Annotated in this window: 110 protein-coding genes and 2 pseudogenes (2 of these 112 cut by a window edge); 49 read left to right on the forward strand and 63 right to left on the reverse strand. The window is 44.6% G+C overall.

From position 1 onward, the window contains the following. From ACYX4W_RS02220 to ACYX4W_RS02230, 3 genes are all read left to right on the forward strand, one after another. Positions 1–859, forward strand: the 3' portion of a protein-coding gene (locus tag ACYX4W_RS02220; protein WP_476075431.1) for a sigma-54 interaction domain-containing protein. Its footprint begins 488 nt before the window's first position; the window shows 859 of its 1347 coding nt (coding positions 489–1347); its start codon lies off the left edge, out of view; its stop codon occupies positions 857–859. Positions 860–921: 62 nt separating this feature from the next. Beyond that, a complete protein-coding gene (locus tag ACYX4W_RS02225) occupies positions 922–1332 on the forward strand; it encodes a hypothetical protein (protein ID WP_476074541.1) in 411 nt (136 codons plus the stop codon). Between the two features lie 171 nt (positions 1333–1503). Further along, a complete protein-coding gene (locus ACYX4W_RS02230; protein ID WP_476074542.1) occupies positions 1504–3522 on the forward strand; it encodes a TonB-dependent receptor in 2019 nt (672 codons plus the stop codon). 71 nt (positions 3523–3593) lie between these two features. On the opposite strand, the gene ACYX4W_RS02235 is transcribed toward ACYX4W_RS02230, so the two are convergent. Then, a complete protein-coding gene (locus tag ACYX4W_RS02235) occupies positions 3594–4364 on the reverse strand; it encodes a sulfite exporter TauE/SafE family protein (RefSeq protein ID WP_476074543.1) in 771 nt (256 codons plus the stop codon). 116 nt (positions 4365–4480) lie between these two features. Between ACYX4W_RS02235 and ACYX4W_RS02240 the strand changes: the two genes are divergently transcribed. Both ACYX4W_RS02240 and ACYX4W_RS02245 read left to right on the forward strand, forming a co-directional pair. Next, a complete protein-coding gene (locus ACYX4W_RS02240; RefSeq protein WP_269918435.1) occupies positions 4481–4657 on the forward strand; it encodes a hypothetical protein in 177 nt (58 codons plus the stop codon). A gap of 334 nt (positions 4658–4991) precedes the next feature. Further along, positions 4992–5414 carry a YybH family protein gene (locus tag ACYX4W_RS02245; RefSeq protein ID WP_474856601.1) on the forward strand — a complete coding sequence of 141 codons (423 nt, stop codon included), beginning with the start codon at positions 4992–4994 and terminating at the stop codon, positions 5412–5414. A gap of 222 nt (positions 5415–5636) precedes the next feature. Here the strand turns inward: ACYX4W_RS02245 and ACYX4W_RS02250 are convergent, their stop codons facing one another. Further along, positions 5637–7007 carry a 5-methyltetrahydrofolate--homocysteine methyltransferase gene (locus tag ACYX4W_RS02250; protein ID WP_476074544.1) on the reverse strand — a complete coding sequence of 457 codons (1371 nt, stop codon included), beginning with the start codon at positions 7005–7007 and terminating at the stop codon, positions 5637–5639. A gap of 39 nt (positions 7008–7046) precedes the next feature. Further along, positions 7047–9452, reverse strand: a complete 2406-nt coding sequence (locus ACYX4W_RS02255) for a TonB-dependent receptor (protein WP_476075432.1) — start codon at positions 9450–9452, stop codon at positions 7047–7049. An 86-nt stretch (positions 9453–9538) separates the two neighbouring features. On the opposite strand from ACYX4W_RS02255, the gene ACYX4W_RS02260 reads away from it, so the two are divergent. The 4 genes from ACYX4W_RS02260 (at position 9539) to ACYX4W_RS02275 (ending at position 12680) form a co-directional block, all read left to right on the forward strand. Further along, a complete protein-coding gene (locus ACYX4W_RS02260; protein ID WP_476074545.1) occupies positions 9539–10210 on the forward strand; it encodes a ZrgA family zinc uptake protein in 672 nt (223 codons plus the stop codon). A 68-nt stretch (positions 10211–10278) separates the two neighbouring features. Beyond that, positions 10279–10755, forward strand: a complete 477-nt coding sequence (locus ACYX4W_RS02265; RefSeq protein ID WP_474856604.1) for a MerC domain-containing protein — start codon at positions 10279–10281, stop codon at positions 10753–10755. 92 nt (positions 10756–10847) lie between these two features. After that, on the forward strand, positions 10848–11819 hold the full coding sequence (gene folE2, locus ACYX4W_RS02270) for a GTP cyclohydrolase FolE2 (protein ID WP_476074546.1): 972 nt from the start codon (positions 10848–10850) through the stop codon (positions 11817–11819). A gap of 63 nt (positions 11820–11882) precedes the next feature. After that, the gene (locus ACYX4W_RS02275; RefSeq protein ID WP_474856606.1) at positions 11883–12680 is read left to right on the forward strand and encodes a 5'-nucleotidase, lipoprotein e(P4) family; all 798 of its coding nucleotides are present in this window, start codon (positions 11883–11885) and stop codon (positions 12678–12680) included. Positions 12681–12698: 18 nt separating this feature from the next. On the opposite strand, the gene ACYX4W_RS02280 is transcribed toward ACYX4W_RS02275, so the two are convergent. From ACYX4W_RS02280 to ACYX4W_RS02290, 3 genes are read right to left on the reverse strand one after another with little or no spacing between them, the layout of a single operon-like run. Further along, the gene (locus ACYX4W_RS02280) at positions 12699–13424 is read right to left on the reverse strand and encodes a DUF3299 domain-containing protein (RefSeq protein ID WP_476074547.1); all 726 of its coding nucleotides are present in this window, start codon (positions 13422–13424) and stop codon (positions 12699–12701) included. Positions 13425–13439: 15 nt separating this feature from the next. Beyond that, positions 13440–13886 (reverse strand): hypothetical protein, encoded by a 447-nt coding sequence (locus tag ACYX4W_RS02285; protein WP_179984904.1) that lies wholly within the window; start codon positions 13884–13886, stop codon positions 13440–13442. Positions 13887–13891: 5 nt separating this feature from the next. Then, entirely contained in the window at positions 13892–14473 is a 582-nt protein-coding gene (locus ACYX4W_RS02290; protein WP_476074548.1) for a DUF3299 domain-containing protein, read from the reverse strand. 191 nt (positions 14474–14664) lie between these two features. Here ACYX4W_RS02290 and ACYX4W_RS02295 point away from each other — a divergent pair, with 191 nt between their 5' ends. The 4 genes from ACYX4W_RS02295 (at position 14665) to ACYX4W_RS02310 (ending at position 20074) form a co-directional block, all read left to right on the forward strand. Then, on the forward strand, positions 14665–16548 hold the full coding sequence (locus ACYX4W_RS02295) for a diguanylate cyclase (protein ID WP_476074549.1): 1884 nt from the start codon (positions 14665–14667) through the stop codon (positions 16546–16548). A gap of 778 nt (positions 16549–17326) precedes the next feature. Continuing rightward, positions 17327–18490, forward strand: coding sequence for an MFS transporter (locus ACYX4W_RS02300; RefSeq protein ID WP_474856784.1), 1164 nt, complete (start codon positions 17327–17329; stop codon positions 18488–18490). 418 nt (positions 18491–18908) lie between these two features. Next, the gene (locus ACYX4W_RS02305) at positions 18909–19682 is read left to right on the forward strand and encodes a siderophore-interacting protein (RefSeq protein WP_476074550.1); all 774 of its coding nucleotides are present in this window, start codon (positions 18909–18911) and stop codon (positions 19680–19682) included. A gap of 200 nt (positions 19683–19882) precedes the next feature. After that, positions 19883–20074 (forward strand): CsbD family protein, encoded by a 192-nt coding sequence (locus ACYX4W_RS02310; protein WP_012519989.1) that lies wholly within the window; start codon positions 19883–19885, stop codon positions 20072–20074. Positions 20075–20289: 215 nt separating this feature from the next. Here the strand turns inward: ACYX4W_RS02310 and ACYX4W_RS02315 are convergent, their stop codons facing one another. The 4 genes from ACYX4W_RS02315 to ACYX4W_RS02330 form a co-directional block, all read right to left on the reverse strand. Then, positions 20290–20811 carry a CC0125/CC1285 family lipoprotein gene (locus ACYX4W_RS02315; protein ID WP_476075433.1) on the reverse strand — a complete coding sequence of 174 codons (522 nt, stop codon included), beginning with the start codon at positions 20809–20811 and terminating at the stop codon, positions 20290–20292. Further along, positions 20801–21250: a hypothetical protein gene (locus tag ACYX4W_RS02320; protein WP_476074551.1), complete on the reverse strand. Its 450-nt coding sequence runs from the start codon at positions 21248–21250 to the stop codon at positions 20801–20803. Before ACYX4W_RS02320 ends, ACYX4W_RS02315 begins: the two co-directional genes overlap by 11 nt. A gap of 64 nt (positions 21251–21314) precedes the next feature. Next, positions 21315–21650 carry a hypothetical protein gene (locus ACYX4W_RS02325; RefSeq protein ID WP_476074552.1) on the reverse strand — a complete coding sequence of 112 codons (336 nt, stop codon included), beginning with the start codon at positions 21648–21650 and terminating at the stop codon, positions 21315–21317. Next, complete coding sequence (locus tag ACYX4W_RS02330; RefSeq protein WP_476074553.1) at positions 21647–22144, reverse strand: RNA polymerase sigma factor; 498 nt, start codon at positions 22142–22144, stop codon at positions 21647–21649. The genes ACYX4W_RS02325 and ACYX4W_RS02330 overlap by 4 nt, the downstream gene beginning before the upstream one ends. Before the next feature lie 269 nt (positions 22145–22413). On the opposite strand from ACYX4W_RS02330, the gene ACYX4W_RS02335 reads away from it, so the two are divergent. Next, complete coding sequence (locus ACYX4W_RS02335; RefSeq protein WP_476074554.1) at positions 22414–23847, forward strand: S8 family serine peptidase; 1434 nt, start codon at positions 22414–22416, stop codon at positions 23845–23847. A 34-nt stretch (positions 23848–23881) separates the two neighbouring features. Here ACYX4W_RS02335 and ACYX4W_RS02340 read toward each other — a convergent pair whose 3' ends face one another. The 5 genes from ACYX4W_RS02340 to arfB all read right to left on the reverse strand — a co-directional run bounded on the left by ACYX4W_RS02340 (position 23882) and on the right by arfB (position 27268). Beyond that, complete coding sequence (locus ACYX4W_RS02340; protein WP_476074555.1) at positions 23882–24901, reverse strand: outer membrane beta-barrel protein; 1020 nt, start codon at positions 24899–24901, stop codon at positions 23882–23884. Positions 24902–25013: 112 nt separating this feature from the next. After that, the gene (locus ACYX4W_RS02345) at positions 25014–25622 is read right to left on the reverse strand and encodes a hypothetical protein (RefSeq protein WP_476074556.1); all 609 of its coding nucleotides are present in this window, start codon (positions 25620–25622) and stop codon (positions 25014–25016) included. Continuing rightward, positions 25564–25923: a hypothetical protein gene (locus tag ACYX4W_RS02350; RefSeq protein ID WP_476074557.1), complete on the reverse strand. Its 360-nt coding sequence runs from the start codon at positions 25921–25923 to the stop codon at positions 25564–25566. The genes ACYX4W_RS02345 and ACYX4W_RS02350 overlap by 59 nt, the downstream gene beginning before the upstream one ends. 124 nt (positions 25924–26047) lie before the next feature. Continuing rightward, the gene (locus tag ACYX4W_RS02355) at positions 26048–26725 is read right to left on the reverse strand and encodes a hypothetical protein (RefSeq protein ID WP_476074558.1); all 678 of its coding nucleotides are present in this window, start codon (positions 26723–26725) and stop codon (positions 26048–26050) included. Between the two features lie 126 nt (positions 26726–26851). Further along, positions 26852–27268 carry an alternative ribosome rescue aminoacyl-tRNA hydrolase ArfB gene (gene arfB, locus ACYX4W_RS02360; RefSeq protein ID WP_476074559.1) on the reverse strand — a complete coding sequence of 139 codons (417 nt, stop codon included), beginning with the start codon at positions 27266–27268 and terminating at the stop codon, positions 26852–26854. 146 nt (positions 27269–27414) lie between these two features. Between arfB and ACYX4W_RS02365 the strand changes: the two genes are divergently transcribed. Then, the gene (locus tag ACYX4W_RS02365) at positions 27415–28356 is read left to right on the forward strand and encodes an alpha/beta fold hydrolase (protein ID WP_476074560.1); all 942 of its coding nucleotides are present in this window, start codon (positions 27415–27417) and stop codon (positions 28354–28356) included. On the opposite strand, the gene ACYX4W_RS02370 is transcribed toward ACYX4W_RS02365, so the two are convergent. The 4 genes from ACYX4W_RS02370 to ACYX4W_RS02385 all read right to left on the reverse strand — a co-directional run bounded on the left by ACYX4W_RS02370 (position 28353) and on the right by ACYX4W_RS02385 (position 30343). Continuing rightward, positions 28353–28787 (reverse strand): hypothetical protein, encoded by a 435-nt coding sequence (locus tag ACYX4W_RS02370; RefSeq protein WP_476074561.1) that lies wholly within the window; start codon positions 28785–28787, stop codon positions 28353–28355. The genes ACYX4W_RS02365 and ACYX4W_RS02370 overlap by 4 nt on opposite strands. 106 nt (positions 28788–28893) lie before the next feature. Then, positions 28894–29337, reverse strand: a complete 444-nt coding sequence (locus ACYX4W_RS02375; protein WP_476074562.1) for a hypothetical protein — start codon at positions 29335–29337, stop codon at positions 28894–28896. Between the two features lie 163 nt (positions 29338–29500). Then, positions 29501–30064 carry a CBS domain-containing protein gene (locus ACYX4W_RS02380; protein WP_476074563.1) on the reverse strand — a complete coding sequence of 188 codons (564 nt, stop codon included), beginning with the start codon at positions 30062–30064 and terminating at the stop codon, positions 29501–29503. Between the two features lie 45 nt (positions 30065–30109). Further along, positions 30110–30343 carry a hypothetical protein gene (locus tag ACYX4W_RS02385; protein WP_039233726.1) on the reverse strand — a complete coding sequence of 78 codons (234 nt, stop codon included), beginning with the start codon at positions 30341–30343 and terminating at the stop codon, positions 30110–30112. Positions 30344–30803: 460 nt separating this feature from the next. On the opposite strand from ACYX4W_RS02385, the gene ACYX4W_RS02390 reads away from it, so the two are divergent. Together ACYX4W_RS02390 and ACYX4W_RS02395 are read left to right on the forward strand one after the other, a co-directional pair. Further along, the gene (locus ACYX4W_RS02390) at positions 30804–31331 is read left to right on the forward strand and encodes a cytochrome b (protein WP_476074564.1); all 528 of its coding nucleotides are present in this window, start codon (positions 30804–30806) and stop codon (positions 31329–31331) included. 22 nt (positions 31332–31353) lie between these two features. Further along, entirely contained in the window at positions 31354–31920 is a 567-nt protein-coding gene (locus ACYX4W_RS02395) for a YceI family protein (protein ID WP_014951192.1), read from the forward strand. 79 nt (positions 31921–31999) lie between these two features. Here ACYX4W_RS02395 and ACYX4W_RS02400 read toward each other — a convergent pair whose 3' ends face one another. Then, positions 32000–33292 carry an NAD(P)/FAD-dependent oxidoreductase gene (locus ACYX4W_RS02400; RefSeq protein ID WP_476074565.1) on the reverse strand — a complete coding sequence of 431 codons (1293 nt, stop codon included), beginning with the start codon at positions 33290–33292 and terminating at the stop codon, positions 32000–32002. A 185-nt stretch (positions 33293–33477) separates the two neighbouring features. After that, a complete protein-coding gene (locus ACYX4W_RS02405) occupies positions 33478–35547 on the reverse strand; it encodes a TonB-dependent receptor (RefSeq protein WP_476074566.1) in 2070 nt (689 codons plus the stop codon). Between the two features lie 314 nt (positions 35548–35861). On the opposite strand from ACYX4W_RS02405, the gene ACYX4W_RS02410 reads away from it, so the two are divergent. Both ACYX4W_RS02410 and ACYX4W_RS02415 read left to right on the forward strand, forming a co-directional pair. After that, positions 35862–36305 (forward strand): DUF2721 domain-containing protein, encoded by a 444-nt coding sequence (locus tag ACYX4W_RS02410; RefSeq protein WP_118491429.1) that lies wholly within the window; start codon positions 35862–35864, stop codon positions 36303–36305. 279 nt (positions 36306–36584) lie between these two features. Beyond that, on the forward strand, positions 36585–37469 hold the full coding sequence (locus tag ACYX4W_RS02415) for a LysR family transcriptional regulator (RefSeq protein WP_474856625.1): 885 nt from the start codon (positions 36585–36587) through the stop codon (positions 37467–37469). 102 nt (positions 37470–37571) lie between these two features. Here the strand turns inward: ACYX4W_RS02415 and ACYX4W_RS02420 are convergent, their stop codons facing one another. Continuing rightward, on the reverse strand, positions 37572–38927 hold the full coding sequence (locus ACYX4W_RS02420; protein ID WP_476074567.1) for an OmpP1/FadL family transporter: 1356 nt from the start codon (positions 38925–38927) through the stop codon (positions 37572–37574). 423 nt (positions 38928–39350) lie between these two features. Here ACYX4W_RS02420 and ACYX4W_RS02425 point away from each other — a divergent pair, with 423 nt between their 5' ends. Next, the gene (locus ACYX4W_RS02425; RefSeq protein WP_476074568.1) at positions 39351–40349 is read left to right on the forward strand and encodes an NADP-dependent oxidoreductase; all 999 of its coding nucleotides are present in this window, start codon (positions 39351–39353) and stop codon (positions 40347–40349) included. A gap of 47 nt (positions 40350–40396) precedes the next feature. On the opposite strand, the gene ACYX4W_RS02430 is transcribed toward ACYX4W_RS02425, so the two are convergent. The 8 genes from ACYX4W_RS02430 to glmU all read right to left on the reverse strand — a co-directional run bounded on the left by ACYX4W_RS02430 (position 40397) and on the right by glmU (position 51453). Then, entirely contained in the window at positions 40397–41467 is a 1071-nt protein-coding gene (locus tag ACYX4W_RS02430) for a GGDEF domain-containing protein (protein WP_474803834.1), read from the reverse strand. A gap of 101 nt (positions 41468–41568) precedes the next feature. Continuing rightward, positions 41569–43494, reverse strand: coding sequence for an ATP-binding protein (locus ACYX4W_RS02435; protein ID WP_476074569.1), 1926 nt, complete (start codon positions 43492–43494; stop codon positions 41569–41571). 19 nt (positions 43495–43513) lie between these two features. Continuing rightward, on the reverse strand, positions 43514–44536 hold the full coding sequence (locus ACYX4W_RS02440; protein WP_476074570.1) for an ABC transporter substrate-binding protein: 1023 nt from the start codon (positions 44534–44536) through the stop codon (positions 43514–43516). A 123-nt stretch (positions 44537–44659) separates the two neighbouring features. Then, positions 44660–45646 carry an LLM class flavin-dependent oxidoreductase gene (locus ACYX4W_RS02445; protein WP_476074571.1) on the reverse strand — a complete coding sequence of 329 codons (987 nt, stop codon included), beginning with the start codon at positions 45644–45646 and terminating at the stop codon, positions 44660–44662. 253 nt (positions 45647–45899) lie between these two features. Then, positions 45900–47732 (reverse strand): glutamine--fructose-6-phosphate transaminase (isomerizing), encoded by a 1833-nt coding sequence (gene glmS, locus ACYX4W_RS02450; protein WP_476074572.1) that lies wholly within the window; start codon positions 47730–47732, stop codon positions 45900–45902. A gap of 2 nt (positions 47733–47734) precedes the next feature. Next, positions 47735–48544, reverse strand: coding sequence for a DeoR/GlpR family DNA-binding transcription regulator (locus tag ACYX4W_RS02455; RefSeq protein WP_476075434.1), 810 nt, complete (start codon positions 48542–48544; stop codon positions 47735–47737). A gap of 202 nt (positions 48545–48746) precedes the next feature. Continuing rightward, positions 48747–49787, reverse strand: a complete 1041-nt coding sequence (locus tag ACYX4W_RS02460) for a Gfo/Idh/MocA family oxidoreductase (protein WP_476074573.1) — start codon at positions 49785–49787, stop codon at positions 48747–48749. A gap of 307 nt (positions 49788–50094) precedes the next feature. Then, complete coding sequence (gene glmU, locus ACYX4W_RS02465; RefSeq protein ID WP_476074574.1) at positions 50095–51453, reverse strand: bifunctional UDP-N-acetylglucosamine diphosphorylase/glucosamine-1-phosphate N-acetyltransferase GlmU; 1359 nt, start codon at positions 51451–51453, stop codon at positions 50095–50097. Between the two features lie 232 nt (positions 51454–51685). Between glmU and ACYX4W_RS02470 the strand changes: the two genes are divergently transcribed. Continuing rightward, positions 51686–53107 (forward strand): sensor domain-containing diguanylate cyclase, encoded by a 1422-nt coding sequence (locus tag ACYX4W_RS02470; RefSeq protein ID WP_476074575.1) that lies wholly within the window; start codon positions 51686–51688, stop codon positions 53105–53107. 17 nt (positions 53108–53124) lie between these two features. Here ACYX4W_RS02470 and ACYX4W_RS02475 read toward each other — a convergent pair whose 3' ends face one another. From ACYX4W_RS02475 to ACYX4W_RS02485, 3 genes are read right to left on the reverse strand one after another with little or no spacing between them, the layout of a single operon-like run. Beyond that, the gene (locus ACYX4W_RS02475; RefSeq protein ID WP_476074576.1) at positions 53125–54009 is read right to left on the reverse strand and encodes a DMT family transporter; all 885 of its coding nucleotides are present in this window, start codon (positions 54007–54009) and stop codon (positions 53125–53127) included. Positions 54010–54056: 47 nt separating this feature from the next. Further along, on the reverse strand, positions 54057–54569 hold the full coding sequence (locus tag ACYX4W_RS02480) for a methylated-DNA--[protein]-cysteine S-methyltransferase (RefSeq protein WP_476074577.1): 513 nt from the start codon (positions 54567–54569) through the stop codon (positions 54057–54059). Positions 54570–54571: 2 nt separating this feature from the next. Continuing rightward, positions 54572–56026, reverse strand: coding sequence for a DNA-3-methyladenine glycosylase 2 family protein (locus ACYX4W_RS02485; protein ID WP_476074578.1), 1455 nt, complete (start codon positions 56024–56026; stop codon positions 54572–54574). A gap of 222 nt (positions 56027–56248) precedes the next feature. Here ACYX4W_RS02485 and ACYX4W_RS02490 point away from each other — a divergent pair, with 222 nt between their 5' ends. Then, positions 56249–57397 carry a serine hydrolase domain-containing protein gene (locus tag ACYX4W_RS02490; RefSeq protein WP_476074579.1) on the forward strand — a complete coding sequence of 383 codons (1149 nt, stop codon included), beginning with the start codon at positions 56249–56251 and terminating at the stop codon, positions 57395–57397. A 77-nt stretch (positions 57398–57474) separates the two neighbouring features. On the opposite strand, the gene speA is transcribed toward ACYX4W_RS02490, so the two are convergent. The 5 genes from speA to ACYX4W_RS02515 form a co-directional block, all read right to left on the reverse strand. Next, a complete protein-coding gene (gene speA / locus ACYX4W_RS02495) occupies positions 57475–59385 on the reverse strand; it encodes a biosynthetic arginine decarboxylase (RefSeq protein ID WP_474856640.1) in 1911 nt (636 codons plus the stop codon). 156 nt (positions 59386–59541) lie between these two features. After that, on the reverse strand, positions 59542–59967 hold the full coding sequence (locus ACYX4W_RS02500) for an arginine decarboxylase (RefSeq protein WP_476074580.1): 426 nt from the start codon (positions 59965–59967) through the stop codon (positions 59542–59544). A 187-nt stretch (positions 59968–60154) separates the two neighbouring features. Further along, complete coding sequence (locus tag ACYX4W_RS02505; protein ID WP_476074581.1) at positions 60155–61543, reverse strand: NAD(P)(+) transhydrogenase (Re/Si-specific) subunit beta; 1389 nt, start codon at positions 61541–61543, stop codon at positions 60155–60157. An 11-nt stretch (positions 61544–61554) separates the two neighbouring features. Next, positions 61555–61836: an NAD(P) transhydrogenase subunit alpha part 2 gene (locus ACYX4W_RS02510; protein ID WP_014951245.1), complete on the reverse strand. Its 282-nt coding sequence runs from the start codon at positions 61834–61836 to the stop codon at positions 61555–61557. A 2-nt stretch (positions 61837–61838) separates the two neighbouring features. Continuing rightward, positions 61839–62996 carry an NAD(P) transhydrogenase subunit alpha gene (locus ACYX4W_RS02515; RefSeq protein WP_476074582.1) on the reverse strand — a complete coding sequence of 386 codons (1158 nt, stop codon included), beginning with the start codon at positions 62994–62996 and terminating at the stop codon, positions 61839–61841. A 514-nt stretch (positions 62997–63510) separates the two neighbouring features. Between ACYX4W_RS02515 and ACYX4W_RS02520 the strand changes: the two genes are divergently transcribed. Both ACYX4W_RS02520 and ACYX4W_RS02525 read left to right on the forward strand, forming a co-directional pair. Further along, entirely contained in the window at positions 63511–63699 is a 189-nt protein-coding gene (locus ACYX4W_RS02520; protein WP_476074583.1) for a DUF6435 family protein, read from the forward strand. A gap of 92 nt (positions 63700–63791) precedes the next feature. Next, positions 63792–64538, forward strand: coding sequence for a hypothetical protein (locus tag ACYX4W_RS02525; RefSeq protein WP_476074584.1), 747 nt, complete (start codon positions 63792–63794; stop codon positions 64536–64538). Positions 64539–64630: 92 nt separating this feature from the next. On the opposite strand, the gene ppiC is transcribed toward ACYX4W_RS02525, so the two are convergent. Next, a complete protein-coding gene (gene ppiC, locus ACYX4W_RS02530; RefSeq protein ID WP_278384565.1) occupies positions 64631–64912 on the reverse strand; it encodes a peptidylprolyl isomerase PpiC in 282 nt (93 codons plus the stop codon). Positions 64913–65098: 186 nt separating this feature from the next. Here ppiC and ACYX4W_RS02535 point away from each other — a divergent pair, with 186 nt between their 5' ends. Continuing rightward, positions 65099–65611, forward strand: a complete 513-nt coding sequence (locus ACYX4W_RS02535; RefSeq protein ID WP_071960224.1) for a YgjV family protein — start codon at positions 65099–65101, stop codon at positions 65609–65611. Positions 65612–65695: 84 nt separating this feature from the next. Here the strand turns inward: ACYX4W_RS02535 and cyoE are convergent, their stop codons facing one another. The 10 genes and pseudogenes from cyoE to ACYX4W_RS02585 all read right to left on the reverse strand — a co-directional run bounded on the left by cyoE (position 65696) and on the right by ACYX4W_RS02585 (position 75120). Further along, positions 65696–66592 carry a heme o synthase gene (cyoE, locus tag ACYX4W_RS02540; protein WP_476074585.1) on the reverse strand — a complete coding sequence of 299 codons (897 nt, stop codon included), beginning with the start codon at positions 66590–66592 and terminating at the stop codon, positions 65696–65698. Between the two features lie 182 nt (positions 66593–66774). Further along, on the reverse strand, positions 66775–67146 hold the full coding sequence (gene cyoD, locus ACYX4W_RS02545) for a cytochrome o ubiquinol oxidase subunit IV (RefSeq protein WP_476074586.1): 372 nt from the start codon (positions 67144–67146) through the stop codon (positions 66775–66777). Next, positions 67146–67763, reverse strand: a complete 618-nt coding sequence (gene cyoC / locus ACYX4W_RS02550) for a cytochrome o ubiquinol oxidase subunit III (RefSeq protein ID WP_476074587.1) — start codon at positions 67761–67763, stop codon at positions 67146–67148. The genes cyoD and cyoC overlap by 1 nt, the downstream gene beginning before the upstream one ends. Next, positions 67763–69749: pseudogene (gene cyoB / locus ACYX4W_RS02555) on the reverse strand (cytochrome o ubiquinol oxidase subunit I). The gene cyoC and the pseudogene cyoB overlap by 1 nt, the downstream one beginning before the upstream one ends. Before the next feature lie 2 nt (positions 69750–69751). Continuing rightward, on the reverse strand, positions 69752–70693 hold the full coding sequence (gene cyoA, locus ACYX4W_RS02560) for a ubiquinol oxidase subunit II (protein WP_476074588.1): 942 nt from the start codon (positions 70691–70693) through the stop codon (positions 69752–69754). Positions 70694–70840: 147 nt separating this feature from the next. Then, entirely contained in the window at positions 70841–71248 is a 408-nt protein-coding gene (locus tag ACYX4W_RS02565) for a hypothetical protein (RefSeq protein ID WP_476074589.1), read from the reverse strand. Positions 71249–71690: 442 nt separating this feature from the next. Next, a complete protein-coding gene (locus tag ACYX4W_RS02570; RefSeq protein ID WP_252119389.1) occupies positions 71691–72056 on the reverse strand; it encodes a hypothetical protein in 366 nt (121 codons plus the stop codon). Positions 72057–72318: 262 nt separating this feature from the next. Beyond that, positions 72319–73962 carry a chaperonin GroEL gene (gene groL / locus ACYX4W_RS02575; protein ID WP_476074590.1) on the reverse strand — a complete coding sequence of 548 codons (1644 nt, stop codon included), beginning with the start codon at positions 73960–73962 and terminating at the stop codon, positions 72319–72321. 40 nt (positions 73963–74002) lie between these two features. After that, complete coding sequence (locus ACYX4W_RS02580) at positions 74003–74293, reverse strand: co-chaperone GroES (protein ID WP_012520088.1); 291 nt, start codon at positions 74291–74293, stop codon at positions 74003–74005. A gap of 290 nt (positions 74294–74583) precedes the next feature. After that, on the reverse strand, positions 74584–75120 hold the full coding sequence (locus tag ACYX4W_RS02585) for an FxsA family protein (protein WP_474803750.1): 537 nt from the start codon (positions 75118–75120) through the stop codon (positions 74584–74586). A 213-nt stretch (positions 75121–75333) separates the two neighbouring features. On the opposite strand from ACYX4W_RS02585, the gene cutA reads away from it, so the two are divergent. From cutA to ACYX4W_RS02620, 7 genes are all read left to right on the forward strand, one after another. Then, positions 75334–75648 carry a divalent-cation tolerance protein CutA gene (gene cutA / locus ACYX4W_RS02590; RefSeq protein ID WP_476074591.1) on the forward strand — a complete coding sequence of 105 codons (315 nt, stop codon included), beginning with the start codon at positions 75334–75336 and terminating at the stop codon, positions 75646–75648. A gap of 61 nt (positions 75649–75709) precedes the next feature. Continuing rightward, positions 75710–77593 (forward strand): protein-disulfide reductase DsbD, encoded by a 1884-nt coding sequence (locus ACYX4W_RS02595; protein WP_476074592.1) that lies wholly within the window; start codon positions 75710–75712, stop codon positions 77591–77593. A gap of 406 nt (positions 77594–77999) precedes the next feature. Further along, positions 78000–78440 (forward strand): type II 3-dehydroquinate dehydratase, encoded by a 441-nt coding sequence (gene aroQ / locus ACYX4W_RS02600; protein ID WP_474803741.1) that lies wholly within the window; start codon positions 78000–78002, stop codon positions 78438–78440. Positions 78441–78454: 14 nt separating this feature from the next. After that, positions 78455–78922 (forward strand): acetyl-CoA carboxylase biotin carboxyl carrier protein, encoded by a 468-nt coding sequence (gene accB, locus ACYX4W_RS02605; RefSeq protein ID WP_015068439.1) that lies wholly within the window; start codon positions 78455–78457, stop codon positions 78920–78922. Between the two features lie 14 nt (positions 78923–78936). Next, positions 78937–80280: an acetyl-CoA carboxylase biotin carboxylase subunit gene (accC, locus tag ACYX4W_RS02610; protein WP_118491308.1), complete on the forward strand. Its 1344-nt coding sequence runs from the start codon at positions 78937–78939 to the stop codon at positions 80278–80280. A gap of 423 nt (positions 80281–80703) precedes the next feature. After that, the gene (locus tag ACYX4W_RS02615) at positions 80704–81579 is read left to right on the forward strand and encodes a hypothetical protein (protein WP_476075435.1); all 876 of its coding nucleotides are present in this window, start codon (positions 80704–80706) and stop codon (positions 81577–81579) included. Between the two features lie 299 nt (positions 81580–81878). Beyond that, a complete protein-coding gene (locus ACYX4W_RS02620) occupies positions 81879–82319 on the forward strand; it encodes a hypothetical protein (protein ID WP_474803736.1) in 441 nt (146 codons plus the stop codon). A 54-nt stretch (positions 82320–82373) separates the two neighbouring features. Here the strand turns inward: ACYX4W_RS02620 and ACYX4W_RS02625 are convergent, their stop codons facing one another. The 3 genes from ACYX4W_RS02625 to ACYX4W_RS02635 form a co-directional block, all read right to left on the reverse strand. Further along, the gene (locus ACYX4W_RS02625) at positions 82374–82637 is read right to left on the reverse strand and encodes a TIGR03643 family protein (protein ID WP_179984972.1); all 264 of its coding nucleotides are present in this window, start codon (positions 82635–82637) and stop codon (positions 82374–82376) included. Between the two features lie 99 nt (positions 82638–82736). Further along, positions 82737–84881 carry an exonuclease domain-containing protein gene (locus tag ACYX4W_RS02630; protein WP_476074593.1) on the reverse strand — a complete coding sequence of 715 codons (2145 nt, stop codon included), beginning with the start codon at positions 84879–84881 and terminating at the stop codon, positions 82737–82739. Positions 84882–84999: 118 nt separating this feature from the next. Continuing rightward, positions 85000–85305, reverse strand: a complete 306-nt coding sequence (locus ACYX4W_RS02635; RefSeq protein WP_476074594.1) for a hypothetical protein — start codon at positions 85303–85305, stop codon at positions 85000–85002. A 172-nt stretch (positions 85306–85477) separates the two neighbouring features. Here ACYX4W_RS02635 and ACYX4W_RS02640 point away from each other — a divergent pair, with 172 nt between their 5' ends. From ACYX4W_RS02640 to ACYX4W_RS02650, 3 genes are all read left to right on the forward strand, one after another. Continuing rightward, positions 85478–85669 carry a zinc ribbon domain-containing protein gene (locus ACYX4W_RS02640; protein WP_105932532.1) on the forward strand — a complete coding sequence of 64 codons (192 nt, stop codon included), beginning with the start codon at positions 85478–85480 and terminating at the stop codon, positions 85667–85669. Then, positions 85662–86291 carry a flavin reductase family protein gene (locus tag ACYX4W_RS02645; RefSeq protein ID WP_476074595.1) on the forward strand — a complete coding sequence of 210 codons (630 nt, stop codon included), beginning with the start codon at positions 85662–85664 and terminating at the stop codon, positions 86289–86291. The genes ACYX4W_RS02640 and ACYX4W_RS02645 overlap by 8 nt, the downstream gene beginning before the upstream one ends. A 222-nt stretch (positions 86292–86513) precedes the next feature. After that, on the forward strand, positions 86514–86807 hold the full coding sequence (locus tag ACYX4W_RS02650; protein ID WP_118491294.1) for a high-potential iron-sulfur protein: 294 nt from the start codon (positions 86514–86516) through the stop codon (positions 86805–86807). 200 nt (positions 86808–87007) lie between these two features. Here the strand turns inward: ACYX4W_RS02650 and ACYX4W_RS02655 are convergent, their stop codons facing one another. The 5 genes from ACYX4W_RS02655 to ACYX4W_RS02675 form a co-directional block, all read right to left on the reverse strand. Further along, entirely contained in the window at positions 87008–87646 is a 639-nt protein-coding gene (locus tag ACYX4W_RS02655) for a hypothetical protein (protein ID WP_476074596.1), read from the reverse strand. After that, positions 87643–88404, reverse strand: coding sequence for a hypothetical protein (locus ACYX4W_RS02660; RefSeq protein WP_476074597.1), 762 nt, complete (start codon positions 88402–88404; stop codon positions 87643–87645). The genes ACYX4W_RS02655 and ACYX4W_RS02660 overlap by 4 nt, the downstream gene beginning before the upstream one ends. Positions 88405–88415: 11 nt before the next feature. Beyond that, positions 88416–89204 carry a hypothetical protein gene (locus ACYX4W_RS02665; RefSeq protein WP_474856664.1) on the reverse strand — a complete coding sequence of 263 codons (789 nt, stop codon included), beginning with the start codon at positions 89202–89204 and terminating at the stop codon, positions 88416–88418. Between the two features lie 345 nt (positions 89205–89549). Further along, complete coding sequence (locus ACYX4W_RS02670) at positions 89550–91175, reverse strand: amidase (protein WP_476074598.1); 1626 nt, start codon at positions 91173–91175, stop codon at positions 89550–89552. A 168-nt stretch (positions 91176–91343) separates the two neighbouring features. Beyond that, entirely contained in the window at positions 91344–92105 is a 762-nt protein-coding gene (locus ACYX4W_RS02675) for a substrate-binding periplasmic protein (RefSeq protein WP_474803721.1), read from the reverse strand. A gap of 208 nt (positions 92106–92313) precedes the next feature. On the opposite strand from ACYX4W_RS02675, the gene prmA reads away from it, so the two are divergent. The 8 genes from prmA to ACYX4W_RS02715 all read left to right on the forward strand — a co-directional run bounded on the left by prmA (position 92314) and on the right by ACYX4W_RS02715 (position 100854). Next, positions 92314–93192 (forward strand): 50S ribosomal protein L11 methyltransferase, encoded by an 879-nt coding sequence (gene prmA / locus ACYX4W_RS02680; RefSeq protein ID WP_476074599.1) that lies wholly within the window; start codon positions 92314–92316, stop codon positions 93190–93192. Positions 93193–93562: 370 nt separating this feature from the next. Beyond that, positions 93563–94561 carry a tRNA dihydrouridine synthase DusB gene (gene dusB / locus ACYX4W_RS02685; protein WP_476074600.1) on the forward strand — a complete coding sequence of 333 codons (999 nt, stop codon included), beginning with the start codon at positions 93563–93565 and terminating at the stop codon, positions 94559–94561. 30 nt (positions 94562–94591) lie between these two features. Beyond that, positions 94592–94885 carry a DNA-binding transcriptional regulator Fis gene (fis, locus tag ACYX4W_RS02690; protein ID WP_012520109.1) on the forward strand — a complete coding sequence of 98 codons (294 nt, stop codon included), beginning with the start codon at positions 94592–94594 and terminating at the stop codon, positions 94883–94885. 82 nt (positions 94886–94967) lie between these two features. After that, on the forward strand, positions 94968–96566 hold the full coding sequence (purH, locus tag ACYX4W_RS02695; protein ID WP_476074601.1) for a bifunctional phosphoribosylaminoimidazolecarboxamide formyltransferase/IMP cyclohydrolase: 1599 nt from the start codon (positions 94968–94970) through the stop codon (positions 96564–96566). A gap of 358 nt (positions 96567–96924) precedes the next feature. Next, on the forward strand, positions 96925–97740 hold the full coding sequence (locus tag ACYX4W_RS02700) for a class I SAM-dependent methyltransferase (RefSeq protein WP_476074602.1): 816 nt from the start codon (positions 96925–96927) through the stop codon (positions 97738–97740). Positions 97741–97767: 27 nt separating this feature from the next. Further along, the gene (purD, locus tag ACYX4W_RS02705) at positions 97768–99057 is read left to right on the forward strand and encodes a phosphoribosylamine--glycine ligase (protein WP_476074603.1); all 1290 of its coding nucleotides are present in this window, start codon (positions 97768–97770) and stop codon (positions 99055–99057) included. Positions 99058–99241: 184 nt separating this feature from the next. After that, entirely contained in the window at positions 99242–100438 is a 1197-nt protein-coding gene (locus ACYX4W_RS02710) for a hypothetical protein (protein WP_476074604.1), read from the forward strand. Continuing rightward, entirely contained in the window at positions 100438–100854 is a 417-nt protein-coding gene (locus ACYX4W_RS02715; protein ID WP_476074605.1) for a hypothetical protein, read from the forward strand. Before ACYX4W_RS02710 ends, ACYX4W_RS02715 begins: the two co-directional genes overlap by 1 nt. 148 nt (positions 100855–101002) lie before the next feature. Here ACYX4W_RS02715 and ACYX4W_RS02720 read toward each other — a convergent pair whose 3' ends face one another. Beyond that, positions 101003–101764, reverse strand: a complete 762-nt coding sequence (locus tag ACYX4W_RS02720; protein WP_476074606.1) for a sugar-binding protein — start codon at positions 101762–101764, stop codon at positions 101003–101005. A 163-nt stretch (positions 101765–101927) separates the two neighbouring features. Between ACYX4W_RS02720 and ACYX4W_RS02725 the strand changes: the two genes are divergently transcribed. The 5 genes from ACYX4W_RS02725 to envZ all read left to right on the forward strand — a co-directional run bounded on the left by ACYX4W_RS02725 (position 101928) and on the right by envZ (position 107525). Further along, positions 101928–102875, forward strand: coding sequence for an ion transporter (locus ACYX4W_RS02725; RefSeq protein WP_476074607.1), 948 nt, complete (start codon positions 101928–101930; stop codon positions 102873–102875). A 122-nt stretch (positions 102876–102997) separates the two neighbouring features. After that, positions 102998–103903, forward strand: coding sequence for a phosphoribulokinase (locus tag ACYX4W_RS02730; protein ID WP_474803640.1), 906 nt, complete (start codon positions 102998–103000; stop codon positions 103901–103903). A gap of 147 nt (positions 103904–104050) precedes the next feature. Next, positions 104051–105181, forward strand: coding sequence for a DUF2855 family protein (locus ACYX4W_RS02735; RefSeq protein WP_474803638.1), 1131 nt, complete (start codon positions 104051–104053; stop codon positions 105179–105181). Positions 105182–105334: 153 nt separating this feature from the next. After that, positions 105335–106057, forward strand: coding sequence for an osmolarity response regulator transcription factor OmpR (gene ompR / locus ACYX4W_RS02740; RefSeq protein ID WP_118491268.1), 723 nt, complete (start codon positions 105335–105337; stop codon positions 106055–106057). A gap of 133 nt (positions 106058–106190) precedes the next feature. Beyond that, on the forward strand, positions 106191–107525 hold the full coding sequence (gene envZ / locus ACYX4W_RS02745) for a two-component system sensor histidine kinase EnvZ (protein WP_476074608.1): 1335 nt from the start codon (positions 106191–106193) through the stop codon (positions 107523–107525). 110 nt (positions 107526–107635) lie between these two features. Here the strand turns inward: envZ and ACYX4W_RS02750 are convergent, their stop codons facing one another. Together ACYX4W_RS02750 and ACYX4W_RS02755 are read right to left on the reverse strand one after the other, a co-directional pair. Next, a complete protein-coding gene (locus tag ACYX4W_RS02750) occupies positions 107636–108817 on the reverse strand; it encodes an MFS transporter (RefSeq protein ID WP_476074609.1) in 1182 nt (393 codons plus the stop codon). 153 nt (positions 108818–108970) lie between these two features. After that, a complete protein-coding gene (locus ACYX4W_RS02755; RefSeq protein ID WP_476074610.1) occupies positions 108971–111397 on the reverse strand; it encodes a glycoside hydrolase family 31 protein in 2427 nt (808 codons plus the stop codon). Positions 111398–111679: 282 nt separating this feature from the next. Between ACYX4W_RS02755 and ACYX4W_RS02760 the strand changes: the two genes are divergently transcribed. Then, positions 111680–112171, forward strand: coding sequence for a hypothetical protein (locus ACYX4W_RS02760; RefSeq protein WP_476074611.1), 492 nt, complete (start codon positions 111680–111682; stop codon positions 112169–112171). Between the two features lie 138 nt (positions 112172–112309). Here the strand turns inward: ACYX4W_RS02760 and ACYX4W_RS02765 are convergent, their stop codons facing one another. The 3 genes and pseudogenes from ACYX4W_RS02765 to hslR form a co-directional block, all read right to left on the reverse strand. Continuing rightward, positions 112310–113872: a phosphoenolpyruvate carboxykinase gene (locus ACYX4W_RS02765; RefSeq protein ID WP_476074612.1), complete on the reverse strand. Its 1563-nt coding sequence runs from the start codon at positions 113870–113872 to the stop codon at positions 112310–112312. A gap of 444 nt (positions 113873–114316) precedes the next feature. Next, positions 114317–115217: pseudogene (hslO, locus tag ACYX4W_RS02770) on the reverse strand (Hsp33 family molecular chaperone HslO). A gap of 23 nt (positions 115218–115240) precedes the next feature. Then, positions 115241–115343 carry the 3' end of a ribosome-associated heat shock protein Hsp15 gene (gene hslR / locus ACYX4W_RS02775; RefSeq protein ID WP_179984995.1) on the reverse strand. It continues 302 nt past the right edge of the window, so only the last 103 of its 405 coding nucleotides appear in the window; its start codon lies beyond the right edge, outside the window — the gene reads right to left on this strand; its stop codon occupies positions 115241–115243.

Below are 115343 nucleotides of genomic sequence, written 5' to 3' on the forward strand. Positions count from 1 at the left end.
CTCTAGCAGTAGTCGAGCAAACAAGCCTTTTGTCGTAATCGAATGCACTGGACTGTCTGACGCTTTACTTGAAAGTGAGTTATTCGGCTACGAAAAAGGTGCCTTCACTGGCGCTACTTCAAACAAAAAAGGGCTAGTAGAAGCGGCGGATGGCGGCACCCTATTTTTTGATGAAGTAGGTGATATACCGCTTGCCATGCAGGTTAAACTACTAAGATTGTTTGAAACCCAAACCTATCGCCCCGTGGGTAGCGTAGTCTCTAAGAAAGCTAACTTCCGTTTGGTTTGCGCATCGCATAAGAATTTGAAACAAATGGTAGAAAGAGGCGAGTTTCGACGCGATCTTTATTACCGAATTGCGGGCTTTCCTATTAGCCTTCCGTCTTTGCGAGAAAGACCGTCAGATATTGCGCTTATCGCAACGCACTTTTTAGCGCAGTCGCAAGAGAAAAAGCGTTTCAGCAAGAAAACACTAGAGAAATTGAGTAGCTATACTTTTCCGGGCAATATTCGCGAGTTACGTAACATCGTGGAGCAATCCATATTACTTGCCGATGAGACCGTAATATACGAGTCAGACTTGCCTGACCTTGACGATGACTTTACAGGCGAAGACCTAAGCCCAGTGGCAAATAGTAATGGTAAATACGTTCGAAAAGTGGATATTAAGGGGCTGGCAAAGCCTGCGAATGAAGTTATGACCCTAGAAGAAGCCGAGCATGCTTATCTTGCTGAAGTTTATGATACTTTCAAAGGCGATATAAACCAGCTTGCGGACCAGTTGGGCGTGAGTACACGTACCCTTTATCGAAAATTAAATAAAGCCGGTATCAAAGCAGGTATTAACGAACACAATTAATCAGTGGAAATAAACTGTCGGCACAGGCTATGATAAAAGTGCGCAATCTAAAAAGATAAAAAATGTCGATTAAACGCCTTACAGCCTTAACACTCTGCCTCTGTATGCTTTTGCAAAATGCATTAGCACTAGGCCTTGCTTCGCATACTATGCAGCATGCCCGTGGGTTGGTGGGTGATGACATTGAGCTTATCTGTACTGGCAAAACCATGCGCTATATATCGGTAAGCGCAACAGAGCTTGAAGGTGAGTTTGTATTTATAAGCCCAGAATTACTTAAAGCACCTGTTGAGCACGTAGATTGTACCAACGGCACGTTGGCCGACCTTCCTCAAATGGACAACGTACCTGTAGATGCATTAGTAGTGCTATCCCTTGTGCGCTATCGCGCCTTAGTATCTCGCCTTGCAGCAGCGCCCTACACATCATTTGCGTTTGCCGCCCCGCTTGGCCGCGCTCCACCAATTGCATAACAAAACCTTAAAACACACTTAACGCGCATGGTTTAACCGTGCATAAAGTTCGTTTATTTAATGGAATTGTTATGAAGTATTCTTTACTGGCATTCGCTATTTCAGACTGCCTGCACATCTGCACACGTTTATGCAAACACATCGGCGTTCGTTGACAGCGCTTCAACAGAAGTGATTACAGTTATTGGCTCTTCGCTTAAGGATAATACAGTAGAAATTGAGCGAGAAACGGTGACCGCCGCAACTAATATAGACGCTGATTTTGGCGATCAGTTAGCGCAACTGCCTGGCGTATCCGTTTCCCGAAACGGGCCGGTTACAGGTCTTATTCAATACCGAGGGCTGTTTGGCGATAGGGTCGGTCTATCTATCGACGGTGTCGATATAGCGGGCGCGGGGCCTAACTCCATGGACTCGCCATTATCCCACGTACTACCAGAGCCAGGTCTTACTGCTACTTTGTATCGCGGTATTGTACCGGTGAGTGCTGGGGTGCAAACGCTAGGTGGAAAGCTGCGAATTAACGCCGATGCGGCATCTCTTTTTGCTTTAGGTAGCGGTATTACTGGCAGTGTAAATGCAAGTTTAATTGGCCCGGGTAGCGGACAACAATACCAAGGCAATGTGCTTTACAAAACGGACCAAGCTTTCATTAGCGGCGCCTTCATGCATCAGCAGCGTGATGAGCGAGAATCGGGCGATAACGCCGTTATACCTAACAGCCATTACCAAAGAAATGGCGGCAAATTTAGGCTTGGCTATGAATGGGGAAAGCACCAATTCGATGCTAGCTATCAACAACTAAATACCAATGAGAGCGGCACACCAGCGCTCGCCATGGATATAGGTTTTATTGATGCAGCATGGTACCGACTAGGTTATCGCTACAACGCCGGCGAAGCAGAGTACTTTGCCATAAATTGGTTTGGCAACAGTAACCAACATGCCATGGATAACTTTTCCCAGCGCATGGTAATGTCAGCTGATATGGCTAGAGAGAATAATGCAGACGCTATCGCTCAGGGTTTGGATGCCAAGTACGTTATGCCGTTGGATAACGGCGAGCTTGAACTGGGCGCTTATCTACACCACAGCCGCAACAACTCTGTTATTACTAACCCTAATAACGGTATGTTCTTTGTAGATAACTTTACTAATGTACAAAGAGATACCGCGAGTATTTATGCCCAATGGACAATAAACAAAGAAGCCTATTCGTCTACTTATGGTGCGCGATACACCCGCGTTAATATGGAAGCCGGAGAAGCGGGTTCTAACATGGTGATGATGAACCCAGCAGTTGCTACGTTAGTCAGTAATTTTAACGCCGCTGAGCGTGACGAAAACTATAACATGTTAGATATAGCCGCTACCACCCGCTACCATGCGAGCGACTCGCTTGATATCGTGCTTGGTATTTCTCAGAAAAATCGCGCTCCTACCTATTTCGAACGTTATACCTGGCTGCCACTTGGCATCTCGGGCGGCATGGCTGACGGCTTTAACTACATAGGCAACCTCGAGTTAGACAATGAAACTGCGCGTAAATTAGATGTGGGTGTTGATTACACCTATAAAAATTGGACTATCTCTCCACGCCTTTTCTATCAAGACATAGAAGACTACATTACCGGCTCACCTAGTACGAATATGGCGGCGAACATGGTATCTACCATGATGGCTGGTACAGCGCCATTTCAGTGGACGAATACCGACGCTGTTATCAAAGGTGTAGATATGGCCGTGCAAGGCGAGCTTAGTGAAAACCTAAGCTTGCGAGCAGTAGCAACCATTCAGCATGGTAACCGTGATGACATTGATGATGCTTTGTTCCGCATTGCGCCAGAGCAGTTAACAACAACAGTTCAATGGAATACTCAGGTCTTTGACGCGCCGCTTCAGATGCAGCTTACATCTGAATTAGCAGGTGCACAAAACCATATCTCGGCACTGCAAAGTGAAGCACCCACAGCAGGCTATGGTTTGTTTCATATCTCAGGGCTTTTAACGCTTTTTGATAATGCGCAGTCGAATCTTCAGGTTACGGCAACTATTCATAACCTGTTCGACAAACAATATGCTCCACATACAGCCGGCATCAATCGAGTAATGAACGCCGATGTTGAAGTAGGAGAGCGCGTGCCTGGTGCTGGAAGGGAGTGGCATCTGTCGTTGAACTATCGCTTTTAAGCAGCCAAAAAATAACGGAAAAGGCAAAAAACATGCTGAGCTTAAGAAGCTAACTTCTTAAGCTCTTTTTTCTATAACAAGCTAGCTATAGCCTGCCATAGCAGGCGAAGGGCTAAAAGCGTCACTACAATCTTAAACGCCAGCATAAACTTCTCCGCCGGCACACGCTTTAATACCTTCAAACCAAAAAACGTGCCGAGCGCACCACTGGCAATCATAATGATGATAAGCCCTGCCCACTGCGCAAAAGAAAACCCTACAAAGGTAAACACGAAGGCTTTAAGGCCGTGCTGGAGTGTCATGCAGCTGGCAAATGTGCCGGTTATCTGCATTTTGCTATATTTATTTCGGTGTACAAATGCAGCCACCAAAGGCCCTGTGGCACCTACAAACATTGAAACCAAGGTGGTCACCAACCCCGCCAACGTTCTACCCGCGGGCCTCATTTCTTGTGCTTTGGGTTTACTCCCCCACACTAAAAATAAAATGAATGCAGCAACTGCAAACTGAATGATAACGAGCGGCAGCTGAACCACAATAAACGACGCTAAGAAAGCGCCAACAACTGCACCTAAAGAAAAATATTTCAGCATACGCCAGTCGATATGCTTTGCCGTCATCAGTGCACGATTTCCGTTGGAACCAAGCTGAACTAGCCCGTGAACTGGGATCAGCGCACTAACCGGCATAGTACCTGCCATTACAGCAAGCAATAACACCCCGCCACCAATACCTAATGTTGCAGTCATCATAGACGTAAAGAATGATGTGACAACAAGCACTACTGACGTTGACATCGACAATGTATCGTTGGCCGTTAACCAGCTAAAAATTAACTCCAAGAGTCAAACTCCACCTTAATTTATGACACTGTTTGCGTGGCGTTAGTGATCACAACACCATACAACACCGTTTAAATATCATACAAAGTTACTTGTGTCGCGTTAGGTTATTTAGCATGCCTTCTATTAGCTATTTAAACAAAGCACTTCAAATAATATGCGACAAGCACAGCACAAAAGACGCCAAGCTTGTTGCCAGGCAAATTCTCCATAACAGTGGCTTTACTGATGAAGATATCTATAACTGTTTAAAGCAGGGCTCGATTATTCGCATTACCATATTTGAAGCCTAGAGTAGTATTACACCTTTCATCTTATACCTTACACTTACTGCTTGCCCACCCGCTCGCATGGGTCTGATTTCTTAACCTAAAAAACCGTTGACTTTCTGTTTGGCGCACAGGATACTCGGGTCATTAAATACTCACTAGCAGCACACTGTTTTTAAACACTATGCCTAAAAACATGAATATACATACTGCTTACTCAGCATCTGCGCTGATTATTATTCTCGCTATTCTAAGGAATGGGCGGGTTAGCTAGTGCGTAAATAGAATTCACTAAACCCGCCGCAAAGGCGGGTTTTTTATTGGCTCGTCTTGCGGTAAAAAGAACGGAACGACAGCCATGAACAATCCAATATCTCACGTGTTACAACAGTTGCATGACGCAGTAAACCGCGGCGATCAAGACGCCTTATCCCAATGTTATGCTAGCGATGCAACAGTGGTCGCTACCCCCATGTCCAATTCAATGCAAAACCAAATCATTGAAGAACATGCTACGCAACGCGACTGCGTTGACGCCCTGCTTAAATTTCAAAAGAAATTTATGCCCGAGCATTTTGTTACCACCGGAGATGAACGGGTTATACAAGCCGGTGACGTAGCGCTAGTCGTGGCTAAGCTTTATCTTGTACCCAAAGCTACACCCAACGCCCTACCCTGCGAGGGCAAGCGCGCCGTCTACGTTTTGCAAAGGGATGCGAGTGGTGAATGGCGCTGTGTCATCGATAACTTCTTCGGTACTGACTTGTTAGATTTTGCATGACCGACACCAATATACGAATTCAGAATCAATAACGGTAGAAAGCAACTGAGAAATAGTCGCTTATATATAAAGCGGAGAAAGAAGCGAGGGCTGTTATAAACGAAATTAACGAATGTATAATAAATATGAAAGATTCAGAAAATAAGGGCATATCGCTATGCCCTTTATCTGTGAATTGCTAAATTCAAACACTCATTAGCGTTTGTTAAACACTACGCCTGATTAGTGGTCGTGATCGTCGTGCTCGTGTTCTTCAGCAATACCTAGCCAAACTGCACCTGCAGGCTCAAAATCCAGTTCAAGCAAGGTTTCCGTGGTCTCGCTTTCCAAATCAACAGCAAGGATAGCTTGCGCGACAGGGTCAACAACAAACAAGGCTTCTTCGTGTTGCGATGCCGCCATGCTAAATGACTGACCTTCTGCTAGGTTTGCGGCGCTGGCACTGGCCACATCAATTTTGTGCGACAATTCCCAGTGCGTATCACCGTCTTCTTCATGCGCTTCTAGCAGAGTTACAAAACCTTTGTCATCTAAAATAACAAAGAATTCACCGCCCATTGAGAAGCCGTATGACACTGCATGAGCGTCAGTCTCTGGCTGCCAATCAATTACGCTCATTGTACTGGTTACGGGCGACACGTTAGCTAAAACAGCACTACCACCGCCGTACTGTGAAGCAATACCGATAAACGCGTCTGCGTGTTCGTGTCCATACATTGTGCCAATGCGCAGGTCGCCAAGCGCATCAATGTTGTCGATAAACGTGCTGGTAAATACTTCATCAGCTTCGTTTAATATTAATACACCGTCGCTACAGCCAAATGCCACAGCGATTTCGTTTTGAGCTGCGCCATGTAAATCAGCACACTCGCCATCAAAGCGTTGCTCTTCTTCGTACTCGCCATCATGCCAGTGATATACCGCAACACTGTCTGGCAAGATTGGGTTGGCTGAAAGAGACTCTGCATCATCACGACGTACGGTACTAATCAGCATGTCACCACGAGGCTCGGCGACACCGTGCATGTTTACGGTAAACTCCAAAGTAGGAACGTCTGTAATTTCACTGGCAATTTGAGTGTCAGTTACCACTTTTACCGCTGCAGGCATACTGGTATCGGCGTCACCATCGTAAAACACTGCAAGCTGACCATCGTGGGTTACTACGTGAGTCGGTTGGCTGCCTTCTAGTGTGAAATCAGACAAACTTGGAGCTTCCTCATAGTCATGAAGGTGTTCTACGTGGTCTTCACGCCATAATCCACCATCGAGAAACTCAGTTAATCCGTTTGCTCGGCTGTTAATTACTGCAAAGCGGTAGTCTGCTGAGGCGCTTACACTACTACCATCATGGGTGGTAGAGAAGGTATCGAGTACTGAATCATCATCTAAATCAAACACAGTGAGCGTATTTGAAGCAGCATCAGCGACCACTAATCTGCCTTCACTTTCTATTTCATAGTCTGAGTCGTGGTCGTGATCGTCTTCTGGCACCTCAATAGGATCCAGCTCTACAATGTTTGTTTCTGCATCACCACAGCCTGCAAGCAAAAGCGCACTGGCTATAGCGCTAAGCGTAAGTCTAGTTTTCATGTGTGTATCCCTATCAATAATTCTTTTTCTAAGCTGATTTTAAAAATAACCACGTACACCGAAGGCAAAGTTTCTGCCTGGACGCGGTGCAATATCTTTCAAAAATGAGGTGTGAACGCGCGCTTCTTCGTCTGTGAGGTTTTCACCGCTCAGGTAAACAGATAAGTCGACGTCACCCAATGGAATGTCATAGGTGATTGCTGCATCAACAAGGGTGTAACCGTCAGTTTCAGTCTCGAAGTTTGAGATGTCGTCTTGTTTGGCAAAATGCGTAATGTCTAAGTCGGCGCGGATGTTATCAAGTGTGTAAGCAACATGTGTCCCCACGCGCATAGGCGACGTACGCGGCAGTGCGCCACCATCTTTAAGTCGGGCTTTAACGTAATCGGCGAAGAAATCAGGCTTTAGGTTATCAGTGGTTTGCCATGCAACCTGTAATTCAAAACCATGAAGAATGGCGTCAGCTGAACCAAATAGGTAGACAGGTAATTCATCGCTGTGTTCGTCTTCGCTGTGCTCTTCATCACTGTGCTCTTCTTCACCATGATCGTGGTCATGACCACTTTCAGCGAATAAACCAGTTTCTTCATGGAAATAATAGTTATCTACTTGGTTATAAAAAGCATTAAATACAAAACCAACATCGCCCTGTGTTTTTCTAAACGTTAGGTCGATATTGTTGGCCGTCTCAAGATCGATAGGCGTTTGAGAAAGCACAAACTCCCCTTCCTCTGACAAATCAAACAAGGCGCCTATTTCATAGGTACGGGTGCCAATATGCGGGCCAAAAGAAAGGAGCTCAGAGGCTGAAGGCGCCCGCTCTGAACGGGAAAGTGAAACGCCTACGTTATAGCTATCATTGATGGTGTAAACCACACCTGCCGACAGTGACATAGGCGTAAACTCTTGGTCTACCGCGAACTGGCGAACAAACTCACTGCCTTCGTGTTCATCATGATCATGCTCGTCTTCTTCGTGCTCTTCATCATGGTCGTGAGCATCTAACTCGGGCAGCAACACACTCGAAGCGTCCAGCGTTACTCTTTCTGCTCGGGCTCCTAATTGAACCAAGAAGTCACCAAAATGACGTTCTTCCATCAACGCTATAGCGAACATCTCCATTTCTGAAGGAGGTGTAAAGGCCTCTTCACCTTGCGCCGAAACGTCCGCGCCTTTGTAGTGAAGACTCACACCGCCACGCCAGCCGGCCATGGGTTTGTGCAATAGCTCAACGCGAAGTTCTTCGGTTTCATTGCTAAACGTAGTACCGACAAAACCACTCTCTACTTCAGCGTGTTCGTAATCGGTATAGCCCGCTCTAAAGTGAACACTTTGCAAAAAGTCATGAGTAAAGTTGTACTCACCTAAAAGTTGATACTTAGTCTGCTCGAGATCAGCGAACACTGATGAGTCATCACCATGGCTATCACCAGGCACGCCGTACTCTCGCTCGAACCTTTCTACCGCTACACCAACATAACCTTGGTCAAATAAGTAGCTAGTACCTAATGTAAACCCGTGGGATTCTTCGTTGCTGTTCTCAACTACATGCTCGCCATCCGGGTCGTCGATATCAGGCGCCATTGGGGTTTCATAGTCATTTGAGTCGCGATAAAAACCGTCAGCATAGAAGGCTATGTTGTCAACGCCAGTGGTCACGTTAAACGTTCCTAGCTTCTGGTCGTTAACGCTTTGGGTTTCTAGTAAAAATTCCCCACGTGTTTCAGTGGAGGTCGGCACGCGTTGGTCAACTACGTTAACCACACCGCCTATTGCACCGCTACCAAAGAAAAGGGTCGCAGGCCCTCGTAGTACTTCAATTTGGTTAGCGGTTGAGGCTTCACTTGCTACTGCATGGTCTGGGCCAACGCGAGAAACGTCGCTCACATCCAACCCGTTTTGCGTGATCAGTACCCTTGGACCGCTGAGGCCTCGAATTATCGGCGTGCTTGCAACGTTGCCATGAAAATTAGATTGTACGCCAGGCAGTTTCTCTAGCGTATCGCCAAGTGTTGCCGCCTGTTGACGTCGTAAGGTTTCACCTGATAACACGCTTACTGGCGTAGCCGATTCCATGACAGATAAGTGCATAGGGGTGGCATGCACATCAATCACTTCAATAGCACTTCGCGCTAGGACAAAGTTAGTGCCACCTGTAGAGTTCGATTGCACTGTTGCCTCTTTATGCAAATGAGCAAAACCCGATGCAAAAATATGCAGCGTGTAGTCACCGTCCTTTACGTCAGAGAAAATGAACTCACCCTGCTCGTTAGTGCTGGTAACCCGCTTTAGCGCCTCAATTTCAACAGTGGCATTGGCGAGAGGCTTTCCTGCTGCATTGGTTACCGTGCCAGAAAGCGTTTGTGCTAGCACTAACGGAGACGCAAAAAGTGACGCAGGCGCTAAAAGCGATAAGCCTAGCGCCAATCGAGACAGTTTCATTATTCTAACCTCTGATTTGTGTAATGTGATAATGTATCAACTTTATTTTTATGGTATGTTATATTGTAACATTTACGCAAGAGGTAAAAATGAAAACCATTTCTATTACGTGGAAAAAATCAAAAAAAGCGCTACGCGCCTCTTCAGCTTTTCTTAAAGTGGGTGCTTTTGCCGGATTGAACTTGGCTGGAATGGTTATAAGCACTATTCACGCTGCGCAGCATACTCACGGCGAAGGAAAGCTACAAATCCTACAAGCGGGAAGTGAATGGCAGTTTGTACTTCAGTTACCTGTTGCCGATGTATTGGGGTTTGAGTACACACCGACCACAGCTGACGAAAAGAAACGCTATCAGAACATGCAGGAATTGTTTCTGCGCTTCGACGACATTTTTTCCCTTAGCAATACGTGTGAATTGCTCGATACCACCCTTGAGAGCCCTTGGGAAATAGCCGAGGTACATGATGAGCATGATGAGCATGATGAGCATGATGAGCATGATGAGCATGATGAGCATGATGAGCATGATGAGCATGATGAGCATGACAGTGAACACGAAAGCGACGCCCATCACAACACCCATTCTGATTTTCGCGTAGCGTACCTGCTTAGCTGCCAAGAACCTCTTAAGCGTATTGAAATGACAGGGTTTTCCCATTGGCCAAGCTTGCAGCATGTCAACACTATTTGGGTAACAAACAAAGGGCAAGGCGCTATGGAAATAACCCCAAGTCAGCCAACGTTATCCATTACCAACTAATTATTTTTATACTCTGAGGCGCAAGTTTCATTAATGAAGCATGCGCCATAGCAATATTCGGAAATACTATGAATTCTGTAACTCAAGGAAGCAGCGCAATGCCAAAAGTGCAGCTCATTTCAGACAAAATCGCTATGACCCTTTCATCGCTTTGCGTCATCCATTGTTTATTAACGCCTATTCTATTGATTTCAATACCGGCATTGGCAAGCGTGTCTATTCTCAATGATGAAACCTTCCATCAAATACTACTGTTTTTTGTACTGCCTATTGGCGCCTTTGCGCTGTCAGTAGGCTATTTACACCACCGAAATAAATGGGTGGTATTAGCTGGCGCTACTGGTCTTACATTGCTAAGCAGCCCACTGCTGGTCGAATGGGTAGGTTTAGGGCACGAGGTGCTTGGCGAATATGGTGAAGTAACAATCACGGTAGTCGCTTCATTAATTATTGTCAGTGCGCATATTGCCAATTACCGGCTCAGAGAAACTACTCAGGGCTCGACCTGCGAAGAGCGAGAGACAGCACAATCACACACCTATTAGTTTCATCACTTCATCAAAAACGTTTGTTCTTTTGAGCGACGCTTAAAAATATAGCGATGTAAGGGTCTTTAAGGTTTTAGTCAGAGGTCATTTTGTCTAGTTTCGATCATCGCGACACGGTACTACCCGATGTCACTACTGAGCAATCTACTGCTCAAGTTCCTGCTATTGATAGTGTTGGGATGCAGGGTATTGCAATACCGCTACACGTATTAGGTAAACGCGGAGAGCGTTTAGCCAGTCAGGCAAAGGTGGATGTAACAGTGAGTTTAGATCATCCCAACGCCAAAGGCATTCACATGTCTCGTTTGTACAAGCTGCTACAGCAGTACTTGAGCAATAAGGATCTTCACAAGTCGGCACTAACAAGCTTAATAAACGCGCTTATCGATTCGCAAGATGGGCTCAGTAAAAGCGCACAATTAAATTTGCATTTTGATCTAGCCGTGTCGCGTCCAGCGCTTATTAGTAAAACGTCAGGGTATCAATCCTACCCTGCTTCACTGTGTGTAATGCGTACATCAGAGCATTACAAAGCGCAGCTCAAGCTAAGAGTGCCTTATTCCAGTACGTGCCCATGCTCTGCATCACTTTCACGCAAGGCATTGGCAGAGGCCTTCGTGAAACAATTTGAGAGCAAACAGTTTGAGAGCAAGCAGTTTGCTGGAATGCAATCTGAGGGGCAGCAAGCAACTGTAGAAGAAATGGGCGCTTGGCTTGCTTCTAAAGAAGCCAGCATCGCCACAGCGCATGCCCAGCGCTCTTTTGCCGATATAACCTTGGATTTGGCTAATAACGATATTCCCGACTTCGTAGGCATTATCGACTTAGTAGAAACTGCGCTGGGCACGCCGCTTCAAACCGCGGTTAAGCGAGAAGATGAGCAGGCGTTTGCAAAACGCAATGCCGAAAACCTAATGTTCGTTGAAGATTCGGTAAGACGTCTACATGCCGCGTTCAGTACGTATTACCAAGCAACCTATTTTCGTGTAAAAGTAGAACATCAAGAAAGTCTGCATGCACACGACGCTATCGCTGAAATATCAGGCCCGGTTCACCGATAAAATCATACATGGTTGTGTACGTTGAAATTCGCAAGCAGAGAAAACGATAAAAGGAAAATAACATTGTTATCTGTAAAAAAATTCGCTGATATCAGCAAACTAGCGTGCATTAGCGCTGCGGTATCAGTTATCGCGGCATGCTCGTCAACACCATCTACCACGCTGGCCGGTGAAAAAGCGCATACGCTGTCTAACGCTGTGATATACCAAACCAGTAGCAAAGAGTACCCTGTTCTTTCAAGCTTTGTGTACAACCAAGCCATTGCCGCACTGCCTACGCGTTTTGCTAATGGCGACGTTGTCGTCATGGATGTTGATGAAACCGTGCTAGATAATAGTACCTACCAAAAAGAGCGCGAGAGTGTCGGCTTAGGTTATTCATCAAAAAGCTGGGCTGACTGGGTAAAGCGTGAAGAAGCCACACTGGTTCCCGGCGTCGCTGATTTTATCGACGAGGTTATTAAGCGAAATGGAAAAGTGGCGCTTATTACGAATCGCGATAAAACGCTTGATAAGCACACGTGGAATAATCTTTTAGCACAAGGTTTACCGCTGACCACCAGCAATACCTGCGTAGTTGGCCGTACTGCTGAAGATAAAAAAGCAGTCGGACAAGAAGGTATGGTTAATGACAAAGACTTGCGAAGAATGCAGCTTATTAACGGCAAGATAGCTTGCTCAAATACATCTAACAACACAGCATCAGCTTGGTCGGCAACTCACACTATTATCATGCAAATTGGCGACAATATTGAAGATGTGGGCGGCGTAACCCAAGAATCTGCTAATGTTGAGGCGCTAATGCCTCGAGTTGGTACAGAGATTTTCATTCTGCCAAACCCAATGTACGGTTCTTGGTAGTACATTGAAAAAATAAGATTAACGAATGTCGCTTTCTATATGGAAAGCGCCATTCTTAGATTCCGCTTTTCCATCATTAATACCATTTCCCAATCCTGAATAGGGCTTTATTTCTATTACGTCTAGTAGGTAAGCCGATGTTCCTTGAGAGTCTTCATAGAGCCCTGTAGAAAACTCACCCGAGAAAGTATAAGCCTGCTGAATGTTTATTCCCCTAATACCGCCTTGTTCTTGGGTATTATTCAGCGAAACAAACACAATTTGATTCGGCGGAGGCGGCGGATAGTGAATACATGCGCCAAAATATGGAACAATGAAAAATGCCGTTATTTCACGCTCTGCATTTGCTTCAACAGGTACAATGAACCCGCTAAGCTCAACATACTCTCCGTTAAATGTATCAACCGTATTCACTGAAATCAGCGCTTGTTGATACTCATCGTCGAACGTACGCTGAATAGACTGAAATACCTGTTCGTGAAGAGGTAAATTCTGCTGAGGATTTTGAGTCGATTGGGTCTTGCCCAACAGCGCCTTTTCGGCGTCGGGTAACAAGGCATCCCAAGTTAAAACTTGATACTGTTGGGTTTCCTGCAGTCGCGTGCCGTCTTGATAAATAACAACGTCACTGCTGAAAAATCCGATAAGGCCATTAAGTTTGCCATTAAGCCCTAAACCGACGAACGCACCTAATGCGGCGAATGCAATAAAGAAAGCCAGTAAAGCAAAAGAGGGGCGCTTCATTTGTGCATTCAGCGCCTAACTCGCTAAAATTTTTACTTTGCGCGTATAAGTGACTGGCACATTCTTTTTAAGCGCATACACTTTTAGTACGAGTTCGTGGGTGCCCTCTTCTTTTGCCTGAAAGCTAATAGCTTGTTCACCTTTAGCCGAGACCAGGGCGAATCGCTGCGGCGAAAGTAGCGTTACGCCGTCGCTTGCCATTACATCTACACTCACTTCTTTATAGTTCGAAGGAATGGTAAATCGCAGAGGTACAGCAGACGCTTCGAGCTTTGCCACTTCATGCTTCCTATCGATATTAAGGGAGATAAGTGGCTCTTTCGCTGCCGCTAGGTGCTGCTGCATCATAGGATGCTGAAAACCAAACTGCATATTACCCATTCCCGCGTGCAGTTCGCATGCACTGCTATGAAATACTATTGAGCTCGATAAAAGAGTGGCTGCAACGACCGTCTTTTTCATGTTAGTTACTCCTCGTACAGCGTAAAGCTGTCTAGCACTAATGAATAGGCTGATGTACCCAGTGCACTTTCGTGGTTGTCGATTTTTACCGTACCTTCAAACCAATAAGGATCGTACAAGTTTTCTACTGCGACACCTTCTTTGTATTCAACGTACAAAATTTGATTAGGCGGTGGTGGCGGCATATGTAAGCAAGCACCAAAATACGGTACGACGAAAAAGGCAGTGGCCTTTTGTTCTTCATTTTGCTCTAAAGGTACAATAAATCCGGGGATGCGAATGGCTTTACCATCAAATTCATCTATTACCCGGGTTGACACTAAAGCTTGCTGATATCGTTGTGCTTGTTCATCTTCTAGCTGCTTTGAAGCAAAATCATCAATTGAGTCGGCGGCAGATCCATCGGCAATATCGTTTAAAAACTCAGGTCTGTTTAAAAGCGCGCTCAAATCGTCCTCGGGCATAAGGGCTACCCAGTCAATTTCTTCGTAACCGGCGGCTCGGGTTAAGTTTAACGCGCTAACTAACATTAGTAGTGTCGCAATTAAACCAAGTTTAACGCTAGGAAGCGTGACAAAAAATTTCACAAAGATGCCCCATCAAAGAAACAAAAATACGTTATAACATAATATATTTCAATAAAGTAAGTTTTACGTTTATCTACCCACATTGTTGATTGAGACCTTCATAACAAGAAACTTAGCTCAATATTGTCGAAGCTCGAAACGAAAGACTATATTTTAGTGAATGGAGTTTTTATAAATAGGCGCATAGTTGAATGACTAGAACTGGACTTTTTGTCACAAGTGTATTGCTCACCCTTCTCGCGTTAAAGCCCGCCTACGCTGCTACAAACCAAATCAACCCTGCACCAAACGATGAAGTTATAGCCAGTATCAAAGCGCTACATCGAGCACCCGAAAAAGAAATGGCTAGATTAAAGTCGCTGCTCGATTCAAATCAGTTCTCTCCAAAACGTCATGAATGGGTATACCTTTATGCCTTAGGTAAAGAAAAACAGGGCGAATATGATGAAGCTTTAGCACTCGCAGAGAAATGCATAAGCGATGTTTACGCTAGTAGGCTAATGCAGCAACGCGCAAAATTGCTCAAAGCCAAAATACTTTCACGCAAAGGCGAAATTCAAGAATCGATTAGCTTGCTCAACGCCGTTAAGCAGTGGTCTATGAACCATGGCGTAATACAATTGAATATTGGCGTATTAATGACACTAGGTACTACTTTTGAAAATATTGAAGAACCTAAGCTTGCTCTTGATAACTATCTCTCCGCTTATGAATTAGCTACACAGTTCAAGACACAAGTCCCCCCCTCTCATATTGCTGGTCTGATAGGCACTATTTATTTGCAGCAGTCTAAATTCGAAGAAGCAAAAGCATATTTAAACGAAGCTTATGAATTTGCGGTTAAAAAGAAAAACACTGTTAATCAAAGTCGGGTAGCAGAAAAGCTTGCTCGAACAGAGCTAGGGCTTTCAAACTTTAAAGACTCCGCGCGCTTTTTTGAATTAGCCATAGAGATTGCAAGAAAAAACAATAACTCCCTCCTACTAGCCAAAGCCCTACTCGGCAAAGGGGAAATGTTGTTAGTGCAAGGGAATACCTCTGAGGTAGCCAGCGCCGCTCGCCTTTTATTTGAAGAAGCAAGCGACCTAGCCCGTGATTTAGACTCTACTACTATTTACTTTAACTCGCTTATAGCGCTTTCTCGTCTGGCGCTGTCCAGCGGAGACAAAACAGAGGCATTAGAGATGGTTAGGCTTGCAGAAGAGGTAATAGCGAGCGCAGAAGCAGGCGTTGCCCATTTGGAAGCCGCTTATCTTAAACTGTCTATTCTTGAGAGGTTTGGCAACGAGCAAGATACGATAGACGCACTCAAGCACTACATTGAATTAAATAAGAAAATAACCGAATCACTAGATAAGTCGCGTGAGCAAATAATACGAACGCTTTACGAACTAGACGAAATTCAGGCAGAAAATAGCGACTTAAAAGCTATCACTCAATTACAAGAAGAAAAGCTTGCGCTTAACCAGCAACGAAACTTTTTACTGGCTGTAATCACTGGGTTATGTCTAATACTTAGCTTACTACTGTTTTTACTCTACATTAAGCGTGCGCGTTACCAAAAAAGGTTAGAGCGGCTTGCTACTACCGATGCATTAACCCGCTTTTATAACCGGGTCAAAATTCTAGAGTTACTGGAAGGATCTCTCGCCACCTTTGAAGCGGCTAACGAAAAATTTTACGTAGCAATGTTAGACATCGATTTCTTCAAATCTATCAATGATAACTATGGTCACAAAATGGGCGATGATGCATTGCGCCTATTCGCTCGCACTGCGCGACAGCTTTTTACTAAACACGTCGATATGGGCAGGTTAGGAGGTGAAGAGTTTCTGTTTATATTCCATTGCGCTAAAGAAGACCAAATTTACAAACAGCTTGATAGCTTCCGTCAGACGCTAAAAATAGCCTCTGCAAGTCAACTCTGTGCAGACATTAAATTAACATTCTCAGCAGGATTAAAAGTAATTGAGTCCGCGCAAAGCGCTACTGCCATTTTAGAAGATACAGACAGAGCCCTTTATGAAGCCAAAGAAACTGGCAGAGATAAAACCGCTGTAATTAAATGTTTGTAATTTGATACACATTAATGGGAAAAAACTACATAGCCGTATCTCACATGCAAAATACGTTTTTTATAAAAGCGTCAAAGATAACGACAATAACCTTTCAATATCAACAATTTAAAACACCCCCAACTCCATAAAAAAAGATTGGCACAGATCACGCATACATTAGACTAACGGATAAACGCAGAACGTAATTTGTAGCCAGGACGGCTTTAGCGACGGAGAGGCCAGATTACGTAAATATCAAAGACTGAAGGTGACGACATAGGAAGCATATGGAATGGTTACCAAGGATGAATGGATGAGTCAGTGTTTGAAATTGAAGGATACCTGTAGAGCATTCGTTAAATTGCTGGTCGATGATGAGGTTAGGTAAAAGATAACCTAGATAAACTCGCAGGACGCATGGCTCTTGTTTCATAAGGATTGTAAACAAGCTCTGAGTGCCTACATCGCAAGCACTGACAGTGATGTCTCGTGCAGCAAGGGATTGTTGACCCTATTTGGATTCGTTGAAGTACGTGTGTGTTGCTTCAGCGAAACCATAGTGAGGACACTGGTAATGTCGTCGATATTATTAGTGAGTTGTCACCCGACGACATTCCTCTCCCCTCAAAGGCCCATCCCGGCCTTTACATACCTCTGATTTTGGCCCGCCTTTGGCGGGCATTTTTTTATCCTCAACTGTGATAATATAAACAATACCAATTCGCATAGATAAAGAGCTACCTGCGTGTTATCGCCATCCGCATCTACTGTTGTTTTTAAAGTTCTCTTCTGTGCATTGCTAGCTACATCTGTCGGTCAAAGCGTCATGCTAACCACGCTTCCCTCGATGGGGCGACAAGCCAACCTTTCAGAGTTTCATATAGCAACAATCATGTCGAGCTCCGCCCTTATTTTCGCCTTTGGCACTAATGTATGGAGCAAAGTAGCAAAGCGTGCAGGGTTCAAACGAATACTAATGGTGGGCCTTACTGGCTATAGCTTAGGTACCTTTGCCTTTGCTAGCGCGTGGATGGCAGGGTTTTCTGGCATTATCAGTGGTACAAACTTATTCCTAGCGCTACTGATAAGTCGCAGTTTGCAATCTACCATTATGTCGGCAACGCCCCCCTCTGCTGTAGGTTACGCTGTCGCTATAAGTTCGCCGAAGGCTCGGGTAAGTGCTATTAGTAAAGTGACCTCTGCAAGCAATGTCGGGCAAATTGTCGGTCCAGCTTACGCTGGGTTATTGGTGGGTTTCGGCTTATTAGCTCCGCTGTACAGTATTGTTCTATTAACCTTGTTAGCACTGGCACTGGTGTATTTTAAGCTGCCAGTTTTACCCCCTTTATCTAAGCAACAGGCAGCTGTGCATGCTAGCAAAGACAATCAAGCACCCACCAAAGTGCCGTATGTGTTTGTTGCTGCATGTATTTGCGTGTTTTGCGCTATGGCAATGATGCAGCAGTCGCTAGGCTTCTTTTTTATCGATTTTTATCATTACACGCCCGTTGAAGCTGCTCGACAGGTGGGTTTTGCAATGATGGTCAGCGCCGCAGCCTCTCTCACCGCACAATTTGGTTGGGTACAAAAAGGGCGTTTAAGTAAAGAAACAATGATCACTCTCGCACTTCCTCTATTGGGGTTGGCGTACTTGTTACTGTTCCTTCAACATTCATTGTTTGTGCTTTATATTGCCATGGCTTTGATGGGGCTAGGTATGGGTATGGCCTACCCATCATTAGCAGCAGCGGCAACAACCTATTGCGCGCCTTCTCAACAAGCGACCATTACCGGGTTAATTACAGCCACTACCGCCATGGGCTATGTTATAGGGCCACCACTCGCAGCAGTTGTATATCAAGTTAATATTGCCTTACCTTTCGCTGTAGCGTCAGTGCTAATTGCCGTCACCTCTTGTGTAGTCTATGTAGCGCTGCAAAGAACTAGCCGCCACAGATAAGATTTAAAGACTAGCATCACAGGCGCGCACCTGTAGTTTCATAATAGTTTTTCAAAGGTATTTATTTTTTTACCAATTATTTTTAAAAATGCGGAACCTTTTCGGGATTGGGCTATCTTACTTAATACATGAAGTCGTTGAGTGTGCGTCTTTGTGATGTGTAAATGTGTTTTCCAAGTTATGTTGTGGTTTTTTAAGGGGCTTCTTAGCCCCTTTTCTTTTGCCTGCTATTTTTCACATAAGTACTTTCAAATAACCCCCACTTCGCTGTGCTTATCTATCAATTGAAGCCAGTATTTTAAATATCTTCCCTTTAATCTAAAAAATAGAATTTAACAAACGTTATCGTTCCACCTAAAGAAATGGTAATGAGAACTATTATCAAATAAAATCCCCTTAGATTTTTAAGGAGAAGCTAATGCCTAAACCCCAACCCCGCCAAGCTGTTGTGACACAATCTGTTCGTATAACCCCTACTATGCAGCGCGTCTTTTTAGGTGGTGAAGATCTCCGCACTTTCCCTGCCGTAGGGGCGGGTGCTTATGTAAAGCTTATGTTCGATAAAAACGGAAATCCGCTCAACAAACCTACAGATATGGACCAAGTAGCAATGCGCACTTATACGGTTGCTCACTTTGATGCGGATAAGCCTGAAATGATTTTGGATATGGTTATTCACGCAGATAACGGAAAAACAGGGCCTGCTTCAGCGTGGGCTACAAGTACTAAACCTGGTGACGTAATTACAATAGCAGGTCCAGGCTCAAGCAAAGGCTTAAACGAAGATTATGACTGGGTATTGCTAGCAGGCGATATGACCGCTCTTCCCAGCATAAGAAATCATCTTGCGGCTTTACCCTCTCATGCCAAAGGCTATGCTGTAATTAAAATACAAGATAAACAAGACGCAGTTGCGCTCGAAAAACCCGACGGGGTTAAGGTGGAATGGGTTTATGAACAGTCTCTGCCCCATAGTCTTACACAGCTAGATTGGCTGGAAGGCAATCCTTCAGTTTGGGTTGCGTGCGAATTCTCAGATATGCGAGCAATACGAGCATGGCTTAAGGATGAAAAAGCGTTGGCTCACGATAGTTTGTATATCAGTAGCTATTGGAAAAAAGGTCGAAGTGAAGACCAGCATAAAATAGAAAAGAGACAGGATAGTGAAGCCTTTGCCAAGACCATGGCTTAATGCCCTACTCATTGTTCTGTAGTGTTTGCAACTGTTTGTAAATTCTGCATTAAAAATTCCGTTTCATTGATTACACACCCAGATAATATCTATGATGATCAAAGATCTATGACATGGAATGCCATTTGCTGCTATTTGTATAACTGGCAAGTTTTTTCGTCAGTTTTCTCAACCAATTGTTTGGATAAGGAGAGCACGTTATGAACAATGATCGTATTGAAGGTAATTGGAAAGAAATGAAGGGTAAGGTACAACAGAAATGGGGTAAGCTTACTGATGATGACCTAGACGTAATTGACGGTCGCCGTGAAGAATTAGTAGGTAAGATTCAGCAGGAATACGGCAAAAGCCGCGACGAGGCTGAAAAAGAAGTAGACGCTTACTTCAATTAATAATTTATATTTACCCCAAGGTAATTAAACAAAGGCAATGTTTTTAACAGATATTAGCTTTTGTTACCGCAAATTCTAAAGGGCCACAACATAATGTTGTGGCCTTTTTTGTTTGTTTTTAATGCAGTATTTAAGACTAATGCTGTGGCGGGCTAATAAGATAAGCTTGCCCATCTATTAGCCGTTTCTTATCGCCTCCAAGTAATAAAAATATTTTACTCATCTACCTTCGGCTGTAGATTTTCACGTACTTCTCTAGCATCAAAACTGGTTGCCGAAGTAGGCCGAGTGCCTTTACCCAGCTCTATGCTTAGAATACTCTCGATTTCACTTTTTTGAGAGCCCCCGACAAACACTCCGGTTTCAAATTGGCTAGTGGGGTGATAAGACGTACGGCAAGTAAGTACACCGCAGTCAGTGACGCGTGCGTAACGTTGGCTAAAGCCGGCAGTTGGCGTGGTCTGCACCGTTTCTTTGTCTACTAAGGTTTCGCGGTCGGTAACGACAAACCAGTCATAGCCTTCCAGTAGGGTTAGCTCAGCAGCGCGCAACATCGCATAGTCCATGGCTTTCCCTTTATCTGTTCCTTTTGCCTTGAAATGTACGCGGTATTGGGTATCACTTAACTTACTTTCGTTGTAACCAAAACCGCCTTTATCTGCTTGTCTATAATCAGGTTGACTTGCACAGCCCGCCATAATCAATACCGCAAGTACTAACATAATTTTAGTTTTCATCATCTACTCCTTCGGCTTTCTCAGCTAGCCAAGTTGCTTCAATTGCGTTTTTTTCTTGCTCTCGGTTTAATGGCGCGGACGCCATCATCATATCTAATTTATCTTCTAACAGTTTGGCGCTAGTAGCCGTCTGATATTGCCCCGTATTTGCGCCTAACTCATCTAATTTATTGGCCGCAAGTTGCCAGCCGCCTTGCTTGTCTTTACAAGCAATCATTACATTGAGTTCATCTTGAGACGTCACTTCAGCCTGTCGGCAAAAGTTGAAATCAGTGTTCAAAAAAGACAGTTTAGGCGTCACCGATACGCCAGATTTAAAAGCGGTAGTCTCTCCACTTAAATTACTGTCGAGCACAGACGACACATTAGCCCAGTGTGAAGGTTGTGAAGTATCAGCACCTTGTTGATTAAAGAATACCAAACCAGCTAAAACCGCCACGCTTGCAGCTATGGCAGCAATTGAAGAAACTCCTTTCCACTTTGCTTGTCCACCGCTTGCGCCATCAGTCTGTATTCATTTTTTGAGGAAACGGCCTCACATTTTCCGCTGTGCTTTGGTTTGCTGAGCCCTCTCCATTTAAACGTTCACTACGCCCCTGTATTACGCTTTTCTCACTTAAGCGACTTTCATCACTCAAAAGCGCGACGATTTCTTTAGGGAGCGCAACTGCAGTCGCCTTTTCTGCAGCCACTTTTACTACTCTGTCTACTTCTGCAAGTGCGGCAAGACGGTCAGAAACCGTTACGTCATGTGCTATCGCCTCGCGAACCGTATCCATTTCTCCAGCATCAAGCTCTCCATCTAAGAAAGCAGAGAGTTTTTCGTCAGATAAGATCACGATAGCACCTCATTTTGCCCGTTCAGTAAGTTGGATATCTTTGTTCTGGCTCTGGCAAGACGGCTCATTATAGTCCCTGCTGGCACCTGTAAAACTTCAGATGCGTCGGCATAACTCATTCCCTGTACTGCCACCAAAGAGAGGGTTTCTCTTTGCTCACAAGGCAGTTCATCCATAGCGCTTGAAACCTGCTTCAATGTTATTGAGTGGGTTACCGTTTCATCCATATCTACATGGTCATTCGCTGATTTAGCTTCATATGAAAGGGTATCGCTAGCGTTAGTTCTCACTTTCTTCGCCCTGTATTCGTCTATCCAGCAATTTCGGCACACTCTAAATGCCCATGCCATTAGTGTAACTTGCTCAGGAATGGGTCTACTCAATAACCGTTCTAGCGTGTTCTGAAGCAAATCATCAGCATCATGTATGTTACCCGTCAATGAGTATGCAAACTTTCGTAATGACGGGACGAGTTCGGTCAACTCATCTTTCATTTTCATGTACCTTCGTGAAGATTTCCGTTATCAATACTCTATTAACGAGCCACGAGTATTTTTATTCCGTTGAATAACAATTTATTTCGAGCTTTTGTAAATTTAGGTTATCAGCCCTTCTTCGACACTCAGCGGAATTTTTCTTCTTTCTATTCGTCACTACATAAAATGGCAGCAGTGACTTAGACTCTATCTATGACCATGGCACAATTTATGCCATTCCTTCTCAAGGCACTGAACTGCTCCCATGTATTCAGTAAGGTAGCAAAATGAAGTACACACTCTTTGTCGGGATAGTAGGCTTGTTGGCAGCATCTATCTCCCAAGCGCAACTTACAGGAACATTGAATCAAGTGGTTCCACCGGTGCGCCCAATAATTGATAGAGCGCCCTCGGAATTGAAGAGCATTCGAGAGGAAGCAAGACGAAAGGTGCAAACGTCTATCGATGGCGCCAGAGGCCTATCTTCATTGGCTTCAGGCGTTGTTGGCAAGGTCCCCGCCCCCCAATTTGTTGCTCCTACGGCCACGACTATATTATCTGCGTCGGGTCAGAAAATTATCAAAGAAGTTAGGTTAGAAAATGGTTTTCTTGCCGTTGAAAAGGAGTGGCTTTTTATAGGTGAGGAAGCCGATAAAGCATATTTCAATGGCACGAATATAGAAATACTAGAGGCACAGTTTTTACCTGCACTCTCTCAGTGGCTTTATAAAGTAAAGGTAACAGGGGATGAAGATGAAGTGTCGTATATTCGCAACAGCTTACCTAAAAACCTGCAGTCTCAAATAGGACGTAATCATATTTACTTATCCCAAAACGAAGTGGCTACGAACAAAAGCGAACCAGAGCTTAAACATGAGTCAAAAGCATCACCGCAAAAATTTGAATCTTGTTCGACACCCTTGCGCATCGGGATGGTTGATACCCATGTTGTGTCTCCCCACCCAATGCTGTCGCACATTAGCCTAAAACAAGCCTCTTTTATTGTTGGTCAAAGCCAGAAGAATGAGCATGTTCAAGATAGCAATATGAGCAGTGAAGGTGATGGAAAAATTATAGGGCAGCCATCTTCCCAAGAAAATACCGTAGCCTTTTCCTCAGATCACGGTACAGCAGTAGCAAGCTTAATAGCGGCGTCGCTACCTGAGTCAAGCCAAGTATTTAACGCTAGTGTATTTTACTCGCGCAATAGTGTTAGCCAAGGTGCAACGCTTATGTCGTTAATTGAAGGCCTTAACTATTTAGCATCACAGCAGGTTGATGCCATAAACATGAGCCTTGCAGGGCCCGACAATCCTATTTTAGCGCGTGTTATACAACAGTTAGATACAAACGGCATACAAGTTATTGCAGCTGTAGGTAACGAAGGGCCAGCCTCTTTACCCTTATATCCTGCAGCCTACCCCGAGACACTTGGCATAACCGCAGTGGATAAATCACATGCAATATACAGGTGGGCCAACCAAGGTGACTATGTAGATTTCGCTGCATTTGGCGTATCGGTTGATGCCGCACACCCTAATGGAAAAACAGTTAGGCAAACAGGAACCTCAATGGCCTCCCCTCGTGCCACTGCGCTGTACGCCTGCTTTTTCCGCACAGAGCAGCAAAGACACGCCGCCTTATTAAAAATGCAGAAAATAGCTTTAGATGCTGGTAGCCCCGGACGGGACAAGGTATTCGGCTTCGGCGTACTGCCTTAAAATACAACCCTATTCATATTGGCATTAACGTTCACTAGAAATGAACGTTAATGCCTAACTCGGCAATAGTTTCTTGGTAATTTGCTCCATCGACTGTAGAAGCAAAGTCTCCGTATTGGGTAGACAATTTGATATCCACATGATCATAAACGGCGTAGTCTGCACTCATTTCAACAAGGTGCCTGTCGTCTTCCCTGCCTGTACCTCCATCTTGTTCTGAAGCGTAATCGCGCACGTCTAGCTGGTAAGCAACCTTGAACTCAAGCGGCTTACTAAACACCGTAAATGGATAAGTGTAGGCAAGGTCAATGCCCTTCCCTGTATAATCAAACGCATTGTCCTGCGCATCTTCATTTTGGTATTTAAGGGCAATTTGAAAAAAATCTTCCCCTTCAAAAAAGTAAAACAGGTCACTGCGTACGGCAACAGCTTCACTATCACGAATTGGTGTGTCCTCAGGCGTGTTCTCAAACTTCTTGTCGATAAGGTCGCTACTAATACGCAAATAAGCTCGCTGTCCTACCAGTTTTCCCGCAGATAAACCATATTGTTGATAGGTAAGAAAATCGTGCCCATCAAGCTTAGCGCTGGCGTGATAGTAATGCGCACCTAGTTTTGCAAAGTCTAACGTATACTTAGTGCTTGCAGATAAAGTGGTAAGCCCAAGATCGAACTCGCTGAGGGTTTGGTATTTGGTATTTGCCTGGCTTATCGAGAGCTCATTTTCCCACTTATCCGTTGGCTTCACTGAAACTTTTAAAAGTGCTTTTGACTGTACAGCGCTGTCGTCCACATTAGAATTTGTGTCCAGCTCACTGACACTTACGTTACTATCGTGGCGATAGCCTACATAACCAGAGCCTGAAAACGAGATAACTTGCTTCTCTTCATCTGTACTTCTTGCATCATTAGTTACTTTTGACTGACTGTCGTTGCTTGCATAGGCTGTACTGCTGGCTATTAATGCGGTAACCGTAGCAAGACCGATGCATTTGCGACTATCCAGGGTAAATAAAATTTTCTTGAGTGAACGTTGAAATGGTGGGGTTTTCATTATTACTACCTACTACAGAGAAAGTGAAACTCGGTGTTTTCAACTATGAATGGGTTGTGCGAGGAAGTTAGGAGGGAAGCTCTCCCTCCTCCTAACCGTTGAGGCCCATACGTTAAAGACCTAATGCACCCGAGATATTTGAAGCAACGTTATCGTTTACTGTGCTTTCCACAGTGTTTGCAACCGATGCCTCTACCGTGCTTTCTACAGTGTTCGCTACCGTGCTCTCGACGGTACTCTCTACCGTATTTCCTACATTACTTGCTACCGTTGCAGCAATCGCCCCTTCGACGGCGGTAGCGACAGTGCCAGTTACAGTATTGGTCACCGTACCCGTTACTGTGTTGGTCACGGTTCCCTCTACTGCACTTTGAGCGGCTCCCGAAGCCGTGCTTGCTGCAGCATTTTCCACTTCACCTTCTGGCTGTGCATTCGGTTCAACAGATCCTAATGCTGACGACAAAGCTGAAGTCGAACCAGACACGTTACCCGTAAGCGTTCCTGTCACCGATGCTGTCATTAAATTCGCCGTGTCTGATGTCGCTGAAACAACGCCTTCAAGAGAAGCCTGCGAGTTAACCAGTGAAGATGTTGCGTTTGTAGACAGCTGTTGAGCGCTATTTGCCAAGAGGCTAGTGTTTGAAGTAGTCGTTTGTGCTACTTCATTTGCCGCTGCTTGATCTGAGACTGCCTTCAGTGCTTTCTTCGGTATTGACTTCATGAGCTTGATTCAATTCTTGCCCGCTTGATAAGTCACTGCCTGTGTGGCTTGCCAATAGCTGTCCACTAGCATTAGCAGAACTTTCGGTAGACATTTGGCTTGGAGTAACTGTGTCGCCTTGTGCCGATGTCTGCATACTTGATTGAGCAGCAGATTGTGCGTTTGCACCATTTGTTAGAGAAACTGATGTAGACGTTGAAGCATTAGCTGAAACGTTTGCCGAAAAGGTTGCTTCTTGAGCCAACACCGACGTTGACGCCATACCTAAAGCCAATGCAATTGCAGTATTTAACTTTTTCATCCGATTATCTCCGTTGTTCATAAAGGACACTGAGATAACGATTAGATGGAAGGTTTTATTCCGCTGAGGAGTTATTTTTTCGCAAAGAATAAAAAAGCCCTGTAAAAACAGGGCTTTCTTTAAACTATTTTTCTGAAGCAGTCATGCTCTTTTCCCACCAGGGAAGAGAGTAATCTATATTTTCCGGGTCGTAGGTTTTAGCATATTTCATTTTTACCGAACTCCAAAACGCGGCTTTGAAGACAGGGTCGTAAATGACAAACTCACCTTGTTCTCGATACTGCTCAAACAGTTTTTGGTAGGCACCTACAGGTGTTAAAGGGTTGTCTTGTTGAAAAACCACATCACCACCATAGGCTTCATACAGCGCTTTAGATACTTTCCAGCTTTTTGCCATACCTTCAGCCATTGCAAGACGGTAACGCTCTAGTTCTTCATCTTGATAAGTGCCATCACTATCTAAGTCAACGGTCCACAATTTGATGACAGAATACGCAGACTGAATTTCGCCTTCATTGGGCTCTATAGCATTTTTATCTGCAAAATCGGAAAGAACAGACTCGGTAATTTTATTGCCGAGCGCACGTTGGACTAAAATATCGCGAACCTCTTTTTCTGATTTGTCAGTGAGAATTGACTGAAAACGATCAACATCCTCCTGAGAAGGCTGAAGCTCGGTATTAGATATAGATTTGTTGAACAAACGAGCAATAATCTCGTTTGCGGCTTGCGGTGTATTAATCCCAAGCGAAACTACTATGGCTGCAAATAGCACCATAGGAATTACGTTCGAACGCGTCACTTTGTATGCTTCCCTAAGTTCCAATAATTAGCACAAGCACAAGACACATTCATTTGTTATTGTAAGAATTTTCCGTTGTCTTGCGAAATGACATCTAACAGGCTTTATACTTTAGATTAGTTTTGTTTAAAATTCCACTTTCTTACGCATAGATTTTTTCGCGCCCTGTTGTTTTTTTACATCTAAACGACGGGCTTTAGCTGCTCGGCTTACCTTAGTTTTTATACGCGGCTTTTGTTCTACAGTTGCCGCCTTTATCCACGCGACAAGGCGCGCTAATGCATCTTCTCTATTTTGTTCTTGAGTGCGAAAATTTTGTGCTTTAAGTACAAAAACGCCTTCGTTAGTAACGCGACTATCTTTCGCATTCAGTAATTTGGCTTTAAGCTTGTCGGGTAACGTCGACTTATTGATATCAAATCGCAGATGTATTGCGCTACTTACCTTATTGACGTTTTGCCCCCCGCTACCTTGAGCGCGAATAGCCTGAAGTTCGGCTTCGTCCTCATCTATCGAGATAGAGCTAGTTATCTTTAATTCCATATCAGTTCCTATACTCTTAGTGGCATGGCGTATTATTTTTACTGCGTCTTTATCACGCTAATGACTTGCGACTATAACTCATCGCTTACTTGACCGTTAAAAGGTAACCCGATAGGTTAATTTATCCCCTATCTTGGAAACACAGCATGCTGACTATTTTACTTATCGTTATTTGTATCTTTGTAGGTCTTATTTGGTTTACTGCAAAAATGGATAGCAGCATAGAGTCATCGTTTAGGCCTTCGGGAAAGCTTACTCCTGTCGAGGGAGGAATTATTCACTGGCAAAAACAAGGAAATGGGCCATCACTCTTACTAATCCACGGCTTACTGGGCAATAGTAACAACTTTAATGAATTAGCCAAAACCCTCGCGCAGCATTACACGGTTTGTTCCGTAGACCGCCCTGGAAGCGGCTTTTCTAGTCGATACAAAACCACATCAGCCAGCTTTGAGCAGCAAAGCAAAATGTTATTAGAATGGATGGAAAAAGAGGGCATTGAAAAAGTCAGTATTGCGGGTCACTCGATGGGCGGGGGTATTGCATTAAGAATGGCTATAGACGCGCCTGAGAAAATCACTTCTGTGTCATTGCTATGCCCGTTAACTACGCCACTTAAAGGTGGTGCAGGCCCACTTTCCGTACTGTATATACCTAATGAATTCGTGCGCAATAGTGTAGCGAAAACCATCGCCAGCCCGTTAAGAGCAAAGTTGGGTAGAAAGCAAGTAGCGCAAATTTTTCACCCAGAACCTGTGCCTGCTTCATTCTCTGTTGAAGGAGGTGGTTTGCTTGCGCTTCACTCTCGCAGTTTTTATGAAGGAAGCCGAGACACTGTCTCTGCACAAGGCAGTTTGCATAGACAACAGTCATCTTATGGCGAAATCCAATGTCCTGTAGGCGTCTTATATGGTGAAAAGGACACTATTTTAAAGCCAAGTGAGCATATCGAAGCTGTCACTTCGGCAATAGACTCGGCTGAACATAAAGTAATTCCTGACGCTGGTCACATGATACCCATTACTCAGGCGCAAATCTGTGCAGACTTTATTGTCGAGATTGACAGTAAAGCGCGACAAGCCGACTAATGAAACACAGCGCCCATTTTTGAAGTGTGAGCATTGTGAGAGAACTCAACAATAGCCAACGCGTTTTGTCTGCCAGATTCAGTCTGTTTTAATTTACGCAGCTGGTCAGCCACACGCTCAATACCATCGTATTCCTTACACATCTCAAGAGGGGTCGATTCAAGCGTAATATTGTAGCTACTAAACCAAGTTTTCATTTGTTCACTGTCCCCTTCTGACAATGAGATGAGTAAATGATACATACGAATAAATGCAAGCTGCTTTCGGTACTCCGCTGTGCCGCTTTCAAAACCAAGCAAGGTAGTTTGCGCAAGAGATGAAGGAGAAATACCTAATATTTCAGAAGCTTGCTTTACATTTAACCCAAGTTCTTGATAAGCCCAAGTAAATGCTTTGGTTACAACACTGGTAGGAAACGGTGATCTATTCATAATTTCGCCTCTTTCATCGAACAATTTTGATGAGATATTTTTAACTCTTTGCAAGCTACTGTGCGAAATACATACCAAGTTAGTAGTTCTTATGAAATTGAGAGAGTTACTTCGATGCTACTTTTGCTAGATGCGATGAAATGCCTTCTGAATCTATGTTAAAACCGTTGTCTTGCATCCACTCAACTGCATTTTCAATAAATTCAACAAACGTAAATTCAACATTGAGCCCGTTGTACACACGTTTGAGTTGACCTTTGGTCGTTGCCTTTGCCGTCGAGTCACCTAATACAACCGCTATGTGGGTCAACCCCAAAGGTTGCATTGCCGCCGTACGCTCGCGCAGCAGCGCTTCTGCATCCGGTATTAATAGTGACTCTCCAGTAACGCAAACAATGTTACACCACACCTTTCCAAATAACCCTTCCGCGTTGGTGCGATATTCCTTACCAAAGCTTTTTACACACTCCTGATTCCAAGGTCCGTAGGCTTGTGTTACGACGGCGTCACCACACCGAGTTACAATAAATTCACCATGAGCGTAACGCATTTAAACCACCTAATTATTCCAGCAAATTATTGAATAGCACATATTCAGATACTGTATGAGATGAGTACCTTTTACTACGCGGTGTTATGTACAACGCGTAGTAAAAGTATGGTCCAAAATTTATTGAATGCGAAAAATATTATAGATGCTATAAATGTGAAGTTTATGCCGCAAGAATTGTGATCAACTCCGCAAATGTAGGGCGACCTTGAATATCCAGCGGCAACCGCAGTCTCTCAGCAATATCGCTCACGCTGATAACACCCCGAACTTCGTGACTGTCTCTGTCCATCACAAGACAGTGATGTTGCCCATAATCTTTAAGCGTTTCTATCACATCACCCACCGATGAATGCGTTAGCTCAGTATAGTCAAAAGACATGAGCGACGTTTTAGGGCGCATAAAATCGTGAACCGTTAATTCTTCGCGTTTAACTTTAAGGTCGCTTATACGTTGTATGATTTGCTGTTCGCCTACATCATGACTGGTGATAATTCCAATGAAACGATTTTCACTGTTCACCACCAGCATCATACGAACATGAGATTGACGCATAATCGACTCTACTTTTGTCGCGGGTGTTCTGGCATCAAGCACATGTGGTAGATGCTGCTTAAAGTCTGTGAAAACAGCCATGGCAGATGAATTAACGGTAATAGTGTTTTCAACAACCGGCCATGCCAATGTATCGATAGCTTCGGTTTTATATAGATTTAAGGCGTGCATACCTTTCTCCTAATCAAAAGTAAAAGAATAAGTTTTTTAAAGTGATTAAGTGAAAGAAGGCGGTCCTCGAATGATGTTATCGCGCTGCCTAGTAAAGGCTTTTGCATCAATCGTTTTACCAGCCGAAAACTGGTATTTTTCCAAGCCGCTGGTGATGTCGACAAACGAAATGCCATCATCAATGTCGTCGTCAGATACTTCAAAAGCGGAGCTTTCCCATTCGCTAATGAGAGTTGAGAGCGTATTTGCACTGTTAGACTGCCCCGCAATATTTTGCACACTTCTTCCCTCTCCCAATACGGAGACGGATACTAGTGATGAAAATAACGCTGGCAGAATAACGGCCAACAAAACGTACGAAACGCGCAAAGCGTACAACCTCTACTGAACTAAACAACATTGAAGCAAAGCAGCCACTTTTGTTACTGCCTATTTAAACTATAAGAGTATTTAGCGCGTTTAATAGAGGTGTTTAGCGCATTTTATAGACCATTAAACGACGCGTCTTCGAAAACTAACCGTGTCGCGACTCAGGTTTGGTGGGTTGTTTGCTGTACATTCGTTCTAAAAACAAGAACGAACACTCCCATTAAATGTGATGTTTAGCCAACGTAATTAGAAATACACTACATTCAACTGATCCATAAGGTGTTTTTTCAGCGGTCATTTAGCGGTTGAGATAACGCATTAACTGAAGGTCTAAACAACCTGATTGCAAGTAAGTAATAACGGAAGTGATATGAAACCAAGATGGTCCAGACCTATAGTTATTTTGCATTGGATATCTGCCATTGCCATTGTCGGCATGTTTGCTTCAGGGCTGTGGATGGTCGACCTCACATATTACAGCGACTGGTATAAGACGGCACCGCATTGGCACAAGAGTGTTGGATTAATCTTGCTTGCCATCACGGTTATTCGCTTAGTCACGCGTGTTGTTACTTCACGGCCGCCGTCACATGGCACCCCGTTAGAAAAAAGGTTAAGTCGCATAGGTCATAGGCTTTTGTACACCTTGATTATCATGCTATTCGCGAGCGGCTATTTAATTTCAACGGCCGATGGAAGAAGCATCGACGTATTTAATTGGTTTTCTGTACCTGCAATGGGCGAGTTCTTTGAAAATCAAGAAGACATTGCTGGAGAGGCCCATTTTTATATTGCGTGGTCAGTGATTGTATTGGCGATCATTCACGCGCTGGCTGCGCTGAAACACCACTTTATTAGTAACGATGACACACTGAAGCAGATGTTACGGCTTCGATGATATTGAGGAAAAAGGAGAAATGATGAAGAAGTTAACACTTGCCTTGGCCGCTGCGCTGTCTTTAAGCACCGCTAACGCCGCAGATTATGTGATTGATAGCAAAGGCGCCCACGCGTCTATCAACTTTAAAATTCAACACTTGGGCTACTCGTGGCTTACTGGTCGCTTCAACGATTTTAAAGGTACTTTTAGTTACGACGACGCAGCACCTAGTGCAGCAAAAATTATGGTGACTATCGATACCGACAGTATCGACTCAAACCACGCAGAGCGTGACAAGCACCTTAAGAGCGACGATTTCTTAAACGTTGACGACTTTCCAGAGGCGAAGTTTGTCAGTACAAAAATTGTCGATAAAGGCAACGGCATGATGGATGTAATGGGTGACTTCACGCTTCATGGTGTGACAAAGCCTATTACAATTGAAGCCAAAAAGATTGGCGAAGGCAAAGACCCATGGGGCGGCTATCGTGCAGGCTTTATGGGCACAACGACGATTGCACTTAAAGATTATGGCATCGACTATGATTTAGGTCCAGCGTCACAAACGGTAGAATTAGAGCTTCACGTTGAAGGCGTAAAACAATAGTTAACTAGCTTTTGTTCTAGCGAGCTAAACTTATGACTTAAGAAAGCCCCAACCAAGGGGCTTTCTTATCTGAAAGTGGTTAGTGAAGTTTCAGCTTAGGGCTAATAGCCTGACTTAACTTCTTCATAAGGAGCTTTAATGCACCTTTAATTTTCCCGTGTACCGCAAATTGGTGCATATTATACAAAGAAACGTACACCAGCTTAGCTAAGCGCCCTTCGATAAACATACTGCTGTTAGATAACGAGCCCATTAAGCTTCCCACCGTGCTGTATTTACTTAAGTGAACCAAGGATCCATAGTCCTTGTAAGTAAAATCTTTCGTGTCTTTTTGAGTAAATAACGACGTTATATTATGCGCAACAATATCCGCCATTTGGTGGGCAGACTGCGCTCGAGGTGGCACCCACTTGCCATTTTCTTGTTGAAAGCCACAGCAATCGCCTAACACCCAAATATTCTTATGAGATGAACTGCGAAGCTGCTTATCAACAAGAATTTGATTAGCTCTGTTCGTTTCAAAAAGCGCAAGCTTTGTTATGAAGTCCGGTGCTTTCACCCCCGCAGCCCACACCATTAAATCAGCGTCAATGCGCCCACCGTCTTTTGTGATCAGCCCTTTCGCGTCGGCTTCTGCCACCATGGTTTGCTCTTTAATGTCTACGCCCAACTTATGCAGCGCTTTTCTTGCAGAGTTTGCTATACGCTCAGGTAGCGCAGGCAATATACGCTCTCCCGCTTCCACAATAGTAATCTTAAGACGAGAAGCTGACATGTCTGGCATACCGTACGCCTTGGACAAATTCGCCACATGGTGAAGTTGCGCGGCTAGCTCAGTGCCCGTTGCCCCCGCCCCTACTATGGCGACATCAATTTTGGCGTCTTTATCTTCTTGCTGATTGATGCGGATTAGCTGATTAAGTAGCGCTCTGTGAAAGCGTTCAGCTTGCTTTAACGAGTCGAGAAAGTAGCAGTGCTCAGCAACGCCAGGTGTCCCGAAATCATTGCTCACGCTGCCAACAGCCAGCACTAACTGATCGTATTGAATCTCGCGTTCAGGTAAAACCTGTGTTCCTTCTTCGTCAATTAAAGGGGACAAGGTTATGGTTTGTGCTTGCGCGTTAAGCGAGCACATTTCACCTAATTGGAAACGATAGTGATGAGCAGCAGCGTGAATTGCGTAGTCCACACCGTCTGAATGTTTATCAATTACACCAGCTGCCACTTCATGTAAGAGCGGCTTCCAGATATGGGTTCGACTGCGGTCGACAAGGGTAATTTCGGCTTGTTTCTTTCTCCCGAGGGTGCGGCTTAAGCGACTGGCTAATTCAAGACCACCAGCACCGCCACCAACAATTACTATTTTTTGCATGGGTATACCTATTAACAATCATTCCACCTATACCGCCTTACCGTTAAAAGCGCTATACATGGCATGACTGAAACCCATGCTGATGGCTACAGACTACGCCTGAAGCTTGCGGGGTACAAGCGGATCACGGCAATAGTCTATATTTTTGGGACTAATAGTTATCTATTACATATATCTATTTAAACTTATAAGGCAAACGACGCCGTAATCATGTAGTTCCTAGGGCGTCCAGGAAAATAACGCGGCCCAGTAAAACTAGTAAAATCAGCGCGCTCAGCGTAGTCCGTATCAAATAGGTTATTCACTCGCGCATACAGCGTAATATCGTCACTCACACTGTAACTCACGCGAGCATGCACTAAATCATGCCCTTCGTACTCGTTTAGGTTTTCAGCGTCGGTAAAATAGCGTCCAACATGCTGCCACTCTAATTGAGTTTGTACCGATTTCGACACATCAAAGCTTAAGCGAGTGTTAAACTGAAGCTTGGGCGCTGTGTCGATATCATTACCTTTGATATCTTGCTCACCTGAAAGTTGACTGTGTTCATAAGTGTGCCTGGCATACGTACCAGCAAAGTCTAAGCGCAGCGCCTCGCTAAGTTGCTGGTCAAAAGCTAGCTCTACGCCTCGATGCCAAGTTTCGCCGTTACTCACATTGAAAAAGTCGCTGTCGCGGTAGATAACATTGTCTTTTTGCAGGCTATAAAGGCTAAGCGTATAGCTGCCGTCAAATAGCGTACCTGTAACGCCCACTTCGATATTATCAGCCGTTACCGAGTCAAGATCAGTAACAGTCTGCGCACGCTGTAAACGATACAGCTCGGTAGCCTGAGGGGCGCGATACCCTCTTGCAACACCTCCAAACAACTGAGTTTGCTCATTTAGTTGATAGCGAATTGAGAGTTTGGGGCTGAAGTTATCAAAATTATTTTCACTGTCTTCAGGCCTGGAATATCTACAGCCGCCAAACCCACACGCTGTGCCATCTTCACGTACACGACCTACGTTCATATTGTTGGCGTAGTCGTATTTCATGGACTCAAAACGCCCGCCAGCAGAAATAGCCCAACGCTCAGTTTCCCAGTTAAAAGTAAAGAACGGTGCGAGCAAGGTAGCGTCTACATCATAATCGTAATGCTTACCTACGGGTATGGTTTCCACCAAGAACGCAGAGCCTTCGGTAATGCTGTCTTGAGATTGGGTGAGCTCACCTTCTGTATACTCAAGGTCTAACCCCATATCTGCACTTAGGCTGTCATTGATAACGTAGTTGAATTGGGACAGTACACCAAACCCTTGTTGTGCATTCGTTTCAAGAGGCTTTCCAGGCAGAAAGTGCATGCGAAAACGCATATCTTGGTTACGTACATAAGGTGTAATTGAAAGGGCGTGACCGCCATTAAAAGTGGTGTCTAGTTTACTCCACAACCTGAAACTTTCTGCCTTTCGAAACGCCTCGGGATTAGGATTGCTTTTGGCTATTTGCGTGTCTTTGTAACTTTCAAATCCTACTATGTACCCAGCCGTTTCCTGATCTAAATGGGTATAGGTAAGTCCACTTGTGATAACCGTGTTATCCCACTCAATCCGGTGGCGAAGCGAGACTTTCTCTTGGTCCACGCCTTCTTCATCTCTGTACCCGGTGTCACGAGTTACGCTAGCTGCAATACCTACACCGCTACTACCGAAGTCTTTCCCTTCTTTAAACTTAATGCGATGAAAGCCATACGAGCCATAATCAGCACTTAATAAACCATCGCCTTGCGTGGTATCTGGCGTGATTACGTTAATAACACCGTGAATGGCATTAGACCCGTAAAGCACTGATGCAGGGCCTTTTATTACGTCAATACGCTCAGCAAGCTCGCCATGGGCCTCAAACAATTCATTAATATTGCAAAAGCCTGCTGCTCGAAGCGGAATACCGTCTTCTGCGGCTAAAATGCCTCCGCATGCTCCTGCACCGGTTAACACGGGTGAACGAAGGGCTGGTAGATATTCTTGCCCGTTACCACGCTGCACGCCTGCCCCCGCTATATAGTTAAGCGACTCTTGAATATGCTGAAATGAAAGCAGTGAAAGCGTTTCTTCTGAGATAGACGATACCGCGTAGCCAGAAGCATTCATACTACCTTGTATACGAGAAGACGTAGTTTCTATTCTTTCTATCTCATTGGTTTCTTGGGCAAGCGCGGCAGACGATAACAGTGCCGTAGTTAGCAATGAAAGTGGAAAGCTTGGGGCAAAGCGCATTATCTATCCTTATGATGAAAAATGTTTTTTTAGCAATTAGCGCTAGTGTATCGTTAATTAGAGAAAGAATGGGTTAAAAACCGATAAACTATTGCAATGTTCAGACAACTAAGCCATTCATGTGATTAAACCCTTGGCGTAATACTTGCTGCCTTTGCTATAAACTTGGCTAAAAGCCTTGTAAAAGCCATGAGTAGTTACCTTACTCACTGGCTACACACGGCCATAAATACTGCACGTTAAGTAGGCAGTGCGTTGTCAAAAAAGTTAAACACCGTTGCACTAAAACAAAACCATGTTCGCTGGAGGAATCATTGGACACACTTATTCCGAGTCTTTCACAGCTTATTGAATTCGCTGTAGCCCCTGTATTTTTACTTACCGGTATTGCGGGGTTCCTAAACGTTATGTCGTCTCGGTTAGGGCGAATATCAGATAGGGTTAGAGTTGCAGAAAGACAAATTCATACCTTGTCAGACCCACATATTGTCGACCGCTCTAAAAAAGAAATAAAAGTACTGTGGCGCAGGGTGAAAGTCATTAACTGGGCGATTGGACTTTGTGTCGCTTCGGGGCTAATGGTTTGTACGGTAATTATGGCGCTGTTTTCCGGGTCACTCTGGGTGGTCGATTTGAAAACGCCGATTATAGTGCTATTCATATTGGCAATGATGTTTCTAATCAGTGCGCTTATTGTGTTTCTGGTTGAAGTCAAACTTGCAACTAACACTATAAACTTAGTCAGAACTATCCGGTAGTCTCATTACCTCAACCAGTTAGCGCTTTATTGACATAAACTAGTCCCCCCCCAAAAAGGCGACTATAGAGTTTTTAACCTCTTTAGTCGCTTTGTTTCATTCCAACGCAAAGCTTTAATTTATTTTAAAAGCACTGTTTAATGTAAGTATTGAGTAAAGAGCACAGTTAAAAACGCTCACTAACGTCTAACTGAGGTAAAATTCGTCCGCTAACGTCTTTAATTTGCTACAAATATAGGCCTACAAGATTTCGGCCAATAGAAAGGATTTAACTGCGCCATGAATACCAAATTACTTCGCTCTCTACAGGTTTTTATTGCGGTGTCAGATAGCGGTAGCATGAGTGTTGCAGCCCGCGAGCTACACATGACTGTTTCTGCAATTAGCCAACAGTTACGAAAACTTGAACATGATATTGGGCTTAGCCTTTTTAACCGAAATACCCGAAGCTTAAGTCTCACTGAAGCCGGACGCATATACTACGACACCAGTAAACAAATGCTGCAAACCGCGGAACTGGCTCAACAGAAAATTGAAAGCCTTCAAGACGACCCTACTGGTAAAATCAACATTATCGCACCTGAAGGTTTTGGCGGTGGCTTACTAAGTGAACCATTAAAGAAGCTGTGTGAAGAATTTCCAAAAATTACAATATCATTAACCGTTACCGACGAACCTAAAGATATTATTGCATCAAGCGCAGACCTTGTACTTTGCTTCGCTCCCGTTTCTGACACGAATTTTAGTAGTTTGAAGCTTGCTACCTGGGAGCGAATCCTATGTGTTTCTACTGGGCACCCGCTAGCTAGCGAAAACTTGTCTTCACCTGAAGAGTTAAGTGATCATGCCTACATTGTGCACAGGCACATTGAAGACTATGTGATGAAACATGAAAGCAAGGGTGAGTTTGAATTAGATTCTCAGCGAATTGATGTAAATTCAATGCAGACATTGATTAAGCTTACCCAAGATAACCTGGGCTACGCCGTATTGCCTGAACCTGAGGTAAGACACTTGCTCAAATCAGGTGAGATGAAGCAGCTTTTCACAGAATGGGAATTGCCTGACTATACCGTTTATGCGGTTACGCCGAAACGGGATCTTATGCCCGCCAAAATTAGCGCCGCGATTACTTGCTTACAAGATTTATTTGCGCAGATTTAACAATCAACTAGTGGCGAATGAGTTGGTAAAATATGATGTCTAATACGAGAAAGGCAGCGTAAAAACGCTGCCTTTTTTTTATTGCTATCAACTTCTTCGTTTTTAGAAGCGAGTGTTCATTTGAACACTTAGAATGTGCGCTGTAGCTGACTGAGTACCAGTGAAGTTTGTAGTGAAGTTAGTACCAGGAAGAACATCACTTAAAATAGTTCTGTCTTTATTAATGTCTGCTTCACGGCCATCGATGAATACATAGGCGAGATCAATCGATGTATCTTCGCTCATAGTGTAAGTCATACCACCAGAGAACCAGTGACGATCAGTATCTGGGATACTTAGCGAGCGGTTTTTTACCGATACCACACCGTCGTCATAAGCATAGCCAGCACGAAGGGTAATTTCATCATTTAAGATGTAAGTTACACCTAGAGCCGCGCGCCATGAGTCATCGAAGTTTTCTTCTTTAATCAAGAAATCGACACCGTCTTCCAAGTTAGCTTCAAGCTTCTCAAACGTGCTCCAGTCGGTGAAGGTTAAGCTTGCTTGCACAGACCACTGGTTATCGATTTTTTGATCAACCGCTAGCTCAGTAATAGCAGCAAGGTTCAAGTCCAAACTACCAGGCTGGTTTAGGTTAATAGGGAAGATAAGGGTTTCTGAAGATACGTTACCTTCAAGCTCTAATTTTGTTTCCGCACGGTAAGAAAGCGCAACATTGGTCATATCCGTCGGCTGCCAGAAAACGCCAGCGTTCCAACCGAAGCCAATGTCATCACCTTCCATACTAAATAGTGAATTACCCGCAGTCAGCTCTGGCAATGTTACACCTAGTGCCTCAGCGCTTGGCGCTAGAGTAACTAGAGTGTCTACAAGTGTGTTTGAGACGCCAGAGCCGATTTCAGCTTCTGCATATGTAATGTTCAAACCAAAGCCAACCATAAGTTGCTTGTTCACTTTATAGGATACAGCAGGGTTAACCGTTACAGTTTTCACTTCTGCAGTGTCAGCGAAGTGAAGCGCACCAAAATCGTCTGAGTAATCTGAGCGAAGACCGTAAGTAGTGAAAACGCCAACACCGGCAGACAGTTCATCGTTAATAGGCGAAACATAGAAGAAACCAGGTACGATAGCAGTATCAGCGATGTTGTCTTCTTGAGCAGCTCCACTACCAACAGTATTATCGCCAAGGTCATAAGTAACCGCGCCATTAATATCTACATTTGGGTCGATAAAGCTTACTGATGCACTAAATTCAGCTTCTTTAAATACACCAATTGCTGCAGGGTTAGTTGCTAAAATAGAGGCATTTTCTGGCTTGGCTGCTTGGCCTGCCATAGCACGGCCTAGGCCGTTTGCACTGTGTTCATTAACTTGGAAACCAGCTGCTAGCGCAGAAGAAGAGGCTAAGGTAGCAAGCGCTAAGCAAACTGAGGCACGTAAAGAAAACTGTTGCTTCATAAGATACTCATTGTAATAGGGGAAAATTGCAGCAGGCATTTTACGGATATGAGTAGTTTTGTTCAATGCAAGTAAACGTTATTTACGCACTTTTATCGCATTATTTACAATTTTAGCTACAACTTCGACGCATTTATAAGCAATATTGATAAAGTTAAGTTAACTAAAGATCACGATATTGTTAACAAGGTTATCTACCGCTTTCACCAGCAATTATTGTTACTGTCTTCATTTTTCGCTCAATTTTATAGCCTTCACCCCGTACTGGTTGTGTTTATAACAATCAGCCCCACCCTATCTTTACAGTCGGTGAGTGATCTCAGCTATGCTTAATGCGTTTCTATATTAGGTAAATAAGCAGGCAAATCATAAGGTAAATCATTCGTCACACCAGAAACTTTTTACATGTCACAGGAGGATACAATGTCAACATATAAAGCTATCACGCTGGTCAAGCGTCCCGAGGATGGAAAAATTGGCCCTCATCTATTCGAAACAAAAGAGTTTGAAATACCAACGCCAAAAGACGGTCAAATTCTAATAAAGCAAACCCACATGTCTTTAGACCCTGCCATGTTAGGTTGGATGAGTGAAGACAGAGAAAGCTATATTCCTCCTGTAGAGCTTGGCGATATTATGCGCTCTAGCGGTGTGGGCGAAGTTGTTGAGTCTAATAACCCAGACTTTTCAGTTGGCGACAAGGTTATGGGTATGACTGGCTGGAGTGAATATGTGCTAAGCGATGGCTCAGGCTTTAACAAGCTTCAGCAAGGTGTTACTGAAGAAATGGCACTATGTGTATTTGCGCTGCCAGGTTTAACCGCCACCACTGGCCTTTATAACTTTGGTGAACCTAAGGAAGGCGAGACACTTATTGTCACAGGTGCGGCAGGCTCTGTAGGTTCTATTGTGGGTCAGTTAGCAAAAGCAGACGGGCTTCGTGTAATCGGCGTTGTGGGTAGTGACGATAAGGCCGACTGGATTGTCAATGAGTTAGGTTTTGACGGCGCAATTAATTATAAAACTGACGACTTAGAAGAAAAACTGGCAGAGCTTACGCCAGATAAAATTGATGTATTTTATGAAAACACGGGCGGTCCTATCCAGCACCATATATTCAACAGAATGAATGCCCATGGTCGTATTGTTGTGTGTGGAATGATTGCCGATTATCAATCAGAAGAGCCGTCACCAGGTCCTAATTGGATCCCGTTAATTAAGAAGCGCATTAATATTCGTGGGTTTGCGATGCCAGACCATTGGAATGAAATTCCAAAGCTTTTAGAAAAACTCACACCTTATGTGCAGCAAGGAAAGATAAAGTACCGTGCGCATACCATTGAAGGTTTAGATAACGCCGAAAAAGGCTTAAATATGCTGTTTGAAGGTAAAAACACCGGAAAAATGATACTTAAGCTGTAATTTTTTAAACGAAGCGTAGAGTTTTAATTAAGAGCACAGTGTTAACGCTAGCACTGTGCTTCTGATATCACATACTGTGCTTTACCTTTTTCTTTAGCTTCATAAAGTACTTTGTCGGCTTCATCGATAAGCCAATCAATGGAAGTGTCGCCAACTGAACTGGCGTAAGCAACACCAATTGAACAACTCATAAACGGGTGCTTTGCTCCCTCGGCATGTTTTAATTCAGCCTGCTTCCATTTATCCAATAGTGCTTGTGCGTGCTTTTCAACCTGCTGTTTACTGATATCGCTTAAAACAACAATGAATTCTTCGCCACCGTAGCGGCCCAAGATATCAGTTTCCCGTTTAAAAACTTGCTTCATAATACGCGCTTGTTCTTTTATTGCTTCATCACCCTGCTGATGGCCAAAACTGTCGTTGTATTTTTTGAAGTCATCTAAATCGAGCATTAATACCGCCATCGACACGTCATGGCGCTTACTTAAGGCCAACAGCTTTTCACTTTGATCTCGCAGAGCCCGTCGATTGAGTAGATCAGATAACGGGTCGAACTTGCTAAGCTTTAATAAGCGGTCGTTAGTTTCTTTGAGCATACGTACACTGCGATCGAGCCGATAACGAGCGTACACGCATATAAATAATGACCCTGATACAAAAGCTGCTGAAATAGGAACCCTGTCACCGTAAATTGGCGCTAACCACATCAACCCTAAAAACCCCAAAATGTTTATAACATTGGCTGCGGTTGCTAGCTTAAATGGAATACCCAACGCAAATACACAAAAGAATGCATAGAGGATGGTGCCTTCGTAAGGAAAAATAAAGTTGTGCTCTTCCCAGCAAACCCATATTAACCAATAGTTGCTGTAGGAAAGCGCAATAAGCAGGCCAGCAAATATGTACGCTCGGTACCGCATAAATTCGCGCCAAAAAGACAGTACAACAACGATAAGTATAATAGGGAATTGAAGAAGTAGACGGTCGAAGGTGTACAGTTCGTACATACTGCTAGGCAATAGCACTAAATCAGCAGCCATAAACACAAGTACCAGAACAGCGCCGATAATCAGCGCTATTCTTAGCCTGCGTTGTTCACTGGGTCTGTTGATTTGCACGCATCACCTTGATAAATAAAGTCCGTAAAAGTATTTCAATACAGCCAATGGTGGCAGCCGCCGCTGGCTATACAGATGCAACTCATTGACGCAGAATTGCTTTAACTATTATCAGTGACTTCTTGGCTAAGTGCCAGTTTTAACAAACTTTCTTGCAAGGCTTCAACGGTGACAGGCTTTGTGACTATGTCGTCCATTCCCGCCTGCTTAAATGAGATATGGCGCTCTTTAAATGCTTCTGCTGTAAGGCCAATAACAGGGGTTTTGCTGAGCTCACCGTTCAGTTTTCTGATGCGTTTCGTCGCTTCAATGCCATCCATGACAGGCATGTGAACGTCCATGAAGACCACATCAATACCACCCTCTTCAACACGCGCAGCGGCTTTCAGCCCGTTATCAACGTGTTCAACATCACATTTCAGCTGTTCTAATAATGCCTGTGCAACCACAGCGTTAATTGCATTATCTTCAGCCAGTAGCACCTTTAGCCCTGATGGTAGGCTTGCGCCATGCGCTTTATGTGCAGAAGAAGATTCAATGGATGAATCCGACACAAGTCGAGATTGAACATTCGCAGTAACGGTAAAGCATGAGCCTTCGCCCACTTTACTGACAACTTTTATATCGCCGCCAAGTATCTGAGCAAGTTGTTTAGCAATAGCAAGGCCAAGCCCAGTACCACCATATTTCCGCGTTATAGAAGAATCGGACTGCGTAAACTTATCAAATATATGCTCTAGCCTGTCTGGCTCAATCCCAATGCCAGTATCTTTAACCGCTATAACTAAACGGTTGTCACCCATGGTTGCTGTTGAAGGCTGTTTAAGTTTAGCCGAAATACTCACCGTGCCTTTGTGGGTAAACTTAATAGCGTTGCTTACCAAATTAATAATAATTTGGCGAAGTTTGGTAATATCGCTAGTTACCGCCACAGACTCTAAGTTCTTGCTCTTATAAACCAACCGGGTACTGTTAGCACTAGCGTTTGTGCCTAATAGCGTAATAAGGTCGTTCAGCATTGAATCGAGATCAAACTCTGTCACGTCAATTTCCGACATACCTGACTCAATTTTAGAGAGATCTAATACGTCATTGATAACGGTAGCAAGAATAGATGCTGAGGACTTCAAATCGCTGGCATACTGATGCTGTTTGTCTGAAAGTTGAGTATCTAAAAGCAGTGTGGCTAAGCCTTGAATCCCGTTTAGCGGCGTACGAATTTCATGACTCATTACTGCAAGAAAATCTGTTTTAGCGCGATTTGCCTGCTGGGCTTGCGCTACGTATTGCTCGATTTCACCAGACATGGCTTCAACATCGCGCGCCAAACTTCCTAGTTCATCATTTTGCTCTAAGTCTATGTTGACCCTCTTATGGTCAACAGCGATGCGACTTGCCGCTGATTTGATTTTCTCAATGGGAGAGACTACGAACACCTGGGTTACCTTACCCATAAGTAGGCTAACGATAACTACAGCAAACAGCGTTACTAAAAAGGTTAGCCACGCTATCGTGAATAGCGAGGATTGTAAGGGTTCTGCGGGTTGTAGAACCGTAACTTTCCAATTCCAAGGTGTGAATTCAGAACAAGCAAACAACACATCTATGTCGTTTACACTCGACTCACCATAAGCCACGCGCCGGTCAGCTATCGTCGCTCTACTAGCGTTTTCTGCATTCAGTACAACCTCACTTTTAGTAGTACTAAATATAACCGTACCTGTACTTTTATCGCTAATGGCAAAATGCCGATCTGTTGTTTGCTGTAGCGACTTTAGCTCTTCAAAAACTTCCTTTTGATAAGCCTCGCGAAAAACGGGAACATTTTCTAGGCCTGATTCAATGAGCAGTTCTCGTCTCTCATCAATGATCTCTAACACGTTTAATGTAAGGGTTTGAGTAAGAAGCTGATATTCCCTTTCGCGAACCGAGTCGTACGCCGTTAAATAAGCCCAATACCCGGTAAGTGCCATACCAATTAACAAAATTGGAATGTAGATAACTAGCAGTTTTGATTTGATCCGCATACTAACTTCTAATTAGGCCTTATTGATACACATGCTCTTTCGAGAGTTTTAAGTAACTTGATGGAATGGGCAATTGCAATTTAATTGCCGTGGTTACGTTTACTGCTACAGTGTACGTGTCCATTTTGCCAACGGGAATGTCTCTCGCCGATTTACTCTGAAGTATCAGCTTTGCTTTTCTTGCTGCTGATTTTCCAATACTAGCCGGTTCAGATACCACACCAATAAGCGCGCCTTCTTTAACTGATGAAATACTTTCTGCGAATAAGGGGAGTAATCCCGTCTTCTCTTTAACTTTATCCACTAACCCTTCGGCTTCTGCTAAGGGGCCTGATGACAACCAATAGCCGTCCAGTTCTGCACTCTTTTGGTCTAATCTATCAACCATACTATCCGTCATTTCAACGCGTCCTTCATCACCTTCTAGATAAGGCGTACTAACTGCGACTAAGTTTATATTTTCATACTCACTGTCTAACGCTAGCAATTGGTTTACCAGGTTGCTCGATGAGGGGTAGGTAGAATGCACTAAACCTATAGTAAATGGAGTCTCGGGGTTCGATGCTCTAAGCACGCCGTCTAACATATCGAGCTTTACCTTCGCATCGAGTACGTGTGACTCACCCGTTATATTGCGTTTACTCACAGCACCGATTGTAGGGACTATCCCTTCTTCCACGGGAGCGGAAACCACCATAAAAAGCTTTGGCGTTTCAATAAATTCATCAGCAGCATTCAGCGCGCGAGTGGCCAACGTCGCTATGGACACAATGAGATCAGGCTCTGGCTCTTGCGCCAGTTCGCTCAGTATTTCTTTAGCGCGAGTCTCAGATCCTTCAGCATTGTATGTGGTTACGTTGATATCGTGCTCGGGCATAATTCGAACAAGCTCTTTTTCAAATTCGACCCGTGATTCAGTAACAATAGGAACTGGGAGCGTTTCAATAATGACAAGGTCCAGCGCTTCTTTCGCATGTGCAGAACTTAGGCCCGCTGCGAGAGACGCAAAAGCAAAGAAAAAGGAAAACCAGACCTTTGGCATGACTGTAAACCTGCAACACTAAATGAAAATACACATATCATTGTATATCATAAAGTTATTCTTGCGCACTGCATAGAAGAAGTTATGACCAGATTTATAAAACTGGTCATAACTTTTTAATTGCTAGGATACGATGTCTGCGAACGCTTTAACGCTAAATAAACGCGCTTCTATATCGTAAATGGGCATAGACACAATTATCTCGTCAATATCCGTTGCCTCGATAAATTCAGCCAGCTTGCTTTGTACGGTGTCTTTCGAGCCAACCAAGGCATATCTCAACACACTTGATAGCATGGCCTCATCCGTTGCCGTGCAATATTCATCAAAGTTGTGCATAGGTTTGGCAAATGGCTTGTTAAGGCCACGTCTCATGTTCATAAACTGCTGCTTCACCGACGTGAATAATAATTCTGCCTCCTCATCGGTTTCTGCAATAACCACCATTACACCTGCCATGGCCCTTGGTGCTGATAATTGGGGCGAAGGTTTAAACATGTTGCGATACACATGAAGCGCATCAAATAGCGCATCGGGTGCGAAGTGGGAAGCAAATGAATATGGCAACCCCATCTTTGCCGCCACCTGGGCACTGTACAAGCTAGAACCAAGTAACCACAAAGGCACATGTGTATTCGCTCCAGGCACTGCAACAATTGGCTGCCCCTCTTTTGGGGTGCCAAGGTAATGCTGAAGTTCCTGAATATCTTCTGGATAACTATCTACATCGCTTTGCAAATTACGACGAAGCGCTCTTGCCGTTGCCATATCAGTACCTGGCGCTCTGCCCAGCCCAAGCTCTATACGATTGGGAAATAACTCAGCTAGCGTGCCAAATTGCTCAGCAATAACCAAAGGCGCATGATTAGGCAGCATAATGCCACCAGCTCCAATTTTGATGGTAGAGGTAGCATTAGCAATGTGCGTTAACACTACAGAGGTGGCAGAGCTGGCTACACCATGCGTGCCATGGTGCTCCGCTAACCACACACGCTCATAGCCACTGCGCTCGGCTTCCATAGCCATTAGCTTGGAGTTGTTTAGCGCGTCTTTCACGCTATACCCTTCAGATATAGGCGCTAAATCTAGCAGTGAATAAGGAATAGCCATGGTGCCTCGCATTGTTGAAACTCGGTAATGATTTATAAGTATGAACGTGCCGTCCGTTTTACAACGGTTGTATTGATGGTTTAAGACGGTTGGGGAGGGTTTATCGATGAAGTGGCGTCATTAAATAAGTGAATAGGCTTAATGCGTTGCTACTTTCATTCAGCGATAACCTCTGAGAAATAAAAAAGCCTGCGAGTTTGTTGATCGCAGGCTTTGTTTTTAAGCACATTAAAGTTGCTTTAACAACGCTTCCCTACTCCACAGTCACCGACTTCGCCAAGTTACGTGGCTGGTCAACGTCTGTACCTTTAATTAACGCTACGTAGTAGCTCAGTAGCTGTAGCGGCAAGGTGTAGATGATAGGGGCGATTGGCTCGTCGCAGTGCGGCACGTCAATAACGCGCATGGTTTCATCCCCTGCAAACGCGGCATCTTTATCAGCAAATACGTACATGATACCGCCACGTGCGCGCACTTCTTCAACGTTCGACTTCAGTTTTTCAAGCAGTTCGTTATTTGGTGCAACCACAATTACCGGCATTTCATCATCAATTAGCGCAAGCGGGCCGTGTTTCAATTCACCTGACGCATAGGCTTCGGCGTGAATGTAAGAAATCTCTTTAAGTTTTAGGGCGCCTTCCATAGCGATGGGATATTGATCGCCACGACCTAGGAACAAACTGTGGTTTTTATCTGCAAACTCTTCAGCTAAATCTTCTATGCCGCCAGTGATAGCTAAGGTCTCTTCAAGCTTGGCAGGCAAGCTATGAAGCGCAGACACTATAGCCTTGCTGTCGGCCTCGGTCATACCATTCTCTTTACCTAATGCAAGGGTTAGCATTAGGAAAGCAGCAAGCTGGGTAGTGAAGGCTTTAGTAGACGCTACGCCAATTTCCGCGCCAGCGCGGGTCATAAATGCTAAGTCAGATTCGCGTACTAACGACGAGCCCTGAACGTTACAAATGGTCAAACTAGACATATAGCCCAGTTCTTTGGCTAAGCGAAGTGCGGCTAGCGTATCGGCTGTCTCACCTGATTGAGAAATCGTAATAAGCAGGCTGTTTGGGTGCACTACCGATTTGCGGTAACGAAACTCTGATGCAATTTCTACGTTGCACGACACATTGGCGTACTGCTCTAGCCAGTAGCGCGCCGTCATTCCCGCGTGGTAACTAGTCCCACAGGCAATGATTTGAACGTGTTTAACCTTTTTAAATATTTCATCAGCACCTTGGCCGAATACATCCGCGGTAAGACCGTTTTCATCAATACGATCCTTAAGCGCATTGCGCACAACCGTTGGCTGTTCATGAATTTCTTTAAGCATGTAGTGACGGTAACCCGCTTTGTCACCCGCATCGTGCTCTACGTTTGACTCAATCACTTCACGTTCGACAACGTTACCGTCTTTATCAAAGATTTTAACGTCTCGACGAGTAATTTCTGCCACATCGCCTTCTTCTAAAAAGATAAAACGGCGTGTTACTGGCAATAGCGCCATTTGATCTGATGCAATAAAGTTTTCGCCAAGCCCTAAACCTATAACTAGCGGGCTGCCCGAGCGTGCAACCACTACGCGACTTGGGTCTTCTTTATCCATGATAACGGTGCCATAAGCGCCGTGAAAAGTTCTAACCGCACTTTGTACTGCTTCGAGCAGGGCTTTACCCGACTTTAGTTCTTCGTGCACAGTATGAGCAATAGTTTCAGTGTCAGTGTCGCTGGTGAAGGTGTAGCCTTTTTCTTTTAGTTGAGCTTTTAGATGTACGTAGTTTTCAATAATACCGTTGTGAACAACAGCGACGCGCTCGGTTGAGAAGTGAGGGTGAGCATTCGCTTCTGTTACACCACCGTGGGTTGCCCAACGGGTGTGTGCAATTCCTGTAGTACCTAACGCTTCACCTTCTGCTACCGCATCAGCCAGCTCTTGTACTTTCCCTGTACGACGAATACGGGTGAGCGTACCGTCGTTTTGCAATAGCGCTACACCAGCTGAATCATAGCCGCGATATTCTAGTCTTTTTAACCCTTCTAGAAGAATTTCTACCACGTTACGTTCAGCAACAGCGCCAACAATTCCACACATAATTATTCTCCACTCGGCGCTGCAATAAGCACGGTCACGCCCTGATTTTCAATATTAAGTTTGTCTTGTTCACTAATGCCTTCATCAGTGATCAAAACAGAAATGTGTTTCCAGCTCAGCTCTAGGTTAGGCATTTTATGCGTTAATTTTTTTGAACTGGCTAATACCGCCACTTTTGTCGAAGCTTCGGCCATGGCCCGGGTCACACCAATAAGTTCGTTAAAGGTGGTAGTGCCTCTGTCTACATCAATGCCCGCTGCGCCGATAAGTGCAATGTCAAAACTATAGGCGCTAACTAACTGTTCAGCCATTGCACCTTGGAACGATTGAGACTGGGCATCCCATGTCCCACCCACCATTAACACCGTAGGCTCTTTAGCACTTTGGGTAATGTAATTGGCAGTGGATAATGTATTGGTCATTACCACTAAGTCATTAATATCCGATAGGTAAGGCAAGATTGACGCGGTGGTCGAGCCGCAATCTATGACTATCTTATTGCCCGGTTTAACTAAACCTGCTGCACACTGGCCTATGGCTTTAATTATTGGGCTAGTCGTCTGGCTTGGGTAAGCTTCATCAGTGATGGCTTGAGAAGAGTGAGTATCGAAGGCTATTGATGGCACAGGCACTGCGCCACCAAATTGTCGAATGAGCAAACCTTGCTGCGAAAGGGCGGCAAGATCTTTTCTTATCGTGACTTCAGAGGTAGCAAAACGCACGGCCAAATCTTCAACTTGTGACTGACCGTGTTCTTTCACCCACGCCACTATCTTCTGGCGGCGCAACTCAACTGATTGACTACTTTTCAATATAACCTCGATGGCTTTACGAATCGCTTTAGCGCTTGAGTACGCGTTGGGAGTTCGCTGTATAAACATACCAGCGCGTTAGCTCCATAAGTATTTCGTAAATAATACGCTTCTCGCAACCTATAACTTTCATAACGAAAGCTATAGATTACAAATTGAAAGCATCGTAAGTTAAATTGAAACTTTGATCAAGATAGTTTGTTTAATTAAACGACAGCGTTTGCTTTTTCTCACTCGCTTGTATAGCTAATTCAATGACCTTGATAACAGGTACTACTGTGCTTGCATCAGCTGGCGAAAACTTACCGTCTTCAATGGCGTGAGCAAGACGATTGAAAAATGTTAGGTATTCACCCTTGCGTGTTTCAATGGTTTCCTCCAGCAACTCGCCACTCTCGCTTGCCACCGTTAGCACGCCATGTTCTTTATCATTGGTTGTTGCCCAGCTTGCATCCTCAAAAGACAAGCCCGCTCGTAACTGGTTTTCTTGTGGGTCCAGATAGAACTTTCGAAAGCTACCTTTTGTGCCTTGTAGATCGAAGCGCAAGGTTGCCCCCGCCTGAAAGGCTGAGCTACCTAGCTTTACTACCCTATCACTATAGTGAAGGGTTACATCGAAGGTGTCATCCGACTGCCCATTCTCACGCAAGGCCTGTATGTTTGCCGACACTTCTTGCGGCTCGCCAAAAAGCTGTAGTGCTTGGTCAATTAAATGAGGGCCTAAGTCCCAGAAGATACCGCTGCCTGGGCCTTCGTTTTCACGCCATCTGTCTCGTGGTACAGGGCGAAAACGATCAAAACGGCTTTCCAAGCGTTTAATCTCACCAAGCGCACCGTCGTCGATAAGCTTTTTAATTGTAAGGAAGTCGCCATCAAAGCGCCTGTTTTGGTATACACAAAGCTGTTTGTTCTGTGCCTCAGCAAGCGCTACTAGCGCCTCTGCTTCTTCGCTATCTAATGTGAATGGCTTTTCTACCAACACATGGCAACTGTGTTCTAGTGCCAATTTAGCTTGTGAACCATGAAGATGATTAGGCGTTGTAATAACCACCAAGTCTACATCGTGAATTTTTAACGCTTCGTCTAACGAGCTGTACACTTCAGCTTCAGGTAAGAGCGCTTTAACCGCATCAGGTTTTGAAGAAATAACCACATCTACCGAGAATTGCGGAAGGTAATTTAGAAAGGGTAAATGAAAGGTTGTGGCTGAAAACCCAAAGCCAACAATAAGAGTAGATATCATCGAATATCCTTGTTCAATAGTAAACAACAGGTAAGTAAACACACACTATCAGTAATAATAGAGAGATAAAACCATAGATAGTTCAATATTTGAAAGAGTGTTTAAAATAGGTGGACTATTTACATTTACACTAACTAGGAAAGCGTTGTTTTAGGCGCTTTTATTAGCCATCAGTTCTTATCACCTTTCTGATTGAGCAATAGAGTGATGGGGCTAAAGAAGAAATTGGGCCAGCAACTTACGGTTAATGGTTGCCAGCCCTAATAGTTTAATTGCTGCTCACGCAGCCTGTAGCAAGGAACATCTTTTACTTTTTAGTAGGTCGCGGCCAATTTTGAATGTTGCGCTGTTTGCCACGGGCAACGGCTAGTGCGTTTTCGTCTACTGTTGACGTGATCACTGAACCAGCACCTACGGTAGCGCCTTTGCCAATGTTTACTGGCGCGACAAGCGACGAGTTTGAGCCGATAAAAGCATTTTCGCCGATGACGGTCTTGGACTTGTTTACACCGTCGTAGTTACAGGTAATTGTGCCTGCGCCAATGTTCGCTTTAGCACCAACTTCTGCATCGCCTAAGTAGGTTAAGTGATTCGCTTTGGCACCTTCACCTAAAATAGCCTTCTTCATCTCTACGAAGTTACCCACTTTGGCATTTTTCTGCATTACTGCGCCAGGGCGCAACCTTGCGTAAGGCCCAACTGTGCAAGCTTCGCCAACACTGGCTTCTTCAACAATAGAATTTGCTTCAATTACCGCGTTATCGGCAATGGTGCAGTTTCGCAGGATACAATTAGCACCAATAGTAACGTTATTGCCCAGCGTAACCTTGCCTTCAATAATAGCGTTTACGTCGATAATGACGTCGTTACCGGTTTCTAGCTGACCGCGTAAGTCAAAACGCGCAGGGTCCAACAAGGTTACACCGTTGGTCATTAGCTCGTCGGCTTGTCGGTGTTGAAGCGCGCGTTCTAAGTTAGCTAACTGCAAACGGTTGTTAACGCCTTCTACTTCTACAGCAGACTGCGGCTGAGCTGACTGAATGCGCTTGCCTTCGGCCGCAGCCATTGCAATAACATCAGTAAGGTAATATTCGCCCTGAGCATTGTCGTTGCTTAACTCGCCTAACCAGCGCTTAAGATCAGCACCAGACATCATCATCATGCCGGTATTAATTTCTTTAATTTCACGCTGAGCTTCAGTGGCATCTTTGTGCTCAACTATCGCGGTAATGTTGTCATTCTCACGAATAATACGGCCCATGCCTGTAGGGTCGTCTAAATTCACAGTTAACATAGCTAAATCACAGCCTTCCTTTGCTGCTTTTAAAGCGCTCAATGTTTCTTCACGAATAAGTGGTGCGTCGCCAACAAGTACAAGCACGTCTTCATTGTCTTTAATATGAGGTGCCGCTTGCTGAACGGCGTGGCCTGTTCCTAATTGCTCGGCCTGTAAGCACCAGTTTAGGTTATCTTCAACAATTGTTTCCTTTAGCTGATCACCGCCATGACCGTAAACCAAATGAATATTGTCAGCACCCAGTGATTTAACGGTGTTGATAATACGTTGCACCATAGGCACGCCACCCACTTTGTGTAACACCTTTGGCAATGAAGATTTCATACGGGTACCCTTACCCGCTGCTAAAACAACCACTGAGAAAGCCATATAATTCCTTTATTTCGCAAAGAGAATGAAAAATCGGAGCATAGTGTAACCAAGGGACAATAATATGTCAGCGATATCTTCATTTCGAGGTCTGACCGGACGACTTTGCGTTGCGCTTTCGTTCTTCGTTATTTAGTCTAAGTTAAGACAAATCGCCTAGTAGTTCATTATTGCAACAGGTATACTCGCAATCTAGGTAAGGTTCAGCCAGGCAAGGGAGCATGCGCAGTCTGTGAACACATTTCGTACACTACATAGAAGTATTCTAGTGTTATTTGCGGTAGTGGTTATCGCCATAGTAACACTGGTTCATTTCAGTATTTCAAAAATCGTTGCCGAACAAAGTCGAGCGCAGCAACAGTCATTGTCGCCTGCTATTTCGCTTATCGTTGAGCAACTTCTTAAGCCACTACATATTTCTGAAGCACTCGGTCACTCTACCGAACTGGTAGACTTAATGGATGGTGAAACCATAGACCAAGAAGCCGTTTTCAAAACATTGGATCGTCTTGAAAATGAATTTGGTTTATCTTTTTTCATTGCCAGTGAAGCAGACAGAAAACAATACAATTCTGATGGCAGCATTATTAACCTTATTGAAGGTGAAGTGAGCTGGTACTTCAAATACCGTGATTATCCCGCCGATGCCGTTGCCGATATCGGCAAATGGGAAGACACGCACTTTTATATCGATATAAAAATTCACGATGAAGATGGCCGCTTTTTAGGCTTTTTTGGTGTAGGAAAAAGCTTACGCAGCTTTATTGAAGTATTTGATACCTACAAACAAGAATATGGCTATGACTTCTTATTTGTAGATGGCGAGGGTGACATTATGCTGTCTTCAGACCCAAGCCTTATTGCCTCTTATTCTGATTTTACTAACTTATCTGAGCTCCCTTGGTATGCCAGTCTCCCCATGACTATTCAAAGCGAGCAAGCCCTAAATAATAAGTTAGTCACTATTGATCAAAAAGACTTCCTTATTGCCGAAGTTAAGCTGAATCAATTTGGTTGGACTGTGTTTCTTTTAAGTCCGCTTGAAGACCGTCAGGCAGAAATTTCTCAGGCGTTTATCTTTAGCGTGGTAACACTGCTTGTTGTTGTATTCTCTCTGTTCTTGCTGATCTACAATCTTCTGTATTATTTCAGAAAAGATATGCAGCCAGACTTAGTGGTACGCCATAGCAACCGTCTCCCTGAGAAAGACAATTTACAGCTTATTTATAAAACCTTATTGACCGAGCACAAGTCACTAAGCGTTATGCTGGTAAGCGTTGATGAACTTTCGGAAATAGTTGACGCCCATGGAGGAAACGCAGGCGACGATATTCTCGATAAAGTGGTGTCTTACCTAGCTGAGAACATCCGCGAGCAAGACGTAGTGGGTAGATGGAGTAGCGCTGAGTTTATTATTCTACTGCCTCATACTGGCCCTCACGTAGCGTTTGATATGGCGCAAAACCTGCGTCACGGCATCGCTACGCTACCCCCTCTGCAAGATTTACCTGAAGTAGTAGTTACCGCTTCTATTGGTATTTCATATACTGCGTCACCTCGCGCTATGCACGAGGTAACCGCACATGCTGAAGACGCGCTTTATCAAGCTAAACGCGACGGCAGCAATTTAGTAAGAATGCAGCTGATAGACTAAATAACGCTGGCTTCAGTTTAAGCAGGCTTAACCTTAAGGCGTTTTCGTTTGAGAACGCCTGTGGTTAGCGCAACACCAAACAAAATCATTAAGCCCCCCACTATGGTTTGAGCTGACAAATGCTCCTGCAAGAAAAGTACGCCCCAAATAATGCCAAATAGCGGCACTAAGTAAGCGACGGTTATTGCCTTTGCCGGGCCAATATCGGCGATAAGTTTGAAATACAAGATATACGCGATACCGGTACCACCGACGGCTAGCGCCACAGCGTTTACCCATGCATTCACGCTTGGCATGGTGTCTGGCAGAGTTGCAAGCGCAAAGGGTGCTAACATAATGCTGGCCATAGCTTGACTGCCTGTGGCCACAACTAAAGGCTTAACCCCTTGTAGCCATTTTTTCATCATACACGCTGCAATCCCATAGCCTGTTGTTGCTAAAAGTGCAGTTAAAATAGGAAGAAAGCTAATATCTCCCTCGCCAAGCTTTTGTTGACTAATAACGGTAACGCCGACAAAGCCAACAAAAAGACCAACAACCGCTGACTTTGTTAGTCTATCGCCCAACCACAGCCAAGCAACAATAGCCCCAAACATGGGTGCGGTAGCGTTTAGAATAGCGTTAACACCTGCCTCTAAGTGCAGACTGCTGTAATTAAAAAGCACAAAAGGGACGGCCGTATTAGCCAACCCAACGAGTGCTATGGCAAGCCAGTGATGCTTAATATCTTTAATCGAGCCGCGCAATAACAGTAAAGGTAATAACACTGCAGTTGCCAGTAAGGTACGAATTGCTACCAACACATAAATGCCAAACTCTGGTGCCGCAACCCGCATAAAAATAAACGAACCGCCCCATATTCCTGCTAACACCAACAGTGAAATAATGTCTCTTATTGCCATTTTTTTATCACCATTCTCTTATGACCCGTTTTTTTACGACCATTTTCTTATGACCACAGTACCCCTTGGGCTCCCTCTAAATTAAGTAAATACTGCTTACGCGGTAAACCACCTGCGTAGCCCGTTAGGGTTTTATTACTGCCGATTATACGATGGCAAGGCACTACAATAGCAATAGGGTTACGACCATTTGCCATACCCACGGCCCTAACGGCTTTTGGGTTACCGATTGCCTTGGCAATATCTAAATAACTGGCCGTTTCACCGTACTTTACTTGCTGTAAAGCCTGCCATACTTGATTCTGAAACACGGTGCCTTTAGGAGTAAGCGGTAAATCGAATTTCTGAAGCTGCCCATTGAAGTACGCCTTAAGCTGACGACACCCTTCATCGGTAATTGCGTTAGTGCATGAATGCGTATGGGCGTAAGCCTCATCACCATGAGCGTTGTATTGCTCAGCTTCATCTGGGTTTAAAAACGCAATGGCCGTTACTCCCTCATCAGTCGCTTCTACTTTGACTGGGCCTTGTACACTATTTACGAAACCTGTGTATGTCATGGTTAAGCCTTTTTTTGCTGGTTGCTAAGTTGCCAAAGCTGAAGGGTTAAATAGCTGCGCCATGGCGCGGCCTTATCAGGCTCCAGCGGATACTGCTGTGCCACTTTACGAACAATTAAATCGCCCCCAAGATAAATATCTGGGTTTCTCTCGCCACGCATTTTTAAATAATCCAGTGTCCAAGGGCCCACGCCCTTAATTGCAAGGATATCTTCATGGGCTGGCATGCTATCGCCAACAAACAATTGTGCAAAGCTGCGTAGCGCGTTTTTTCGCGCCTGCGGCATACGCAAAAACTCTAGATTATTGTCCGCGACAGTTTCTGGTGTAGGAAAGCTATAGCACTCCCCCGTCTCGGTATCAAAGTCTTGCGAAGAAACGACATTTGATACCCTTTCGCCTAGCAGATGTACAAGTAGCGTTACTTGTCCAATAGCCGCTTTTACACTGACTTGCTGCCCGACAATAGCGCGGCAACCGCTTTCAAATACACTCCACGCGCTAGGGAGGCGTAGGCCTGATGTTAACTGCTTTTGTGACAGCCCTGCCTGCATTAGGCTTTGCTCTATTAATAGTGGGTCGGCGTGAAGGTCGAGAACCAGCTTTATGTTTTCTATTACGGTATGAAGAGCGCGTAAATCGGGCATATCAATGTGAACATTGAAGCCGTTGCGCGCCTGATCATGTTCTGCTTTGAAGACACCAACACTGGACTGACTTGAAAAATAGCGCTGGTAGCTGTTTTCTGTAACTAGCTCCATACCCTCAATGGCGCGCGCAGCTAAAAAATCACGTACATAAGGCCAGTTATACGGAGGGCGATAAGCAAGAAACAGGGATATCGACTTTTGTTCAGCGCCCTGCTTTTTTCTAAGCTGTGTCGGCGAGGTTCCGCAATATTGTTCTACAGCTCGCTGCAATTGCCTAAGCGACTGATAACCTGCGGTTACAGATACATCCGTCATAGACAAAGAAGTTTGTTGAATAAGCTGTTTTGCAAACAAAGCGCGCTGCATATTTTGAAACTGTTTAGGCGATATGCCTACCGCATTAACGACCAGCTTATTTAAGTAGCGCTCACTTATACCTAGACGGCAGGCAATATCTGCCACACTCTCTATTGGAATGGCAGATAATAGCGATAGCCCTCGACTTACTGTTGCGCCCACGCCTTTCCAAGCTGCAGAACGAGGCGCGCTGTCGGGTCGGCACCGAAAACAAGGACGATAGCCTTGCGCCATAGCCTGAATCGCATGTTCGAAATAAGTCACATTCTCTTCTTTAGGCAAGCGCGCTGGGCAAATGGGTCTACAAAAGATACCCGTCGTTTTTACTGCAACGAAAAAGCGACCGTCAAAACGCGGATCTCTGCTAAGCCTCGCTTTGGAGAACACATACTCAGCTAACCCTTCGCTTTCTGAAGCCTCTTCATTTTGCACAACATCGTTATCTAACATAAGTATGCAGCGCTCGCCCTTAACTCGTTACGTGAGCATAGTGTATCGTGTCTTTAATTTGTAAGTGCGACAAAATCAGCACTCTATAAAATCAGGGGTAGTATGGGTGAGTATAATTAGCGACATTTGATCATTGATGCGGCTAAACGCATAATAACGAGATAATAATAATGAACGCCCTGTGAAGTAACCTTGAAGTCACAGGCACAATGAGCTGACTATATGCTGAACTCTTCGCGCTTCTCACTACTGAGCCTGGCTCCACTATGGCTATTTGCAACACTTATGGTCATAACGCAAAGTGTTTCTGCTGATTGGTTAGATGACTACGCAAATCACGTTAAAAAAGAAGCGTTAAAATACAATGTCCCTGGATATGCATTTGTGTTTTACGAACAGGGAAAAGCGCCGCGGGTTTACGTTTACGGAAAAACTCGTAAAAAAGGCGGGAAGAGCGTTACCGAAGATACAGTATTCAGGCTAGCCTCTGTTTCAAAAACCTTCACCGCCCTACTATCTGCCAAACTTGTAGAGAAAAATCAGCTTAGCTGGGAAACCCCCATCTCTACTTTATTGCCCGACATTCCTTTTACAGGAAAAGGAATGGGCGCGCTTCAGCTACAACACATTGTAGGGCAATCCAGTGGATTCATGCCTAATGCCTACGACAACCTGATTGAAGCCGACTATTCGTTAGAGCGCGTGTTGAAATCTCTTGGTGAGCTTGAACCTTTATGTGCACCTGGCGAATGTTACACCTATCAAAATGCACTTTTCGGGGCGTTGGAGTACTACTTTAGCAACAATAATACCTCCTACTCACGCCAGCTTCAGGCAAACCTTTTCTCGCCATTAGGCATGAAGACCGCCAGCGTCGGTAAAGGCGGGTTGCTTGCTTCACAATCATGGGCACAACCTCACATTGCTATTGCTAGAAATAAATGGCGTGAAGGCAAAGTTGAAAGCAACTACTACCGCTTTTCCCCCGCGGCAGGAGTTAATGCCAGCATTTCAGATATGACCATTTATTTGCAGGCGCTGCTTGGCGAATTCCCAACGGTGATTTCAGATGAGATGGTGGACTATGTCACAACAAAACGCGTCAGAACCAAGCGTGAAACCTATCGCAGGGGCTGGCGCGGTATGATAGACGATGCGCATTATGGTTTAGGTTGGCGTATTTATGACTTAAATGGGGTGCAGCTTAACTATCATGGCGGCTGGGTAAAAGGCTATCGCGCCGATGTAGCATTTATGCCCGAAAGAAAAGTAGGCTATGTAATGCTGATGAACGCAGAATCAAATATGATTAATTCTACAACAGCGGAACTTTGGAAGCGCTATTTGAAAAAAGCCGACGCAGCTAAGTAGTAGCAGCATCGGCTCTTTAAACCTGCGGAACTAAACTATTAAAGAGTAGCAGGCTCTAGATTATTTACTATTGCATCTTATTGCTTAAGGTAAGTGTAACCCGCTAAGCAGTTTTCGTAGAAATCGGTCCAGCGAACCCCTTCGCGCGGATTCAATTTGCCGTCCCATACATGCTTATCTATCATTCGTTTAACATCTGACGCCATTGCACGCGGGTTATACTGCATAACGTTTAGCACATCTTCTACTGACGAGCCTTTTACTACTTCTTCAATGTAGAAGTCTTCCGGGTCGTCGTCGTAGCTGTAAATATGCACTTCGTTTAAGCGACCAAACAAGTTGTGCATGTCGCCCATTACGTCTTGATATGCGCCCGTTAAGAACAAACCAATGTAATAAGGTTCGTCCTTCTTAAGTGGATGCATAGGCAGTACGTCAGTAATTTCACGGCCAATCGTGAATTGATCAATTTTACCGTCGCTATCACAGGTTATATCCACTAACGAGCAATTAACCGTTGGCTCTTCATTCATGCGAATAAGCGGTACTACTGGCAGAAGCTGGTCAATAGCCCAGGTATCAGCAGCCGACTGAAACACAGAGAAATTACACAAATATTGAGACGACAAGCTGTAATCTAGCTCTTGTAGCTCTTCTGGCACATATTCTTCGTTTCGATACCACTTCTGTAGGCGTCCCATAATATCCCAGTAAAGGGTTTCTATTTTGCCTAGCTCTTCTAATGTAAGTACACGCAGCTTAAATGCATCGAGCGCTTGCTCTTTATATTGAGACGCGTCGTTGTAAATCTCATGCATGTTCGTTTGTTCGTCAAACGTATCGGCAAGTTCACGCATGTTTTTCAAAAAGAAGTGCTCGCCTTCTTTCGCAGACGTATCCAGTTGCGAAGCATTAGATTTAATCTCGCCCACAATTTCTGTAATAACGCAGCTGTGATGCGCAGTGATTGCACGCCCGCTTTCACTTACCAAATGCGGATGTGGTACACCTTCAAGATCGCACATTTCCTTCATGCCGTAGACAACGTCAGCAACATATTCTTGCATGCTGTAGTTACGCGAAGACTCATTCGTTGAGTTACTGCCGTCGTAGTCGATACCAAGACCACCGCCTACATCAACATAGTCCAGCTCGAAGCCCATTTTATGAAGGTCGGCATAAATACGCGCGCCTTCGGTAACCGCTTCTTTTACTGCACGTATATCGGTTAGCTGACTGCCAATATGGAAGTGAAGCAGCTTCAAGCAATGGGCCATACCCTGTTCTTCAAGGTAGCGAGCTGCGTTAATGATCTCGGTAATGGTCAAACCGAATTTCGCACGTTCGCCACCAGAGCTTTCCCACTTACCACGACCTTTCACGGTCATTTTAGAGCGCACACCGATAATAGGGTCGATGTTAAGCTCTTTTGAAATTTTCACGAGTAAAAGCAGCTCGGTGTACTTCTCGACTACCACAACCACTCGACGACCAAGCTTTCTACCTAACAGTGCAAGACGCATTACTTCGTCGTCTTTATAACCGTTTAGAATGGTCAACGACTCTTCGTTGGTATTCATGGCAAGTACGGTAAGAAGCTCGGCTTTAGAACCGGCCTCCAAACCGTAATTATAAGGCTTGCCTGCATCAACAATCTCTTCAACCACTTCACGCATTTGGTTTACTTTTACCGGATACACACCTTGGTACTGGCCTTGATATTCGGCTTCTTCGATTGAGCTTCTGAAAGCTTTATTCAAACCGGCAACTTGCGAGCGCAATATGTCGTGGAACCGCACAACAACAGGGAACTGTACACCCTCTTTGCGGATATCTTCTATTACCGAATTAAAGTCGATTCGAATGCTAGGATCTTCAGGAACAGGGGTAATATGGACATTGCCATTTTCACCAATTTGAAAATAGCCGCCACCCCATTGAGACACGCCATAGACGCGCTCCGCTTCTTCGATGCTCCAATCTGACAATTTATTCACCTATGTGTAAGTGGGCTAGGTTTATACCTAGCAAAGTAAGTGCGAAAATAAGCAGCGTATTATAGACAACACAAGGCTGAACGCGAGTATTGTTGCGATGTAAAATATCTATTGTCGCGACTAATTTTGTTTATCGAACGCTAACTTTTAAGTGTCTATCCATGTTTGAACATAGTCTATAACTATCTTGTCTGCTTTTGCTTCACAATACGCTATAAACTCTGAGATATTTTGAGTACGCTCAAGCTCAAAACCCAGATTAATTTGCGGCGATTTAAAAAACTTCTGCGCAATATGTTCAGCATCAGTCTCATCATCTTCTAACCATGTCTCGCTAAGCTGGTTTCGCCTATCTAGCTTTATCGGCGCTTTTATTTGATTGAAGGAATCTGAATTGGGAGTCTGCCAGCCGCGCATGTCTACAAATAGGTGAAAGGGTCTACCTTTACGGGTTTTCAAGCAGTCAGAAAGTTTAGCGAGATACTGAATGTTTGTAGACATATCCCACTTGCCACGAAGTGTGACCAAAATACAATTTCTGAATGGCTCAATATGAAAAGGGGTCGTAGACATTTATTCGTACATCTCTATGACTATATGAATAATAAACTCAACTGCTATAGCTCCTACATAGTAGAGTTGAAAAGCTTAAACTACAACTAAAGTTGAATACATTGTGATTACGTTTCATACTCAAAAAGTAAAAAGACCTGCATTTACGCAGGTCTTTAAACGTTGTTAATAGAAGATAGACGCCGTATTAATCGTCCCCGAACTCACGAATAATACTGTTGATGGTGTCTTTAGCGTCACCCAAAACCATGCGCGTGTTGTCTTTGAAAAACAGCGGGTTATCTACACCAGCAAAACCGGCATTCGCAGAGCGCTTAAGTACAAAGACGGTTTTTGCACGATGGGCTTCGATAACTGGCATACCGTAAATAGGGCTACCTTTCATCTCCTTGGCCGCTGGATTAACAACATCGTTCGCGCCGATAACGATAACCACATCATAGTTTTCCATACGCGGGTTTACGTCGTCCATTTCGTATAGTTGGTCATAAGGCACATCGGCTTCTGCCAATAACACGTTCATGTGACCCGGCATACGCCCTGCTACCGCGTGAATGGCATAATCAACCGTACAGCCGTTTTCTTCTAATAGAGACTGAAGCTCACGTACCGCATGCTGTGCTTGCGCAACCGCCATACCGTAGCCAGGCACCACCAGTACTGCTTGCGCGGCCTCTAATACATAAAATGCATCTTGCGCGGACAATACTTTAATTTCGCCTTCTATTTTTTCACCCGCTTCTACTGGCTTCGCAAAGCCAGACAACAGCACATTCATCAGTGAGCGGTTCATTGCCTTACACATGATATTGGTAAGAATTAAGCCTGAAGCACCCACTAGTAAACCGGTAACAATCAATATTGTGTTACCAGTAGCGAGACCTGCCGCAGACGCCGCAACACCTGAGTAGCTATTTAAAAGTGCGATAACCACCGGCATATCTGCACCACCGATTGAAATGGTCGCCCACAAGCCGAAGCTTAGTGATAACGCAATAGCACAGTAAATCCAAAGTGGATTGCTTGGGTCGGTAGTGAAGAAATAACCAATCACCACCATACCAATTAAGTGCAAGATGCTTAGCTCGCGAAGCCCTGTGAAAATAACCGCTTTAGAACTCATTTTCCCGGACAATTTACCCCAGGCTACCACCGAGCCAGAGAACGTAATGCCCCCAACTAAAATAGTGAAAAACAAGGTAATAAAGGTAAACGCGCTTTCAGTTTTAAGGGTAATCAGGCTCATTCCGGCTAATGTTGCCCAACCCAGAAGCAATGACGCTGCACCACCAAAGCCGTTAAACAGCGATACCATCTCGGGCATTGCCGTCATTTCAACGGTTTTAGCTTTCCACGCACCAAAAGCGCCGCCAATAACAAAACCTAAAAGGATATATTGGTAGCTAATAATTTGCTGATCAAGCAGGGTAACAACCACAGCAACCAGCATACCTATGGCAGAAATGAAGTTACCTTTTTTCGCGGTATCTGGATGGCTAAGTAATTTAAGTCCTAGGATAAATAGTGCCGCAGCAACTACATACGCAAGGTTTATTACAGTTACGATATCACTCACTTGCGTACTCCTTATTTATCTTTTTTCTTAAACATGCCAAGCATGCGGTCGGTAACAAGATAACCGCCCACTACGTTTATGCTGGCCAGCGCCACCGCGGCCGTACCAAGAATGGTGGTTAGCAAGTTATTGTCGCTACCCGATGCGACTAATGCGCCTACTAACGTAATACCTGATATTGCGTTAGAGCCTGACATTAAAGGCGTATGTAACGTAGCAGGCACTTTTCGAATTAACTCAAAACCCAAAAAAGCAGCCAGTAGCACGATGAAAAGTAGGTAAATGATTTCCATGATTAGGCTCCTTTGTATGCGTTGTTAAGCATGTCGTTGGTAATGCTACCGTCGTGGGTAATAACACAGCCGGCCAGAATGTCGTCTTCTAAATTCAGCCCAAAGGTTTTGGTTTCATCGTCAAAGAACTCATCCACAAGGTTGTAGATGTTATTGGCGTACATATCGGTGGCCGCTTTAGCCACAAACTGACTCCAGTTACCGTTACCGATTACCTTTACACCGTTAACTTCAACTGTTTCGCCAGCAACCGAACCTTCAACATTACCACCTGATGTTGCGGCCATATCTACAACCACACTGCCAGGCTTCATTAGTGCTAAGGTATCTTTTGAAATTAGTACAGGTGGTTTGCGTCCAAATAGTTGAGCAGTAGTTATAACGATGTCAGAGTCAGCAATGGCGTCGCGCTGGGCTTCTTGCTGCTTTGCTTTTTGTTCGTCTGTCAGTTCTTTTGCATAACCGTCTTTCGTTTGGCCTGTTTCACCAATGTCGATTTTAAGGAATTTGCCACCAAGTGACTCTACTTGCTCTGCCACTACCGCACGGGTGTCGTAAGCTAGCACGTTTGCGCCTAAACGTTTCGCCGTTGCTATTGCTTGAAGGCCCGCTACACCGGCACCAATAATGAATACCTTCGCAGGCTTTATGGTACCTGACGGTGTCATCATCATAGGTAATATTGATGGCAACTGGTTCGCTGCCTGCATCACCATCACGTAACCTGCAAGACTCGCTTGCGAGCTCAATGCGTCCATTTTTTGTGCACGAGAAGAACGAGGGATCATCTCTACAGAAATAGCGATTAGCCCCTTCTGTGCAATAGACTCAACAAGCGATTGCTGAAAGAAAGGGTCAAGATGGCCTACCACAATGGCCCCTTTTTTCATCAACGCTAGCTGTGCATCGGTGGGTTTGTTCACCGCCACCAGCATATCTGCTGTTGATAACGCTTCATTCACATCATCAAGGATTGTGACACCCGCATCTTGATATTCTTTATCTGAATAACCAGCACCCTTTCCTGCACCTGTTTCGAGTAATAAAGTTGCACCTTTCTTCACTAGACGTTGAGCACTACTTGGCGTAGCTGCACAGCGCTTCTCCACATTATTGAGCGGACCCGGCGCTTTTGACTCATTTAATATTATGATCTTCACACATACACCTCCTCACTTGTTGGCAATTTGAGAATGACACCAACCTTATGCCGCACAGCCATTTAATTCGCTTATGCTTAGCATTCCTTGGCTAAATTACATTCAACTTTTGTTTTATTCGCACTTTTTTCTTTAGTACTCATCCTTGGGACCGCTTTATTTATAGGCGAAAGCAGAGCAAAGCTACGCGAAACACTTATGCTTAACCACTACCTTTTCCTTACGACTAATAACTAATACGAATAAAGAAATGGCATACAGTCAATAAATGGCCTCAATATTTTCTCATTCACAATGTGAATAAAGAAAAATGCGGTCAATTTTTGTACACACGTAAATGTTGAAATTAACTTCAAGGAAGTTTTTACAATGGTGGGGCGCATACGGAATGAAGAATCTGTTGAAGAAAAATAAAACTCGCTTTCTTACCATGAAAGTTTGTTAATTAAGTTTGGTGATCGAAACATTCCCTTATTGCGTTATACCGCTAACCACTAAAAAGAGAAATTTTTCCATGTTCGGACTTTTTAATAACAACCCCACGAAAAAAATGCGTAAGCAATATGACGCCTTATTGGAAAAAGCCATGCATGCACAACGAAACGGTGACATCAAAACGTATTCGCTGCTAACGGCTGAGTCTGAGACACTTTGGAAAGAGATAGAAAAAATAGAAAACCCTGACAACCAAAAAAACAACTAAGCAAATTTGCCCTAGTTTTCTCGCCCTTTGTTTTCTGAGCCCTTACAATAACGCCTTATATGTAAATGCATCAAACAATAAGGCGCTTTGATATGCTAATAGGCAGTGCTGTAACGGCATTTAAACAGTTCACTTCCAGGCTAATGTTCTTGGCTACTTGCGCGGTGCTGTCTAATACAGCTTTCGCTATTGAAGCTGGCCAATATTACTATTTCATTTCTGACAAGTGCGTAGCCAAAGGCCCTCAAACACCTGAAGAGCGCGGAGCAGTTACCCCTGATGTCATGCTATTTGAAGTGGTACCCGCTGGGATCAGCGACTACTACGTAAATATGAATACAAACGCCCTAGTTCACTATACAGAGGAAGGGCAGGACACCCTTTCTTCGTTAGAGACAGAGCAGGCTTATACTGCTGGCAAAACACCGTCAAAGGACAGCCTTAGAAAAGACGGGAATGCTATTCATCACGACTTTATGTTGCAGCGCGAAGCCATAGATTTGAAAACCCTGATTAACACCTTAAACGGTTTTTCGCAGTTGCAATCTGATAAAGGCTACTTTTTTAAGAAGATTGTAGGGCTTTCAAACCCTAACGCTAAGTTCAAAGCCATTACCCGGGTTCGCTTAACCGATATGGGTTATGAAAACCGTATGATGCTAACAAGCTATACCAGCGATTATTTTATGTTGGATGGACAAGGCAAAGCGCCTGATACACCTTTTATTGAAGTAGATCACGGTGCAGCACTTCGTGGTTCACTTCACGAGACCAACAGCCCTTACGCTATCTTCACCCGAAACACAGTATGCGGCGAAAAGTGGGAGCCGGGTAATTAACAAGGTAATTAGCTAGGACATACTTTAAACGCTTGTTAAATGGAGCGGGCTTGCTTCGGCTTTAGCGGCTTTGATTTTAAAAGGCTCTGGTTTTAATTACTACGATAGAGCGTTTTAATAAGGTGGTAGCCGAAACGGGTCTTCACCGGCCCGTGTACTTTTAGCACCTCTTTCTTAAACACCACATCGTCGAAAGCTTTTACCATTTGGCCTCGACGAAATTCACCAAGATCGCCGCCACGCTTGCCCGACGGACATTTAGAATGACGCTTTGCTAACGTCGCAAAATCCTTACCCTTTTTAAGCTGCTCTAAAATAGAAAGCGCTTCTTTCTCTGTTTTAACCAAAATGTGAAGTGCGGATGCCGTTGCCATGGAAAGGACCTAATTTGTCTCGGGGGTTTAAGAATAATATCGTGCACGCTAAGTATACCCTAGTGAGCAACTCGCCCGCCATTAGTCAATGTGATGTGTTGGGCTAAAAAAGCGATGTAAAGGCTACTCTGCTGTTTAAAAACTGCGTATCGTTAACCTTTATCAATCATTGACGAGTCTTTCCTCTTGTTACCAGAATTCGACTTGGCCCAAGCGATAGGAATGCTGAGTTTTGCGCTTGGCATTTTGTGCTTTTATCAGCGTGATGATCAGCACCTGCGTATTATGATGGTTGTGATGAATTTAAATCACGCCCTGCATTTCGCGTTACTTGGTGCTGTTACCGCATGCTTAAGCGCCTTACTTTCAGTGGTAAGAACAGGCATTTCAATTAAAACCCGCTCCCGCAGTGTCGCCTATCTATTTATATTAATATCGCTAGCAGCCGGGCTGTATTTGGCCGAAGTTTGGTACGATTTATTCCCTATTTTGGGCACGTGCATAGGCACTTATGCCTTGTTTTGTTTGTCGGGAATACGCATGCGTTTAGCGTTTTTGTGCGGCGCTATATGTTGGCTAACCAACAATATTATTGTCGGCTCTATTGGCGGCACCCTGCTTGAAGCTACGCTACTGGCAGTTAATAGCTTCACCATTATTCGTTTGTACAGAGGGCAAAAAGCACTCGGTCAGGCCTGATTGCCCAAAGTGAATGCGTTGCTATACGCACACTGCATTGGAAGCTTTCAAGCCAACCTCGTCGAGTGAGTCGAAACACGTCAATTAGAACGAGAGCGCAAACAGACTCGTTACTGACGTGTGGTAGTCCACTGACATAGCAAAAGATAACAACGTTATATTCACTATAGAAAAACCAAAAACGCGTTTTGCCCAGCCTTCTACATTGATGTCGGGTCTATATCCGCGCAGTGCCATTAACAGCCACCAAAGGCTGGTTGCAAAAGCAACCGTTAAAAAGCCAATGCCCGTATAACCGCTTAGTGGAAGCAGCATTACCACTAAAGCAAATAACGCAACATGTAGAACAATATGGCGTTTTGCTTTCGCTATACCTTGCGATACAGGCAGCACGGGAATATCAGCAGCCTTATAGTCGTTATATCTAAAGATAGCGATGGCATAAGAATGAGGCATTTGCCAAATGCTGAACATACCCAGCAAAATAGCCGCGGCTATATCAAACTGACCACTTACTGCGCAATAACCGACCACTGGCGGCACCGCACCTGACAAGCTGCCAACAAATGTGCCGTACACCGAGTTTCGCTTCATATACAGGCTGTAAGCGCCCACATAAATAACGTAGCCAAAAGCAGCAAAGCACATCGCAGTTAGATTGGTGTAAAGCGCTAACAAGCCAAACCCTGCAACACCTAGCACAACACCGTGCAACATCGCAGTAAGTAACGGCAGCTCGCCTGTCACCGTAACCCGATTTGCGGTGCGCTGCATTTTGCCGTCAATGTCTCGGTCAATGCAGTTGTTAATTACGCACCCCGACGCCACCACCAGCGACAAACCAATAAGTGTAGCAAGTAGCAGCCAATAATCGATATCGCCACGGGACGCTAATAAGAAACCGCCCGTTACCGAAATGGCATTACCCATAATGATGCCGGGCTTGGTGACTGACAGATAACGTTTAAAGGTAGAGGTCATGGGTAAAATCCAAAATTAGAACGCGCCAATTGAGAAGCGCATCCATGAATACTGAGAAGCCCAATATTGAGCGCCCTTCAGAAAGGCACTATGTGAGGGCTCAACGTACTGACCGAAATTCAGTAAGCACATGAAAAGCCCGACACAATCGTCAGGCTAGACCACGTATACACAGTGATTTGCTAATACATCATCATGGCGTTCGATTCGTAGATGATCCAAACGGATAACCCCACCACCATGAAAATAATGAGCGCACTGAATAGAAACGAGAACGTATTGGCCCTGCCTTCCTCGGTTACAAAGTTAAGATGCAGGAAGTATTTAAGGTGCACCCAAATTTGAACTAAGCCCAAGGTAACCACGCTCCAAATGGTGGTGACTTTAGAAAAATCACCATTCATCACCAAAGTAAACGGAATAGCGGTAAGTACTACAGATAAAATAAAGCCGATAACGTAAGACTTCACATCGCCATGGCTAGCATCACGACTATGTTCAGATGAAGCGTGGCTATTCGAATTCGAAGCTAATTTTGCATCGTGTAACGCCATTACATTGCCCCCATTAAATACACTACGGTAAATACACATATCCACACGATATCGAGGAAGTGCCAAAACAAGCTCAAGCAGCTTAGTCGGGTAACGGTTTGCTCGCCAAGACCTCGGCGGGTTACTTCAATAAACATAATGGTCATCCAAATAAGACCTGCTGTAACGTGCAACCCGTGCAGCCCTACTAGCGAGAAAAACGCTGTTAGAAACGCACTTTGCTGCGGCCCGTTGCCATGCTCAATAAGGTGATGGAATTCATATACTTCCATACCGATAAAGCACGCTCCCAGCGCCCAAGTCACCGCCAGCCAAGCAAGTGCGCCTGATTTGTTTTGCCGGTGAGCAAAAATCATCGCAAAGCCAAAGGTAATACTGCTTAAGAGCAATGCAGCTGTTTCCACAGCCACAAAGTTGAGTTCAAAAATATCTTTGCCAGACACGCCCCCTGCCGTGTTCATGAAGAGCACGGCGTAGGTTGCAAAGAAAGATGCAAACAACAAACAGTCGGTCATTAAATACAACCAAAAACCAAACACAGTGTTGTTCTCATGATGTTCTTCATGTGCGTGTGCTTGAGGCATTGGCGCTGCACTTGAAGTTGCAATAGTACTCATTAGCGACCTCCTACTGTATTTGCACTTAAGTGCGTAGCTTCAACTCGTTCAACCTCATCTACCTGCACGTAGTAATCAACATCTGCGGTATAGCAACGTTTAATAAACCCCCCTATTCCTGCTGCTAAACCGGCAATGGCTAGCCACCATATATGCCAGATAAGCGCAAAGCCCATAACGGTAAAGCTCATACTCATAAACACACCCGCAGAGGTGTTTTTTGGCATATGTATAGGTGTGTATTTCTCTGGGCGTTGATACGACTCGCCCCGTTCCTTCATATCCGTCCATGCATCGATGTCTTTGACGTGCGGTATGTTGGCAAAGTTATAGAACTGAGGTGGTGACGCTGTTGACCACTCTAGCGTGTGACCATTCCACGGGTCGCCTGTTCTGTCGTTGAGCTTTTCTCTGTTTTTAAAGCTTACATACAAGCTGTAGAAGCTGGAAGAAAATGCCAATCGCAATAACAAACGCACCAAATGCAGCAATGTATAACCAGATATTCCAGTCAGGATTGTTTGTGTGATTTAAACGGCGTGTCATACCCAAGAAGCCAAGCACATACAGGGGCATGAACGCCAAAAGGAAACCAATTTGCCAGCACCAAAACGCTGCTTTTCCGGTTTTTTCGTCAAGCTTAAAGCCCATGGCTTTCGGGAACCAAAAAGCAAAGCCAGCCAAGTAGCCAAACACTGCACCACCAATAATGGTGTTATGAAAGTGGGCAATAAGGAACAAGCTATTGTGGAGTACGTAGTCTGCGCCAGGTATAGCTAACAGCACGCCTGTCATACCGCCAATGGTGAAAGTCACCATAAAACCTAACGTCCATAGCACAGGCACACTTAGTACAAGACGGCCTCGATACATAGTGAAGAGCCAGTTAAATAGTTTTACCCCCGTGGGTATAGCAATAACCATGGTCATAATGCCGAAGAAGGCATTCACATTGGCGCTCGACCCCATGGTAAAGAAGTGATGCAGCCACACAATAAAGCCAAGAATGGCAATGGCGCCCGACGCATAAACCATCGACTTGTAGCCAAAAAGGCGCTTTGCGGTAAACGTAGATATAACTTCAGAAAAAATGCCAAATGCAGGCAGTACCAGAATATAAACTTCAGGGTGTCCCCACGCCCAAAACAGGTTGATATACATCATAGAGTTACCACCGGCTTCGTTAGTGAAGAAGTGGAAGTCCATATAGCGGTCTAGCGTTAGCATGGCTAACACAGCGGTAAGAATAGGGAACGAGGCGGCAATCAGAATATTCGCCCATGTACAGGTCCAGGTAAAAATAGGCATTTGCATTAACTTCATGCCTGGTGCACGCATTTTAAACACGGTAACTAAGAAGTTTACGGCAGTTAGCAGGGTACCGAGCCCGGATATCTGCAGGGCCCATATGTAATAGTCGACGCCAACCCCGGGACTAAACTCCAACCCGGCTAGCGGCGGATAAGCAACCCACCCTGTTTTTGCGAATTCACCTAACCCTAAAGACACATTCACTAGAATTGCGCCACCTGCGGTTAGCCAAAAACTCAAATTATTTAAAAATGGAAACGCCACATCACGAGCACCAATTTGCAGTGGCAAAATGATGTTCATCAAGCCAATCATAAACGGCATTGCCATGAATATGATCATGATAACGCCATGGGCGGTGAAGATTTGGTCGTAATGCTCTGGCGGGAGGTACCCGGGCGCACCATTGGTTGCCATTGCAAGCTGAGTACGCATCATAATAGCGTCGGCAAAGCCGCGCAGCAGCATGATCATAGCTAGCACAATGTACATAATGCCCAGACGTTTGTGGTCGACAGACGTGATCCAGTCAAACCACAGGGTACCCCACTGTTTGTGTTTGGTGATGAGCATGGCTATAACCACACCAAGTAGTGCCACTACGGCAAGTGTCACCATGATAATGGGCTCGTGATAGGGCACGGCCTCTATAGATAATTTACCTAAAAAAGACATGATTATTGTGCATCCTCTTGATGATGACGGTGTTGCATTTGAGGCATTGTGTGATGTTCGCCGGTTGCGGCATTTTCTGGCTTGCTGTAAAAGTCCATAGAGCCGTGATCTTTCATATACTTCATCACGATGTCGTGAAAGAGACCTTCACTCACTTCGCTGTAGTAAGTCACCGGGTTGTTTTCGCTTGGTTTGGCTAGCTGCTCATAAGAAGCCGAAGTTAACGGTGTTTGTGCTTGCTTTACGCTTGCAACCCAATCGTTAAAGTCGCCCTCGGTAGGTGTGGCGATGGCGTTGAATTTCATGCCCGTAAAGCCCGCGCCACTGTAGTTTGACGAAATACCTTTATACGTACCTGGCTCGTCTGCGATAAGGTGAAGCTTAGTTTCCATTCCAGCCATGGAATAAATCTGGCTTCCCAACTGAGGAATAAAAAACGAATTCATAGTACTTTCAGAAGTGATCTTAAACGCCACAGGTTTATTAGCCGGAAACACTAATTCATTGACGGTAGCAATGCCTTGCTCAGGGTAGATAAACAGCCATTTCCAGTTAAGCGATACCACTTCAACAGTAAGGTGCTCTCCTTTGCCTTCTAGCGGCGAATAGGGGTCGAGCGCGTGTGTCGAGCGCCATGTGATCACGCTTAACGAAATAACAATTAAGATTGGAATAGACCAAACAATGGCTTCAATCTTCGTTGAGTGTGCCCATTTAGGGGTGTAAATTTCAAAGTCGCGGCTAGCACGATATTTCCACGCAAAGTAAAGCGTAAGCACAATAACGGGAACAACAACAATCAGCATCAGAATGGTACAAAGAATAATAAGATTCTTTTCATCCATGCCCACTTGCCCTTTGGGGTCAAGCACGCCACCGCTGCAACCGGCTAACGTAAGCCCAGCACCAGCAACAATCAAAGTAAAAAGGTTACGAATAGACAAAACAAGTTCCTATAACCCACAAGTTAAACGGCGATGACTGAGCAGTTCCTAACGGAACCACGGGTTTACAGCATCGAAAAACGCACCAAAAGTGGCGGTATTACGCTTAAAGCGCAGCACTGATGGTGTCTAAAAAATCGGAGACGTTTAACTAAAAAGCGGGGGCGCTCGGCTGCCAACCGTTTGAACGAAAGGCTGAGGAAATGTAGGGCAAAAGTAAGGGATAGGCTGGCGCGGTTTTGTTATTTGCGCCTTTGCTATAGCCGTGGCTTTTACCAATAAACCGACTAACACCAACGCGATAGTGGGAACGATAAATTGTGAAAGCGTGTGATCAGCAAGTGCAATAACGAAAGGCTCGAAAACCAAGCTTTCATTAAATGCACTGACAAACTCTGTAGCGTCGGCCATGGTGCCACTAATAACTAGCGCAACATTCAGCAACAGCACCATATTAGCTAGCCACAGCATAGCGCCTACACCATTGGTGTAGTTTACTGCGGGTCTAATTAATGAATTCAATTCGCTTAAAAAAGCGAAAGAACGTGGTGCCATAGTGGGTAGTATGCCTTATAAAAAATGCACTAGTTACTTACTTCAAAGATGAAGCAGGCGTGGCAGGTTAAAGGCAATCGTTATTGAGTACAAGTTAGTGTTCGAATTGCTCTCAGGCCATTCCTTTACCACTGAAACGAGTAATTTTCCATTTATTTAACATGTGAGAATTACTCTTCCAAATTATGCAGTCTGCTTTACTTAAGCTGTACCTTTGGTTTTTAGGCATTTCATGATCATTTGACGTGTCACTTGCTTCTTTTAGAAAGAAAGCAATGTAAATTTTTCGTTTATAAAAACTTGGCAAAAAAGAGAATGTTGAAAAGTTTATGATGCGGTAAGTTTCAGATAAATACGATAAATCACGAGAATTAGTTAGGGAGCATGGAGATTGAAGCAGGTATTAGAATGACCAGCACTGCCGGCCATTCCCTGCTAGTACTTACCCTTGCCAGTTTTCACAGCCAGATATTTTTTTATCAATAACTAAATCGCCCTCAACCTCATATGCAATGTAACCAATTAAGAATGAAAAGACGACAGAGTCTGCGGTAACATCAGTTAAGCCAACGGCGCATTTGTCGCTCTCAATCGCTTTATCGGCAGCTTCTTTTACATTTGGAATACCTAGAGGGAAAATAATCACCGGCTTGCTGTCTTCACCTTTCACTCGAGGGCCTTTCACAAAATCCCCTTTGTTTATATCAATATTTTTTGTTGAAGCGAGAGTAAAGTCAGCAACTCGTTGTGCGCAGCCTGAAGAAAATAATGCGCTTAAAATAACTAAAGAAAAGAATGCTTTTTTCATAATTTAAAACTACTTAATAAAAGGGCGCGCATTATTCCATAAGCTGTGCGACTTCGTGAAGCTATTAATAACCATTTCTTCTTTTTTTCAGATACTTAGAGCAAAAAAAGACCAACAAACAAAAAAGGCGCTGAGTGTTAACCCAGCGCCTCTCTTTTGGCTTCTTTTCTGTCCTACATCACTGTCTACATTTTCATATACTCTTATGTATACGTTATAAGCAATCCATTGATATACAAGGACTAGAGGAGAGCGGCTTTGATTACATCATGCCGCCCATACCGCCCATGCCGCCCATATCAGGCATTGCAGGAGCTGCTGCTTCGTCTTTAGGTAGTTCAGCTACCATTGCTTCGGTAGTGATCATTAGTGAAGCAATTGAAGACGCGAACTGTAGCGCAGAGCGCGTTACTTTAGTTGGGTCAAGAATACCCATCTCCAGCATGTCGCCGTAAGTGTCGTTACCTGCGTTGTAACCGTAGTTACCGTCGCCGTTCTTCACTTCGTTAACAACTACTGATGCTTCTGCACCTGAGTTGATAGAGATTTGACGTAGAGGCGCTTCCATTGCACGTAGTGCAAGCTTAACACCTACAGTTTGATCTTCGTTGTCGCCAGTTAGGTCAGCAAGTTTAGCTGCTGCACGAACTAGTGCTACACCACCACCAGGCACCACGCCTTCTTCAACCGCTGCACGCGTTGCGTGTAGTGCATCTTCTACGCGGTCTTTCTTCTCTTTCATTTCAACTTCAGTTGCTGCACCAACCTTAATTACTGCAACACCGCCAGAAAGCTTAGCTAGACGCTCTTGAAGTTTTTCTTTGTCATAGTCAGACGAAGACTCTTCAATTTGACCTTTGATTTGAGCACAACGGCCTTCAATCGCTTCTTCGTCGCCGTTACCGTCAACAACTGTTGTGTTGTCTTTGTTGATAACTACGCGCTTAGCAGTACCTAGGTCTTCAAGCTGAACTTTTTCAAGGTCTAGACCAATCTCTTCAGAGATTACAGTACCGCCAGTTAGGATAGCGATGTCTTGAAGCATTGCTTTACGACGGTCACCAAAACCAGGTGCTTTAACCGCTGCTACTTTAACGATACCGCGCATGTTGTTTACTACTAGAGTAGCAAGCGCTTCGCCTTCAACATCTTCAGCGATAATCATAAGCGGCTTACCAGCTTTCGCTACGCCTTCAAGGGTAGGAAGTAGTTCGCGGATATTAGAAATCTTCTTATCAACCAATAGGATGAACGGGTTGTCTAGTTCAACAGTACCGTTTTCTTGGTTGTTGATGAAGTATGGAGATAGGTAACCGCGGTCAAACTGCATACCTTCAACAACGTCTAGTTCGTTTTGAAGTGCTTGACCTTCTTCTACAGTGATTACACCTTCTTTACCTACTTTTTCCATTGCTTGAGCAATGATGTCACCAACTTCTGCATCAGAGTTTGCAGAGATAGTACCTACTTGTGCGATAGACTTGCTGTCTGCACAGTCAGTAGAAAGGGCTTTAAGCTCTTCAACTGCTGCAACAACCGCTTTGTCGATACCGCGCTTAAGGTCCATTGGGTTCATACCCGCTGCAACGCTCTTAAGACCTTCAGTTACGATAGCTTGCGCTAGAACGGTTGCAGTAGTAGTACCGTCACCCGCTTCGTCGTTTGCTTTAGACGCTACTTCTTTTACCATCTGAGCGCCCATGTTCTCGAACTTGTCTTCAAGCTCGATTTCTTTCGCTACAGATACACCATCTTTAGTGATAGTAGGTGCACCGAAAGACTTGTCTAGAACAACGTTACGGCCTTTTGGACCTAGTGTTACTTTAACTGCGTTAGCTAGTGTGTTTACGCCTTTTAGCATTTTGCTGCGAGCGTCATCACCAAAACGTACTTCTTTAGCTGCCATGATTAAATTCCTCTAAAATTCGTTTTAACGTTAGTTGTAATTACTCAACAATCGCTAGAATGTCGCTTTCGCTTAGGATTAGTACTTCTTCACCATCCAGCTTTTCTGTTTTAACGCCGTAACCGTCGTTGAAAATAACGGTGTCGCCTACTTTAACGTCTAGCGCTTTAACTTCGCCGTTCTCAAGAATGCGACCGTTGCCTACAGCGATTACTTCGCCGCGTGTAGATTTTTCTGCTGCAGAACCAGTCAGAACGATACCGCCTGCAGATTTGCTTTCTTGCTCTGCGCGCTTAAGGATTACGCGGTCGTGTAAAGGACGAATTGCCATTTTCAAGTCTCCTGAAAATTCCACTATTCAAGTTTATGTGATTACCAACATTCAGATTGTCTGAATGTTGTGTGCCTGGGTTGCTCATTGCTGAGCAGTTAAAATCGTTTCTGCACGGATAGATGGGGTAGTACCCTGATAACTTCAAGGGTTTTTAAGCAAAAAAATGTAAAAAATTTGGTTTTTTCTCTAAATACTTCTTTTTATTGGGCAAGTAAACGCCGTTTATCGCGGTAAACGGCGTTCATAACCTAAGGGAGGGGCCAGTAAATTAGGGCCTGTAGATGTTTTTATTTTAAGCGCTTATCTGGGTCGTTGGTGGTGCGATCTGAGTACTCACCTTCAAATACATCACCATCGTTGTTGTGTGAGCGTGAACGCTCGTCGAAAGGGCTTTGCCCAAACGGTGACTGACCTTGCCCGAAACCTGAAGCTCCCGGCCCCATACCAGGCCCCATTCCCGGAGCAACAACGCGCATTTTCATATGCTTACTGACCTGTGCAGCAAAGAAATGACGAGAGCCTGGCATTGCTAAAAGGAAGCCGAAGATATCAGTAATAAAGCCTGGCGTAACAAGTAAAATGCCGGCAACCACTAGCATTAATCCTTCAACCAGCTCTTTTCCAGGCACTTCATTTCGCTGCATTTTCTCTTGTGCCGTCTGCAGCGTACTCACACCTTCGCGCTTAACAAAATAAGCACCAATAAAGGCAGAAAGAATGACCAAGCCAACGGTATTCCAGCCACCAATCACGCTGCCTACATTAATAAGCAACGCAATTTCTAAAATAGGTAATAGGGCAAACAGTATAAATAAAACCCGCAAAATGCTTCCTCTTTCATGTATTCATAACCTGTTATAAGGTCTTTGTACGTAATAACAAGAAAAGGTGCCCATCCTTTCGCTTAAATAGCCACTTAAAGCGACCGATAACGACCGTTATATACTTTGGCTGTGAAAGAATAGTGTGGAGTTTCAGGTCTATTATGCATCGGCTCATTAGCAAAGTAACAGGCGCAAACAAGGTAGAATACGTTTATGACAATAAAGCTTGTACTGTGTACCACTCCAGATGAAAAGTCAGCGCAGTTGATTGCCAGCACCTTGGTTAAAGAAAGGCTTGCAGCTTGCGTGAATATTGTTAAGGGTATTGAGTCTGTTTATGAGTGGCAGGGGAAGGTAGAAACCGACGCAGAATGCCAACTGCTTATTAAAACGAACACACAACACGTTTTACAGGCCTTCGATAGAGTAAGTGAACTACATCCGTATGATGTCCCTGAATGGTTAGAACTTAATGCTGAGGCTAGCAGCGCTTACGGTCAGTGGTTACAAACCACGCTACAGCGCTAGTTAAAACGTTATTAATAAAAATAACGACAACGCAAAATAGATAAAAATGAACTGTAACTTTATGAATTTACCTTCTTTCTCATCAGGCACTTCATCAGCTTCACTGTTTCGTCGCTTTAGCGCTTATGTACTTTCAGCATTTTGTTTAATGACGTTATTAAGCACGTTCGCATTGGCTCAGGTGCCCAATGCCTTTGACGATCCTTTTGCAGATGAACCCCAGTTTTTAGATGTAGACCAAGCGTTTGCGTTTGATTTCAACCAAAAAGGCGACATGCTTACGGTAAACTTCGATATTGCCGAAGGCTATTATCTGTACCTAAAGCAGTTTAAGTTTGTGGCGAAACAAGCCGAAATTGGCGAGCCTGAGTACCCAAATGGGGTAATGATTCAGGATGAGTTTTTTGGCGAGTCTGAAGTGTTTTACAACGGCGTATCTATTACTTTGCCTATCGAATCAGCACTCAGTGACGGCGTAGTTAAAATTCGCTATCAAGGCTGTGCTGACGCAGGGCTTTGCTACCCGCCCACTGTGAAAGTCGTGTATTTAAATGAAGTGGGAAGCAGTGCAGTTGCTGAGACAGATACGGCCTCAGAATCAAATAACGCAGCAACTTCTTCACAAAGCGAGCAGTTCGATTTGGCGCAAAGGCTAATCGATAAAGATAACCTTGCTCTTACTTTAGCTCTATTTTTTGCACTAGGCGTAGGCTTAGCCTTTACACCTTGCGTATTTCCGATGTATCCCATTGTGTCGGGCATTGTGATTGGTCAGGGCAAACCTAAAACCGCATCGCATTCATTCTGGCTAACCTTCGTTTATGTACAAGGTATGGCGATCACGTACTCGCTGCTTGGATTAGTGGTTGCGGTAGCTGGCGCGCAGTTTCAGGCAGCACTGCAACACCCTGTGGTGTTGGGCGTATTTATTATGCTATTTGTGGCGCTTGCCGTTGCTCTGTTTGGTGGTTTTGAAATTCAGCTGCCAGCAAAGTATCAAGAAAAGCTCACTCACATGAGTAACAATCAAACGCCCGGCAGTTTTGCAGGTGTGTTTATTATGGGTGTATTGTCTGGTCTTATCGCTTCACCCTGCACTACTGCGCCGCTAACCGGCATATTGCTATTCATCGCTCAAACTGGCGATATGACGCTAGGTTTTGTTTCGCTTTACTTGTTAAGCATAGGTATGGGTGTACCGCTCATTCTGTTCGGCATGACGGGCGGTAAGCTGCTACCTAAAGCGGGTAACTGGATGAATATGGTTAAAGTAACCTTTGGTTTCATGATGCTTGCGGTAGCCATTGTGTTTATAGAGCGTTTATACAATAGCCCTGCCACTGGCTTCCTATGGGGGTTGTTAGGTTTTGGTCTATTCGGTTATTACTGGGCACTTAACCGCGCAAGTAAGAACTCACTGATGAAGCTTGTACGCGCTGTTATCGTTGCAATGGGAATTATGGGAAGTGCTGGGCTTACTTATCAAGCAGGGCTCAATACCGGGCTTTGGGGCGAACACGCTGATGGTGTTCACGCAGGGCACCCAGACTTTGTTGTTGCAAGAGATTTGGCAGACTTACGTAATAAAATAGCGGCGGCTAACGCACAAGGTAAAACCGTGATGGTCGATTTGTACGCCGACTGGTGCGTTGCCTGTAAGGAATTCGAAAAATACACATTCCCAGACGAGCAAGTGGTATCTGCGCTTAGCAATACAGTATGGATGCAAATGGACCTTACCGATAATACGCCAGAGCGCCAGGAGGTTTTTGACACCTTCACTGTGCTAGGCTTGCCTACTATTTTGTTTTTTGACGAAAACGGCGACGAGCTAACTAAAGCGCGTGTGACTGGGTTTATGAAAGCAGAGGCCTTTGCTAGTCATGTGAACGAGTGGCTTAACAGCGCTAAAACCAACCGCCGTCAGAATGAGCGCGCCAATTGAAGTAATTAGTACTAAGAAGTGGAGTTGCCCATAGCGCATTGTTCACGGCGTTAACGGCGACTTCAGTAATTCAAGTCATCGAAGCATTCACTTAATTTTGCAGCCCCTGTTAGTCCCCCCCTAATTAAACCGTGAACTAATGCTCTTATGCTTTCTATCGCCTGCCTCTCAAAAACGCAGCATGCAGGGATCTAACACCAGCATTCCGAGCAAATAAAACAAAAAACTTTGCGCCGAAAACACCTGATTAGACCAGTATTTTGCTGCGAAATCTTTATCTATCACTATAATCATCAGTTAACACAATAAACGAGCAGATAAATTGGCTTTTTTTCGTGCAACTGTCACAAAAGTTTGTTGAAATGGCAACAACAGTGACATTTTCCCGAAGATAGCAGCAAACTAGATGAATATTTTGTTATTAAACGGTCCTAACCTAAATATGTTAGGCCAAAGAGAACCCGACAAATACGGCACGCAAACCTTGCAAGACATCGTTGATGATTTGCAAGCGCAGGCTGCGTCGAGCAACGTGAACCTAACGCATTTTCAATCTAACGCTGAGTTTGAACTGATCGACCGCGTACACGCAGCTATGGGAACTGTTGATGCCATTATAATTAATCCTGCTGCCTTCACGCACACCAGTGTCGCCCTTCGCGATGCATTGTTAAGTGTCAATATTCCGTTTATTGAAGTGCATTTGTCGAACGTTCACGCCCGTGAACCTTTTCGTCATCATTCTTATTTTTCTGATGTTGCAGCTGGCGTCATTGTTGGCCTTGGTGCCATGGGCTATTCGCTCGCGCTGACTGCGGCAATCAATTTACCGAAATCGCCAAAATAGAGCAGAGACAGAACATGGATATTAGAAAGATTAAAAAACTCATCGAACTAGTGGAAGAATCTGGCATTGCCGAGCTAGAGATCACTGAAGGCGAAGAGTCTGTACGCATCCACCGTGGTCCAACAGGTGTTCAAGCGCCAATGAACTACAGCTTTGCAGCACCAGCTGCACCGCAAATGGCCCCTGCCCCAGCTGCCGCTGCAACAACAGCGTCAGAAGCGCCTGCTGCAGAGCCAGCTCAGCCAGACGGTCACGTTGTTAAGTCTCCAATGGTAGGTACGTTCTACCGTGCATCTTCACCAACGGCAAAACCATTTGCAGAAGTTGGTCAGCAAGTAAAAGTTGGCGACACGCTTTGTATCGTTGAAGCGATGAAGATGATGAACCAAATCGAAGCAGACAAAGCAGGTGTGGTCAAGGCAATATTGGTTGAAAACCAAGACCCTGTAGAATTCGACCAGCCAATGTTCATCATTGAATAAGCGAGTGCTTAACTATGCTAGATAAAGTACTTATTGCTAACCGAGGCGAGATTGCCCTACGTATTTTGAGAGCCTGTAAAGAACTGGGCATCAAAACCGTAGCTGTGCACTCGACTGCGGATAAAAACTTGAAGCACGTGTTGCTAGCTGATGAATCAATTTGTATTGGTAAAGCATCGGCAACCGAAAGCTACCTTAATATACCGCGCATTATCGCTGCGGCCGAGGTCACAAATTCAATCGCTATTCACCCAGGTTACGGTTTCCTAGCGGAAAACGCAGACTTTGCTGAAGCGGTAGAAAAAAGCGGCTTTATTTTCATTGGTCCTAAAGCTGAAACTATCAACCTTATGGGTGACAAAGTTTCTGCTATCAACGCCATGAAAAAGGCAGGCGTACCTTGTGTACCTGGCTCTGACGGCCCGCTAACCGACGACGCTGAACGCAACAAAGCGATTGCAAAGCGCATTGGTTACCCAATCATTGTTAAAGCCGCTGGCGGCGGTGGTGGTCGTGGTATGCGCGTAGTTCGCAGCGAAAGTGAACTGGTAAAAGCCATTGAGACCACGCAAGCGGAAGCTGGCGCAGCCTTTGGTAACGCAACGGTTTACATGGAAAAATTCCTTGAAAACCCGCGCCACGTAGAAATTCAGGTATTAGCCGATGGACAGGGCAACGCCATTCACCTAGGTGAGCGTGACTGTTCAATGCAGCGTCGTCACCAGAAAGTGGTTGAAGAAGCGCCTGCACCGGGTATTTCTGAGCAAATGCGTGCAAAAATTGGCGATCGTTGTCGTAGAGCCTGTATCGAAATTGGTTATCGCGGCGCAGGTACGTTCGAGTTCCTATATGAAAACGGCGAGTTCTATTTCATTGAAATGAATACCCGTATTCAGGTAGAGCACCCAGTATCTGAAATGATTACCGGCGTTGACCTTATTAAAGAGCAACTTCGCATTGCCGCAGGTCAGCCACTGTCAATTGATCAGTCGCAAATTCAAATTCGTGGCCACGCTATTGAATGCCGAATTAACGCAGAAGATCCACAAACCTTTATTCCTAGCCCTGGTCCTATCGATATGTTCCATGCGCCAGGTGGTTTGGGTATTCGTTGGGAGTCGCATATCTACGCAGGCTACCACGTGCCACCTTACTACGATTCAATGATTGGCAAGCTTATCACCTATGGTGAAAGCCGCGACGAAGCGATTGCTCGTATGCGCCATGCTCTTGAAGAGATTGTGGTTGAGGGCATAAAAACAAATATCCCTCTTCAGCGCGCCATTATGGCCGATGAAAACTTCTTCGCAGGTGGAACCAACATCCACTACCTAGAGAAGAAGCTAGGTTTAGCCTAATCCCCCCTTTGGGCTGCACAGTGTCTTTTGTGTAGCCCAATTTTCTACCTTCGCTATTCGCTATTCGCTATTCGCTATTCGCTATTCATAACATTCTAATTTTCCGATTACCACAATCAATTTTTAACGATTTTCCTATTTAAAAATTGGCTCTATACTGCATACAAGTTTTAAGACATCTCCCTGAGTTTGAAACTTTTTGTGTGTTTACCCTTATTGGAGTCCCACTCCACTTATTGCCGGCATCCCTGCCGGCTTTTTTTTGCCTTTTTCCCATTACATTGCAATTTATTTGCGCCAATTAATTAGATTTAATGTATAAACTAATTAGTCATGCCGTGTAGGGTTCAATAAGTGCGAAAACCGGTTTTTCTTGTTTTACCACTCATCATTGTTACTGGAACTGACGCTCTCGCAGAGCCAATGTCGCCTTCCTTCTCACAGAAGCTAGACATTCAAGTTCGATACGATGAACGCTCTAATCGCCCTAGCAGAGAACAATACCGATTGCGCTACTATCCCTCTCTAGCAATCACCTCAACGTGGTCAGTAAACAGCTTTGTTGTTACGGGCGATGACTTTTCATCAAGCCACAATACCTTCGGCAGCGATAACACTGATTACCTCTATGCGAGACGACTTTATTTAAGGCACGAGAACGATTACGGCAAAACCGAGTTAGGCATTATACCGACTTACAAAGGGCGTGTTTCTTCCACCGGCTTATCAAAAGATGGTTGGATAACCGGGGTACGTCACGTGAGGCAATTACAAAACGACACCGCCATTGAAGTAGTAGTTGGCCAACTAGCTAACGCAGAAGCGTCTGAAGCCTTTAATATTGGGGGAGAAGATGAATATTTCGAAGTAGAGTACTCAGCAAAAATGGGCCAACGCCACAGTTATGAGGCCAGTTTTGAAAAAATGCTCGGCGGTACATTCGCTCGTGCAGAATATCGGTTTCGAGTAAACGACGAAGATACGGCGTTTGTTGAATTAGTGCAGCGTATTGATGAAAGTGCCGGAAAAGTTGTAGTGGGCACCAGCGGCGAATTTGCAGCCAGTGCGTTTAACACGTCATACCCTATAGAATACTTCGCATACTACTCCTACATAGACAGCGACTTTGGCGAACGCGCTGAACTAATTGAAGATTTCTTGGGAACAGGTCACGGTGGCTCGCTGGAATTTAGCGGCGTATTATCTGAAAAGCATGATGTCGAGTGGTTTGTCAGAGCGGATGTTGTAGATAGCGTGAGTCGGTTACTGGCCGGCGTAAAGCTTTCCTTTGAGAGTTAAGCGACTGACGCTCTTCAGCGCCTTAACACAACTGATATCACGAGAACGGCTAAGCCAAATAAAAAAGGCCCATCAAACGATGGGCCAAACAGCAAGAACGCGTACACACTTTAACAGTGCATAATAGATTACGAGCTGGTCTGCCAATACGTTCAGTTATTTCAGATTACGTATTTTTAACCTAGCCTACTTTCATCCAGCTATTGGTTTTACTAAAATCAGGCGAAGTAAGTTAGTCAGGATTATTAGGTCCATGGCTAAAAAGCTTTAAGTTTTACCCGCAACAAAAAGGTGTTCTTGTGCCAAGCCGCTACGCTCAGTTCAAAGAAAAACTTCCCATTTCTCGCCTTTCTGATGAAGTGCTTCTTGCATTTCGGGTTTTATTCGATGCTCCACTTGATATTGTAGATTTAGCGCAAGATATTGCGGATTTGGCGATATACCCTGAACGCTTAAAAGAGAGCTACAGAAAAGAGTGGGAGGCCTATGTTCTCAAAGCGCTTGCTTTTGAAATTAGGCAGCACGACGATTTATCCACTGCCGAGTTTATAGAACTCATGATGAGTAAGGTTGAAGCATTGCAGCAAAATGATGAAACCTACCAAAATCTTTTACGTCAGGTTCACCATGCGAAGAGCATTCTGCAATCAGAAAACACGGTTGTCTTCCCAACGCCTTTGCGCCAAGAACTAACCGCGTTTCTTTTACCTATAACCACTATTACTCCGCCAAAGAAGTAACTTGGGCTAATTCACGTTGTCAGACTGGTAACGCCAAACAAATACTTATCAAAATTACTTATTGGCACTTTTATATTTGTACTGCGAAGGACAATAACCCCTATCCACTCCTTCTGGGCGCAAGCTCGCGTGTTTAGTTTTTCTGCCCGACACGCGCTCACGCCAGTTTTTAAAGGTTTTTTGTTTAAGGTTCTTACGCATAAGCTTTATCACGTCTTTTTCCGGCAGCCCGTATAAACGTTCAATTGCTTCAAACGGCGTACGATCTTCCCACGCCATTTCAATAACTCGTGATTCTTGTTCTTCAGTTAATGCCATGTTTTACATCTCAATATGCACGTTATAACTCAACTCAATACTGAGTTTACGCGCATTTTGTTCAGTGCCCATATGCTAAAAAGTTTAATAACAACGTTATTAATTCGCCGACAGACCCGTCAATTCATCATCTTTCTCAAACGCCAGCTTTAACAACTCGGCAGCAGCCTTGGCATCACTTAACGCGCGGTGGTGCTGTTCCATTTCGATATGGAAGTGCTTGGTTAGGTTAGCCAGTGAGTAAGATGGCAGCCCGGGGTAAGTGCGGCGCATCTCGCGAACGGTGCACATTTTAGGTCGCCTGAAGTGCTGCTCTAGTCGCGCAAACTCTTGTTTAATGAAGCCATAGTCAAAGTTCACATTATGGGCAACAAACACAGCGTCTTCAGTAAAGCGCTCCACCTGTTCTGCAACTTCAGCAAACAGCGGCGCGTCTGCCACCATGTCATCCGAAATCCCGGTAAGACGGGTTATGTTACTAGGAATTCTGCGCTGCGGATTCAACAAGGTTTGAAATCTATCGACCTCTTCACCGCCGACTAGTTTAACCATGCCTATTTCGGTAATGCGGTTATAACTATTGTTTCCACCGGTAGTCTCAATATCCACTACGACATAGGGTTGAGCTGGGTCCCGCACCCAATTCACTGTCGTTACAGCAACGTCAAACCCGGCTTGCTGCAAACGCTGAATGGAAACCAATTGGTTTCGACGAAGCTGATCGCCCGGCGCTTTTATCTCTTCAAAGCGAAGCGCGCCGTCAAACACCATAATGTCGGGGAAACCATCGCGCAGGCTTTCAAAATCTTTACACATCATGCGAAGTAAAGCATAGATACTGTCGAGAGAACCGTGTTCTATCAGAGCCTCTAAAGGCGTAAGCAAATGGCTTGACCACATAAACAGGCTGTTCACTTTGCCATAGTGCATTGTGGCCATTTTATGAATGTGCAAGCGCAGTTTCTCTTTGCTATCAAGGGCAAGCAGCAGTGCTTCAATACTTTGCTCAAACTTGGCGTAAAAGTTATTTTGCTTAAGCGATAATGGCCTGCGATCGAACTCAGTAACCAGCGTATCTTCTTCGTAAAGTTGCTTCCAAAAAGTAAGACCGAATAAACTTCGCCACAAACGGTTTTCTGTGCGCCAGCCTTCTGCGCCTTGCCTTGCATAATGGGCCAATACGCCGCGTTCTACCTGCTGATTTTGGCTTACATCAATATCTAACGACCTGCTTGCATTTCGTAGCATATCGGTAACGGTACTGGTACGCTTTTTATGGTATTTACGGGCATAAAAATCTTCGGCAAACGCTAATAGCGTATCAGATTGAGGATTATCAATAATGCCCTCAAGAGCTTGTTTGACGTCATCTTCTTGTCCGTCTTTATAGCTCTCTCTTAGCCACTTTTCTTTCGCTTTATCGCTTTGCGCTAGTTTTAAAATGTCTAACCCTTTGGCCCTATCGAAAGCCAACACTTTAAGCCCAAGTGCGTAAAGCAGCTGATCGCGATAGAAACTGGCTGACACACCTTCTGTAGCAGGGAAATCACTATCCGCTAAGGCAAGTAACATATCATTGTTATAAAAGGCTAGCTGGCTATAGTGGTTGGCGTAAAACCAAGCTGCTTGCGCATCGCTTTTACTTTCAAAGCGTGCAGTATCGGTTACCGAATCGGAGCGGGTTCTCATTACACCGAGATCGCGCATAGAAAACTGATTCAGACGGCTTTTGGTATTACCGAAATAGATAAACAGTAAATAGCGAAGCGCATTATCAAATAGACACACTAAATAGTTGTTTAGCGAAAAGCTCTCTGGCCAGCCTCTAGCACCGATATGTTCATTAAGTAACGTCACGAGTTTAGGCTTAGTGAGAGACGCGAGCCCCTGCGTACTGCCGTATTCAGCAAGAAGCGCCAACAACGCATCTTTGGTTAGAACGCCGGCGATATCATTAAGCGACGCGTTCGAAAGGTCGCCAAACCACCCGCTATCAATGAGACAATCTATTTGTGCTTGCGGCTCGGTTATTTCGCCGTAGTTAAACTGGGTTCTGTCAATAACCGCATATTTGCGATTTGCAGCGCGCACCACAATACATTTTTTATCATCGTTTAATGCGTTGAAGCGCTCAACAAAATCAGCTGCCTCATCACTCAAAAGCATGCTGTTAACACCTTCAAAGAACTTAAGGAACTCGTGAAAATGTGTGAGGTAATAACGTGGCGGTAAATCTTTTCGCATGAGGTATCTTTGGCTATGAAAACACCAGTAGTGTATATTTATACAGCCAAGTTAATCAAATTAAATCCATATCGAATGTATTTAAAGTCTACTGGCCGGTATTAGACCAAGCCATTTATTAAACACGCACTCGCTGTTTAGACACCCACTGAAAGAACGTTGAAAGCTGCTCGTCATCTAGTAAGCGTTGTAAATTAAAATAGTGCTTGGCCAATGTCATCTCATCATAAAAGCGATGTATGCCGCTATGGCACTGCCTACAAATATAAATACCGTGCTGCAGTTCGGCTTTGCTAAAGTGCCTTTTGAAATAGGTGCGTCGGTGCATTTTTTTCGGGATAAGATGATGATAAGTAAGTCGCGTTTCTCTATTACAACACGGGCAGTTTCCTACTTTATTTGCCACACCATCACCTCTATTCATTCACCTTGCTGCTGTTTATTCGGGCTAATTATTAAGCCTTTCATTTAATAATGGCTATTGCGATTGCCTCAGCGCGTTCTTTTCATAAATAACGGGGTATTTTGCTAAAGAAAATCCACTCGTCTTAGCATTACGTAATAAACACTATTCATGATTAATAAGGCAATGAAATATGAGTTTAACCCGTTCCATGGGCTTCTCCTGCCCTTACTGTATGGCGCCTAATGACGTTGAGATAGATGAGGTCAACGATGTGGGTCAAGTCCAAGTACTCGACTGTCAGGTCTGCTGCCAACCTATAGAGTTGACCACTTATCAGCATGGTGACGACATTCAAATTGAGGCAGAACGAGAAAATGACTAAGCAGTTTACACGCAGCGAGATAGATGCGCTTGCACAGCGATACCGAGCTAATCTAGTCAATAGCTTGTCTGGCTTTAAGTCGGCTACGTTAGTGGGTACCACAAACGGAAACACCAACAATTTAGCCATTGTAAGCTCGATCGTTCATGTGGGTGCTAACCCGCCACTTATAGGCATGATAATGCGCCCACATACTGTGGTACGAGATACCCTTAGCAATATTAAGCAACACGGCTTTTACACGCTAAATCACGTGTCGACTGATTGGGTAGACAAAGCGCACCAAACGTCTGCTCGCTATGCTCCAGATGAGAGCGAATTTGAAGCTGTGGGTTTAACGCCGCAGTTTAGCGAGTCATTTAGTGCACCGTTTGTTAAAGAAAGCGAAATCAAGATGGGCTTAAAAGTGGCGCAACATTTAAAACTGCTTAACGAAACCGAAATGGTTATTGGAGAAATTCAAGAGCTTCATATGCCAGAGAGCATTATTGATGAAGACGGATACGCCGATATAGAAAAAGCAAACACTGCCTGTATTTCTGGATTAGATAGCTATCATAACACTACGCGTGTTGCACAGTTTGCCTACGCCAAACCCGGAGTCCCCTTAGCTAAAAAATGAACTTGTAGCAGATAGAAGGGTCTGATAATTACTATCGGGTATTATTACTCTGAAGTTTATTTAATCTAGATCAAGTGAAAATAAGACATTTCATTCGATCTTTTTTCAAAAAGAGATAGTATTTAAACATTACACAAAACCTGCCTCTTTGGGCAGGTTTTTGCGTTTAAGACACTGAATAAAAAAGAATCATTATCGTTTCTATCTCTTAAGGAGAATGTTATGAAATCTGTAAACCGCCGTGACTTTTTAAAACTGTCTGGCTCTACAGTTATCGGTCTTACATTAGGTGGTGTAGCGTTACGTGCGCAAGCTCAAGAACAATTGAGCGCAGATGACCCAACTGCGAAAGCATTAAACTACACACCGTCTTCAACCGTTGAAGGTGCAAAATGTGCAAACTGCATGTACGTGCAGGGTGCCGATGGCGAACAATATCGCCCTTGTAACATTTTCCCTAATAAGCTGGTTAACGCTGATGGCTGGTGTAGCGCTTGGGTTAAAAAGCCAGGTTAACAACTTTAACCATTGTAACTTCACTTAGCGCCCGTCTATTGTTAGTCGGGCGTTTTGTTAAGTTATAAACAGTCGTGTAAGTATCAGCACGTACGCTAGCCAAGTCCGCCTATCTATCGTGTGTAGTGACCTATCGTGTGTAGTGACCAACAAAATGAAATGATGACTATTTTTCGCTGAACTAAAAACATTGGGCGTATTCAACCAACAATTTCATTTAGCGAAACACGAGATAGCCACTTATTGTCCAAACAAACCTCTAACTGCCGCAGCCAAGTTGAAAGTGCTCGGAGATGGCTTTTTGAAGACACTTGTGTGCTTAACCATGATTCATTGTCAATTAACCATAGCGGCGAGTTTTTAAGGATTTCAGAAGTTAATGCGATGGGTGGCAACGATAAGGCTAATGCAGCTATCGTTTGATACTGCCTCAGTTCGTGAGCCTTGACTAATTCAGCTTTCATACGACTAAGTTCATCGATGGTAAAGATCTGCAACTTGTGCAGTCGCTTGGTAAGTTGTGGACCAACGCCTTGAAGGCGAATGACCTCAATATCGCTTTTTAAGCCTTTCCACTTCGCTGGCACCAAAGGTGTGTCCATAGAGTGAACATTATAATGGACGTCTAGTAACCACCCATCTTGTGCAAGCGGGTAGCGTTGGAGATCAAGTTGAGGTGCGGCTTCACTATTACTTTCGTCATCGGTTAGCTGGCCCATTCTTACTCGGATACTCTCTACACCGAAACTAGACTGCTGACCGGCTATGGTATTCATTACCGTTGCCATTTCAGCATGTATCAACCAAATTAAGCTCTGTACGTCAGTAGAAGTACTCATAAAATGGACTTGAAGTGAATTTCTACTTCGCTGTAGATGTTGGCGCTACTTTGAGCGTCTTGCGGTGCGCGATTACTTGCAGGCGTAATGTTAAGCCTTGTTTTTGTCAGTTTTGACGTATCGATAACCCCGGCAAAACGATTGGCTACTGACAAATTACTCAGAGTTAAGTTTCTGTTTATTGTTGCGTTGCTATTCGGTGCTGAGTTGCTCTCTTCCTCCTCTCCCTGAGAACTATCGTCCTTCATGCTAAAAGTGAGCTTAGCATTGATCTTACCATGATCGACAGACAGCTTAGGAATGCCGTTTGTCAAAACACCAGAGAGTAATTGCCGTTGCTTTTGTGCAATCTTTAGCATGACAGCTATTTTTACTTTCTTTGCTCCTTCTTCGGTTAATTTTTTGCCTGAAAAGTCCTGTTTTTCCTCTAGTGAAATTCCTAGGTCTTTAAAAAATGGGGGGGACTCTTCTTTTTGTTGCGTCGGTGCTTGATACGGTGCGCCCTTGTAGACCGCGTGCTCTGTATCGCTATCAAACGGATACCGATGTTTGAGATTCTCTTCTAATTGGAAAACAAGTTCATCGTCTTGCATACATATTGCAACAAACTCGTCGTCTGAAAGTGACAATAGACTGCTTAGTTCTGATATTTTATCTTGTTGTTCGATTTGCGATGCGAGAACCGCACCAAACGTATCTGAGATGAGCTTTGCCACAAACTCGGCAAAACCCAGCTCATTAAGAGCTGAGTTTGACATGGCGCGTTTCCTTACTGATCTAGCGGTAAATAATCGGTGCGGAAGTTAATTTTCACACCACCAAAAATATTTACTCTTGAGCCTGATCTATCTTGATCAACTTTACTCGTTGTCGTTACTGTCACATTCGAATACTTAGTTGATGCCGATGCTTTGACCCACCGAGATAAAATAGAGCCAGTTTTAGCACGAGCTTGTGCAGAAAACGCTTTGCGGTTGTATTTGTTTTGTGTTTCTCGGCTGAAAGACGAACCATAGGTTGTAAACGTTAAACGCGTTTCTATATCACCATTCTCAATGACCAAGCGCAAGATTCCTTGCTTGACCATTTCTTTAAGCATGTCGTATTTATTCACCGATATTCGCTTCGCTACCGCATCTAGAATAGCGTCATACGAATTTTGACCATCTACAGCAACTTGATTATTGTCGGCTACTCCCGCTTCTGCCGGGGTTTCAAGTGCTTTATTTAACGCATCAGCTTGTGCTTGATCTAATGTGGCGTTTCCTCCGTTATTTTCAACAGCGGTAACCTTCTCTTGATCGTCCACATCAGCAGGTAACGCACGTGCTAAAAAATCTAAAATCATGTCACCACTAATATCGTCTTTGGTGTCATTGATAAAGGAAGTAAGCGATTTGCTAGTTTGTTGGAGAAGCTCGATATAAGCTTCGGTTTGGCGGATGTTGCTAGAGATTAAGGCGTCAAACACATCGGTTATGAGTTTAGTCGTAAATTCAGGGAATCCAATTTCGCTTAGTCTCGTGGCCTGAGTAACTGCTTCAGAAGTTCCAGACATAATACACCTCCATAGTGATAATCTAGAATGAAGTGACATTTACCGCAGTCATTGTTTATATGTGTTGACCTCTCCACTACACTTCTTCTCGCCAAGCGAATTCAGGCAATGAACAATGTCCGCAATTTGGCTGTCTGAAAAGACGTACCGTTCAAGTCAACAAGCATAAGCCTTACACATTGCTCAAAATTTAACCACATTTTTTTAACTTATTTTTTGAAATTGTGGCCAGAACATAAAATGACTCTCATTACCTGAAATGCTCAAATAATTTGAGTCACTTTAATCATCAAGGCTTACCCGTTTAACATCTTTTAACAGATTTTAAGTTACAAGTAATTACTATTACTTAGCGGTTACTTGAACCCCTTCATCAATACCTTTTAAACTTGAGTTGGCAAAACGGGTTGGTAAAAGGCCGGGCTTAATAAAGAAGCTATGTTTTGCTTCAAAAACTTTGCCTATTTTCAGCACATTTTCATCCTGCCACTTACCTCCGATAAAGCTAATACCTACTGGAAGACCTTTCACTTCACCCGCTGGTACTGTGAGATGTGGATAGCCGGCAACAGCGGCTAAATAGCCTATACCAATGAAACCAGCTGGCGAATGATCGCCATATACACCGTCGATTAAAAATGAAGGGCTGTTTGAAGGCGCAACTAATACATCCACGTCGTGTTTTGCTAGCAATGTGTCAATACCGTTTTTGCCCGCTGTATCTTGAATAAGGCGAAGGGCGCTTTGATATGCTTCGCTATCAATAGGCGCAGCGTCTAGCGACTTTTCAAAAATATCTTGATTGAATAACGCTAGCTCTCGCTCGGTTTGGTTGTTAAAAGCAATAAGCTCAGATAGATTTCTTACAGGGATCTCTGCTGGCGAGCCCGACAAATATTCGTTGATGCTGTGATGGAATTCGCTGAGTAAAACATTGTAAGAGTCGGCCCAAAAGGAATCAGGCTGTGAAAAATCACTTATATCCACCAGCGTAGCACCCGATGCTTTTAACTGATTTAGCGCGCTTTCGTAAACTTCCAGTACATGAGGGTTATCACCTTGACGATACCTGACAACGCCAATGCGTTTGCCTTTTAAATCTGTTGCCAACATTTCCGATGAAGGCATGTCAGGTCGATGGGAAGCTGTATTTTCAGTAGCACTATCGCTTGCATCTTCGCCAGCCATTACCGCTGTCATCAGCCATGCGTCTTGAACGTTGGTTGTCATGGGTCCGGCCGTATCTTGGCTGAATGAAATGGGTACAATGTGCGTTCTTGAAAGTAAACCAACGGTTGGCTTGAAGCCCACTACACCGTTACTAGATGCTGGGCAGATTATAGAACCATTGGTTTCAGTACCTACGGCAAGTGACGCTAATCGAAGCGACATCGCTGCGCCGGAGCCAGACGACGAACCGCATGCACTTCTTGATAATATGTGAGGGTTTCGAGTTAAGCCACCCACTGCGCTCCAACCGCTTATCGATGATTCAGAACGAAAATTTGCCCACTCAGACAAATTTGTTTTACCTAGAATGATCGCGCCCGCTGCTTTTAGCTTCGCCACAATGGGGGCATCTCGTGCGGTGTCGTTATTAATTAGCGCCATAGAACCTGCTGTTGTGGGCATTTCTGCGCTTTCAATATTGTCCTTAAGCAATACGGGAATACCGGCTAACGGGCCTAATGCCGCTCCACTGGCTATTTGTTTATCGATTGATTTAGCTTCTGCTAATGCATTAGGATTTAGCGCTAAAACGCTGTTGGGCTTTTTATCTAACTGCTCAATTCGCGCTAGATAACCACTGACCAACTCTGTCGATGTAGTATCGCCATTAACGATAGCCTGCACCTGCAGATATGCTGGCTCATCTAGCCACTTTTTATTATCACTATTTTCACGGTGCGATTGCGACACACAGGCGGTGCACAGCAAAGTGACAGCCAGTACATACCACTGTTTCAACATAGAGCTTTCCTTAACGCATTGTTTTTATGAAAACGTTCTTATGCGATGATTTTTTTACCATCGTGCCTTATCTACGGTTAGGTAAAAAGTGACGGACATAAACGTATTGCTACGTTTGATATACGTTGAATCAAAAATGGTTCACTGTCTACACGATAAAATACGCAATTACAGTTTGGTGGGCGCCTTTGGCAGCTTGTGAAGCAGATTATCAAGCTGATATTCATTGAGCAGTAATTGATACCGACCACCTGCAATAAAGCGATGAAGGGCTGAATTAAACTCTGCTCTCAGCTTTGGATTGGGTATAGCCGCGCGATATATTGAGATAGGAAATAATTCATGGAATTCTGTCTCCTCTTCAACATAAGCGCTGTTTTGAGACTTGAAGTAGTTGAAAATGTTTCTATCTAAAACAATCGCGTCCACATGATCGAGCATGAGCATATCGACCTGCCGGTCTTGCCTTGCCATTTCCATATACATTGGCTCTAGCGCTAATGCTTGCTTGAACTCTTCACCTAATACCGATTGTGCAGTTTGAAACCCAATGACACGCTTACCTTTAAGTCCATTAACATCATTGATGACAAAGTTATTTTGCGTTTTTGTCACAACAACATTTTGATAAATAATGTAGGGGTCGGAAAGAACAGAATCGTCCACATTGTGCGCTGCGCTTTGTGTAAGGCCTATATCCACAGTACTATCTTTTAGAAGCCGAGCAGTACGCCCAAATGGAACATAGATGGGCGAAAGCGTATGCCCCATTTCTGCTAATATGGCTCTTACCAGGTCAATTTCAAAACCGCTGTGTTCTTGAGAAATAACATAGGGTGGCTTGTTCCAGCCAACCACCACGTCTAATTCACGGGCTTTAGCAGGCAAAGCAATGGCAACAGCACACAAAAAAGGGATAAGAATACGCATAAAACTCCGGTTAACTTTACAATCGAACCGCATTGATAACTACTATAGGCGCATTATCAATTCATACCAGTGGACAAAAGGCTAAGGTACTTAAGCCCCACTGACTCAAACAAATAACGCCGTTTGTTTGCGCTTTTCACGTGCTTTCATTTTGTTTAACGCCAAGCAAAGGTACAATAACCCGCAAAGGTCCCAACGAACGATAAATATGGCTTGGCTACAACTTCGAATTAATACTTCTTCTGAATACGCGGAATCAATAGGTGACATGCTAACTGCAAATGGCTCGCAGGCGGTTACCTATGTCGACGCGAAAGACACCCCAATGTACGAACCCAAGCCGGGTGAAGTGTTACTGTGGCCAGACACACAAGTAGTGGGTTTGTTTGAAGCAGATGCGGATATAAAAAGTATTCTGCAGCGCCTAGGTAAAGCTAAAGTGCTTGGCCCAGACTTTAAATACAAGCTAGAGCCGCTTGAAGATAAAGACTGGGAACGAGAGTGGATGGATAATTTCCACCCAATGCAGTTTGGCGAGCGCCTGTGGATTTGCCCAAGCTGGCGCGACGTTCCAGACCCTGATGCCGTTAACGTTATGTTGGACCCAGGCCTTGCTTTTGGCACGGGTACGCACCCTACTACTGCACTGTGTCTACGTTGGTTAGACGGCATAGATATGACAGATAAAACTGTGGTCGATTTTGGCTGTGGTTCAGGCATTTTAGCGCTGGCTGCATTAAAACTAGGTGCTAAGCGCGTTATTGGTATTGATATTGACCCGCAAGCCCTGCAAGCCACAAAAGAAAACGCACGCCGCAATGGCGTCGAAGACCGCCTGGATGTATATCTACCAGAAGACCAACCTGAACTAGAAGCCGATGTGGTTATGGCCAATATATTGTCTGGTCCGTTACTGGAACTGCAAAGCGTTATTACTAACTATTGCAAAAAAGACGGCTTGTTAGTGCTTTCCGGCATACTGGCAGAGCAAGTAACTCGAATTGAAGACGCCTATGCTAGCGATATCACGCTTGAGCCCAGCGCCATTGATGGAGAATGGGCGCGAGTGTCGGGCAAAAAACACTAAGCGCGATTATAAAATTGACTAGACGGTTATTTTTACGTCTAGTCAAATAAGAGTCTTTACGGTAAACCACCGCAATATTGCGACGAAAATTCATACGATAAAAATCGTCAGCATCTAATAATTTGTTAATTTTTTTCACATTACAGCCCTTTCAAATCGGGGGCTGTAAGACTTTCGTACAATAATTAGTCTAAAAATCGGCGTTAGCTTACTAATGTGACAGATTTTTTTCACTGTCAAGACCACGAAGTGAAATTTTGTGTGATTTTTAGCCTTTTCAAGCCTTGCGAAAACACGTACACTTAGCGCCCCGTTTTAGCCGGGTGTATATTTTCTGTGCAGTTTTAGATGGCGAGCTATACATTTTACAATGCGAATTGGACCTTACGAGTTAGAAAACAATTTGATGTTGGCCCCCATGGCTGGCGTAACAGACAGACCGTTTCGCCAACTTTGTAAGCGCTTAGGTGCAGGGCTTGTTGTTTCAGAAATGCTTTCGAGTAATCCGAAGGTTTGGAACACAGCCAAATCACAGGCGCGTATGAATCATGAGGGTGAAGAAGGCATTCGCTCTGTACAGATAGCTGGGGCTGACCCTGAGCTTATGGCTCAAGCAGCACAATTTAATGTAGATAACGGTGCGCAAATCATCGACATCAACATGGGTTGTCCTGCCAAGAAGGTCAATAAGAAGCTAGCAGGTTCTGCGCTGCTTCAATACCCAGAAACAGTGGAAGCGATTATTAAAGCAGTAGTTAATGCTGTTGACGTACCCGTGACGCTGAAAATTCGCACCGGCTGGAACCCAGAAAATCGCAATGGGGTAGACATTGCCCACATTGCAGAGCAAAACGGCATACAGTCGCTTGCTGTTCATGGCAGAACGCGAGCTTGTATGTATAAGGGAGAAGCGGAGTACGACACCATACGTCAAATAAAGGCGGCAATATCAATTCCGGTTATTGCAAATGGTGACATTACTTCTCCAGAGAAAGCACAAGAGGTGCTGAATTACACTGGTGCAGATGGCGTAATGATAGGTCGCGGCGCGCAAGGTAAGCCTTGGATTTTTAAACAGATCCAACATTATCTTGAAACGGGCGAGAACCTACCAGCACCGCCACTGTCAGAGTTATATGAACTCTTGCACGAGCATGTAGCTAATGTGCAGGACTTTTATGGCGACATAGCCGGTGTAAGAATTGCCCGTAAGCACGTGGGCTGGTATCTCGCGGAGCACGATACGGATCGTCAGTTTCGTAAAACGTTTAACGCTATCGATGACGCGAATGAGCAACTCGATGCACTAAATGCATATTTTCAAGCGCTGCAGACACGAGAGACCCGACAGATCTCTCCCGCAGCATAGTGATGACTAACTTAAGAGCAACACAGTATTATGTTCGATCAAAACGTGACTTCACCTTTTACTACTACAGTAACTACGCCTTCACAAACGCAAGCTCAAAAGCCACTGCGTGACTCTGTAAAGCAAGCGGTTAACAAGTACCTTAAGCAATTGGATAACGCAAACATCGATAACCTGTACGAAATGGTACTGGCTGAAGTTGAAGCGCCGCTGCTAGAAGAAGTCATGACTTACACACGCGGCAATCAAACCCGCGCTGCCATCATGATGGGCATCAACCGTGGCACACTTCGCAAGAAGCTTAAGCAATACGGCATGAACTAAGATTCCAAGGGCTTTGCCCACCAAAGAGCACCAAACGGTGCTCTTTTTGTTTCAACACTACAACATTAGAAACTTAAAATTTATGCAAACACCAAAACCTATTAAACGTGCTCTCCTTAGTGTCTCTGATAAAACCGGTATCCTCGATTTCGCGACAGCGCTGCATAACGCTGGCGTAGAACTTCTGTCGACGGGCGGTACCGCGAAACTACTTGCTGATGCTGGCTTACCTGTGAAAGAAGTCTCTGATCACACAGGTCACCCAGAAATCATGGCAGGTCGTGTTAAAACGCTTCACCCTAAAATTCATGGCGGTATCCTTGGTCGTCGCGGTACCGATGAAGCTGTGATGGAAGAGCACAACATTGCGCCTATCGACCTTGTGGTGGTTAACCTTTACCCGTTCGCTGCAACCGTGGCAAACGAAGACTGCACGCTAGAAGATGCGATTGAAAATATCGATATCGGCGGACCGACCATGGTACGTGCTGCTGCGAAAAACCATAAAGATGTGACTATTGTAGTTAATGCGTCTGACTACGCTCGCGTACTTGCTGAAATGAACGACAATAACGGCTCTTTGTCTTACAGCACACGCTTCGATTTAGCCATCAAAGCATTTGAACATACAGCTGAATACGACGGCATGATTGCGAACTATTTCGGTGCCCGTTTAGATAGTGCTGCATGCGAAACAGGTTGTTGTGAAGATAGCAGCGAATTCCCACGCACGTACAACATGCAGCTTACTAAGAAGCAAGATCTTCGCTATGGTGAAAACAGCCACCAAGAAGCAGCATTCTATGTTGAAAACAACATTCAAGAAGCGTCGGTTGCTACTGCTACCCAGCTTCAAGGTAAAGAGCTTTCGTTTAACAACATTGCTGATACCGATGCGGCACTAGAGTGCGTGAAAGAATTCGAAGAGCCAGCATGTGTAATTGTTAAGCACGCTAACCCGTGCGGTGTTGCTATTGGCGACAATATTCTAAGTGCCTACGATCGTGCGTTTAAAACTGACCCAACGTCTGCATTTGGCGGCATTATCGCGTTTAACCGCGAACTTGATGCGAAAACAGCACAAGCGATTGTTGATCGTCAATTTGTAGAAGTGATTATTGCGCCGACAGTAAGTGATGAAGCGAAAGAAGTCGTAAGTGCGAAGAAAAACGTACGTCTTCTAGCGTGTGGTGACTGGGCTGGTCAGCTAACTGAAGGTTATGACTTTAAGCGTGTAAACGGCGGTTTATTAGTACAAGAGCGCGACTTCGGCATGGTTGAAATGGAAGACCTTGAAGTTGTGACTAAACGTAAGCCAAGCGAAGATGAACTACGCGACCTTATGTTCTGCTGGAAAGTAGCAAAATACGTGAAGTCTAACGCGATTGTTTATTGCAAAGACGGTATGACGGTAGGCGTGGGCGCAGGTCAAATGAGTCGCGTTTACTCTGCAAAAATTGCAGGTATTAAAGCAGCTGACGAGAACCTTGAAGTGGCTGGCTCTGTTATGGCGTCTGACGCTTTCTTCCCATTCCGCGATGGCATTGATGCTGCAGCTGAAGCTGGCATTAAGGCAGTAATTCAGCCTGGCGGCTCTATGCGCGACCAAGAAGTGATTGATGCCGCTGATGAACACGGCATTGCTATGGTGTTCACAGGTATGCGTCACTTCCGTCACTAATAACTTCTGTCACTAATAAATAGTTACGCAAAAACTTATAGTACAGGCTTAGTGAGGGAAACCGACACCTAAGTTAAACACGCAGTAAAGTGGCACTTTGTTACTTTACTGTGTGTTTGTTATTTTTCCTTAACCCTTTTTAATACGTAAACTCAAGGTCATTTGCTTGGTTGTAGTGAAACCTTATCGAAGCGACAAAGTTGCGAATTATTCTGCTAAGGCGTAAGTGCGAATAAGGGTTAGCTGATAGGCTTGATCTGACTTGTGGTAATTTGTAGTAATAGTGTTACTAATAAATGTTATGTTTTACTAGTCCGCATAGACAATTACCTACCCTCGACAGAAAAAGGAAATAAGAATGAAAAAGTTAGCCCAACTCGTGTTAGCCGCAACACTAGGTGTAACAGCAACCTATGCCGGTGCCGATGCTATTTCTGACGCCGCAATGAGCGATATCCGCTCTGATAAAGCCAAAGTGCGCGACGAATACCGCAACCCTCAGCAAACATTACGCTTTTTTGGTCTACAGCCAGACATGACTGTGGTAGAAATCTCGCCAGGCGGTGGCTGGTATGCCGACATTCTTTATTCTGTTGTAAAACAAGACGGAAAATACGTTGCAGCCCACTTTTATGTAGACGATGAAACCAGCGGCTACTACAAAAAGTCGGTAGAAGGCTTTAAAGAAAAAATGAAGCCGGGCATGAAGTACGAAGGTGCAGAACTTACCGCATTCGACCCTATGAAAGCGCTAGATATTAGCGAAGCGGGCAGCGCTGATATGGTGCTAACCTTTCGCAACGTACACAACTGGTACATGCGTCACGGTGACGAAGGCATCGACAATGCATTCGGCGCATTTTTCAAAGCACTTAAGCCAGGTGGCGTATTGGGCGTAGTGGAACATGAGCTACCTGAAAGTGCAGATGATGAAGCAATGAAGAAAAGTGGCTATATGAAGCGTTCTTACGTTGTAGCTGCCGCTGAAAAAGCGGGTTTTGTACTTGAAGCAAGTAGCGATGTAAACGCAAACCCAATGGATAGCGCAGATCACCCGAAAGGTGTGTGGACGCTACCTCCGCGCTTGGCGCTAGACGATCAAGATCGCGAAAAATACATGGCGATTGGCGAGAGCAATCGCATGACGCTAAAATTCACCAAACCAAAATCATAATATTAAACACTCAAAACGGAACAGTTAATGAACGTACTTGTAATTGGCGGCGGTGGCCGCGAACACGCGCTAGCGTTTAAAGCAGCGCAGTCTTCTGATGTTTCAACAGTATTTGTAGCACCTGGTAATGCGGGTACCGCTACAGAGCCTAAGCTTGAGAACGTAGCTATTGATGTTAACGACATCGCAGGCTTAGTTTCTTTTGCTCAAGGTAACGATGTTGCGCTTACTATTGTAGGCCCAGAAGCGCCGCTAGTTGCAGGTGTAGTAGATGCGTTCACTAACGCGGGTTTAATGATATTTGGTCCTACTCAAGCTGCGGCGCAGCTTGAGGGCTCAAAAGCGTTTACTAAAGACTTTTTGGCTCGCCATAACATTCCAACGGCTGAGTATCAAAACTTCACCGAAATTGACCCAGCCATTGCCTATGTTCGCGAGAAAGGCGCGCCGATTGTAGTAAAAGCTGACGGCTTAGCGGCGGGAAAAGGCGTTATCGTTGCGATGACCCTTAAAGAAGCTGAAGATGCTATCCGCGACATGCTAGCAGGCAATGCCTTTGGTGAAGCGGGCAGCCGCGTAGTTATTGAAGAATTCCTAGACGGCGAAGAAGCGTCGTTCATTGTAATGGTAGACGGTAAGAACGTACTGCCTTTTGCCACCAGCCAAGATCACAAACGTGCAGCTGACGGCGATAAAGGGCCTAATACAGGTGGTATGGGTGCTTATTCTCCTGCTCCGGTTGTTACGCAAGACATTCACGACCGCATTATGCAGGAAGTGATCATGCCAACGGTTGATGGCATGGCCGCTGAAGGTAACGACTACGTTGGCTTTTTATATGCGGGCCTTATGATCATGGCCGATGGCACACCAAAGGTCATTGAGTACAACTGCCGCTTTGGCGACCCAGAAACCCAGCCTATTATGCTGCGCTTAAAATCTGATTTGGTTCCACTTTGCCAAGCAGCGTGTAAAGGCGAACTTGCAGGCAAAACCATTGAGTTTGACGAGCGCGCATCGGTAGGTGTTGTACTTGCAGCTGGCGGCTACCCAGGCAGCTATGATAAAGGCGACGTGATAACTGGTTTTGAAGACGCCGCTAAGCTAGAAGGAAAGGTTTTCCACGCTGGTACAGCTCTTCAAGACGGTGATGTGGTTACCGCAGGTGGCCGCGTGCTTTGTGCGACTGCTTTGGGTAACAACGTTACAGAAGCGCAGCAAAAAGCCTACGAGCTACTAAAAGCCATTCAGTTTAAAGATGTGTATTACCGTACTGACATTGCCCACCGTGCTATTGCCCGTGAAGCTGAGGCTTGATAAGCGACACATATAACACAAATATAAAAGACGCGGCGTAGGCCGCGTTTTTTATATCGCCTATTTTTTTGACTGTCTTACCAAACGCTCACATAACTCTCACTTAACGAGTTAAAAAGACGAAACTTTTTACTTTGAGCGTCTATACTTGAACGATATCAAAGTACAAAAGAATTCATGGTGAATGAAAACCCTTTACATACTGGCAATATGCCTAGCATGCTTTACCTGTGCGGCGAAGAGCAGCGATACCCTCTCTGATTCGATAGGTATCAGTGGCTTTGCTAGGGTTGTCGGGGGACAACTAGACACGAGCGAAGCTGAATTCCAAGGCTATTCAAATGATTTTAGTTTTTCTGAACAGTCCTTATTCGCGTTACAAGCGGACCTAAGTATTAGTGAAAAACTTAAATTGTCTGGGCAATTACTCGGGCATTCAAATGACGATAGAGATTCAGGTCTTGAATGGCTTTATCTAACGTATAACGCGAACTCTAATTGGAGCTTTAAGTTAGGCAAATTAAGAACTCCATTTTTCCGCTACAGCGACGTACTTGATGTGGGCTTCGCTTACCCCTGGATTACGCCTCCCGAACAAGTTTACGGCGGCTTTTTATTTTCAAACTATGAGGGCTTAAGCGCAACGTATCGCATTCACTTCAATAAATTGAATGTAGAAGTTGAAGCTTATTACGGCACTTATGACGGTACTTTTGACCGTGCAGGAGAAGAAACAGCCATTGAAGTAAACGATATTCGGGGGCTTATATTAGGCATATCTAAAGGCGGCTTTCGCGCGCGGGCTTCAGCCATAGTGTCATCTGACTTCTTCGCAGACATCCCCGGCTTTCAAGACTTTGCGACACTCTTAGAGCTTGCCGGGTACACAGAAAACGCCAACGTTTTTCGATTTGATTCAGACGCAGTGGCGTATCAAGCAAGCCTGCAATATGACTCTCTTGATTATTTTGTTTACTCTGAAGTTATTAAAATTGAATCAAATTTAATCAGTGTCCCCGAAGTTAATGCATACTACCTGACTCTTGGGTATCACTTTGATGAGTTTCAAATATTTACGACTATTTCTTCTGCAAATAGCAGCAATGATGTTCCAACAAATCAAATTCCGAAGGGACAATCACCACAACTCACTTCATTGTCTTTTGCCTATGACGCAATAGTCGATAGTCTTCCGCGCTATGACCTTGATTCACTTTCAGTAGGGCTTCGCTGGGACTTTAGACACAATATGTCAGCCAAAGCTGAGGTAACTTGGTTAAGCGGTGAGGAGGGGCAGAACTCATTTTATTCAGAAATTAAGGATCCGAGCTTCGATAGAAATGCGGTACTCACCCAATTTGCACTAGAGTGGGTGTTCTAATGAAAACTCGCACGCTATTGTTTGCCATTCTTTTTGCCATGTTTGCTTCATTCGCAAGGTGCGAAGAAGTCATCATTGTTGCTAACTTGGAAGCGCAAGACGCTCCAACTGAAAAATGGCAAATTCGAGACATCTTTATGGGAAATTCTTCTGACTGGGATATAGAGCCTGTAGGATTGCAACCACTCAATACCGCTAGGACAATATTCAACACTAAGTTTATTGCGCTTACAGAGTCCCGCATTCAGGGCTATTGGGCGCAAATGCGCTTTAGTGGAAGGAAAACTCCACCAAAAGAGTTTCGTTCTCAAGAAGAAGCGTTGGCATATGTACTAAATAATAAAAACTCAATGACGTATGTTTTATCAACCACCGAAGTGCCCCAAGGCCTTGTTATTTTGTTTAAAGAACAGTAACCAGCTACGGCTTTGTCTAGCGGTAATTCGATAATTGAATATGTGAGCATCCACAGCCAGTGGATAAAGTTTATCTTATAGCAATACACTGGCTGAAGGGGCGCGCGAACTCCTTTTTAAGGCTCAAACGCCTTAATTTAGTTCTTCACTACTTCGCTAAAGTCACTTTCCCAAACACAGACGCATCCTTAAACCCCAGGTTTTTATCACCGTTTACCGGAGTAATGTCATGAGAGCCTAAAAAGTGTTCTCTGTCACCGCCATCGGCGTCACAGTAGGCCAACATAAAGCCCAGCGCCATATCTTCTTTTAAGGTTAATGGTGAGTTGTCTTTTCCATGCTGATAACTATCGTCAAATACACGCACAGCCGCTTCCCAATAAATCTTATGAGGCGCCGATATATCTCGCTGCCATTTGTTTTCAACGTGATTGTTATACAGCTGCGGCACGGCTTCACCCGCTTCATTCGGACCAATATCAACAACTTGGTTGTCTAGCGCTAAGTGATAAGCGAACGCGTTGTAGTTATTAAAGTGATCGCCACCAGAGGCATCCGCATCAATAAAGATTTCTAGGCAATCATCATCCCAATATCGCTCAAGCGGGTTGGCATAGGTATCTGAGAGGTGGTCGTCTTCTATTTCTGCTAAAAGGTACAAGGCCTTTTTATCCCAGCGTAGTTTGTATCTACCAGAAAAGTCACCGGGCTCGGGCTTGGTGCCCCACATCAGCGAGGTCATGTCGTGCCAATCACCTTCTTTCCATGCAGCATCATTTGCTACGCCATCTATAACGGGGGCATTCGCGGTAAACATAACACTGTCCGGCTTCGCCTGTGCTGCCGGGGCAAGCATAGCGACAAGTAATGTAGAGGTGAATGCTGATACTAGGGGTTTAGTACTTTTCAATTGAATACGCTCTTAGTTTGCCTTCCTGACATTTAAACTAACATGTTTTAAGCCCTACTGCGTTTGAAAAGCTGCACAGTAACGCCTCTCTTTGTCAGAAGGATTACCAATTCATCTCCGTTATTGATATAACAAGGTTAATTCTTAAATCATAAATTTAGCTATGTCATTTCGAAACGCGTGCTATCACATTCTTGCCCCCGCTAGCGAAGCTCACGAATACAAAAAACGTAGCAAGTTGTTTGATATATTGCTTATTGCGCTGATCATCGTAAATGTAGCGGCCATGATGCTAGAAACCGTACCGGGTATTCCCACCATGTGGCAGCATGAATTGCATATCATTGAGGTCGTTTCGGTACTTATTTTCACTGTTGAATACATACTTCGCGTTTACAGCAGTGCATCTGCACCTCACCGTATTTCCCAAGCTAACGGCACTTCCCTAGAAAAAACGACGGCATGGCAAAAGCGTTGGGCTTATATAAAAAGTCCTATGGCACTGGTGGATTTAATGGCGATCCTACCTTTTTACTTAAGCGTTTTCGTGGCATTTGATTTACGTATATTACGGGTTTTCAGAGTACTTCGAATTTTGAAAATTGGTCGCTATTCCCGTTCAATGCAAACCCTTATCACCGTATTGCGCAACGAGTCGCATAGCCTCATCGCAGCTATTAGCGTACTTCTGCTTTTCACTGTTATCGCCGCCACCTGCATTTACTATATCGAACATGCTGCGCAACCCAACGTTTTCAGCAGTATTCCAGCATCTTTATGGTGGGCACTGGTCACGCTAACTACCGTGGGTTATGGTGATGCCGTTCCCGTTACAGCATTAGGCAAGGTATTTGGTGGACTTATAACCATCATGGGCATATGCTTTTACGCCTTACCAGCGGGTATTTTATCTTCAAGCTACACCACCCAAATGCAGTTAAAGCGTGATCGGTTCAAAGATACAGTGCAAAGTGTGTTAGACGATGGAAAATTGAGTGAGCATGACATCCATCATTTAGACCACGTACGAGCGTTACTTGATTTAGATGAAGAAGAAGCAAAATTAATTGTCCGTTTGTTGCAGCATCATCACGAAGGACGTAAAAGGTGATTACATGTAGGCTCACACGCAAATTCACGCCCGAAATTCGATAATATGCAGGTAGTCGTCCCCTTGATTCTTGTCGCGCATCAGCTTATAACTAGTACCCGTCATTTCTAAAAAGAATTCCTATGTCTGTCAAACACCCTATTATTGCTATAACAGGTTCTTCTGGCGCGGGTACTACTACCACGACCAATGCTATTCGCCATATTTTCAGGAACTTAAATGTTAATGCTGCAGTAGTTGGCGGTGATAGTTTCCATCGTTTCACTCGCCCAGAAATGGAAGTAGAAATTCGTAAAGCCCAAGAACAAGGCAGACATATCAGCTATTTTGGCCCTAAAGCCAACGACTTTGAGTTACTGGAAACGCTTTTTAGGGAATATGGTAGTTCGGGTACGGGGCAGTTTAGGCAATACCTTCACACCTTCGATGAAGCCGTTCCTTTTAACCAGATGCCGGGGACCTTTACACCATGGCAAGATTTACCTCAAAACACTGATTTGCTGTTTTATGAAGGTCTACATGGCGGCGTAAAAACTGAAGAAAATGACGTCGCAAAGCACGTAGACTTGCTGGTTGGCATGGTGCCGATTGTAAACCTAGAGTGGATTCAAAAAATTGTGCGCGATACCACTGACCGCGGTCATTCTCGTGAAGCCGTTATGAGCAGTATTGTTCGCGGCCTAGACGATTACTTCCACTATATTACGCCGCAGTTTTCTCGCACCCACGTTAACTTTCAGCGCGTACCGACCGTTGATACCTCGAACCCTTTCAGCGCTAGGGAAATTCCCACCCAAGATGAAAGCTTTGTTGTAGTACGCTTCAGACGAGAGATGAAGAATGTCGACTATCCTTACTTGCTTCAAATGATTGACGGTTCATTTATGTCGCGTATCAATACGCTAGTGGTGCCAGGTGGTAAAATTGCGTTGGCAATGGAACTTATCCTAACTCCGCTGCTTGAAGATATTTTAAATAAAAAGCGAAGAGCCGGCCATCAGATGGATTGGCTTAATACCGACGAGTAGCCTCAGGTTATATACACCACTTCTATAGGCATATATTTAAAACATTAAGTCGTAATGGCTATTCCTCTGCGTCAGTCTAGGTTTTTAACTGCTTAGCTTTTTTGACTAAGCTTTTTAACCCAGTTCTATGACCGTCGGGCATCTATTATGACTACATTTCAAAGCCAGCAGATTTGGATAGATCAGCAAGACCTTTCTAACACGAAAGTTGTTCACTGCGATATAAACGTAAGCGATTTACAGCAAGACGAAGTATTGCTTGAGACCGATAGCTTCGGCTTTTCTGCCAATAACATCACCTATGCGGCGCTGGGTTTTAAAATGGGTTATTGGGGTTTCTTTCCACCACAAAGTGATGACAATGGTGATAACCCAAACGGCTTCGGAATAGTACCTGTTTGGGGCTTTGCCACAGTCAAAGCCTCGAACCACCCTGATATTCGCGAAGGTGAGAAAGTGTTTGGTTACCTTCCTATGGCGAGCCACTGGGTGATAAAGGCTGGTAAAGTGGCATCTCATGGCTTTTCTGACATTCACGAACAACGCAAAAGCATTAGCCCCGTTTACGACCAATACCTACGCTGTGCAGCGGACCCTGGCTACAACAAAGACCGTGAGGCATGGCAGCTAAATTTCAGGCCTCTTTATATGACCTCGTTTGTGCTTGATGACTACGTGGCAGAGAAAGCAAAGGGTAAAACCTTACTGCTATCTAGCGCTTCAAGTAAAACCGCGTTGGGTACAGCGCAACTGCTTAAAGACCAAAAAGGGTCACGAAACGCAAGCTATCAAGTGGTTGGGTTAACCTCTCAGTCTAATGTGGATATGGTCAAAGCGTCTGACTGCTACGATGCAGTGTATAGCTATGATGATCTTAATGCGCTTACGAGTGACAAAAGCGATTCACGCTACTGGCTTCTTGATTTCGCGGCTAACGGCACGCTAATTAATAACCTTAGCGAGCTGCTTGGCGATAGTTTAAGCGAGGTAACGCTAATTGGTGCAACAGATTGGAAAGCCGAAGAAAAGCCCAACCCCAAACTGCTTAATGCAGAGATTTTCTTCGCACCAGCACGTGTAAAACTGCGCCAAGGGGAATGGGGGCATGAGACCTTTTTAGCGAAATACGCGGGTGCATGGCAGCGCTTCGCCTTAAAAGTCAGCGATCAGTTCTTCGAACAGTCGCACCAGGGCACTAATGCTATAACACAGTTATATCTGGAGACACTTAACGGCACGGCAAATACTAAAGCCCTTAATATCGCTACTTTTGATTAGCGTTACTTTGATTAGCGTTACATAGCAACATGGGGCCGTACCCGCTTTAGACACTATTTGTAACAAACATGCGCTATCTTTTACGCTTTTGTCGCTTTTGTATTTCACATCTTGTGGTTATAGTGAAACAAACGTAAAACAAAAGGTATGAGTATGGGTCAGGAAACCTCTAAAATTCTCGTTGTCGATGATGACATGCGTCTGCGAAGCCTATTAGAGCGCTACTTGCTAGAACAAGGCTATCAAGTTCGCAGTGCCGCTAATGCAGAGCAAATGGATAGGTTGCTTGAGCGCGAGAATTTTCACCTTATGGTTTTAGATCTTATGCTACCTGGCGAAGATGGTTTATCTATTTGTCGCCGTCTGCGTCAGCAAGAGAACGACATGCCCATTATTATGCTTACCGCAAAGGGCGATGAAGTTGACCGCATTATTGGCCTTGAAATGGGTGCAGATGATTATTTGCCAAAGCCATTTAACCCGCGCGAGCTTTTAGCCCGCGCTAAAGCAGTATTGCGCAGGCGCAGCAGCGAAGCGCCGGGCGCGCCGTCTAAAGACGTGCAAATTGTGGAGTTTGGCAATTACAAACTTAATCTCGCCACCCGAGAGATGACAGCAGGCGATACGCCGCTCACTCTGACAAGCGGCGAGTTTGCAGTATTGAAGTCTTTGGTTACTCACCCCCGCGAGCCATTGTCACGAGACAAGCTGATGAACTTAGCGCGAGGCCGAGACTACAGCGCCCTAGAACGCAGTATTGATGTTCAAGTTTCTCGCCTTCGGAGAATGCTCGAGGACGACCCAGCCAACCCGCGCTACATTCAAACTGTGTGGGGATTGGGCTACGTATTCGTGCCTGATGGCGAACAAGTTTAGCACCTATGATGGATACGGCGGATGCTACCGCCTTAGCCAGTTCGCTAGTGAAGTATGTATTCATGACGGCTAACTACGCGTTCACATACTGTCATTACAGACACTGGCTCATTTCTCACAGCGACGGCATGTTATGCGTTTAATTCCCAAAAGTGCATTTGGTCAAACCGTCATGCTTATTGGCGTGTTGTTGCTCATAAACCAAATTGTGTCCTACATCTCGGTCACCTATTACTTTATTCATCCTAGCTACCAGCAAATTAATAGCTTATTGGCCACACAAGTAAAGTCGGTACTGGCTAACGATTTACTGGTGACTAATCAAGAAACTCGTGACAGCTACTTTCAGCAAACGCAGGTTCAAGTATTTGATGAAAGCGTAGCGAGAGAGAACGGTCTAGAAAGCGCGGTTTATTACAGCTATATATCAACGCAGGTTAGTGAACAGCTAAGACAACTTGCCGATGTGCGCATTAGCACAACCTCACAAGCAAGCGACGAAAACGCGCCTTACATTGTGTGGATATCTCTTAATCGCTACCCAGACACCTGGATTTCTATCCCCATTTCGGGGTTAAACGAAGCAAATATCTCCCCACTGACTATGTATTTAATGGTGATTGGGATATTGAGCGTAGCGGGTGGCTGGCTGTTTGTAAGGCGTATGACGCGGCCCTTATCAGCCTTACAAAAAGCAGCAATTGCCGTGGGTAAAGGTGAGCATCCTGCGCCGCTTCGCGAACAAGGCAGCACGGAAATGATCCAGGTTACTCGCGCTTTTAACCGTATGAATCAGGGCATAAAGCAGCTAGAGAACGACCGTAATATCATGACCGCAGGTATTTCTCACGACTTGCGCACGCCGCTTACTCGCATTCGCCTTGCATCAGAAATGCTGCCAGATGATCAGGATTGGATAAAAGACGGCATTGTGAACGACATAGAGGACATGAACGCTATCATCGACCAGTTCATTGACTATGCACGTTACGACACCGAAGAAATGACCCAAGAAACCGATTTAAACGCGATTATTGCAGAGCTGGTGCAAGCAAGGCACTTGGATGATAAACATCATATTGAATTAAAGCTTAACGCCATCCCGCCATTATCGCTGCGGCGTATTGCAATGAAGCGAGTCATCGATAACCTCATCGAAAATGCCTTCAAATACGGCTCTGATGAAATCGCCATTAGCAGTTTCTATAACCGTCACGAAAAGCGTGTGTACTGCAAAGTGCGTGATTTCGGGCGAGGTATTCCAGAAGAAGAATTAAACAGTGTTTTCATGCCGTTTGCGCAAGGTGACAAAGCGCGTAACTCGTCAGGCTCTGGCTTGGGACTTGCCATTATTCGAAGAATTGTAGAGGCCCATGACGGCGAAGTGTCGCTTAGAAACCACCCGCAGCAAGGACTGGTTGCCGAGTTTTATTTACCCTACCTTTCAGAGCTTCCTAAAAAGAAATAGCCCTGCGTTACACCATTAATTTGTAGCGCTATGCATACCGGCTAGAAATATTTATTCGCGCAAAGCCAGCTTTCTCTGCTTTCTTAGGCTTCTCAGCCTTCCCAGAGCGCTCAGCCTACGGGGTCTTTGTGGTGCTTTATCTTTCTGCTGTAACCATAAGAAGCTAGCCACAATACACAGCCCCCTAATGGAATCACCCAAAATGCCGTGGTAAGCGGTACAAAGTTAGCCCAAAGCCCGGTAGAAAAAGAAGCGACCTGCACCCCGGTAGAATTGCCGATAATCGCAATGCCAGAAAGCACAGGGCCGTTGTCGCTGTCGATATTCATTGCCGCAGACAGCGCAAGCGGGAATAGCCCACCTAGTCCTAAACCTAGCAATAAATTCCCCGCGCCTATGCCATAGAAAGTTGGCATCAGCTTAAGCACAAAGACACCAGCAAGGGAAGCGGTAGCCATAAGCACTATCATGCGATGGAGTGACACAAAGCGAAGCAGAAATGGAAAGGTCAGGCGACTTATAACCATACCTGCGGTAAAGCATGCGAGTAGATTACGCGACTGTTCACCGCTAAAGCCTAAGCCGTTTTGCGCATAGCTCACAAACCAGTTAGCGTTACCAAACTCTACCGCGCCATAGCCAAATGTGAGTAAGGCTAGAAATATAAAAACAGGCTGTTTGATGATGGTACCAAATGCCAAGGTTTTCTTAGGCTGTTTTGGCTGACCTTTGAGAACTTTTGCCTGCGACCGCGCAGCGATATAGGTATAGCACGATAGAATGATCATCACGCCAGCCACTACTTGAATAGGCAATCGCCAGTTTTGTTCAATAAGATATAACAGTGTTACAAAAAACGACGCAGCAAACGTACCTAAGCTGAACATAAAGTCCATTAAGCCCATCATAGTAAAGCGCTTTTCAGCGTACATCCGCGCGATTAGTGTGTGACCTATGGTAAAGATCGTTGAGCTTACCACCCCAATCAAAACAGCTAACACCAGAAACCATTGCCAAGATGACAGTACTGAGACTAAAAGCAGAAGCCCCGTATTCATGCTAAACAGGGTCGCTAATAGCGGCATGTACTCGAAGCGACTGGCGTATTTACCGCCAATCACCGCGCCCAACATCATGCCTACCGAAAACAGCGAGAACAAAGCACCACTGACGACCTCAGACATATTCAGGTCGGCGGCGATATCAGGTAGAAGTATTCCCCATAAAAGAAATAACTTACCAATTAAGAAAAAACCGGCAAAAATAACAATGGTCGCGGGCAGTCGGCTCATTTAGGCTCCACAGTTGATATCAGTTGGGAAACAGCGGATGTAGTTGTAAGGGCACAATCTAGGTAGCGCCCTTAACTTAGAAAGTGTGCCCTTGGGAAAACTGCCTAGTAAGACAGATCAGGGCCCTTTCTTATCTCATGAGCACAACTTACATTATCGCATGATCACAACTTCAACAGACTGCTGATAGTCGCAGTTAAATGCAAGCGAAAGCGTTTTCCCTTTTTTATCCCATACTACTGGTACGCTATGGCCATCTATTAAAACACGCGAAGGTTTTTGGCTAAAGCCATGCACCATGTAGGTGATGTTGCGCTGCTTCGGCATACCGATATAGCTACCGTCACTGCCAAGAGAAAGGGTTAACTCAGCGTTATCATCAACTGACGAGCGTAGCTGTAAACTAGTGTACAAACCTTTTTCAACAGACGCTGGATTCTTACCGTCATCTTCGTAATAGGTGTAAGAAGATGAAGCTACAGAGTTGTCGTGCCAGTAATGTATCTCTAGCTCACGGGCATTAAACTGCTCTGTACGATCAAGCCCTTTTGACATGGGCATAAAGCTGCCTGCTTTAACCCATACAGGGAAGTTTTCTTTAGTTAACGGGTAATCTACCGTTTGCCCGCCTTGGTATTTGGTGTTTGAGAAAAAGTCGAACCAAACGCCTTTTGGAAGAGTTGTCGGCCATTGGGTCTGGTCAGGGCTAGTCACGGGTGAGACCAACAGCGCGTCGCCCCATAAATAGCTGTCGGCGTTCTCAAACCAATCGCTTTCACTATACTCCATGGCCAAGGGGCGCATTAGCGGCGTACCGTTCAGTGCATTTTCAAATGCCAATGAATAATTGTACGGCAGCATGTCGTAACGAAGCTGAATGAACTTGCGCGTAATAGACTTCACGGGGTCGGCATGAAAAACAGGCTCTGGGGCAATATTATCCTGTGCATGAGGCCTAAATACCGGCGAAAAAGTACCGAACTGAAGCCATCTTGTATAAAGCTCGGCATCAAAGGTTTCGCCTCCGGCAAACCCACCTAAGTCAGAATGGGTATACGCCATTCCAAAAACACTCATTTGAAGTGCCAACTCTACCTGTGGCTTAAGCCCGCCCCAGCTTCGGCTAACGTCGCCCGTCCACGGCACCATTCCATAACGTTGGCTGCCCAAAAAGCCTGAACGCATGAGCACGAACGGGCGCGTATCAGGTTGAAGCTCGGTTAAATTGTTATACACGGTTTTCGCCCACTGGTGGCCATAGGCATTGTGCACTTCTGCGCCGCTTACTTTTTTCGACTGCCACATGTGCTGTATATCATCAGGGTGTACTTCAGGCTCGCCCAGGTCGCCCCACCAGCCCGCAACGCCCTGTGCAGCGAGCTTTTCATAATACTGCCAAAACCAATCTTGACCCGCTTCACTGAACACATCAACAAGGCCAGTATTGCCAAAATAAAAATCGAAGGTATACGGCGCACCGTTATCGTTTTGTGCAAGAGCATTATTGGCAACGGCGCTTTCCCATTGTTTTGATGTGGTAAGAATAAAAGGCTCTGTTATAAGCACGGTTTTTACATCTTGAGCGCGTAGCTCGCTAATCATTTTTTCAGGTTCTGGGAACGTGGTTGTGTCCCAGCTTAAGTTCCCCATATGCCCTTTAATGTCTTTGCCAAACCAATATAAATCAAGCACTACGGCATCAACGGGAATATCTTGCGTGTTAAAGGCATCGACAACATCCATCACTTCATTTTGTGATTTATAGCCAAAGCGAGAAGCAAAGTTACCTAACAACCAACGCGGTGGAAGCGGCTGCTTTCCCGTTACTGCTACAGTAGACGTTACCGTATCTTCTAGGTTTTCACCCAACACCATGATGTAGCTGGCGCGCCCACCTTGCGCCTTAAATAGCAACTCGTCGCTGTTCGTTTTGCCAATATCTAGCTCGCCAGAAGCGGTGTTATCAAACAATACGCTGTAATTTTTTGACGACATCACAGCCGACAAGCCAAAGTACATCTGGTTTGAAGAGGTGGTGTAACCATAGTGTGCTTTGTTATATAGCGGCATGCTATGACCACGACGGTCCATTCCTAAAACGCGCTGACCGCCACCATAAAGTTTTTCGTTTTCATCAAGCGCAAACGACAGGCTGACGCCATTATCAGAAATGTTTAGCCCATCTTGTTCTTTTGCTATTACTTTGCCGTTTACCGAGTAACTGATAACGTGCGTTAATTTATCGACATGTGCAGAAATATTGTTGAATTTTAACGTAAGCGTTGTTGCGGTTTCTTCTAGCTCAACATCGCCTGCGATATTTTTTGTAACAGCACTCGTGGCTTCCTCAGGAAGTGCCATAGAAGGTAGGATTGCGTAGGGCGCACCTTTGCCATCGGTAAGATAGGTTACCTGAAAACTGTTGTTACGCAGCGCCTTTATCTTAAAATCATTAGTATCCGTATCAATGGTAAGCGTTGCGTTTTCAAGTGTTGCTGTTTGAACTTCCGCTAGCGTACTTGCCGAAAAGAGTGCAAAACCCGCACATGCCAGTGATACACACAGTTGCCTGTCTATCATACTTAAAACCTTTTTTATGCTTCGATGCGAAGCGCGCTTAATTAAAGCCTACTTGTGTACGGTGAATGATAGCTAGTGCATTACTCAACTTAAATAAACATACGTATTCATAATGTTAAATTTGTTAACAACAATTGCTTTATTAATGATTATCTCTTTGGCTCACTTACTGATATAAAAAGGTGTATAAACAGGGAGTCTATTAATCATTGGAGAATACTTCGTTATGCCTTATGCGCCGATGCCAACCTTTCCTAATAAAGTTAATCTAAAGCGAAATGAATGATGCGATGGATTTTATTTGGTGTCATTACATCTTTATTTGGGTTTTATTGCTTTGTCAGATTATTTCAGCCTAGCGCAATTATTCATGTTGGAGATAATAACGTCGCTTTAGCGACAGTATTTATTGACTCCAGTTGGGACATCCAACAATCGGGATTTTATCGCGAAGAGTTATTTCAGGTTGTCAGTAAACATAACCTCCCACAAGGCGTTGTGTATTTACATGTCCCAGTTATTTATGATGCTCAAAACAAATTAACTCCACCACCAAACAACAAACAAAGAGAGATTCGTATTTTTGATACTTCGCTGCTTATCGAAACTGCTCCTCTAGATCCATTTGGCGTGCCCTACACCCTAAGACTTATCTCTATTGATAAACAGAAATACTGGATAAGAGATAGTCATATGGACAGCGCACTTTTTCAGTACAAGGCCGACATCAACTTTACTCCAGTATCCACAAATTGGTTTAGCTCAATGCTCTAATATTAAAGGAGCCATTAAAGCAGCTTAGTTCTCGAAAGCCTAATAATACCAATCCGCATAAAAAAGCCCGCAACACGGTGCGGGCAAAACATCAATCACGTTGAGTGTGATGAACGTTGGGAAGGGGCGAACCGAGTATTAGTTACCCGGCCCGGCTTTAACGATAGCGTCGCTAACGTCATATTTTTCAAAGTTCTGTTTAAAGTCGTTAACTAAGTTAGCGGCGTATTCGTTGTACTTCTCTTTGTCAGCCCATGTGTTTTGAGGCACAAGCAAATTGCTGTCTACACCGTCTATTGCCACTGGCACATCTAGGTTTAACGCGTCAATGTGCTGAGTTTCCACATCAGCCAAATTGCCCGATACAATCGCATCGATGATGGCGCGCGTAGTAGGGATATCAAAACGGCTACCTGTGCCGTAAGGACCGCCTGTCCAACCGGTATTAACCAAGTAAACCTTAGCACCAAACGCTTTCACGCGCTTAATCAGTAGTTCTGCATACACGCCTGCTGGACGTGGGAAGAAAGGCGCACCAAAACAAGTTGAGAAGGTTGATTCAATATCGCTAGTAGAGCCAATTTCAGTAGAGCCTACTTTCGCTGTGTAACCGCTTAGGAAGTGATACGCCGCAGCTTCTTCAGTTAGCACAGAAACCGGAGGCAATACGCCACTTACGTCACAGGTCAAAAATACGACCGAGCGAGGTTCTCCACCACGGTTTTCAGCAACGCGCTTTTCAATGTGTGAAAGTGGGTAGGCCGCACGTGAGTTTTGGGTTAACGATGTGTCGGTATAATCTGGCGTGCGCGTTTCATCAAGCACTACGTTTTCTAGGATGGTACCAAACTTAATCGCATTCCAAATGACTGGCTCGTTCTTTTGAGAAAGATCGATACACTTAGCGTAACAACCGCCTTCGATATTAAATACGCTACCTGGTGCCCAGCCGTGCTCGTCATCACCAATCAAGAAACGCTTAGGGTCAGCTGAGAGCGTAGTTTTACCAGTACCTGAAAGGCCAAAGAACAAGGTCACATCGCCTTCTTCACCCACATTGGCTGAGCAGTGCATAGGTAGTACATCTTTTGCTGGAAGCAGGAAGTTTTGCACTGAGAACATGGCTTTTTTCATTTCACCCGCGTAACGCATGCCCGCAAGCAATACGCGTTTTTTCGCGAAGTTGATGATAACTGTGCCGTCGCTGTTTGTGCCGTCACGCTCTGGCTCACAGGTGAAACCAGGTACGTTTAAGATTTGCCAAGGCTGGTCACCTTTCACATTCCACTGCTGTGGAATAATAAATAGATTACGAGCAAACACGTGCTGCCAAGCAGTTTGCGTTCTTACCTCAAGAGATAAAGCATGTTCAGGGTCAGAGCCTACTTGAAGGTGTGAAAGAAAGTGTTCTTGGGTAGAAAGATAAGCTTCTACTCTATCCCACAGTGCATCGAATTTGTCGGCGTCAAAAGGCTTGTTAACCTTGCCCCAATCGATGTCGTTTTCGGTAGTTGGCTCTTTCACAATAAACCGGTCGTTTGGAGAACGACCGGTACGTTTGCCGGTTTCAACGACAAGCGCGCCGTTTTTGTCTAATACACCTTCTCCGCGCAATACGGCGCGTTCGATGAGCTCTGCATTTGGCAGGTCGATAAGTGGCGTTACTTTCAGTTCCGTTTGAATTGAGGCTGCTGCGGTCATGGCTGTTACCCTATATGTAATTTTTCAAAAGCACTTTCAAAAAAGTATCACCTCTTTGAGTGTAATGTAAACAAGGCCTTTAGAGCATTTATAAAACGCATACTCACTATTTAGAACATACTAATTTCATAAATATTGCAAATTAATTACAAGGAAAGCCTTTACCTTGGATATAAATGCAAAAATAGGGATTAGAAAACCTATATTGATCGATGAATTTCAAAATAAAAAATTAAATTTTTTTTGAAACAGCGAGTGAAAACTTTCACTGAAACAGAAATAAAAGGAAAGTGGGACTGTGGAGAAAAGTTAAACACTTACTACTGGGCATTTTTTGACCACAAGTGAAGTGTTGAGCGAATGAATTGAGATATACTGCGAGGTGTTCTGAAATAAAAAAGCACCTTCGAAAGAAGGTGCTTTAACACAGAAGTAAACAAGTAGTTACTGATTAGAAGAAGGAGCGTCGAAGTTGCCGCTGTGAATAGCTTCAACGTCTATACTGTCAAAGCGGTATTCTGCATGGCAGTACTGACAGTTCATTTTGATCGCGCCTTCTTCCGCAATAATTGCGTGAAGTTCAGACTTCTCTACATGACGAAGTGCTTCTGCACTGCGCTCTTTTGAGCAAGAACACGCAAACGATACGTCTTTTGCTGGGTACATTTCCACATCTTCTTGGTGATAAAGACGGTATAAAATGTCCTCAACAGGCAAAGAGAACATCTCTTCTTTGGTCAATGTTTCGGTAATTTTTGAGATGTGAGCAAATTCATTGGCCTGCGACACGTCAGTTGCGCTTGCATCGGTAGGTAGTACTTGCAACAACACGCCCGACGCTTTCGCATTTTTAGGGTCGCTCATGTCTGTCATTAGGTGCACGCTGGTTGCAAGCTTGCTCTGACTGAGCAAAGTAGCCTTCAATACATTCAGCAAGAGACGGTTTATCCAAAGCTACTACACCTTGATAACGCTCGCCTTCATCTGGTGTGATAGTAATAACCAGTACGGCCTGCGACAATAGCTCAGAAAAGGTATCTGGCAGCGTTTCCAGTGTTTCATCCCAGCGCGCCACACCGCGAAGCGTTTGCTCATGTGTGGCATTTAATACCGCGTAACTTACTGGCCCTTTACTTTGAATTTGCAGTGAAATTTCACCTTTAAATTTAAGCGTTGCCGTTAAAAGTGACGTCGCCGCTGCCATTTCACTTAGCAAGGCTTGAATTTGCACTGGGTATTCATAGCTGTGCACTATGTTTTTTAAGCTTTCATCTAGACGAACCAACTCGCCTCGAACGTTAGCTTGGGTGAATAGGAAGCGGTGTAATTTATCGAAATCGCTCATAAATGATCCTGTTGAGCAGCACACTATTGCTGCTTAAATTTAATAATCTGTCGTCGCTGCTTTTTATCAGGTCTATGATCTGGTTTAGGACTGTGAAACGCGCTCATTTTTCGTGCGGCTTGGTTT

The organism is Alteromonas sp. ABH4_454 (genome assembly GCF_056311775.1).

Coding starts and splice junctions, on each gene's coding strand:
- ACYX4W_RS02225 (WP_476074541.1), top strand. CDS start 922: ATGTCGATTAAACGCCTTACAGCCTTAACACTCTGCCTCTGTATGCTT.
- ACYX4W_RS02240 (WP_269918435.1), top strand. CDS start 4,481: ATGCCTTCTATTAGCTATTTAAACAAAGCACTTCAAATAATATGCGAC.
- ACYX4W_RS02245 (WP_474856601.1), top strand. CDS start 4,992: ATGAACAATCCAATATCTCACGTGTTACAACAGTTGCATGACGCAGTA.
- ACYX4W_RS02250 (WP_476074544.1), bottom strand. CDS start 7,007: ATGAAAACTAGACTTACGCTTAGCGCTATAGCCAGTGCGCTTTTGCTT.
- ACYX4W_RS02260 (WP_476074545.1), top strand. CDS start 9,539: ATGAAAACCATTTCTATTACGTGGAAAAAATCAAAAAAAGCGCTACGC.
- ACYX4W_RS02265 (WP_474856604.1), top strand. CDS start 10,279: ATGAATTCTGTAACTCAAGGAAGCAGCGCAATGCCAAAAGTGCAGCTC.
- ACYX4W_RS02280 (WP_476074547.1), bottom strand. CDS start 13,424: ATGAAGCGCCCCTCTTTTGCTTTACTGGCTTTCTTTATTGCATTCGCC.
- ACYX4W_RS02285 (WP_179984904.1), bottom strand. CDS start 13,886: ATGAAAAAGACGGTCGTTGCAGCCACTCTTTTATCGAGCTCAATAGTA.
- ACYX4W_RS02295 (WP_476074549.1), top strand. CDS start 14,665: ATGACTAGAACTGGACTTTTTGTCACAAGTGTATTGCTCACCCTTCTC.
- ACYX4W_RS02305 (WP_476074550.1), top strand. CDS start 18,909: ATGCCTAAACCCCAACCCCGCCAAGCTGTTGTGACACAATCTGTTCGT.
- ACYX4W_RS02310 (WP_012519989.1), top strand. CDS start 19,883: ATGAACAATGATCGTATTGAAGGTAATTGGAAAGAAATGAAGGGTAAG.
- ACYX4W_RS02315 (WP_476075433.1), bottom strand. CDS start 20,811: ATGAAAACTAAAATTATGTTAGTACTTGCGGTATTGATTATGGCGGGC.
- ACYX4W_RS02330 (WP_476074553.1), bottom strand. CDS start 22,144: ATGAAAGATGAGTTGACCGAACTCGTCCCGTCATTACGAAAGTTTGCA.
- ACYX4W_RS02335 (WP_476074554.1), top strand. CDS start 22,414: ATGAAGTACACACTCTTTGTCGGGATAGTAGGCTTGTTGGCAGCATCT.
- ACYX4W_RS02340 (WP_476074555.1), bottom strand. CDS start 24,901: ATGAAAACCCCACCATTTCAACGTTCACTCAAGAAAATTTTATTTACC.
- ACYX4W_RS02345 (WP_476074556.1), bottom strand. CDS start 25,622: ATGAAGTCAATACCGAAGAAAGCACTGAAGGCAGTCTCAGATCAAGCA.
- ACYX4W_RS02350 (WP_476074557.1), bottom strand. CDS start 25,923: ATGAAAAAGTTAAATACTGCAATTGCATTGGCTTTAGGTATGGCGTCA.
- arfB (WP_476074559.1), bottom strand. CDS start 27,268: ATGGAATTAAAGATAACTAGCTCTATCTCGATAGATGAGGACGAAGCC.
- ACYX4W_RS02365 (WP_476074560.1), top strand. CDS start 27,415: ATGCTGACTATTTTACTTATCGTTATTTGTATCTTTGTAGGTCTTATT.
- ACYX4W_RS02370 (WP_476074561.1), bottom strand. CDS start 28,787: ATGAATAGATCACCGTTTCCTACCAGTGTTGTAACCAAAGCATTTACT.
- ACYX4W_RS02375 (WP_476074562.1), bottom strand. CDS start 29,337: ATGCGTTACGCTCATGGTGAATTTATTGTAACTCGGTGTGGTGACGCC.
- ACYX4W_RS02380 (WP_476074563.1), bottom strand. CDS start 30,064: ATGCACGCCTTAAATCTATATAAAACCGAAGCTATCGATACATTGGCA.
- ACYX4W_RS02390 (WP_476074564.1), top strand. CDS start 30,804: ATGAAACCAAGATGGTCCAGACCTATAGTTATTTTGCATTGGATATCT.
- ACYX4W_RS02395 (WP_014951192.1), top strand. CDS start 31,354: ATGAAGAAGTTAACACTTGCCTTGGCCGCTGCGCTGTCTTTAAGCACC.
- ACYX4W_RS02400 (WP_476074565.1), bottom strand. CDS start 33,292: ATGCAAAAAATAGTAATTGTTGGTGGCGGTGCTGGTGGTCTTGAATTA.
- ACYX4W_RS02405 (WP_476074566.1), bottom strand. CDS start 35,547: ATGCGCTTTGCCCCAAGCTTTCCACTTTCATTGCTAACTACGGCACTG.
- ACYX4W_RS02415 (WP_474856625.1), top strand. CDS start 36,585: ATGAATACCAAATTACTTCGCTCTCTACAGGTTTTTATTGCGGTGTCA.
- ACYX4W_RS02420 (WP_476074567.1), bottom strand. CDS start 38,927: ATGAAGCAACAGTTTTCTTTACGTGCCTCAGTTTGCTTAGCGCTTGCT.
- ACYX4W_RS02425 (WP_476074568.1), top strand. CDS start 39,351: ATGTCAACATATAAAGCTATCACGCTGGTCAAGCGTCCCGAGGATGGA.
- ACYX4W_RS02435 (WP_476074569.1), bottom strand. CDS start 43,494: ATGCGGATCAAATCAAAACTGCTAGTTATCTACATTCCAATTTTGTTA.
- ACYX4W_RS02440 (WP_476074570.1), bottom strand. CDS start 44,536: ATGCCAAAGGTCTGGTTTTCCTTTTTCTTTGCTTTTGCGTCTCTCGCA.
- ACYX4W_RS02445 (WP_476074571.1), bottom strand. CDS start 45,646: ATGGCTATTCCTTATTCACTGCTAGATTTAGCGCCTATATCTGAAGGG.
- glmS (WP_476074572.1), bottom strand. CDS start 47,732: ATGTGTGGAATTGTTGGCGCTGTTGCTGAACGTAACGTGGTAGAAATT.
- ACYX4W_RS02460 (WP_476074573.1), bottom strand. CDS start 49,787: ATGATATCTACTCTTATTGTTGGCTTTGGGTTTTCAGCCACAACCTTT.
- glmU (WP_476074574.1), bottom strand. CDS start 51,453: ATGGCTTTCTCAGTGGTTGTTTTAGCAGCGGGTAAGGGTACCCGTATG.
- ACYX4W_RS02475 (WP_476074576.1), bottom strand. CDS start 54,009: ATGGCAATAAGAGACATTATTTCACTGTTGGTGTTAGCAGGAATATGG.
- ACYX4W_RS02480 (WP_476074577.1), bottom strand. CDS start 54,569: ATGACATACACAGGTTTCGTAAATAGTGTACAAGGCCCAGTCAAAGTA.
- ACYX4W_RS02485 (WP_476074578.1), bottom strand. CDS start 56,026: ATGTTAGATAACGATGTTGTGCAAAATGAAGAGGCTTCAGAAAGCGAA.
- ACYX4W_RS02490 (WP_476074579.1), top strand. CDS start 56,249: ATGCTGAACTCTTCGCGCTTCTCACTACTGAGCCTGGCTCCACTATGG.
- ACYX4W_RS02500 (WP_476074580.1), bottom strand. CDS start 59,967: ATGTCTACGACCCCTTTTCATATTGAGCCATTCAGAAATTGTATTTTG.
- ACYX4W_RS02510 (WP_014951245.1), bottom strand. CDS start 61,836: ATGGAAATCATTTACCTACTTTTCATCGTGCTACTGGCTGCTTTTTTG.
- ACYX4W_RS02520 (WP_476074583.1), top strand. CDS start 63,511: ATGTTCGGACTTTTTAATAACAACCCCACGAAAAAAATGCGTAAGCAA.
- ACYX4W_RS02525 (WP_476074584.1), top strand. CDS start 63,792: ATGCTAATAGGCAGTGCTGTAACGGCATTTAAACAGTTCACTTCCAGG.
- ppiC (WP_278384565.1), bottom strand. CDS start 64,912: ATGGCAACGGCATCCGCACTTCACATTTTGGTTAAAACAGAGAAAGAA.
- cyoE (WP_476074585.1), bottom strand. CDS start 66,592: ATGACCTCTACCTTTAAACGTTATCTGTCAGTCACCAAGCCCGGCATC.
- cyoD (WP_476074586.1), bottom strand. CDS start 67,146: ATGGCGTTACACGATGCAAAATTAGCTTCGAATTCGAATAGCCACGCT.
- cyoC (WP_476074587.1), bottom strand. CDS start 67,763: ATGAGTACTATTGCAACTTCAAGTGCAGCGCCAATGCCTCAAGCACAC.
- ACYX4W_RS02565 (WP_476074589.1), bottom strand. CDS start 71,248: ATGGCACCACGTTCTTTCGCTTTTTTAAGCGAATTGAATTCATTAATT.
- ACYX4W_RS02570 (WP_252119389.1), bottom strand. CDS start 72,056: ATGAAAAAAGCATTCTTTTCTTTAGTTATTTTAAGCGCATTATTTTCT.
- groL (WP_476074590.1), bottom strand. CDS start 73,962: ATGGCAGCTAAAGAAGTACGTTTTGGTGATGACGCTCGCAGCAAAATG.
- ACYX4W_RS02580 (WP_012520088.1), bottom strand. CDS start 74,293: ATGGCAATTCGTCCTTTACACGACCGCGTAATCCTTAAGCGCGCAGAG.
- cutA (WP_476074591.1), top strand. CDS start 75,334: ATGACAATAAAGCTTGTACTGTGTACCACTCCAGATGAAAAGTCAGCG.
- ACYX4W_RS02595 (WP_476074592.1), top strand. CDS start 75,710: ATGAATTTACCTTCTTTCTCATCAGGCACTTCATCAGCTTCACTGTTT.
- aroQ (WP_474803741.1), top strand. CDS start 78,000: ATGAATATTTTGTTATTAAACGGTCCTAACCTAAATATGTTAGGCCAA.
- accB (WP_015068439.1), top strand. CDS start 78,455: ATGGATATTAGAAAGATTAAAAAACTCATCGAACTAGTGGAAGAATCT.
- accC (WP_118491308.1), top strand. CDS start 78,937: ATGCTAGATAAAGTACTTATTGCTAACCGAGGCGAGATTGCCCTACGT.
- ACYX4W_RS02615 (WP_476075435.1), top strand. CDS start 80,704: ATGTCGCCTTCCTTCTCACAGAAGCTAGACATTCAAGTTCGATACGAT.
- ACYX4W_RS02625 (WP_179984972.1), bottom strand. CDS start 82,637: ATGGCATTAACTGAAGAACAAGAATCACGAGTTATTGAAATGGCGTGG.
- ACYX4W_RS02630 (WP_476074593.1), bottom strand. CDS start 84,881: ATGCGAAAAGATTTACCGCCACGTTATTACCTCACACATTTTCACGAG.
- ACYX4W_RS02635 (WP_476074594.1), bottom strand. CDS start 85,305: ATGAATAGAGGTGATGGTGTGGCAAATAAAGTAGGAAACTGCCCGTGT.
- ACYX4W_RS02640 (WP_105932532.1), top strand. CDS start 85,478: ATGAGTTTAACCCGTTCCATGGGCTTCTCCTGCCCTTACTGTATGGCG.
- ACYX4W_RS02645 (WP_476074595.1), top strand. CDS start 85,662: ATGACTAAGCAGTTTACACGCAGCGAGATAGATGCGCTTGCACAGCGA.
- ACYX4W_RS02650 (WP_118491294.1), top strand. CDS start 86,514: ATGAAATCTGTAAACCGCCGTGACTTTTTAAAACTGTCTGGCTCTACA.
- ACYX4W_RS02655 (WP_476074596.1), bottom strand. CDS start 87,646: ATGAGTACTTCTACTGACGTACAGAGCTTAATTTGGTTGATACATGCT.
- ACYX4W_RS02660 (WP_476074597.1), bottom strand. CDS start 88,404: ATGTCAAACTCAGCTCTTAATGAGCTGGGTTTTGCCGAGTTTGTGGCA.
- ACYX4W_RS02665 (WP_474856664.1), bottom strand. CDS start 89,204: ATGTCTGGAACTTCTGAAGCAGTTACTCAGGCCACGAGACTAAGCGAA.
- ACYX4W_RS02670 (WP_476074598.1), bottom strand. CDS start 91,175: ATGTTGAAACAGTGGTATGTACTGGCTGTCACTTTGCTGTGCACCGCC.
- ACYX4W_RS02675 (WP_474803721.1), bottom strand. CDS start 92,105: ATGCGTATTCTTATCCCTTTTTTGTGTGCTGTTGCCATTGCTTTGCCT.
- prmA (WP_476074599.1), top strand. CDS start 92,314: ATGGCTTGGCTACAACTTCGAATTAATACTTCTTCTGAATACGCGGAA.
- dusB (WP_476074600.1), top strand. CDS start 93,563: ATGCGAATTGGACCTTACGAGTTAGAAAACAATTTGATGTTGGCCCCC.
- fis (WP_012520109.1), top strand. CDS start 94,592: ATGTTCGATCAAAACGTGACTTCACCTTTTACTACTACAGTAACTACG.
- purH (WP_476074601.1), top strand. CDS start 94,968: ATGCAAACACCAAAACCTATTAAACGTGCTCTCCTTAGTGTCTCTGAT.
- ACYX4W_RS02700 (WP_476074602.1), top strand. CDS start 96,925: ATGAAAAAGTTAGCCCAACTCGTGTTAGCCGCAACACTAGGTGTAACA.
- purD (WP_476074603.1), top strand. CDS start 97,768: ATGAACGTACTTGTAATTGGCGGCGGTGGCCGCGAACACGCGCTAGCG.
- ACYX4W_RS02710 (WP_476074604.1), top strand. CDS start 99,242: ATGAAAACCCTTTACATACTGGCAATATGCCTAGCATGCTTTACCTGT.
- ACYX4W_RS02715 (WP_476074605.1), top strand. CDS start 100,438: ATGAAAACTCGCACGCTATTGTTTGCCATTCTTTTTGCCATGTTTGCT.
- ACYX4W_RS02725 (WP_476074607.1), top strand. CDS start 101,928: ATGTCATTTCGAAACGCGTGCTATCACATTCTTGCCCCCGCTAGCGAA.
- ACYX4W_RS02730 (WP_474803640.1), top strand. CDS start 102,998: ATGTCTGTCAAACACCCTATTATTGCTATAACAGGTTCTTCTGGCGCG.
- ACYX4W_RS02735 (WP_474803638.1), top strand. CDS start 104,051: ATGACTACATTTCAAAGCCAGCAGATTTGGATAGATCAGCAAGACCTT.
- ompR (WP_118491268.1), top strand. CDS start 105,335: ATGGGTCAGGAAACCTCTAAAATTCTCGTTGTCGATGATGACATGCGT.
- envZ (WP_476074608.1), top strand. CDS start 106,191: ATGCGTTTAATTCCCAAAAGTGCATTTGGTCAAACCGTCATGCTTATT.
- ACYX4W_RS02750 (WP_476074609.1), bottom strand. CDS start 108,817: ATGAGCCGACTGCCCGCGACCATTGTTATTTTTGCCGGTTTTTTCTTA.
- ACYX4W_RS02755 (WP_476074610.1), bottom strand. CDS start 111,397: ATGATAGACAGGCAACTGTGTGTATCACTGGCATGTGCGGGTTTTGCA.
- ACYX4W_RS02760 (WP_476074611.1), top strand. CDS start 111,680: ATGATGCGATGGATTTTATTTGGTGTCATTACATCTTTATTTGGGTTT.
- ACYX4W_RS02765 (WP_476074612.1), bottom strand. CDS start 113,872: ATGACCGCAGCAGCCTCAATTCAAACGGAACTGAAAGTAACGCCACTT.